Genomic DNA, 113683 nt, shown 5'->3' on the forward strand with positions numbered 1-113683 from the left:
CACTCGTAGCTCAGCTGGATAGAGTACTCGGCTACGAACCGAGCGGTCACAGGTTCGAATCCTGTCGAGTGCACCATTTAAGAGTTATTTGCTGTAAGGTGAGTAACTCGGCTTCAGCCAGTTGTGGTCTGGTTTAAAAACACAAAATGCACTCGTAGCTCAGCTGGATAGAGTACTCGGCTACGAACCGAGCGGTCACAGGTTCGAATCCTGTCGAGTGCACCATATACCAAAAAGCCCGCGTTTAACGCGGGCTTTTTGCTGTCCGGGATTTGGCTTTTCCCTTCACACAGCCTCTTTCATCAAAATCAATTTGAGCACTGCGGCCTCGCTTGAGGTCGTAACGATAGCTCGTTGTCGACGTGCGCGTGTTGATCTTGTCGGGCTTGCCCAGTGCGCTTTCGACGTCCCGCTGGCTCATGCCGGCAATCACTCGCCGATTGATGATCGCTTCGCGCCGCTGCCTGTTATCGATCAGGTTTCCACATTTGTGTTCGGTGCCGCCGACGATGCCCGGTTCGCGTCCACTGTCTTTCATGCCGGTCACAGCTTCGTGATTGAACTCCGGCATGATTGCGACCCAGCCAGGTGAGTAGGGATGAACCTCCTGAATTGAGAGCTGCTCCCCGGTTGCGCAGCTCATCGACGTAAACGTGACGCTGCCGTCAGCGACCTGGCAACGATGAAGTGTGGTGGCGTTGGCAGGCGTGAAGTGGAGCAGGGCGGTCAGTAGATATAGCGCGGGTTTTGCCGGCATTCGATGTCCTCCATGACGATCTAAGCTCAAGGGTAGTCGCTGCTTTTTGCATTGCCGGTGTGTTTTCTTTTCAAGATGAGTCGTCGCATTTGCACGGGTCAGGCAGGTGCTCAGGTTTGTTTCGCAAGCGCTTGTTTCAGCCGTGATTTTTTCAACGTTTTAAACCGTCAGGCGTGTATCATTGCGCCCGTCAGCCCCGCCGGGGCTTATGGAAAACCTCCATGGACTTACCCAGTAGTTGTTCAGTAAACCGTTTTACCAATCATGAATTGACTGATTGATCCTTCCGGCGTGCCCCGCTGCTGGGAGTGGAGTTCGCCTATGTCCGAAATCGAAGTAAAGAAAACACAGGAAAGCCTGCAGGACCGCCTGGCTCAGGTCGTCGAGTTGCTGCAGCGCCAACGTGTCGTTGAAGACCTGACTCATCGCCAGGAAGGTCCGCACCACGACCGCGTGGAAAACCTGGTTCACCGGCAAAACCTCGTCGAGCTGCAACGCAAGCTCGATGATCTGCACTCCGCCGACGTCGCCTACATTCTCGAAGCCTTGCCGCTGGACGATCGTCTGACGCTCTGGCAACTGGTCAAGGCCGATCGCGACGGCGACATTCTTCTTGAAGTATCCGATTCCGTCCGTGAAACGCTGATCGCCGACATGGACGATCACGAGCTCCTGGCTGCGGCCAAGGACATGGACGCCGACGAACTCGCTGACCTGGCCTCCGAGCTGCCGCGAGACGTTGTCCATGAGCTGATGGAGAGTCTGGATAACCAGCAGCGCGAACGCGTGCGCTCGGCCCTGTCCTATGACGAGGATCAGGTCGGTGCGCTGATGGACTTCGAGATGGTGACGATCCGTGAGGACGTCAGCCTTGAAGTGGTTCTGCGTTACCTGCGTCGCCTGAAAGAGCTTCCTGGTCACACCGACAAACTGTTCGTGGTCGATTACGACGGCGTGCTCAAAGGCGTGCTGCCGATCAAGCGTCTGCTGGTCAACGATCCGGAGAAGCAGGTCGCGGAAGTGATGGCCAGCGATCCGGTCAGTTTCCATCCGGACGAAGATGCCTACGACGCCGCTCAGGCATTCGAGCGTTACGACTTGATCTCGGCGCCGGTGGTCGACAAGAACGGCAAATTGATCGGCCGTCTGACCATCGACGAAATGGTCGACCTGATCCGTGAGGAAAGCGAAAGCGAAGTCCTCAACATGGCCGGTCTGCGCGAAGAGGAAGATATCTTCGCCTCGGTGTGGAAATCCCTGCGTAACCGTTGGGCGTGGCTGGCGGTGAACCTGATCACTGCGTTCGTGGCATCGCGGGTGATCGGTCTGTTTGAGGGCTCGATCGAGAAATTGGTAGCACTGGCGGCGCTGATGCCGATCGTGGCGGGTATCGGCGGCAACTCCGGCAACCAGACCATCACCATGATCGTGCGCGCCATGGCGCTGGATCAGGTCAGCACCGGCAACACCTCGCGCTTGATGCGCAAAGAGCTGGCGGTCGGTTTGATCAACGGTCTGGTCTGGGGCGGGGTGATCGGTGTGGTCGCGTACATGCTCTATGGCAGTTGGTCGCTTGGCGTGGTGATGACGGCAGCGATGACGCTCAATCTGTTGCTGGCGGCGTTGATGGGCGTGTTGATCCCGATGACGCTGGCGAAAATGGGTCGCGATCCGGCGATGGGCGCCAGTGTGATGATCACCGCGATGACCGACAGCGGTGGCTTCTTCATCTTCCTCGGGTTGGCGACAATCTTCCTGCTCTGACCTGGTGCAATGAAAAGCCCGTCAAATCGACGGGCTTTTTTGTGCCTGCCAAACAAATCGGGCGCAAGTACAAGAACGGTGGCGAGGGGATTTATCCCCGCTGGACTGCGCAGCAGTCCCATTGTTTTTGGAACTGCCATGCAGCCCAGCGGGGATAAATCCCCTCGCCACACTCAATTGCCAAGCGGCCATCTGTCATATTGCAGGCAAAAAAAAGCCAGCAATCATGCTGGCTTCAATATGTTCGGTATAACTCAGGACGCGTCTGCCGCCATTTCTGCATCGTGTGCGATTAGCGACACCAGGGCGTTCTGCTGACGATGCGACAGCTGACGGAAGCGTTGCAACAGCTCGCGCTCGTGCAGCGACAGCTCCGGGCTGTCCAGGCGCATGCTCAGCTCTTCGCCCAGTGCGCCTTCCTGAATAAGACTCTGCTCAAGGCGCGCAATGATCTCGGAGTTCATGCTGCGATGATGATTGCGAGCCACCTCGGCAATGCGTTCACGCATTCCGTCTGGCAGACGTACGACAAACTTGTCAGCCGTACGGCTGGAATAAATTGCCTGTTTCAATGGGCGCATATATTTAACCGGTTAGTTCAGGGGAGCGGTTCTCGGGATTGGCCGCAGGATGTGTGGTAGGACAAGCATCCGGACCAATTGGTTCAACCTGAATTGTTAAGAGGCCGGCATCATGCCTCAAAATTGCCAGATCATTGGCGTCAATTCTGTGACAAATATTGAGCCGGGTAAAGGCGTAATGCCAGCACCAGTTGTCAGAAATGCGGACTGGTTGGAAAACTTTCCATCCTTGCGTATCGCTGCCCGCTTTCGAATGCATATTCATTGATGCCCGGAGAATTCAGAACGTGCATGCTATGCGGCTCGCTATTCTTGATCCCTATGTGTACAGGATAGTGGCAATTTGCCGATTTACTAGAGGCAGGACCCGTCGGAGGGCGTTTTCGGGATGGATGGCAAGCTTTTTTACCTGATGGGGCCGTCCGGTTCGGGCAAGGACAGCCTGATCGATGCATCGCGTGAGCCACTGCGGGCGTTGAACTGTGAAGTAATGCGCCGGGTGATCACCCGCTCGGCGGAGTCCGTCGGCGAAGATGCAATTGGCGTGACGCCTGAAGAATTCGAACGGCGACAGCACGCCGGCGCGTTTTCCCTGGCCTGGCAAGCCAACGGCCTCTCCTACGGCATTCCAAGGGAAATGGATGAATGGTTGCAAGCGGGCCGGCACGTACTGGTTAACGGGTCAAGAGCGAACCTGCGTCAAGCAATGGAGAGGTATCCAACCTTGGTGCCGATTCTGCTGACAGTCAACGATGAGGTCCTGCGCAAGCGCTTGCTCAGCCGTGGTCGGGAGACCCCTGAGCAAATCGATGCGAGGCTGGCTCGCAACGCGTTGTTCAAAGATCGAAGATCCAGCGACAGCCCCGTTCATCAGATCGACAACTCTGTTGACCTTGCTATCGCGGTCTCTTCGTTATTGGAATTGGTTCGGCTCAACGCAGAACCGGATCGAACTTGATCTTGCGCCCTGCAATCAGCGCCAGCACAAACAGCACCGCAAACACGCCACAGCCAACCAGAGGCAAGGTGACTTCCGTCTCCTCGAACAGCGCCAGATGGGTAACGCCACTCAGTAAAGCGAGGATCAGAAATCCTGTCGCCGATTTGGACATGTTGTACTCCTGAAGATATTTCAAAAAACCAGACGTTCGGTGGTTGGCGCCGAGGCTAGCTCAGGCTCGCTGACCATATGCGTGGAGGCGTCGCTGCGCTCACTTAACACGGCCCACTGCGGCGCTTTCTGCACCTGCAGGTAATGCGGCATGCGCTGCGCCACTGGCTGCTCAACGTCAGCCTTGGGAAAAAAATGTGATCCGAGCAAGAAAGCCAGAGCCGCTGCGTTTGCAAGCAAGAGGGTGCTGTTCATGGCACGACGCTCCAAATTGTTCTTTTTGATAGAACAGGCATAGCAGCCGCCGTGCCAACAGTGTAACGGCTGATAAGTCCTTTAAAAACAAGGGTTTGAGAAGGTTTTTCGGGAAGCGCTGATTGCAATCTGCAATGACTGCATTTTCGCGCAGTGCAAATTGCCCGGTAAAAGTTCCCGCAATCTTCCAGGGCGCTTGCCTACACTTAAAAAGCCCTACGGACGACATGACAAAACAGGGGCTGGCCGTTAACATGCACGCCGTCTGTCGCGCCGCATACAGCCCGCGTCAATCAGTGTCTCAGTAGCTCAATTGGATAGAGCATCCCCCTCCTAAGGGGAAGGTTGCAGGTTCTTATCTGGGGTGGGATCTAGTCTCCTGTTGAGATAAGTCGTCATCCGCCCCTAAGCGAGAAGCTGAAGATCTTGTGATGATAGGGTATGGTTAGAGGCATGAGCTTTCCTAAGTGCATGGTTTTACGTAAGATATCGCGCTCAATGTCCTCTTAGTTCAACGGATAGAACGAGCCCCTCCTAAGGGCTAGATGCTGGTTCGATTCCAGCAGGGGACACATCATCCGCATTTGCTTTCCTTCCCTTCCCAAGTCTTTTGCTACTCATCTGGCAACAAGCTACGCGCACTGCGCACACCATGCGTCCTTCTTCAGTCGCTACCGTTCCCATCACAAAGCTCCATCAGCTAGAAGACGGTCTTGAGGGTGTTTGGGCCGAGGCACCACAAGGTTGCCGTCGGAGGAAGTTTCCCTTCCGTCGTTCAGGAATAGGCTGCTTAGCGATCACGTCTTATTTAAAGATGGGGCAGTAGCTTCGATGATGCTGGCGATTGATAGAACGCAGTCTTCTTCCGTCAGTCGGTAATGTTTTGATGCCACAGCCGCCTTAAGGTGCTCTCTGGCAGTCCGAGCTCTTTCGCCGCTTGGGACTGGCTGAGCCCACGCTTCTTCAGCTCCTGCACCGCCAACCATTTCTTTCTAGCCTCCACGACGCTAGGCGCGGCCAAGGCTTGTGGCTCTGATGGGAGTAGGGTATCGGCTAGCCCTAAGCCTTCTGCTTCGGCCAGCGCAGCCAGGAGAGCTTCCCGCACTGTGCACTTCTCATGCGCTGCAGCAGCAAGTGCCAGCAAAGTTATTGGCTCTACTTTCAGCGCAGAGGCAAGACGGGCACTCATTTCGATGGTCGCTGAGCTTCTACCGAGCTCTAGCTCGCTCACGTGGGCCTGTGTGATCGAGCCCGCGAGTTTTGCTTGAGACAAGCCTTTCCGAGTGCGAAGCAGTTGAACTACTGCTGCATAAGATTTCCGCAGCGACATTTCACTATCCCAATTAAAAGAGACGGTATGTCGCATTTGCCTGCCGCCGCACAAACAGATATATTTGTAGGTGTGGCGGTATTATGCCTCAGCTGCTAATTATCGAATATTGACAGAGAGGGTTGGGCCGTGGATGGGGTCATCGAAGACGGTCTGTTGGGCGATCCTGGTGTCAGCCTGATGGGTTCTGAGCTAGGTCTCGAAGCCGTAATGGCGGCTGCCAGAAAGCGCTACAAATGGGTGCCTCTATGCGCCGTCGAGGAGTGGATCATCCTTGACGCCATCGTTACCGACGCCGAGCGAGCCAAAGTAGCTGCCGCAGGCTGCCAGCCAATGTTTATGTTTGCCCACAAAGTGGTGGATGACGAGCAGAGGCGTTTCGAACCAGGTCATTGGGTGCGCTCCAGCATGGGCACCGCTATCAAGGAAGGCTACCTATTCGAAACACGCAACACGGTCTACGTGTTACTTGGGCCAGGCCATCGTAAGTCTGCTTCTATCGAAGCGATATTTTCCCTTTTCTGATTACCCACCGGTTCTGCTGGGCAACTGACGTGCTCCAGCACCTTGAGGCGACAAATGTTCAGAACCTTAGACAACGACCTGATAGGCGTCCCAGGAATGTTCGGGGAAGGCGTGTCCCATTGGCGTGGAGTCTCAAGGCTGCTCCGAACGCCTTGGTATCACTTAACCCTTAGCGTCGAAAACGAGGGTCGGCTCAGCGAGTGCTCGCTGATGATTGACGACACCCACCAGCTTCAAAAAATGTTGGTAAGCCAAGGTGCGGATTTAGCTATCACCGAGATTATGGCTGTGACGCCATCTTGGATGAATAAGTCCGGGGGCTGGCAGATGGAGCGATTAACCAGAGTAACCGTAGGTGAGGACAGGTCTGGTTCTGAAGTTTGCTTACTGGAAGTGGCTAAGGGGGCGGTGTATCACACCTCACACCAGCGAGACTTCCAGATTGAAGCACTTGTCAACCTGAGGCCCGTCTTTCTCTCAAGCATGATTCGATCAGCCTGAAATTTACCAGTAATTCCCCACGATACCAGCGCGCCTGGTTGCGTGTGCAATTCTTGATATCCATACAAACCACAACCGGAACCCAACGATGCTGGACACCCTAGATGTGAATTTTCACGGCAAACGCCATACAGATTTTGATCTTAAGCGAATTATAAGGGCTCAAGAGCAAGGCTTCGACATACCGGTCACTGCGTACCTTTGCGGAGTATCCATTAGGGCTCGTGCAGGCATCGGTGTGGTGTTTGGCCACAAGCGCAAAGACCAGTACGGTCGGTTTGGCGATGGTCACTTGATCCGCACTTCTGACGTGTTGAAAGTCGAACGCGAGGGCAGGTTTTGGGTGATGACAACTGAAAATTCGAGATATGTCCTTGCAACGTTTCAGCGTAGTAACGGACGTGCTAGCCTTCGCGATTACCTGCGACTTACTAAAGGGCAACCGCACCCGTCTCCACGTAGTCTTCAGTGATGACTCATGGTAAACCGTTAGCCCTGTCCATAATTTGGACTAAGCGAAGTAGGTGATGCCATCATCGTGAAGGAAAGGCAGCATTCACTATTGCTTCAGATTTTATGAAGCGTACGACCGTGTAGGTTTCTCATTTTGGTTCATCAAGATAATCAGGTCTTACCAAAGATAGGGAAACGCACTGAATTTCAGGCAATTCTCACGGTAAGCGGGCTGCGCTCAATTACGAAGCTAGAGCACAGAATATATTGCTGACGCTATGCCGATGAGTCCGACCATCAACGTGAACACCCAGTGCATTGCTATATATTCGCCAATAATTTTTGGCGAAAATCCGTGTGTGTCTTTCCACTTGGCGTTGGTCTTAAGAGAGCCATCTAAAGTCCTGCCAAGAAAATTTGCTAGTACATCTACCTTTCGTAACGTCGACTGATGCAGTTTGACGTATTCATGGTTGTCAAATGCGTCTGCTTCACCCTGACCATTTAATAGATCTTTGGTTGTGATTCGATTTCTTTCCATCAGTTTTTCGATGCGTGGATGGGAGATGTAGGCATTCCCATACATTGCAACGAGTGCACGGGATAGGTCGAACTTTTTAGATTCGTCGATTTCAACTGGTTCACCTCCGAGGATCTTAAAACGATGTTCCAGAGCTGGAAAGCCGTAATTAATGTCTCTCATGTTCCAGTGAACCCAGTCATAAGGTTTGTGTTGCCTTACATAGTCGTAAAATTCAGAAAGCATTTCTTTTTCTAGTTGGTCGTAGTTGTTGCCAATTTCTCCAAAGGGAACATGCTTCAGCTCAGCAACCTTGTGAATCGAAAAAGATGCAGTTTGGCCATTTGCATAATTGCGAACTGCAATTGATGTAACTCTAGGGGTTTGACCTTCCGGGCGATCATAGAAGCTTTCGCAGGAATAGTGGATTACAAGAACCTGATCTTCTCGACTGGCTAATTCATCCAGTTTCTTTCGGGCTTTACGGCGTCGTTCGACTTTTTTAAGTTCGCTAGGCATATACCTATCCTTGTAAAGTTGTTACTAGAACGCCAAAGTAGATGCGACTGGTAGGAAAGATGCTGACATTAGCAGGTACTAACCCTTCGCCTGCATACGCCCTTTGTCATTTTCTACACCGTGCTTACCTTTAGGGATCGCAACCATACGCCCATCTCTCCCTTGAAGGCCGTGTCCACCTGCCGGAATTGCGACCATGCGCCCATCCCTTCCTTGAAGGCCGTGGCCTCCCTTCGGGATCGCCGCCATCCGTCCATCCCGACCTTGGAGGCCGTGACCGCCTGGCTTGATCGCTACCATTCGCCCATCTCTTCCCTGAAGACCATGGCCACCTTTCGGGATAGCGACCATTCTTCCATCTCGGCCTTGCAATCCGTGGGCTCCAGCGGGAATTGTGACTTCTACTCCATCTCGTCCCTTGAGCTTCATTCTTTTCCTTAAATAGGCTTTTCGTTAGTTCCGATAATGCCATGAGAGCCGGGCATGGGACAGTGTGAAATACCGGTGAAATCGTGGAGTTACCCTGACTATCGATGCGTCAAACGCCTATACCATGCATGACTGCATAGTCGAATTTATCACGGGAGGAATGCTAGAGCCGTCCGCTTTGTGTCAATTAAGGCGATGTGCCGTGACGTGGTCGTAGGTTTCCGTCGCTGCCCGATGTAATGTGAGCCATCGCGCTCATGTGCAGCGCCGGGAGAAATGGATGACGTCGGCATTGCAGGATTTCCAGCAATTCGTTCATTGGCTTCACCGTCCAGACAGCGGAGCTTCCGAAGACGCTCGCCGATTCGCCAATTTGGTGTCGGAGAATTTTCTGGACGTCGCAGCGACCTCTAGGCAGCGCAGTCAACGATCCTTGGTGCTGAGCGAGTTAGCACGATTATCCCTGCCTATTACATCCCCGGCTGAGCCAGTGCCCCAGGTTGCTGAGGCCAGAGCGGGATGGGCTTTTCGTAAGCTGCATCATCTTACAGTGGGGCCGTTTCGAGGGTTCAGACAACCTGAGCCATTTGAGTTGCACAAGCGGATTGTCATGTTTTACGGCCCAAATGGCAGCGGGAAAACCAGCCTGTGTGAAGCGCTGGAGTTTGCCTTACTCGGGGCGGTGGACGAGGGCGACATCAAACGGATTGCAGCTGACCGTTATCTTTCCAACTCGCACGAGGGCCGTTTTGAACGGCCAGTGTTGCTCGCAACCGATTTTGATGGCCGGCAGTTACCTGTGATGGCGGACGCAGACGCGTACCGCTTCTGCTTCGTCGAGAAGAATCGAATAGACGCATTCTCTCGCATAGCTGCGAAGCCTGCAGGTCAGAAAACCGAGCTGATAGCTGCTCTCTTCGGTATGGATCAGTTCAATGATTTCGTTGGGCACTTCAATGATTCCATGGAAGGCCAACTAACGTTGGTGGCTGTGAGAAACCAAGAGCTCGTGGCCAAGCAAGCGTCGTTGAATCAAGATAATGCGACCGTTGCGGACGAGGGCGCTGCCTTGATCCGACATGCTCAGGCAGAGCAGAACCACGCCAATGCCTACAGTCTAGGAATGAGCTATGCGCAGCTTTTGGCTGCCATAGGAAGCGCAGAGCATCCAGGGCGATTGCAGGAACTCGAGCAGGCGATCAACCAGCCAGCCCCTGCAATTTTCGGCGTGAGTGCTGCCGCTCTCATCAATGCCTACACCGCAGCGGAAACGGCGCAAAGGGCCCTAAATGATCTAGAAGGTCAGTTGGCACAGCGCAGTAACGACATTTCATTTCAGGATTTATATACAGCGGTACTAGGTCTTCAACAGCTCGTTGGTGACCATTGTCCTGCCTGTGATACCCCGCTTGCCGGTGACTATCGCGCCCTCCATAACCCGTATCAAAAGGCCAACGATGGCTTGGCAGGTTTGAGAGAGCTGGCTGAGCTGCAGGCGCGTCAGCGTACTGCTATTGCCGCACGAAACGCCGCGTCGGAAGCATTGCGGATGTTTTTGGCCACATTTGCGCAACGTGTAGGAGCAACGATTCACAGTCCTTTGCCCGTGCAGCGCTATCTTGCTGATCCAGGTTTCGATGTCCAGCACGCATGGTGGGTGGGTAGTTTCCAACCTGATGAAACAGGGAAATCGTTGGCGCAGAGAGCAGTTGATTGGGCAACTGAACTCGAAGCGCGCGACGTTGCATCTCGAGTGATCCTTGATGATCGTCAAGGTTTAATCGACGAGCGCGACAGGCTCAATCAGGCTCGCATCGGTGTAACTACATTAGCTTCCAATCGTCAGCAAACCTTGCAGGCTATTGCTGGTGCCAGAGGTAGAATCGCGGCGTTCGCTGCTGACAACGCTCCGCTAATCCAGCAGGTTGCTGATGAGGTGGTAGCGATTGCTCGCGATACACGCATACGCAACGCCTACGACCAGTTTTTAAGTCTCTTGCGCCGTTACCGTACCGAACTGCCAGGTACTTTAATGGCCGGCCTGAATGCCCTGACGTTGGAGCTATACAACGAGTTCAATGTGCGCGATTTGGACGCAGACAAGCTGTCAGCCCTATACCTCCCGGTGACAGGGGAAGGGCGTATCGAATTGAGTTTTCGTGGCACACCTGCTGCTCGCGTCGACGCGCTGCAAATTCTCAGTGAAGGTCACGTTAGATGCTTGGGCCTTTCCATTTTGCTGGCGAAGTGTCTGAGTATCAGAGCTCCCGTCATCGTATTCGACGATGCAATTAATGCTATCGATCACGAGCATCGCCAGGGCATACGAGAGACGATATTTGAAAGCGACCGTTTCGTGGGGAGTCAGATCATTGTGACCTGCCACAGCAACGAATTCATTAAGGACATCCAGAACCACGTCGCGCCAGAACACTGGGCTGCTTATGCATTCAGGCATCACAGTGGAAACTACCATCCTCGCGTCCTAGGAAATGCGATGACTCAATCCTATCTGCTTAATGCCCGTGCGGCTGTTGAGCGAGGTGATGATAGGGCGGCGTTGGGCGCGTCGCGACAAGCGTTGGAAATGCTGACCAGCAAAGTGTGGGGTTGGTTGGGGCGTTGTGAGCAAGGCATGCTGACTTTGAAAATCGCAGGCTCCGGAGCAGAGCCTGGGCTTCGTAATCTATGCGAGGGTATTAGAGCGAAGCTGAGGGGCGCGCCGAATTTTGAACACGCAGATAAAGCACCTATTATCCAAGCCCTAGACCATATCTTGGGTATACCTGAACAGTCCTTGGTCTGGTTGTATCTGAACAAGGGGACTCACGAGGAAGCTAACCGTGAGGACTTCGACGTGGGTGTGGTTGAATTGGTGGTGCAGACGCTTGAATCACTCGACGCTTTGCAATTACGCGCGAGATGACTGACATGAATTCCCGACCGAGATGACTTAACCACTTAAAGTGCTCCGATTCTACTATGCAGTCTGAACTCACGTTGACTAGGATCTCTTCGCCTATGGTCGACAATTATCAGCAACCTATCTAACGACTACGATGTCTGCACACCCACTGAAATTGGTCACGAGGAATACTCATGACCACCAGTAGCCTCGCTCAGCAATTGCGGGAGGCCAAGCATGTTGTTTTCTTCACGGGTGCTGGGGCGTCAGCCGAGAGCGGCATCCCAACATACAGGGACGCGCTGATGGGACGTTGGAGCGCTTCGATTCTGCTCAACTTGCCACCCGTAATGCATTCAGAGCAAATCCAGCACTGCGTTGGGGATGGTATCCATTCATAAAGATCGCAGCCATTGGCCTTTCCGTATTTCTCCAGAGGCTGATTACCCAATCCGACCAGTCAAGGGCGGTAGCCAGAAAGCTTTCCAACAACCTCGACGATGGTCAGTCTTGGATCTTTGCTAATGTCTCCAGGATTCGAGCCAGGCTCCCCATCAGGCACCTCCATCCCAAATTGGCGGTAGTATGCCGACCACGCTGGAAGTATTTCTCCGGTTACAAGGCTCCTAAAGCTCATCGGGTTTTCCGGGAAGAAATCTCCACCTGAGTTTGCGTAGCGAAACATATCGACCACTAACTCGCTGCAGTAAAGCGCAGACTCCTCAGTAAGATAGAGCTCATCATAGGGAATGTTTCGGCGGCTAAGCCCATACTGTACAGCCGGGACTATCAGCTTGGTAAATGGTAGCTTCAACCTTGCGCAGATGTATCTGGGCTTCATCTCCACATCCTGTGACCTCTTCAGGTGCACATCGATTTGGGTTACACGCACCTCCGGTGGGAAAGCCTCAAGCACAAAAGTCCCTTTATTGTTGATCAGGATGACTCCCACGTGGTTTACCCTTGCGCCACGGTAGCCCTCCGTAACAGCCGAGATCGCATTATCCCCAGGGCCGAGTTGTGTGAAGAGCAGGTCTCCATGTGAAAACATCTTAAATCCTTATGATGAGCTAAATAGATCAATCAATTTTCTAAACGGAGAATGGCTTAGATCTTCTGGGTGACCCCCCCCCCGAATCTTAGGTGATCTGTGACTCGGGTCAAACGTACGCGAATCACATCTTGCGCAGGTCAGTTCGGCATCCACTGATGTGGCAATAGCTGATCAATCTCACTAGCCTACCGCCTGTGGAGTCGGCATCGCAGCAGTGTCCAACTTCAACGGTACAAATGCAGGTAGGGCAAAGGTTAGCCGGTCGCGTTAGCTGGGTATCCATTTGCGAACCAGGTTGGCGTTGATTCCGTGACATACAGACTACGGCGGACTCACCCAGTAGCAAGGTGGCGATCTCAGTTCGTGGCGGTAGTTGTACCGGGCGCAGGGCCTTCGCTGAACGTGTAGTTAATGACAACGTCATTACGGATCAAAACGTCGAGCGTTTTCTGAGTGCCCGTAGTCGTCACCTTCATGGTGACCACGTAGCTTTGGGCGTGGGCTGAGCCATTGGTGTAGGTGTAGATCCACTTTTCGTCAGTCTCGCTGACGGCACTCTTGGCGTAGGGCTCACCAAACAGGGACTTCAACTCAGTAGTCGTCGTTTTGCCTTTGGTGATGCTCGCTACACTGGCCGACGGAAAGTCTCGCCCTGCGGTGTAGTGGGACGTAGCGCAACCGCCAAGTGCGACACAGATCCCCATTACTGCGATGAGCTTTTTCATATCCATCCTTGATCGAAGAAAGCTCCAAATCTAGCTGGCATCGAGGCTAAAAGCCATCACCAAGGTGATCAGCTACTTTCGTGCATTCGCAGATAATGCTTTGCACATGTAGCAAGCCGAGCCAGGGCAAAGCCCCCTGAACTGCTCCGTCTGAGAAATAAGAGGTGGCGCAGAGCCTCGTTGATTTACTGCATAGCCCTGCTGCTTAAAAAGCCTGAAGCAGTTGTTGTCAGCAAATGAAATCGAGCGATTCCCTGCTCGGCAGCTATTGCTTCAATGACTCGAAGCACTTCAGCCCCAACCCCTTTCGATCTGTACGCCGGTTCTACGACCATGGAGCGCAGCAATCCATCTGTCCCATGCGTTTCAAACCCTCCCCATCCAACAGTCTCACCATCCCGTGAGAACTCAAAAAAGGTTCGGCCTGGAAGATCAATATCGTCTGCTGGAAGGTCAGCAGATTTCAGCGCATCGCGAAAGCGCTGCCACTGTCCTCCGGCTATTTCCTTTGCCTGGATCATCATCTTCCCCTCCATCCTCTCATCTCCGTTATGCCGACACGCATGGAACGTTAGGGCACATGCCAAACAGCAGACATCATATTCGCTTTACCGAATATTCGATAAAGCGTATATTCGATTTTCCATATGCATCGAGTTCCACCATGAGCCCTGCCATCAAAGTGCTTTTCGTGTGCGTTGCCAACTCAGCCCGCTCCCTGCTTGCAGAGGCTTTGCTGCGGCACACCGACCCGCGCTTCGAGGCCTTCAGCGCAGGATCTGAACCGTCTGAGGTTGATCCGCGCACGACTCAGGCATTGGAGGCAGTTGGAGTCGATGCAACGGGCCTGCGCAGCAAGTCCCTCAGCGAGTTTCAAGCTGATCGATTCGATTACGTAATCACTCTTTGTGATAAATCCGCAAGCGAGTGCCTACCAATGCCCAATGCAGGTGAAGTCATTGCCTGGGATTTTCCTGACCCAGTAACCAGCGATGATCCTGGCGCATTTCGCCACACGCTCCACGACATCCACGAGCGCATCAAGCTCTTCGTTTTGGTCAAGACCAAACACCTGGAGGATCTGTGACAGAACCCATGAACCCCACCACCTTATTCAAGTGCCTGGCGGATGACACCCGAGCAAAAATTTCGCTGCTTGTCGTGAGTGAAGGTGAGCTGTGTGTTTGCGAGCTAACGGTAGCACTCGACCTAAGTCAGCCGAAGATTTCTCGTCATTTGGCGCTGCTGCGCTCTGCCGGTTTGCTGTTGGATCGTCGCCAAGGCCAATGGGTGTACTACCGGCTGAATCCTGATTTGCCCACGTGGGTGACTGCAGTTTTGAAGGAAGTGGTAGACGCCAATCAGCAATGGCTGGAAACCGAGGCTAAGCGCCTCTGCGGCATGAACGACCGTCCGATCAACCAAGCCGTGTGTAGCTGATTCACGCCCAACCGGATTAATGAAATGCTGATTGCCGTATTGATCTTTATCGCCACCATCGTCCTTGTCATCTGGCAGCCCAAGGGGCTTGGGGTGGGCTGGAGTGCGATGTTCGGTGCCATCGTGGCGTTGCTGGCAGGTGTCGTTACCCTTGCAGATATACCAGAGGTTTGGCGCATCGTCTGGAATGCCACTGGGACTTTCATCGCTGTCATCATCATTAGTCTGCTGCTCGATGAGGCAGGTTTTTTCAAGTGGGCTGCGCTGCATGTGGCCCGATGGGGAGGCGGGAGCACCCGCAAGCTTTTCGCATTTATCGTACTGCTGGGCGCAGCGGTGTCGGCCCTGTTCGCCAATGACGGAGCAGCATTGATCCTCACACCCATTGTGATCGCGATGTTGCTGGCGTTGCGTTTTTCTCCTGCTGCTACGTTGGCATTCGTCATGGCAGCCGGTTTTATCGCCGATACGGCGAGCTTACCGCTGGTGGTTTCCAACCTGGTCAACATCGTTTCTGCCGACTACTTCGATATCGGTTTCAACGAATATGCTTCGATCATGGTGCCGGTAAACATCGTCAGCGTGGCGGCGACATTAGCCATGCTGCTGTGGTTTTTCCGCAAAGATTTACCAAAGACCTATGACCTCAACCAACTGGACAATCCGGACGAGGCAATCCACGACCGGGCCACTTTTGTAGCCGGCTGGTGGGTGTTGGCACTACTCCTGATCGGCTTCTTTGTCATTGAGCCACTGGGGGTGCCAATCAGCGCCATTGCAGCGGTCTGTGCATTCATTCTTTACGTCATCGCGGCTCGTGGTCACGCCATCAATACAAGCAAGGTGCTCAAAGAGGCGCCATGGCAGGTAGTGATCTTTTCTTTGGGTATGTACCTGGTTGTTTATGGCCTGAAGAACGCCGGCCTGACCGACCACATTGCGCAGATCCTGAACGTGTTCGCCGGTTATGGCGTCTGGGGCGCATCCCTTGGTACAGGGCTGCTGACAGCGTTGCTGTCTTCGATCATGAACAACATGCCCACCGTTCTGGTAGGCGCCTTATCCATTCATGCCGCCGAAGTCGATGGTGTTGTCCAGCAAGCGATGGTTTACGCCAACATCATCGGCTGCGACCTGGGCCCGAAGATCACCCCAATTGGGAGCTTGGCAACTCTGTTGTGGCTGCACGTGCTCGCCCGGAAAAACATAACGATCAGCTGGGGTTACTACTTCAAGACCGGGATCGTGCTGACCGTGCCCATCCTCGTCGCCACATTGTCCGCCCTGGCACTGCGCCTCAGTTTTTGAATCAAGGAATCGTCTGATGAAAGTCTTGTTCATGTGCACCCACAACAGCTGCCGCAGCATTCTGTCCGAGGCGCTTTTCAACCACTTGGCGCCCGAGGGTGTAGAAGCCGTCAGCTCAGGAAGCTTTCCCAGTGGCCGGGTGAATCAACGGGCATTGCAAACGCTGGAGGCGGCGGGTATCTCCACTGCGGGCTTGAGCAGCAAGGCTTCGGATGCTTTTGAAGGCTCACCTCCAGACATCGTGATCACCGTCTGTGACCGGGCAGCGGGTGAGGCATGCCCAATCTTCTTTGGGCCAGCTTTGAAGGCGCATTGGGGTCTGGCCGACCCGTCTGACGCTAGCGGTTCGGAAGCCGAGATCACCGCAGCTTTTGAAGCCACACTTGCCAAAATTCACGAGCGCGTGAGCGCATTTCTTGCGCTGCCACTGAAGACCATCAGCGCTGAACAGTTGAAAGCTGAACTGAACCGCATCGGTTCGCTTTAAAGATCAACCGAGGCGGCACCCAACCAGGCGCCGCCGTAGGAGTTTTTATGCAAGACACATTGCCGAATGTACACGCCGACCTGATCGACATTCCTTCGCTGGAGCAACTGTCGCCTCGCACTCCTTCGCTCCATAAACCTCGCATTCTTCTGCTGTATGGATCAACGCGAGAGCGCTCATTCAGCCGGTTAGTCACGCAAGAGGCGGCACGCCTGCTGAATGAGTTTGGCGCTGAAGCCAAGATCTTTGACCCATCGGGTCTGCCGCTTCCGGATGACGCTGCCGATACACATCCCAAGGTCGCTGAGCTGCGCGAGCTGATGCAATGGTCTGAGGGGCAGGTGTGGTGCTCCCCTGAGCGTCACGGCTCCATGAGTGCAGTATTCAAAGCCCAAATTGACTGGGTTCCGCTGGCGATAGGTGCTGTACGACCTACGCAAGGAAAGACCCTTGCAGTGATGCAGGTCTGCGGTGGCTCGCAATCTTTCAACGTGGTTAATCAGCTCCGCGTACTGGGCCGATGGATGCGGATGTTCACCATCCCAAACCAATCTTCGGTTGCCAAGGCATTTACCGAGTTCGACGAGGCAGGTCGTATGAAGCCGTCCTCGTACTACGACCGTCTCGTGGACGTGATGGAGGAGCTGATGAAGTTCACCCTGCTGTTGCGGGATCGCCAGGATTATTTGGTTGATCGGTACTCCGAGCGTAAAGAGTCCGCCGAAGAGCTTTCCAAACGCGTCAACCAGCGCTCCATCTAACGTCAGTACGAGGAAGCGATATGAGCCAGATCACGATTTACCACAACCCCGAATGCGGCACCTCTCGCAACACCTTGGAGTTGATCCGTAACAGCGGGGAAGAACCGACGGTTATCGAGTACCTGAAGAACCCGCCTGATCGCACCACACTTGTCAGACTCATTGAGGATATGGGTATCGGGGTGCGGGCTCTTTTGCGTATCAAAGGCACTCCGTACGAAGAGCTGGGATTGGGCGATGCATCGCTGACGAACGAACAGCTCATCGATGCCATGATGGCTCACCCTATCCTGATCAATCGCCCCATCGTCGTGACGCCTTTGGGGACGCGTTTGTGTCGTCCGTCAGAAGCTGTGCTCGATTTGTTACCGCAAGAGCAGCGTGGGAGTTTCGTCAAAGAGGACGGCCAAGTGGTCATTGATGAGCACGGTCGCAGAGTCTGATACGACGACGGTGAGGTGCCGCGATTGAGCCTGGAGGATGCTGGTGAGTCAGAATTCGAAACTTGATGTTGTGGTCATTGGCGGTGGTCAATCCGCGCTGACAGTCGCCTATTTTTTGAAGCGGTCAGGCTTGTCTTACGTGCTGCTCGATGCGGAGTCGGCACCAGGAGGAGCCTGGCGGCATGGCTGGGACTCGCTGCGACTCTTCTCTCCATCGGCATGGAGCTCGATTGCGGGCTGGCCGATGCCTGCCGTATCAGAAGAAACGCCTCACCGTGATGATGTTATCGACTATCTGACTCTGTACGAGCGTCGATATGACTTCCCCATCATCCGATCCACCAGGGTGACCCGTGTCGAGAAAATCGAAGAAGGATTACGGGTTGTTTCCGGGGATAGAAACTGGGATGCCAAAGCGGTTATCAGTGTAACAGGCACCTGGAGCCGCCCATTTACTCCGAGCTATCCCGGACAGGAGTTGTTCGTAGGGCAGCAGCTTCATTCCGCTCATTACGTTGGGCCGGATGAGTTTGAGGGGAAAACCGTCCTTGTCGTGGGTGGTGGCAACTCGGGAGCCCAGATTTACGCCGAGGTTTCTAAAGTGGCTCAGGCAACCTGGGTGACTCAAGAGGCTCCAAAGTTTCTACCTGATGAGGTTGATGGGCGTGTCCTGTTCGAACGAGCTACTGCTTGATTGAAGGCGCAACAGGATGGCGTGGAACCTGAAAAACCCGCTGGGGGGCTGGGCGACATCGTAATGGTGCCATCGGTGAAGGACGCTCGTGAACGCGGTGTATTGAGCGCAGTACGGCCATTCACGCACTTCACTTCAACAGGCGTTGTCTGGTCGTCAGGAGACGAAACAGCGGTGGATGTCGTCATCTGGTGCACTGGGTTTTCTCCAGCGCTCGACCACCTAAACAGCCTGGGCATTGTAGGCCAGGATGGCAAAGTGGCTGTGGACGAAAACCGGAGTGTTGCTTCACACAATCTGTGGCTGGTGGGTTACGGCGATTGGACGGGGCTCGCCTCCGCGACATTGATCGGAGTAACCCGCACCGCTCGAGATGTAGTCAAGCAAGTGCAAAGCTATCTCGCTGAGTTTGACTGATGTCTACCGCAGCCCCGACGACAAGGCAGCATGCGACCCTGATTGGCTCAATGGGTTGTAACCAAATTCTTGCGTGGGGCTCCACGTTTTATCTGCCGGCAGTTCTAGCTGAACCCGTTTCGCGCTCACTAAATACATCCGTTCCCGCTGTAGTGGGCGCCTTATCGTGGTCTCTGCTTGTCGCTGGAATATGCGCGCCTGTAGTCGGCAGGACTATTGATAAGCATGGCGGAAAATGGGTGCTCGCCAGCAGTTCGCTTTTGCTGGCTCTTGGTTTAATCACCATGTCTTTCGCATCAGGGCTGTTCGTCTACTACATCGCATGGACAGTTTTGGGTTTGGGCATGGCCGTAGGCCTGTATGACGCTGGATTCGCGACACTGGGCCGACTGATGGGGGTAAGGGCGAGAGGCTCGATGACCGGACTGACACTCATAGCGGGCTTCGCAAGCACGGTCGCTTGGCCTTTTCTGGCGTCGATGGATGCGAGCCATGGATGGCAAACCACCTGCAGGATGCTCGCTTTAATCCATCTTGCTGTAGGTTTGCCCCTTCACCTGCTAACGGTTCCATTGCCTACGCCGCGAGCAACTGAGTCCGCCAAGATCGCCAAAGCATCGTACGCGCCTGCTGATCCACGCTTAGCGTGGATCGCCTTGCTGTTCACATTACATGCGTTCGTGATGTCAGCTTTGGCGGTCAATCTAATAGCGCTCCTGCGTAGCCATGAAATTTCCGCCGCCATGGCAGTAACGCTCGGAGCACTGATGGGGCCGTCTCAAGTTGTCGCTCGACTTTTGGAATATGCGTTTGGCCGCAGCGCTCATCCGGTATGGATAGCAAGGCTAGGGATTCTGGCTTGCATCGTCGGACTGTTGGCCTTGGGGCCGGGGATGGTGATGCTGTCCCTTATCGCAGTGATTACCTTCGGCGGTGGAAATGGGATCATGACCATCGCCAGAGGAACAGTCCCACTTACACTGTTGGGCAGCACCAACCTGGGCATGCACCTTGGCCTGATCGCTCGCCCAGTGTTGGTTGCACAAGCGGTAGCGCCCATGGCATGCGCATACATCCTGGTGCAGCTTGGCCCAAACTGGCTAATTTGGATCATGGCCGGGATATTGGGCATCGGCGCTTTGGTCGCATTCACCAAACTACGAGCCTTCACCCCATCACTGGCTTGATTTCAACCTGGGGGAAGAGAATAGGTTCCAGTGGAGGGGTTGCCTGGCACAGCCCGAGCCGCCAATAGCCGACGTCGTGCCATTTCCCAAGCTTGAAGCCTACTTCTGGATACGTCCCTATATGGGTGAATCCTAGCGACTCGTGCAGGCCCACGCTGCCTTCATTGGGCTGTGCGATTCCAGCGTAAGCGGCGCGAAATCGCTGTTTCTCTAGTATTGGAAGTAGAGTCTCGTAGAGTTCGCGGCCAACACCCTGGCGGCGAGCTGATTCAGCTATGTACACCGTCACGTCAACAGCCCATCGGTAGGCTGCACGTGCACGATGCTGGCTTGCGTATGCATATCCCTTGATCTCACCACCTTCTTCAGCCACAAGGTAGGGATATGTCTGAAGTGTCGTGGCTATCCGCTGAGCTATTTCCTCAGCGCTTGGCGGAGTCTCTTCAAACGAGATCGCCGTTGTTGAAACGATGGGAGCGTAAATGCCCTGGATAGCTACAGCATCTGCTACCGCCGCCGTACGGATTTTCAAAGCCATGCAGGCCATCCCAGTTTCAATTTAGTGTTCTTTTGCCGAAAGAAATTTGAGTCCAACAATTCCGGCCAAAATCAGAAAAAAACAGAAGATTCGCATTGCGCTGCGATCCTCGCCAAGCACCAAAATCCCATAAACAGCCGTACCTAACGCTCCGATCCCAACCCATACTGCGTAGGCTGTACCGACCGGAATAGTGCGGGTAGCCAATGACAGGAGATACATGCTCAGGCAAATGAACACTGCACAAAAGATGCTCGGCCAGAGCCGGGTAAAGCCATCGGTGCGCGGCATAGCAGCTGCGTAAAAAATCTCACAACCGCCGGCTAGTAACAAAAAAATCCAACCCACAAATACCATCCTTACTGAAAATTATGCCCTCGATTCATGATGAAAAGTTACTGGCAGGCCCGATGATGGTACCCAACCCCAGCTCACGGTGCACACCGCAGCAGCGGTTCCGCTTGGCGCTGCTTTTCAATCTGGCTCATCAGGGCGGGCTCTAGGAAAACCAACCAAATCGAGTCGGCGGGTGGCAATCGACGATAACTCGGCTGTATACTTATCGCTCAGCCTTACCTTTGAGCTACAGGAACATCAGCATGACTGTACTCCAAACGATCTACTGGCAGCCTACGCCGCCTTAGCGCTACGCCCCCTCGCAACATCCTGCTTCCGCTAGCCTCGCTCGCGGGTGCGCACTGCTGTACGCCTGGTTTTTCACCTTAAGCACACAGCAAAAAATCCTCAAAATTTGAATTTGTATCGATTCGCTCGCCGTTCCCTTGGCGTGCGCGATGCTTTGCCTTGGATATTTTCTATGCTGCAAAAACTTAGACAAACGTGGTTTTCCAACGTCCGTGGCGACGTGCTCGCGGGGTTAGTGGTCGCACTCGCGCTTATCCCGGAAGCCATCGCCTTTTCCATCATCGCCGGTGTAGACCCCAAAGTCGGTCTCTACGCCTCCTTCTGTATCTGTGCTGTCATCGCCTTTGTCGGTGGGCGCCCCGGAATGATCTCGGCGGCTACCGGCGCCATGGCACTGCTCATGGTTACGTTGGTTAAAGAGCACGGACTTCAGTATCTGCTGGCCGCGACCCTTCTATGTGGCGTACTTCAAATCCTTGCCGGCTACCTGAAGCTTGGCTCGTTGATGCGGTTCGTTTCACGGTCGGTAGTCACCGGTTTCGTAAACGCATTGGCGATTCTGATTTTTATGGCGCAATTGCCTGAGCTGACCAATGTCACCTGGCATGTCTATGCCATGACCGCTGCGGGCCTGGGAATCATCTACCTGTTCCCGTATGTACCGAAAATCGGCAAGCTGATTCCGTCACCGTTGGTGTGCATTCTGACGCTGACTGCCATCGCCATTTACCTCGGTTTGGATATCCGCACCGTCGGTGACATGGGCCAACTGCCTGATACGCTCCCGATCTTCCTCTGGCCTGAAGTTCCGCTGAATTTTGAAACCCTGCGCATCATTTTTCCGTACTCGGCTGCGTTGGCAGTAGTGGGTCTACTCGAATCAATGATGACCGCGACCATCGTCGACGACCTTACCGATACCACCAGCAACAAAAACCGCGAGTGCAAAGGCCAGGGTGTGGCCAACATCGCTGCCGGCATGCTTGGCGGCATGGCAGGTTGCGCCATGATCGGCCAGTCGATCATCAACGTGAAATCTGGTGGCCGCACCCGTCTCTCGACATTGTGTGCCGGCGTTTTCCTGCTGCTGATGGTGGTATTTCTTGGCGAATGGCTCTCCAAAATCCCCATGGCGGCACTCGTGGCTGTGATGATCATGGTGTCCATCGGCACCTTTAGCTGGGATTCCTTGCGTAATCTGAAAGAGCATCCTCTGTCGACCAACCTCGTCATGGTGGCGACTGTCGTGGTCGTCGTGGCCACTCACAACCTGGCTTACGGCGTACTGGTAGGTGTGCTGCTGGCTTCGCTGTTCTTTGCCAATAAGGTGGGGCACTACCTGGATATCAAGAGCACTCTGGAAGAGACGGAATCGCATCGGACTTACCACGTCGTGGGTCAGGTGTTCTTTAGCTCTGCGGACAAGTTCACTGAAGTCTTTGACTTCAAGGAAGCTCTCAACAAGGTCACCATCAATCTCACACAGGCGCATTTCTGGGATATCACCGCCGTCGCAGCGCTGGATAAGGTCGTGATCAAGTTCCGCCGTGAAGGCGCTGAGGTTGAAGTGCTCGGTCTCAATGAAGCCAGCGCAACAATCGTTGACCGCTTCGGCGTGCATGACAAACCCGGTGCCATCGACAAGCTCATGAGCCACTAAGGAGAACGACAATGACCCACGTAATGGCATGCATTGATAACTCACAATCCTCATTGGCGGTCTGCGATTACGCAGCATGGGCCTCGCAACGACTCAGCGCTCCCCTGACGTTGCTTCATGTGCTGGATAAGGAGAAATACCCTGCATCCGCTGACCTCAGCGGCAATATCGGTCTCGGTAGCAGAGAACATCTACTGGAAGAGTTGGCCACGCTGGATGCGCAGCGTGCAAAACTGGCCTTGGAGCATGGGCTGCACATGCTTGAAAAAGCTCGCGAGCGAACAGTCATCTCTGGCGCCATGTCACCTGATCTGAAGCAGCGCCATGGCCATCTAGTCGAGAGCCTGAGCGAACTCCAAAATGATATTCGATTACTGGTGATTGGAAGAGTCGGAGAGGACAGCACGCGCAGTGCCCAAAGTCTTGGCAGCCAGATTGAAGCGGTAGTCCGAACTATCCACCGCCCCATCCTGATTACAACCAGCCATTTCACGAAACCTGAAACGGTCATGGTGGCATTTGACGGCAGCGCTACAGGCCACAAGACCGTACAGATGCTTGCTTCAAGCCCGCTGTGCGAAGGCCTGCCAATTCATATCGTCATGGTTGGTACGGACTCTAAAGAAAACCAGAATGAGCTGGAGAAAGCACGAACCACACTTGCCTCTTCTGGCTCGCTGGTGCATGCCGAGATCCGCTTAGGCGAAGTAGAGTCGGTGCTGCATGCGTATCAGACAGAGCACGGCATTGACCTCTTGGTCATGGGGGCGTACGGGCACTCACGCATCAGGCAGTTTCTGGTAGGCAGCACGACCACGACGATGCTGCGAACATCCACTTTACCCGTATTGCTGCTTCGCTGAGCCGATCCACTGGCCACAGTATTTCCAGAACTGCGGAAATGCCGTGGCCACCCTGGACGATGACTAACTGACCTTGCCGTAACGAGACCACATGCAACTCATAACTGAAATTGTTCACCCCGAGCTGAAATCCAAGCAGGGCAGAGTATTCCGTCGACATGCGGCACGCGACATCGTGATGCGGGGTGAGCAGATCCTGTTGCTGTTCACCGAGCGCTATAACGACTTCAGCTTTCCTGGAGGCGGCCTTGATGGTGACGAGGACATTGTCACAGGCCTGAAGCGTGAGCTTGAGGAAGAGACTGGTGCCCGTGAAATACAGGTGCTCCAGCACTACGGTTACATCGAGGAGTACCGGCCCTACTGGAAGCCACAGTACGATCTGATGCACATGACCTCGCATTTTTATCAATGCGAAGTAGCGACCCAGCTAGAGCCCGTGAGAATGGAAAGCCACGAAATCGCTAATGGTATGCGGCCTGTCTGGATCAACCTGCATGAAGCCATCACGCACAATGAAGCCGTGATGCAGCGTCAGGACTCATCGATGGGGCAGTCCATTCAGCGCGAAACGTTCATGCTGAAAAAAGTTGCTGCGGAGTTGCTGGTGCAAATCAGCCGTTGAGGGGGATGGGCGAGTCAACATCGTTCCTTCATTCCCAGCATATGGTTCCCCGGATATTTGATGATCGGAGCAACTGAGCCCCAGCATAATGCAAGAACCTCAGCGCGATCCTCCGACACAGGCATTTGAATCGGGCGTAAGTCTATTTGGGGATATACGCAGCTACCGACTTACGAATCTCTTCCCGCGCTTCATCTGCGCTCCCCCAACGGCCCATCTTCACCCACTTGCCCGGCTCCAATGCCTTGTAGTTTTCGAAGAAGTGCTGGATCTGCGCGAGGAGTAATGCAGGGAGGTCTGAGCACTCCTTGACGTCGCTGTACATAGAGCTGAGTTTTTCATGAGGCACTGCGATCACCTTGGCATCCGCACCAGCTTCATCGATCATGTACATCACACCAACCGGGCGACTGCGAATGACAACTCCAGGCGAGACGGGATATGGGCAAACCACCAGGACGTCCAGCGGATCGCCATCGTCGCTCAGCGTGTTCGGGATAAACCCGTAGTTGGCCGGGTAGAACATCGGCGTGCTGAGGAAGCGGTCAACAAAAATTTGTCCGCTCGGCTTGTCCACTTCGTACTTAATCGGCGAGTGGTTTGCAGGAATCTCGATAACGGTGAAAAAGTCATCGGGGATGGCGTTGCCAGCTGGGATGTCCGCGTAGCTCATGTTCATAGCTCCGAAGTTGTGGAGGGTGTTGAGCTGGAAGGTGTTTTTCCAAGGGTGCCCATCTCGATTGGCGTCTTCGTGAAAAACACCGATATTTCCTCAGAGTCCAATCGTTTGAACAATCGTTTTGCCTCATCTTCCGTGATTGCCAAGCGAATCTCCGTGGGTTGATCTGCCAGCTCAAAAAAGTGCGATGAATGCAGTTTTCCTGTGTGCCCAAACCCTTCGATTCCGGTGCAGAGCGTGGCGCCTCGCAACCCCATTTCTTTAGCCACGTCGACGATCCATTCGCCTAGCATCTTTCCCTGATAACGACGGTTTTGTTGGGTGAAGAAAACGACCATATAGCCTTTCATTTCTATCTCCTCAGCGAGTACCAATCATTTGGTAGGACAGAAGCCCGGCAGCGGTCATCGCTAACGAGCCTGCAACGTGCAACGAAATTGAGCAAAGCGCCCAGACCAGTCTGCCCTCCTGAATCAAGGCAACCGTTTCGGCTGAAAATGTAGAGAAGGTAGTAAGCCCACCACAGAAACCCGTGATGATCAGAAGACGCCACTCTGGACTGAGGGTAGGGGAAGCGGCCAAGAAGGCGATGGCCAGGCCGATGATGTAGCCCCCAACCATGTTCGCGACCACAGTACCTGGAGGAATCGTAGGAAACAGAGCATTCAGTTTCATGCCCAATATCCAGCGCAACCAGGCTCCAAGTGAAGCGCCAACGGCGATGACCAGTAATGACTTCAGCATGGCGAGCCCACCTCATCAGACCTGAGTGGACTAACTCGCAAGCGGCTCGCGCCGAAAGAAAAGGGAAACTCGGAGGGTAAGATCATAGCCTGTCCTAAATTGGAGGACAGGGAGACACACCTACGCACCCTGTCCAGGGTTCACGTAGGCATCATCAGCACAAGGCGGTTTAAGGAGGAATGCCATCTCCTAACCTGAGCCTACCGCATCTGAGCAATCGGCATCAATATCCTTTTCGGGCTTCGCAGCGCAGCTCCCACGAGCGCTCAAGCGACGCGTTAGTTGACGCTGGTTTGAGAACGTCCAATGCCGTTTCTGATGTGACTGCTTGGTTTGATGTCGAACGACTGTAACTCCTTGATCACGAGCAGCACCTCGAACGTGTCCCTGCTGCGGGTTCGAACAAGGACTCTACAATCGTGCAATCTGGGGTGTTTGAACCCAAGCAAGTTGATTCACACGTGCCAGCCATGGAAAGCAGTTCTACGCGGATCTGCTGCAGCTTAGCGACCTTAGACTCTACTTCTGCCAAGTGTTTCTTGACCACGGACAGTGCGTCAGCACACGGACGATCAGCATCTGCTGCGAGCGCGATGAGTTCTCGTATATCGTCGAGGGGAAAGCCTAACTCACGATTCTGACGGATGAACACGAGTCTTGAACGGTGCTTCTCTGTGTAGATTCGGTGCCTGCCGGTCGACCGCAGGGCCGGCGGTAAAAGGCCTATTTTCTCGTAGTAGCGAATCGTCTCAATGTGGCAACCCGTTGATTTAGACAACGCCCCAATTCCTGACATGCGAATTCCCCAAGCATTTTCTTGAACCTGTAGTGGCTACAGATATTACCCTGCTCAATCGAAAATTGATTTCACGCGTTTAAGGGCATTTCGTGGACAGAGAACAGCTAGAGAAGAACCAGATTCCCGTCTACTTCGTCGCGGTCATTGTCGCTGCTATCGGAGGTCTTCTCGCACCTAATGCTTCTCAAGCGTTAGGTGCGTTGGTGACACCAGCCATCGCTGTGCTGATGTACGCCATGTTTCTGCAGATCCCATTCCTGGATCTCCGTGAAGGGCTCGCAAACAAGCGTTTCATGACGGCGCTGCTCACAGCCAACTTCGTCGCCATCCCCCTGTTGGTTTGGGCGTTGACCATGGGCCTAACGGATCACCCCGCGATTCTGGTGGGTGCACTGTTGGTCTTGCTGACGCCTTGTATCGACTATGTGGTGGTGTTTACTCATATCGGTAAAGGCGACTCCAAGCTGACTCTGGCGGCAACGCCATTACTACTCTTGCTACAGCTTGTTCTACTGCCCCTGTATCTGGCCTTCATGCTGGGAAATGACTCGGCAGTGGTTATATCTGTCGGCCCATTTGTTGAGGCCTTCGTAGTGCTGATCGCTTTGCCCTTGGTCTTGGCGGTAGCAACAGCTGCCGGTGCAAAAAGGTCACGCGTCGTTGAGGGTTGGAACAATGCTTGGGCTTGGATGCCTGTGCCGGCTATGGCGGCTGTATTGGTCGTAGTGATCGGCTCTCAGATTTCAGCGGTGGTCAGAGACATGGACAAGCTGCTGCCCGTAATTCCTGTCTACATTGGTTTCATGCTCATGGCACCATTGGTTGGAGCGCTGGTTGCGCGAGCATTCAAATTGCCGGCCATCACTGCAAGATCAGTAGCGTTCAGTAGCTCGACACGGAACTCGTTGGTGGTTCTGCCCTTGGCACTTGCTCTACCCGAAGAAATCAGAGGGCTAGCTGCGGCAGCAGTCATCACCCAAACGCTGATTGAATTGGTCAGCGAGCTAATTTACATCCGGGTAATTCCTGCATTGGTTTGGCGAGAAGCGTAGCGTCAACCAACACTTGGTGGGCGTGAAGTGGGCCGGGATACCGCCGAGCAGCGCCCCAAGAAGCCCGCATCTGAAGTGCGGGTACCAGTGCGAAGCCGCAGCCGATCAGAAACAGCACGGCCAATGTGCCAACACCAGACGGGCGGTGGTGCGAAGGGGTACACGGACTGGGTTAAAGCGACTGCTTAGCTGTGAGGAGCCGTCAGAACTACCAACCACCACAAGGATTTGTCCTTGGTTTGCGGGGTTCAGAGACGACGGCCATTCAAATGCTGGTCAGTAGAGGAATACACCTCCCCTGGTCTATTTCGGTTCCGTCTGCGGGGACACAAGCGCGAAGACGAAATGCTTGTCGAAGAACTGGAGGCCCCAGAAGCTAGCGTCATCGTCTTCCAATAGGAATTTGTAGACGAATGTGGCGCTGTTGAGCTCTACCCGCGTGGCGCGCGATAGTAGAAGCTTAATCGGCGCCCCGAGCTCAGCCGTAACGGATTGTTCCGGGATAATTTGGATTTCTGCGTCTGGTCTGAGAATTTGGCCACTTTGCTGCCAATACAAGCCTCTGACAATGCGCTGAATGACTCTGCTGTAAGCTTCACGGTCAAACGGAACGGCGACCAGTGGCTCGGCTACGGCATTTCCGAAGCGGTGACCATAGCCGCGTTCCTGTTTGGTCAACACCTGTCGGGCAAGCCTCATATTTTTACCGATAGTTCCAGCGAGGGAGTCGATTACCTGATCTGGATTTTCCCTGTACTCACCTGTACTCAACCCGATGATCAGCTTGAACTGCTCATCGTCAGCGCTACCTGCATTGTTGCAGGGTGTACACGCAGGGACTTTGTTCCATGGGATATTTAATGGCCTAGGTTTCGGGTATATGCATTGCGGCGGCAAGTGATCGCCGTCTCCCTTTGTAGCTGCGCGCACTCCGCACAAAACGCAGAGTTGCACCTTTTTCGTAGAATTCATCCTAGCCCTCTTGCGCTGATTTACGATGTTCTTCCGCCCATGGTTGCTAACCGCTGCTCTAGGCGGGAGAAACGAAGGACGCGATTCCGCCTGTATCGACCATTTTGCCTAAGTCGTGAGATCGGGGAGCAATTTGGTGCCATGGGCCATCAAGTGTCGTCGTGCACGCCCATTACGTGGATTTTTTCGACGCTATTGCCGCGCTTCTACTAGGAAAACGTTGCATTGTGTTAGCGGTTCGAATGTTGCGTTGAAACGTGTTCAAGGATGTGGTGCTGCCTTTTAGTTAGACTGTAGCCACTATTTGATTATCGACAGGCTGTCCTGGAATGCAGCGTCCAGATCGTTTCGCAAAACCATAGGACGCATCCCTCGCTGGCACCGGGACGGGTAGGGAAAATGGACAATGCATACGCATCTCTTAGGCTCTATCCGCCTGCCAGCAATACGCATAGTTTAAAACTGAGAACCAATGACCAATTCGCTTAACCCGAAAGTGTACGTTCTGACATTTACCGCGTTTGTCATGCTGTCATCTGAATTCATCGTGGCAGGTCTCCTCCCTGAAATTTCGGCAGGGCTGCACATAACCGTCGGAAACGCGGGCTGGCTCATCACGGCATTTGCCTTGGGAATGGGGATCGGTGCTCCTTTAATTGCGGCCTTTACGCATCGTGTAAGCATGCGCTCCTTGATGACGGCGGCATGCATTGCGCTCTTCTTAGGCAACACCGTTGCGGCCCTGACCACGAACTTTTCCTTGCTATTGATCGGGCGTGCCTTAGGCGGGGTAGGGGTCGCAATCTTTTGGACGAACGCGGCGTTGATTGCAGCTGCAATGTCTTCTGAGCAGACCAAGAGCCTCGCGGTTTCCAGGGTGCTGATTGGTGTATCGATTGCGTCCGTTGTAGGTGTTCCCGTCGGAAAAGCTGTAAGTGATTTATGGCATTGGGAAGGCGCGTTGATTTTGATGTCTGGCCTAAGTGCAGTGGCGCTCATGATGGTCATCAAGTGGATTCGCCCACCTGAGCTAAATGGGTCAAAGCCAGCCACCACGCTGCTCAGTCGGCTTAGCGAAATCTGGAAGAAGGACATCGTGCTGATGCTGTTGAGCTCGGTTCTCATATTCGGCGGCATCATGTCTGTATTCAGTTATCTCGCCACCTTCTTAATCCGACAGACTGGCTTTCCTGCGGTGCAGGTAACGATGATTCTAGCGCTGTATGGCGTTGCAGATATCGTGGGCAACCTGGTGCTGGCCAAACGCGTTCCTAACCCCCTAGACGCCTTGTTCAAACGTCTACTCTTGGTTTTGGCCGGATCACTGGCAGCTATCACTATGCTAGGCAATGAGATGTGGCTTCTCCCCCTCGCAGTAGCTGCAGTGGGTTGCTGTCACGCGACGACCGGGTTGTTGATGGGTATCGATGTCTTGCGAAGAGCGGGCAGCAGCGCTCAACTGGTCGGCGCAGTGAACGTTACCGCGATCAATCTGGGAATCATGCTGGGAGCTACGGCCGGAGGATTTTTGATCGACCACATCGATCTTAGATATATCGGTCTGCTGGGGGGAAGCTTGGTGCTGCTGGGGTGGATCGTTCGTACCCGATTACAACCGCTACCTCGCATGAGCTAAACCTCGGAGTGATGCCGAGGCTGTTCTGACCGATTTCTAGCTGAACATCTCGTTGACCTCCGTAGGAGCACGGCCCAGCGACTTCATCGAGATGCTTCCGGCGTCATTTTCACTGACGTGCCAGAGCGCAAATTTCGGCAGGTTGAGCCAAGCCGGTGGCTGCGTCGCGACTGGGTAAGCTGAGCGGGTTTCGTAGGTGGCGGTACCATTTATTATCGAAACCAGAGCAATACCGTGGGCTGTTGCATATTTTATTGCTCCGGATTGAAACCCCGTGGTGGTGAACAACATTCCTTTATGAGCGCCGACGGATCGCACCTTGTCGTGGAGTACCTGAACCAACTCCCGCTCGACTGCGTTCCGGTATTTTTTGCACTCAATCAGCACGATAAATTCGGCCCCTGCAAAAGCCTGGAATTTCGCCAGCACGTCGATCTGGTAGGTTGAGTCGTAGGCCTCGACCTTCACGTCGTGCTTGACCTCCAGCGATGTTAGTTCACCTCCCTGTTTGAGGATCCAGTCTCTGACCAAGAACTCGAATTCAGTGGCGCTAATTTCGAGGTTGGGATTCGCCATTGGTGGGAACATTCTTTTCCTTATCGTTCAGTCGAATTGGCGGTGCGCGGTAGGTGCGCAGGACTCGGGGTAGCAGCACCTAAGACTGTCGAATCCTCAAAATGGAATCGGTGATGGCTTGAGCATTTGCGTCCAGCGCTTCCATGGCCGACATCGCATGAGCGGCGACGCTTCCCACTCCATTTTCTGAAAGCCACTTGGTTATTTCTTCTATTGCTGCACCTAGTGCGTGCTGGTTATGCAGCAGCAATGTCAGAGTGTCCGCCGTGGCGATCTTGTAGTCCGAGGTATCTGGCATGTCAGTCTTCCTTGAGAATGAGCCAGAGAGCCTAGTTCATCTCATCGCTGGCTCAAACGGTGCGGGTAGTCGTATAGGTTTGCCCGATGTTTTGGCAGAGCATGGCCTGGGCTGACAGGGGGCCAGGAGGCTGCACTCACCGTATGTGCTTGCCCCGCCGTGCTGGTCTGTGGAGCACACGCTGGGTAATACACCCGAGATTCAGGTTTGCGTACGAAGCCACGCTTCCGCTTTTTGCAATCTACCAACCTCGGAAAGCTTTGACCTTCCTATATCTAGAATCTCAAGCAGTCGCTGCCTTTCAGCTCGAGAGGGGAACCAATCATCAATCTCGACGCTGCAGTGGATGGACTCACTCAATGCCCATCTAACGATCATGTCCGCAGCGGCTCGGTAGTGATTGGCCATGAAAAGACGTCGGCCCTCCACAGACCAGCCAAGGTCAGCTAACTGATCAGTCACGTCTGTGATGCCAAGGTCGCCAAAATAGTCGGTGGTGTCAAGATAATGACTGCCTGCCAATGACGCCTTAGCCACCCCGGATTCCCGGTCAAAATACGAAAGGAAATGCCACCCACCCGTGGTGCTTCCTGGATGCGGAAAATTGATGGCGGCTTTCCCTGTTATGTAGTGCTGGTGCGAGACGCGTTTGAGGTCAAAGTCGAAAAGCGGCTTGTTCATTGGCAGGCTTGCCTCCACGTTTTAGCATTTGTTAATGCGTTTCGCGCCACTTCCTTATGTGAGCATCTTATAGATATAAGTATTGAAGGAAGGGCGCTACTGCGTTCCCGAGTTCCGAGGATATAGAGATAAGCTGAAAGCTCCCGATGCCTATCCAAGGCCGACGCCGACGGTTGATCTCTCCGAAGACAAAGGCGCCGGCGGCTAAGTAGTTCTTTTACCGCTTTACTCGACCTAGCGCTCTATCGATGAAATGACGCTCAAGCAAGGTCAGGCCTTGGAGTCGATTCAGGTTTTCACGCAAGATTCGAGAGGCGTCGTCTACGCTTGCCTCTTCTACAAATGGAAATAGTGTTCCCAGCTTATGAAGCAGTTGAACAGGAATTCCCATTTCTTCAAGTCCGGCCCAGGCCGGATGCAAATGATAGTTTTCGAAGATACTGCGCAGATGTCCATATGATGCCCTAAACTCTGTGCCCCTCTCTTCGAGCTTGAGGTTGACGATATCCTCAAGCAGGGCTAAAGCTTTGGGTATTGCATAACCAAATATTCGACTGGCAAAGTTCAGGGCATGGTTAATTTGCTCGGATAACTCCTCGCTGTCGGTACCGGACGGTATGCGAGAAATTTGCTGCGCAAAGTAACTTTCGTGGCTCGGTGCCATCAGGTAGGCAGAGATCCTGGCATTGATAACGCTGATGTTATTGATGAGTCCCAGCTTCTTAAGCGAGCCAGCGCATACGCGATCAACGAAGCGAGAAAGGAAGTTAGCAAATCCTGTTTTTGGGACGCCTGAAAATAAACAGCTTTGGAATTCGCTTTCGTAGCAGATTTCTATGAAGCTAAATGCCGCTTCAATGGTCTCAAATTTGAATGATGCGTGCTTCCTCAGAAAATCTTTACCTGCCTTGCTGGCTGATGTTCCGGCCTCAAATCTTGATTGGGAGAAGTCAGTCAAATGTTCTGGCTGAATGCCGGCGAGGAAATTTAATGGCAGTTCTTCGGTTTGCTTGCCTAGAGGTATCTCTACCTCAAAACAGTCGCTTTGCTTTGGTAGCTCTTCCATGCAAAAAACCTTGCCGACGAAATGCACGCCCATCCGTCCTGCTCGGCCTTTGATGTTGCCGTGAGTGAAACGATCAATGCTAAAATTTCCGGCCCGGTTGTCGTATATAAAAACGTTCTTGGCGACGGTGTTTACGCCTTCAATGATAGTTGAGGTGCAGATGAGAAACGGCAACTCGCCACGATTGAACTTGTCAATCGTGTATTGCTGCATGGCCCTGGGAAGTCCTCCATAGTGTAGGCCGATTCCATTTCGAAATGCTCGTGTGTACTCCCATTTGGGGTGGTAGTGCTGATCCAGCCACGTTAGATAGTCATCTTCTATGGATTTTACATATCCAGATTTCAGAAGGAATTTAGCAACCTGTACCGCTCGGCCTGGTGACTTGCAGTAAATAATGGTAGGGCCATGGATTTGTTTGAGCGTTGTGGCTAAAGCCCTGTTCTTCTCATCGACACTATCAGGCTTGATGTTGAAGAACTCGACGTCAACCGCGACGGTATTGTAGTCAGTGGGAATGAATGTGTAATTGAGGTTGGTCGTAGGTAGTCCGCTGACGCCATTGATAAATGGGCCTGTCATGAAAAATTGTTCGGAGCAACGTAGAAGCTTGCTCAGGGCTGAGTTGAGAGCGGGCACTCGTTCATCTTCATCGTCAATGTCGCCGTCTTTCTTGCGTTTGAAGGCTAGCTTGTAGAATTCATCAAGTACAAATAAATCAATGCTCTCGAGATCGTCTCGGTCATTTACGCGCTCTTGTGTAAGTACGTAGAGGATTTTCTCCTGCTCTGAACGCTGAGTGCCATGATGAATGATCTGAAATGTTTGACCAAATCGCTCTTCGAGTCTGCGTCGAGTTTCGTCTACCAAGGCGACAGTAGGAAGGACTATGACGAGTTTCTTAAATTTTCCTGATGCGATCAGCGAGTCCACGATAGCGCTCTTCCCCATGCTTGTGGGGGCGCTCAAGATCACGTTTCGGTTTTCTAGAAGTAGTTCGTAGATTTTGTATTGCATGGAGTGAAATACGATATCAGTCGAGATAGGCGTCTGATAGGCCTCTAAGACACACTCTTCTGCAAGCGATAGATCTTGGAATTGTGTTTTCAGATACGGATAGAGTCCCGATTTTCGCACAAGGTGCCGTAATAATGCATGTACAGCCAAGAATCGGCTTCGAGAGTCCAGAGCCCGGATGACAAGTTCTCGTCCCGAGCTCCTGTACTTGGGATTGGACAAAAGCTTATCAGCGATTTTAAGATAAGAAAAAGCCGAAAAGCTCTGTTGTTGGAGGCTTTGCAACGCGGATTCGTAGTTTTCAAGCACAAGCTTTCTCCAGTGCCTTTTTTACTTCGGATAGAAGTTTTTCCATGTCCGGCACAGGGTAGAGATGAAGCTCGATCAGCACCTCTCCGAATCCACTGGTGTTTAGATCTGACGCGAAATCGTCAAATAGTTTTTTGGTTTCTGTTAAAAGGTCAGGCTCGTACCCTGGTGTTTTGGGGTCGGTCATTAGGGCGGAGTTATAACCTAGGAAAACTATAAATCGATATCTGTTCAGGTGTGTGTCGAAGGCCTGGCTGGTCTCAAGAAGCTCATCGATATCATGCTGGAGCAAGTAAGAGTCTTGTTTGATTTCAAGAATCTTGGATCGAGCTGAGTCGATGTTATCGGTAATGTCTGTGTATAGAATGGTACGGAGGTTCTGAAGGCATTCAATTATGTCGGTGCCAGTATAGAGATGACTAAATCCTATCCAGAGCTCATCACCCCCTGAAGCTCGTGGCACGATGTGAACGTTCTCGAGAACTTTTACTTCAAACGGCTTTTCTATGTACAGCGAGGCAGGTATTGGCTGGCTCGTATGGAGGCTGCGGATGCAGGAGTGAAGTAAGACTTTGCCAAGAAAGTCTCCAAGCTCGGTCATGGAAGATTTTAGTCGAGATAATAGTGTTCGGTATCGGTCAGCAGTAGAGAGCCCAGTGACGTCTGCGATTTCCTCAGGCATTAGCAGGACTTCGTCGATCCACTTTATGACGCTGTCCGAAATGTAGCTATATCTATAGTTATTAATATTGTAATGCTGGTGCATTACCTTCCCGCACCTTGCGATGCTCCCACAGCTTGGCGTATGCGTGTGTAGGTGATTGAGGATAGGTTGCAATTTTTTGTTTGCGTATATCTTGGTTCTTGTGTGGGATGACTTCTCGTGGATCAAAATTTCGGATTTAAACCAGTCGATGAGGTTATTGCGGTGGTAGGTCTTATCATCTTCGCAGTAAACCTTTCTAGAGAGTGCGCTTTTCTTGGTTAGCGTGTAGACGATGTCTCGCCAAATTGCCTCGGCGGCGGCATCAGAGCTCAGCGTTACCCCAACGACTTCTAGAGCAGCATTGCGAATGTTTTTAATGCCCAGTAATTCGATTTCGCGTTCCGACGCATATACCTGCCACCAGGTGGAGTCTACCCAGTGCCCAATATCATTTTTGGATGCGGCAACAAAGCTGGAGGTTCGCTGGTTGAGGTCATCGACTAACTCCTGCCTTCCTGGCCTGCCAGTTCGCGAGGTCGGTAAAACCCGAAGGTACTCCAGAAGGCCGGTTGGGCGCTCTGCGGAGACGATTCGGAACTTGCACTTGTCAATTGGGGTGGTTGCTTGCTTCATCGACTTATGCACCATCGATGAATCAGGTATGCGTTTTTTTCGCGGTTTGCCTACGGATTTGCTTTTGGTCGAGGCGACAGCAGTGCTTGTAGCGTTATCGGTAATCGTGGTCGGTGTCCATTTTTTCTCAGCCGCAGCCTTCACCTGGATGAACTCTGTGAAACCTGACCAAACGATATCAACATCGTCAACAGTCTCAACACGCACGGCACGCATATCTCTGTCCATGAGCATCTCAGTGGCAAGCCAGGCTGCGACGCAGTCCTGATAAAGGAAGCCGTACTTCGCTGCTACGCCTCCTGAGTCGGTTATTTCCATTTCGCTCATATTCCATGGCACTTTGCTATGCCCAGCGTATGGGATTGTGCTCTGCCAGTCTATGGCGGAATGGAGGCTCTCGTAGCCAGTAGAGACACGGCGCTAATCCGGATGGAAGGTAGCTGATTCCAGCCCGAGGAAGTAGCCTCGTTCAGGCACATCAAAAGCAACAAGCTTCGCTCTACGCTCTTTAGAAATGCTACCGAATTCACCCCGTTGCTTTCGTGCCAAAGCTATTACCTGGTTGTATACCAACCTTCATACTTTGCCTGCGTGGCTTGGAGGACTCATGAGTCCTGACGCTGAAGACTCTGGGTACTGCGACGTCCAGATGGCCCTTATCAAAGGGCGTATTTTTCGCAGTCGGTAGCTGAGGTACGAGCGTCAGGCCAGAATCCTGAGCTCGACTCAACCCTTGAAGAAATACAACACGAACTGAATTCCTGCATTGAGCTCGTTGAGGAGCCGCTCGTTGGTGTCGATGGATTTGGCCGACATTAATCCCAGCCTCTTCACAGCATACGTTTTGACCGCTTCGAAAAGATGCGGACGAGATTTGCACAGTTAGCCGCCGCAAGCGGTGCGCGCAGGCCGATAGGCCAAGAGGTGTGAGGATAGACGCCCGCAGCGCCGAAACGTGCGCCTCGCGGGCGGCTTGATTTACGACAGCCGCCCCGGTGGGGCAATGGGGTGCCCAACACGGGCTCGTCTGTATAGGGACGAGAATGTCTCGCTCGTCGATACTTGAATTGGCAAAAGCCTCCTGGCTGCAGTCGCACGGGAGTATCCCTAGCTCGGCTCATCCTCACAGGTTGTACCTTGATCAGCAGGCCGCCATCTTGGAAACATCCAGTTGGCGATCAACCAGTCTTGCTGGAGGCTACCATCTTTGGCAAATATGTCTTTTCCTTCAGCTAGCCTAAAACTGAATGTCTGCAATTCATCGCGATTCCCCGAAAAAACGGTGACCTTCAGAGCAGCTTCAGAGCCGTAGAGCTCGCCAAATTTTCGATTTACCTCACCGACAAAAAAGTTCTCGGTGATGGTAGATGGGTCTTCAGGGGTGGTGACGTGTATGTCTTTTAGGGTTTCCTCAGTCAGCCAAGTAGACAAGCCCTGTAGGTGAATGCTCTTTGAGACCCGAACCCAAACACTCGCACCTGGTTCAACCTTGATAGGCGTGTTGGTGTTCGGGTTCTCGGACAATACGCACATTCCCGCTGCACCGGCTCTGCCGAGCGTTGCCGTATTGCTTTTGGTGACTTCAATTTGAGCCGACGTCAGGTAGACGGGATCCTTTCCATAGTTCCTCAGCTGCAGCTGAACAAATACGTCATCTTGGTTTTCAGGCATCACGGCGTTAATTCTGAAAGGCTTTAGCCTTGCTCGGACAACGGCTAGGGGCGCTTTGTCCTGTCCTCGCAACTGACTCACGAACGATATAAGGGAAGACCCGTCACTCAAAAAGCCAACGAAGGCGAAGAGGGCACCGACCGACAGCATATTTCGAATTGCGGGGCGGCTCCGGATTGATGACAAGGCTGAGACAAGCTTTTTTAACAAAATAAACTCCACCCTTTCAGGTTTTTCATTGCTGCACGGGATCTTTAAAATCGTCCACGCGCATATCTGTCGGCATGTAACGAGGAAATATTAATTGCATGGATTCCGATTTGAGCAGTAAGGCGCAATGATTACGATGGGGAGCTTGCCAGTGGCGCTGGTAGCCTTCCCAGCGTGCCCTCTGTCGATACGCGCTTAGCGACTATCCAACAGCGGGAGGCAAGCGCGTGGACGTGCTGACGGCACTCAGATAATGTCTCAAACACGAAAACGCGCAGGTCGCGTGACGACTCATGAAAGGGATAGACGCGATGATTTATCAATGCAATGGATGCAATAGGACTACCTTCGAGATCGCATGCCCATGGTGCATGGGTTCTCAAGTTTCACCGTCATCAGAGCTCACGTTGCGACACCTCACGCCACTGGATCCTTCGTTTTATCCCGACTTTCAATACAGATCCAAAGGCTTGATTCAAGACTTTTTCGGGAAGAAGAAGGAGCAAGCCCAGCTCAACGATCTTCTGAACAACGTATTGAGAAAATACTCCGAGCTAAAGCAGCCTTACTTCACGAACTTCATTCACACCACCCGTGAACGCGCAGGTAGCAGCGACGACGCAGGCGTACCCGGCCCACGGTTGGATGGTGTGTACAGCGAGAGGGAGCTGTTCAGGGAAGTCTTGATTCGCAAAGGCTTTGACGAACTTGAAGGTCTTCCATCGCTATTGGACAAGCTGCTGCAGACCACAGCCTTCAACTCTGCCTATCTAGGCTTCTCCAGAGAGCTGACCCGCCACATTCGGACTGACCTTGCCGACACATTACGTTCTTGGATTGAAGAGGCAGGAACGACGTTCAGGTCTGACTTGGCTCTGTTCTATTACTACCTTTGGGAAAATGACGTAGCTTTCCCCAATGTTCAATTCAATCCCCAGGCAGCGTCGACATCTGGTGTGCCGCTCCTCCCGATACAGGTTTTCCGGAATGGCCTGAGCCTCTGCGAGGAGATTTATTTCGATATTCTCGTCGAGCGTCTGGGATCTCAGCTGGAGCATTTCAATCCGAACCAGTTCATCACCATGTACCTAGTGGATGCCATGGATGGGTTTCAATTCGAAGCCTTCCTTGTTGAGATTTTCCAGACCATTGGATATGACGTTAAAGACACCAAGAAGACGGCTGACCAAGGTGCTGATCTATTTGTAAGCCGCTTCGGCAAAAACATGGTGATCCAGGCAAAGAACTACTCGGGCTCCGTAGGCAATGCGGCTGTGCAGCAAGCCATCTCCGCAAAAGCCTTTTATGGGTGCGACGAGGCCATGGTAGTCACGAACTCCTACTACACGAAATCAGCGAAGGAGTTGGCCAGCACGGCGGGCGTGCGGCTAATCGACCGTGATGGGCTTCAGAGCTACCTTGATGACTACAATCAGAAGCTCATCGAGGTCTTCCAGGCCGAGGATGAAAGCGCCTAGGTCTGTGCCCGTCAGCGGTCAAGACGGCAATCGCCAAGGCATCATAAGCTTACAGATCTGAGGGAGCACTCGAGGTGTCAGGAGTAAGACAGCACTTCATTCCAAAGTTTTTGCAGAAAGGGTTCAGATCTCCAGGTAACGGCAAAATCGTCCGATGCTGGGTATACGAACAGAATAAGCCCCCCAGATCTGCAAATATTCAAGATGTAGGACTTGAAAGGCATTTTTATGCTATCGACGGCGAGCCGGATCTGGACGATAAAATCACCGACGAAGAGCGGGACGTTTACGTACCTTTGATAGACAGCCTACGTGCTGGCAACCTGAGCGAGGCGGTGGTCGAGAGGATTCCAGCGCTGTTAGCTCACCTAGAAATCAGAAGCCGCCATGTTCGCCAGAATATGCAGTCGATGGTTGATGAGTGTGCCACTGGCATTCTTGGGTATCTCTCAGATCCCGCTACCCTCCGTGCGTTGACTCAAAGTCATTTCAGACCAGGTTCCCCTGTCTTTGACAGTGCCTTGGCAAAGCAGGATGTTAGCCCGCAGCAGCTTCAGGCTTTGCTCACTATGGATGAATCACTCCTCGACCAAATCATCGAGCCGCTCGTCGCGATATTTGCAGCCCAGATGCCTGCCCTGTTGACGCGTATTAAGTCTTCAATACCCGACATGATAAAAGCCAGTCATGTCCGCATGCTCAACGAGTCTGTATCGCCAGCTGCCCGCGCCCTGCGTTTCAGCGCGCTCCATTATTCGGTTCAAAGATTTGAGTTAGGCGATCTGCCTCTAGGGGATTCAGTCGTACTGTTCCATGTGAGAGGCGAGCGCTCTTTCAAGCCTTTCATGGATAAGGATGATGAGCTTGTCCACGTAATTCTGCCGCTGTCGTCGGATCTGTATCTTCTTGGGGAGACGGATATCTCTCAGCCACCGCTTTCCCAAAACCTGCCGCTTGAAATCGCGCGATGCTCTATGAAGTATTTCATCTGCTCCCACCAGAGTGATCGTGCTGTAGATTTTCAAGCGCAGATAGGACGCAATGCTAGCTGGCTTTCGGCACGAGAAATGAGCGTATTACTTGAAGAAGTGCTTTCGGGGCTGATGGGGCAGAAGCTAACTTGACGTGCAACAGTCAAGACGAGGTTACACGAAGGGATTTTTCTGAGATGGTTCGTCGAGATGTATCCTCATCATAACGCCTTCAGAAGCCGCTCAAGTGTCTGATGCTCCCATGTGCTAAGCAGAGCTATAGGGTCAGTCCCGTATCGATCTCCCGAGTCGAACGACCAACGCCGTCCATCGGTGCTGACGCATGCTTCGCAGTAATCGAGCTCATCACAGTCGTTGAAGATCGTCATGCTCCATCCCTCGACGTCGACCATGAACATCCCGGCATAGAGCTCGTCCCAAGTCTGAGCACATGCTTTGATCATCGTGCGTCGCCCAAAGATCGCATCGCGCAGTACCTGGCAAACCTCTCTTGCTGTGAGCGCAGGCGTAGGTTCGTCAGGGCAATAGGTTAAAGTCATAAAAGAAACCAGTCGGCTTTGGTCGTTTTGCCAAAGGTACACCGGCATGCATGAACCAGGTACTCACAGGGAGGAGAGGATGAAGCTATTTTTAGACTGTGAGTTCACTCGGCTCAACCGAGACACGAAGTTGATTTCGCTGGCCCTCGTGTCCGAAGCCGGGCACGAATACTACGTCGAGCTCACAAACACGTACGTGACTCAGGACTGCAGCGACTTCGTGATCCAAAACGTCCTGCCTCAGCTCAACCTGCCTGTACATGGGCAAACCCTGGTCGAAGCTCAAGCATCACTTCTCGCTTTTCTAGACAGTCTCGAAGGTCTAGTCGAGGTCTGCTCCGATGCTCCTGAGTGGGATTGGGATTTTTTCTGCGATCTGGCCTACATCAACAACCGTTGGCCAGCTCACATCGCTAATCGCGCGACCAACCTGATCGTGCTATTCAGGCATCTCGAAGCGGATGATATCGACAACGTGGCGTTCCCGGAACTTCCCCACCACGCGCTGCTGGATGCTCGTCTCCTAGCCGACCTTTATCGTCGGCTGACTGCTGGCTCAAGTCGAGGCACTGAAAATGGCTAATGATCTTCGTACGCGCGAGTCTGTGAGGCGGAAAGCGCTCTGGACACTGTCGCACCTTATACCGGGTGATCCGAAGGCCGGTGCAATTTTGGATGTTCTAGATGACATCGAAGGCCAGGAGCGCGTCGACTTAAACCAGAGTCATCTAGGCCTCGATATCGATGCTGTCCGCAAAGCAGTTCTGATTGAGCGCCGCAGTACCGGTATCAGCATTGTGTGCGAAGCAGGTATTCCCCAGCCATGGCGTGAGCGCTTTCTGCAAGCAAGCATTGGGTCGACGCGCTTGACCGTAGGCCCGTACGCTCATGATTGGGAAAAATTCCTGACTGAATGGCAGGCTGAGATGCAGCACCTCGACGCACACCGGGCGGCTAGGGGAGCACGTCAGCATTAAGCATCTGGCACACCTTTGATTGTGTACCTTGGATAGCGCTGACTATACTGCCATCACTAATTATCTGAGGTGTTACATGTCCCGTCTCGCTGAATTCCGCGCTCTCGAACAACAGCTTGCAGCTCAACTAGCAGAGCTTGAAACCCTTAAAAACGATGACGGCTTGAAGCGTGAGATCCAGTTCGAGCAGAAGCTCCGCGAGCTCTTGGGTGAGTATGGTTACAGCTTGCGCAACATTGTCGCCATCCTGGATCCTCAGTCCAATAGCCGCCGCGCTCCTGCAGCCGCTGAGACCAAGGGCACCCGGAAAGCTCGAGCTGTGAAGGTTTACAAGAACCCTCACTCAGGTGAAGTCGTCGAGACGAAAGGCGGAAACCATAAAATCCTGAAAGAATGGAAAGCTGAATACGGTTCCGACACCGTCGAGAGCTGGCTGGCTCAGTAAAATCGTTTGAGTACAAATCGAGGGCCCTGCGGGGCCCTTCTTTCTGGGGATAGGAAATGCTTCGTTCAGCAGTGCTTGAGCTGGCAACGAACTTAAGGTTGGCAGTCGAGTTAGTCGTAGAGACCGGCAAACGTCCCCATGCATATCCAAGGTTTCCCACGCGGATGCTGCGGAATCATTTCTGAGCTCATGGGCGACTATTTGAACACCGTGGGGATCGGCGAATTCGGCTATGTTTGCGGCATGAAGGACGGCGCCTCACATGCTTGGCTTGAAGTCGATGAACTGATCGCAGACATCACCGGTGACCAATTCTCCGACCGATTTTGTATCGACCCGGCTGAACTAGGCTCGGGATTTATATTGCCGATCTATAAGGCTTTTAGATAAGCGATTCGGTGGACATATGACTTCAGATGGATTACCAGCCAGTGTCGCCTTCAAGACGATACTGATTCGGTACTTTTTTGATGGTGGTATGTTGATCCGTCACCACATCAATCCGTCTGATTGCTGGCTGATTAGGCAGTGAAGAGAAGAGGGCGAATAAACCCGTCTTGGGCTTGGCTTTTTTGAGCTTCAGCTTTCCGCTTCGAAGGAGCTGGGCCGTCTTTTTCCGCTGAGCGTCCGCCCGCTCTTTCTCAAGCTTGCGTCGCTTTTCAGCTTTAGCCATGTCCTTAGCTTTTTCCTGCGCGCGTTTTTGTGCGCCTGCAGATCGACCCTTTTTACTCATGACGTTCCTGACTCCATTCAAACACGTCTGCGCCCCGTCGGACTCGGCTGCCTACTAATAACCGAGAAAGGGTGTGCATATCAACAACCAGTGCTACGCGTGCGATGAGGCTAAGCATCTCGAAACCCGATGCGATTCAAGTCGTCCTCACCTGTTATTTGCGAGGCGATTTAATATTGCCCTAGCGACCACCAGGGTTATATGGAGACGCATGGTGGAATGATCCTCATCCGAAAGTCCTTTATGCGAACCATCGGAGTGCAACATCTTCATCAGCCCGTTCAACATACCTTTCGCATCCTGGTTCCATTCGGAACGGCTCTCGGATAGAAACCCGCAGTTGGCCAAGGCTTGAAAGCCGTTGTTCAAACCAGGGTTCGGAGGTAGGTCAGCGGATGCAATCCGTGTTGCGATCTCCAGAATGAGGCTCTCCATGAATGTCCTGATCTGAGCATTAGCAGCTGCCCAGTCGCCTCTGGTATGCGCGTCAATCGCCTGATCAAGATGACCGCACGATCTCACGAACCCGAAATGCTTTAGGTGCTGATGAACCTGATCATCCCCAGCAGTCAAATCCACATTTGCTGGCAAGCTTCGTCTCAGCCAAGGTGGGTTGCCTTGTCCGCAATCCCCTGCATCCCATGAGACGACGAACCCATCCCTTGCTAGGCAGCGTTCGAACGGCAATTGCTGCGCGTGCCTAGAGGGGAAGTGCATGAGCCGAACTGCTTCACGAACAAGTGCTTCACCGAGTGTCATCTGACCCTCCCTGGCCCAGAAAACAAGCTCTGCCCGTTCTAGAAGTACCTTGTTGAGTATCACTCTTTTTTTGGCAACCGACAGCTCGCTCCCCGACGGTACCCACTGATCCAGTTCTAGACGTTGCACCATATGGTCAAAACCGGCGCTTGTTTCTGCTTTCTCAATAAAATCTGATGCAGTCAGTAAAGTCTGACGAGTGAAATGCAGTTGATCAGACATCATGTGCTCCAGTATTCATTAGGTGCGCCGCGAGCGAAGTCAGGATGTGGTTTTGGATTCACCGCAAAGCTGCTTGCTGATGGCTTGGGACAACGCTTGAGTGGTCACTCTGCCGCTCGTTGACCGAGTTCGTCATCGCGCGGCGATTTGAAAAGTCACCTAGACAGCCGAACCCGCAGTCGGCGAGCACGCTCCTTAAACGCGGTCTCACCACCTTCGAGAATCTCGCATACCCGCTCCCGGACAAGCCTGTCCTCCAGTCCGCCCGACAAATAGGTAATAGGAGGCAACTGCCCGTTACCATGAGGGCCGCATTCAGCGATGATGATTTGGTCGGCATCCGTGTTCACGACCAGGTTGGCATTGTGGGTCACCATGATGACTTGTCGAGTCGACTTAGCGGCCATGAACAGTGGGACGAGATCGTTGTAGATTGACTTGGGGTCGAGGTTTTCTTCTGGCTGATCAATAATCAGTGGCCGGCTGTCTTTCGCATCAAGCGAAAGGTAAAGCAGCAACAGCACAATTCCCCTGGTGCCAGGAGAGAGTTTCTGGATTTCGACGCCGTCGTAATTTATGGCGTAACGTACAGAGATGTGGTCAGTACCGTAGAGCCATTGGGCTAAGCGTTTCGTCCACCGCCGATACTCTGCCAGATCCGATGTGGCTACTGGCGCATGCTCAACGAGCTGTTCATGGTAGTTCCTAATAAACTCTCTCAGCGCAGCTAGCACGGTCTCGTCATCTCCGTAGAGCCAGGGAGTATTCAGCGACTCGAGCACTTTTTCGCGCAAGGTACCCCGGCCTCTGAAAGGGCCCTTTTTAGAGAGGTTGAGCAAGGACTCACCCTCGGCTGACCATGCCTCAATGTCGACAGTTCGGGCTACCGAGAAAGAAAGCTTGTTGAGAGTTCCTTGGGCGCTTTCCAGGCGCTGTTTGATGGGCGAGTAGAGCTCCTGGAGAACTTGCTCCTCAGCAATGAGAGCCGAGAAAACGCGCTTGTATGAATCGCACCGCTCACTCACCAAGATTTCGAGACGTTGGGAGGCACCCACATGGTCGGTTAACTTCTCCCTGCTGGCCCGCAATAGTTCAGTTTCCGTGGTTATTTTTGTTGATAGCTCTTTGAATCGCTTCGCGGTGTCTTGGTCGACGCTGACTAACTGCTGGAGTCGATCAATTTCTGCCTGCAGCAACGAGAGATCGCATTCTTCAAGCTTGGCGTCTTCAGCGATAAACGCCTGTTGAGCGTCTTCGTTCGGAGCCGGTGGGGTTCCTATCCATGCGTCTCTGCTCTTTTGAGCCTTGAGTAGCATCTTCGACAGGATGGCTCCGACGTCGCCTTCGTAGTCCCTGAAAAAAGCACTCCACTCATCATTCCCCAGACCACTTTTGGTATGGCGTGCTTGGATGTCTCTAAGATCACAGGGCGCCACGACTTGGCGAACATTGTTGACCTCATCCTGCATCAGAAGAATCTGCTGCTCTTGGGCTTTGTAATACCTCACATAGCCGGCAACCTTTTCTGAGGCGGCGGTCAGTAACTGCAGTCTGGACAGCCTGACTTCTGAGCCCTTCGCGACAAGCTTGCTTCTGTCTTCGGTTAACCGTTTGACCAGCGAATCTTTATCCTGCACCTGCGTAGTCAGCTGGGGCACGAGGCTGCGTTTTTCGAGTTCGGTGTTGATTCTCTCTGACAGACTGCCGAGTGATTCCTCCTCCCGCCGCCTAGCCTCTCGATATCGCTCAGAACGGATGTCTCTCAGGTCATTGAAGCTGATAGCCCCCTCACGCTCGGTGGGGGAGTGCGACTCGTAAATTACCCGCTCGACCTCAGCCAGGAGGCCGTCCGTCATACCATCGGCGGAGCAAAGCTCCTCCACGAACTGCTGCGACAGATACCGAGCTCTTGGGTACACGAACTCATCGTCAGTCGTCTGGTTTAGCGGGCTGGCCTGCGTGTCACCGTTGCACCAGGTGATATTCACTTCAGCATTTTGTAGGTGGTCTTGGGCCCTCACCAAGAACGAGTGCCCTGTAATTGCGTTGCCTCGAGCGTCACAGCCTGCCGCCAAGATGTCAGCCAGCGCGGTCTTTCCTGAGCCTCTTGCGCCTACCACGGCAATCAGGCCTGGGTTCAGAGCCAGGACTGGTGTCTTGAGCCACGGTGCATTGGTTATTTCGACTTGGGAGATGACCTCGGAAGCATTCCCGTAAGGCGGTGGTTCCTCTCCAATGAAAGCTCTACCTGCCGGATCAATACATGCCTGTCGAAGCGTGTCGAAGGTAGGACTTCCCTTGAGCCAGCTATATCTTTTCCCATCAGGCACTCCAGTCTTGGCAGTTTGATGGGCATCGCTGCCATGCAAGCACGGCTTCAGGCCGTTGTACCGCTCAACCAGGTTCTCTGCGGATAAAGCTTTTCTACCTAGCCAAAAATCCCTTTGGTTGGGGTTGGAGGCAAAAATGACATGCGCAAACCGTTCGATTTCCTGCCGCAATACTTCATCGGCACCCTCTTTCAGTGCGGAGGTACCGTCATTCTCTTTCGCCGCGACTGCGATGATCAGGTTGGCTTGTGCCCACTGGCTGTTTTTGTGCTTGTCTTTTAACTCTTGAAACGAAACCTTGAAGCGCTCAGCGCCATGTCGCAGGGCAGCCTGGTCATCTTGGATGTCAGGGTTCGCTCGCTTTCCAAGCCTTCTCAAATCGCTTGGGGTGCACCTAAACTCGTCATCAAAGGCCTTGAAGGTGAGCGAGGCAAGAAAGCGCTCAAGCTCTTCCAGGTGATTTTCTTCGTCGGGGCACACCAATAGGTGGGCGTTGATCCACGATTTTGCAGTTCCTACATCGAAGCGAATTTCGACATTGGGAAAGAGAAGTTCGCAGCGTGCAAGTCTGCCCGCCTGCTTGTGCTCAATCAGCTGTCTGTAGGTATCAAGCAGGTAATAATCTGTCACCGCAATCGCGCTGATCGCCGGAGAAGCCTCTTCCAGAGCTTTCAGATAACCTTCCCAGTTCCCCTTGAATTGGTCGTTGAACAACGTGCCTGGCGCGTGCACGTGGGGATCCCATCGAAGCCAACGGGATCCAGAGGACAAAGGCTTTGGTTCAGTCTGCATATTACGTCCCAGTAGGCAGAAAAAGAGGTGCACTGCGGTCGCGCCGTCCGGGTAAGCACACGCGAGAGCAGGCTGTCATCGTGCCACTATTTGGGATTCATCCAGTGGTGTCAATCTGAAGCCGATGGGTCGAGAGCCTTGCCTACGGGGTAGGCATATTGCCGCCAATCCATTCGAGTGAATTAGGAAGGAAGATATATCCAAAAGATGACATCAGTGTTTGCTATGGGATGGTTGGGTAGCTCGAGCTGGCTGTCAGGAGAATGGGCGAAGATGGGGCTCAAAACCTTTAGTGGGCGGTGATATCCGAAATCGGCTGATCGCTAGAAGCAAGCGGAGCGCGCAGGCCGTGAGGCCGAGGCGCGAGGATGGAAGCCCTCCGGGCCGAAACGCAGCCAGCGGCTCGGTTCACGACAGCCGTCCCGAAGGGCGCGCACAACACCAAGGATCGAAATGTCTAGCTTTTAGGCATTAGAAGCTAGCTATTCTGTACGAAGAAGTAGCATCCCAAACCACATCGGAGAATCCATGACCCGAGACACGAAAGACACTGTCTACTGCAACATCCAGATGCCTATAGCTCAGGGACAAGAATTCCTGCGGCTCATCTCTGAGCTGACAGCCTCAGGTACCCATCCGGCACTTGAGCCGGTATTCGAGGAGATCCAGAGTGAACTGGGAGGCTCGATTGAGTTCGTCGAGGAAATGCTTCAGGGCTCTGGCGGTATAGGTCGTCGCTCACCATGACTCGTTGAGTTGGTCTCGGGAGTGCAGCGTCGTACCTCTATCCGGCGAAGAGGGAGTCAAAGCTAATACCGGCTGCATGGCATCGACATTCACGATGAGCCCTCTGCGCAGGCTGCTTGCGGCACACCGTGGGCATCTCACTACACGGCAGGCGCTTTATGCCCCATCCGTATGGCCATGTTTCTTTGAGAGGATGACAGGGCAGGCCAGATCATTTGCACGCGCTGTAGCTCCATCGCCTGAAGATCTTGCTGGTATTTGAGACGCTTCAGATTGACCTTGAAGAAAGAAGGGCTGTGATCGATTTGGTTGGCCTTGAGCCTCCAGAAGACCACGAACGCAAATTTCGGTGAGAGGTTTTTATTGAGCTGATAGTAGGCCAGTGCCTTCGAGAGAATTGGATTTTGTTCCGATATCGCCAAGCGCTGTAGGGCCTTCACGCATGACTCCCCCCGCATTTTTTCGGTGAGTCGCTCCAGCTTTTTCTTGGTGTCGGATGCAGATAGGCGTTGACCAGCTTCGAATACCGATACGCCGAATCTAAGTATGCACTGCGAGCCTACCCACAGAGTCCTTGCCGTAAGGGCATTCCGGATTTCGAACTGGTATCGGAGCGACTCCTGATCACATAGCTCGCACGTCTCAGTGGGATGCTCATGATCGCGGATGACCTCCGTGAAAGACCATTCTTCAAAAGCTTTTGGCAAGGTATCGCCTACAGAAAGCGGAATGATGTTGTCCCAGACACGCTTTGGATAATCGTTCGTAGACATAGCAGCTCCGATCCCTGGCTGGTTCCTACCGCAGCATAACTGGTCAGACTTATTTTGCGATAGCGAGTCGCCGGCACATGAAGGATCAAACAGGTTGTCATCAAGGCGAGCCAGTGGCGTGTCAGAGGCTTGCATTCCAACCATCCATGGCCGACGGGTGAGAGATAAACCATTCCAGCAGCTTCTCGCGATCCGACATGATCAAGCGCTCGGCAACTAGAGTCATCCAGGCGACGATTAAATGTTGCCCGCAAAGCAGTTCTGATTGAGCGCCACAGTTCCGGTATCAGCATTGTGCGCAAGGCAGGTATTCCCCAGCCATGGCGTGAGCGCTTTCTGCAAGCGAGCACCAGCTCGACGCGTCTGTTTGATGGCCCGTATGCCTATGACTGGGACAAATTTCTGAATCAATGGCAGGCTGAAATGCGGCGTTTAGATGCACATAGGGCAGCTAGACGACCGAGACATGATGAGCCGTACTATTAGCCAGCTTCTGGAGGTAAAGGCCTAAATCCTGAAATCCAGCCTCACGCATTACCTCAGATACTTTCCCAGCGCGCTTCTCCGCTTTAGGCAGGAAAATCGCCGCCTGGTCAGTGTATGGACGTGGGAGATCCTTCCAGTAGTAGGTTGCCTCAAATCTCTGCATGGCTCTGTGAAAGTCCATTTGCTGTTTGCAGTGCCATGACAATACAAACATGTCGAAATCGCGTCTTAGGCTCGCCAAAGCGACCTGATTAATTCCGTAAATCTTATACCGACCTGTGAGTGGGACGTTGACCCCGATCCGTTTCGCGATGTACTTAGCCGCAGCGAAGTGGTGGGAGCCTCCGCTGTTGATCAAGAACACTCGTCCGTCCCATTCCCATGTGGAGAAGTAATCGTGATCTTCTCTAGAGATGATTCGGATCTCGTCCCATCGGAGATTTTCTTCAAGCTTTTCTTGGGTAACGGGTGTGATCATCGGCTGGGAGTTACGCTCGACCATGGAGTCCATGCTTTTGAACCTGCGCAGCTCTGACTTTGACGCGGAAAAGCCGTCGACCTGCTGAATGTCACAGTTCCAGCGCTGGATCTCCCTAACCGTACCCAAGCTGAGAAGATCCTCTCGGATTAGGCTGGTGGAGCCGTAGTTTTGATAGGAGCCAGGGGAACGTGTCCATCCGTTGAGCCTCCGCCGGTACATCCGACTGGTCTCATACCCCAAGTCGCCAAAGTCGTTCCAACGCACCACTTCGCTTGCGCTGATACCCTTCTCATGTTCGACCAAATGCCTGTTCAGGCCGACGTCTGCACGAAGCAAGTTTATGAGGGTCGCCGGCTGGCCGAAGTCCTCCAGTAGAGAGTCGCGTAGAAATTTGATCGCTTTCTTAAGCATTGGCGCTTCCTATATGTCTACCCCGGCGCGATGCACGAGATGCCTCAGCACAGGATGCAACACTGCGATATGGAAGGCTAACCGAAACATAGCTGCAAATTCCGGATAAGTTGATACGACCTAGAGCACGAAGAGCGTTTCTAGGGGACAGGATCAAATCTCTGTGTAAGCAGGCGGGGAAGGCAGACCATTTCTCGGAAAGCCGCCTAGCTGCTCCTGTCATGGTATGGCCTTAGGTCGTGGACGTTTTGTACCTGACTCGCAGGCCTTTATCTTCACCGTAAGGTGGATGATCCCTAGCGAAAGCTATTTTTTAACCAAACCTTTATAGAGCTCACGGGCGGAAACAATCTGGTCTCGAATCTCCTCTGGGTCAATTCGCATACCGCCTCGTGGTGTCACCTGCAGTGTCTTCAGGCCGTTCGCGGCTTTGATGAAATCTCGTTCTTCCGCTTGAACCCATTCAGGGCGTTTGTCCTTCCAAAATGACCATGCCATTTCGCCTAGCCTCACTCCACAATGGATGGAAGCTAGTATGTGGTAGCCGCAGGGAATGTCCAAGCTAGGTGGTGACTTTGATCATCATGCGAGCGGAGCGCGCAGACCAGGAGGGTCGGAGGGCATGAGGATGGAAGCCCGAAGGGCCAAGACCTGTCGAAGACAGGGCTTGGTTAACGACAGCCGTCCCTACTAGGGCATGCCACGACAATCGCAGGTCGACGACTACCGCAAGGCGCGCTGTTCAAATGACCGAGGCACAACGCCCTGTGCGCAAAGATCATACGTTTTTCGCAATGCCACTCCGTCGCCAGAAGATACCTTCGCGTGGCTAAAGATCGTCGACAAAAAACGCTTCCGCTCGCCATTACCAAGTTCAGACCAGATCCTCGGCTGACCATGTGCATCTGGCACCGCAAGACGATCAAGGAAATACTCTTCAAGGCTGTGAAGCCGTTGCTGACCATCGACCAGAATCTCGCTGTTCTCCGCCAATGCTTTGCCAGTGCTCGCAGGCTCGCACCAGTCGTTTGTAAGGTAGCTTCCCAGGTCTAGCCCTGCCCAAACAGCGCTAATAAAACGAGCCTGCTGGCCTACGTTCCACTCCAATCCGCGCGTCCAGGTTGGCACGGGCATGCCCATGACAAATCGCGCAGCCCACGGAAATCTATCGCGAGCGGAGGAGGGGTCTACCAGATACTTTTCCCAGTGACCTACCAGAACATCAATTGGGTAATGACTGACGGTTGTAGCCAGAACCCGCTGCGGCATCTGGATGCGTAATTCAGACGGTTCGTCGTCGGCATAGCGTTGAAAAATAGAAGTCATGGTACTCACTGGTGGCTACAAATAGGTGGAGGTGCTGGAGTCAACACGGGCGCATCGCCAAGCGTCGACAGTCTCGATGATCAACACATCTCGTTCGATGGAAATGTCGATCTGATCGCTGTCGACCAGCGCATGTGCGTAGCCCTCTACATAGGCTGCTGCTTTATCAAATTCAGAAAGGGTTTCTGAAGACTTGATGACGCTGATCAGACGTTGCCAGGCACCGTGCTGGCGGTTGCCCAGGATCGTCTTGGGAAACGGAATGGCGGCACTCAAACGCTGTGCGTAATCATCGGTTGATGGGATCAAAGCGGTTCGCTCAAAGGGAGTACATACCTATGACAAACGGTTGGTTCTGGAAAACCTTGAGCCTGATGCGAAGATTCTTTGAGAAATAAATAACGTTGGTCTAAATCAGCATCGTTGTTGGTTGCGCGCGGGCGGCGCGGAGACGTGAGCTGGATGACTACCGGTAGTCGGAAGTAAGGAGTCAGGGATGGGGAGGCCTACTCGACCCACCTGTACCACCTTCAGGCCTATTGTCGATGTCAGCTGCTCGACAGACCTTCAGGACAGGTGGGCGAAATAGGGTCTTCTGGCCTGGTTGGGTATGCAAGCTGACCGCAGGAGTCCAGGTGACTCCAAAGAAACATTAGTCCAAGACCGCCCCATCGTAAAATTCTTACGCTCACAATCCTAAGTCTTGCTCGAGTTTCTTACCCTTCAAGCGATTGGAGACAACCTTCCTTTTAATCAGAACCATCAGTAGCGAATCACTGAACTCGTGCCATTGACAGTCAGCGCCTGGTGAGTCCATTAACGGCCAGTTCTCTTTGATTAGGCGTCGCGCTTTTTCGCTAAGGATATGGATCGGATTGCACGCGTGTACATGAGGCAGATTGATGCGGAGCACATCACATCCAGTAACCTTGTAATTGCGTCTACGGAAAAGCGCTGCGGAGCCTGACCTGGCAAGAACTTCCTCGAATAAGGCCCCGGTTACCTCTTCAGTGAGGTGGATAGAGGCCAATGTCCATATCTCTATAACCTGGAATGCTGACCAGTCATTTTCTTCACCAGACCGAAGCACAGCCTCACTGATTGCTTTGGAAATAATGAATGGTTTGCGCTTTGATCCCATGCCAATCGCTCTCAAGTATGGCGATGCTTCGACCTGTCCTATGGCCGTTCGACGAAACTTCTAAGGCATCTTCCAGTTTGGAGGCGGGCAGACGTAACACTCCAACATCGAAGAACTGGAGTGACCAACTATGGAATCTACATTCTCCAGTACGTGCGGGCAGAATCCGGTGGGCATTGCTGCTTCGGAGGAGGTAGATTGACGGATATCAATATGATACTGATGAGATGATGGGGCATCGCCGCTAGATATTTCCTCTGTGCAGTCATGGAGAATGGGTGTTTCATACCGCTCAATCCCCAGGCTATTCGACTCAAGCACTTCCTTAACTGCAGACCAGAACAAGTATTCGGAACGGCCAGGATAGACTTCATGTTCACACGAAAAATCAACCTCCAGCCTTCGATTGAGATCCAGTTCTTTGATCGGTTCCCACAAGGCCTCGATGGCAGGGAAGGTGGCGCCCGCCACTTCGTCACTCAAGAAGATACGAAGTACGTCTTTGTGGACGGAAACCAGCTTCACCCCGGACATTGCGCCTTGGATGTGTGCCTGCTCTAGAGTCTCAATGGCGAACCTGTCCCCTAAGGGTTGGTTATAGAGGACAGCGAAGCGCTGCTTGCTAGCGGTTGCCATCAGATCAAGATTGGGTGTTTTCCACTGAAGAGTGCTGAGCACAACGTAGTGGAAAGTATCATCGAGAGCTACCGGAGCGCATTCCCGGTGGAACAAGGACGAAAATCTCATAGCGACTTATCTCCTAGGTGGTAGTGGAACTGAAGACCAAGGGGGGGAAGTGGTCAAGAAATAACTGATGTGTCTAAAAATTTTGCGACGGATGAACAGTATCTTGAAAGTATACCCATGCCCTTCATTGCACTATTTGACAGCGATATAAGCTTATGAAGAGCGTTTGATATATATACCTTTCGTTTGTCATTGTAAGTCGTGCGCTTTAGCTTGTCGGTCGGGAAAAATTGGAGGCTGAATGTAAGTGTGTAAGGGCGGCATGAGGACGTCTTGGGTGAGTAAGCGCCGACCAACGAGGTGGGGGGGGGCTACCAAGCCATTGATATAGATAGAAAAGCTAGACGATTTATTGGCGAGGAAATATAGGGTCGTAATTATAAGGGCGTATTGTTATTTAGGGGTATTGTAGGTTTGGTGGAAGGATCATTGACAAAGATTTATACGTATTGTTGATTTATTCGTGCTTGTTACGTATTTGATTTTATTTTAGTGTTATGTGTATGAGTCAATAAGTGCTTAATTATTTTTTGGTGTGAGAGGTTTGTATTTTTTTGTGCGTGGTTACTTGCCTGACGTGCTTGGGTGGTCTATTTTTTATGCACTACAAGAGTACAAAAACACTCTCATCAAAAACCTCTAATTAAGAGGCGAAGGCCGTTTGTCCTAAAAAAAGGAGCTCATATGGCGCAGCGAACTGATGTCGAACAGCCCAATCGCGTCGTACATTATTTTCGAGACGTCGATCTCACTAGCGGCTCACGGCCCGATTTCATACCGGGAAGTTTCGCTCTTAACTGTTGGGCTGAAGATTGCTGGCCTGGACGGTTCCTATTGAGGGTTGCTATTCGCTTCCATCACATCTGGGCCACCTTCGGCGTCAGGAATGGGCATGCGACGATTCAGGGAAGCCATCCTGCTGTTTGTTTTTCAGGTTTTAGCGTCTCTGATTTAGTCGCTGTTCGAGATGGCTTGGCAGCGGCTAGCGGTGCAGTCACCCAGTACGCGATCACGTTCCCTACGTCTTTAGCGGAGCAAGCTGGCGCAACGAAGGTAGTTCGGGGTGAAAACCTGCGAGCGATGCTTCAAGCAAGTCACCCGTCGGAGCCTGTGACCCAGGAAGAGATTTGGCGCAATCAGTACCGCTATCTGGATGGTCAGCTTGATATCTTCGGTAATCAGACGGCGGAGTTGGAATGGCGCTGGCCTTATACCCGGAATTATCGCCGCGCCATCGAAAAAATTGAGCGAGAAGGGCACCTGGGAGATAAGCTGCCGGGGATAGATCTGGCCCAAAAGAAGTGGTCACAAATCGGTGTGGTAGTAGCCACCGAGGCTGATGCTTTGAGGCTTCAGTACGACATCTTGTGCCTTATCGACCAGCGGCTTGTATCGGTAGATCACTTTGACCATCTCCTGGTATGTGAGCGATTGCCGGCGGAACTGGACGGGCTCACTGCGGCAGAGCGGGAAGCTTCGATGAGAGCGGCGTGCTTTGACTTCAAATCTTGCATTACGGTTTCCGATGAAGCTGCTGACGTCGCTGTGGCGGATTTCACGGAGCGCGTTTCTGCTCTGGAGGCTTCATCCTTGAAAAAGGAGACCCAAGAACGTGGCGGCTGCTGGGTTTACTTCGAGGATAACTCCCACCCCTATGTGCGAGCGCTTTTGAAGGGGGGCAGCGTGGTTGTGAACAAGTCTGGTCGGTATCTGGGTACGTTGAACGAACTTGGCCGTGGGCGCGATCTGCGCGAGCGGCAACTGATCGTCAAAACGCTATGCAAGCAACTGGAGCAAGAGCACGGCGTGGCTTGCTCTTATTTCAGCGTGCGCGACTCCTGGCAGCCAGATGACCTTCCAAGCTACTGCGGGCGTCCGTGGAGCGTGTTTTACCGGATCACGGATGAGCCGGACGAGGAGGACACTGACGTCTGATAGGGGTGGAAAAATGCGGCACCCGGTTTGTCGAGGTTTGGCGTCGGCAGGCTGGTTTATTGGCGACTGCGTCTCAAGATTTACCCTCATACAGTCCAGCAAAACGTAATGCCCACTCTCCATTAATTGTCTTCCGGAACTGTATGGCTCCCATGCTTTGCAAGCGGATCGCGTAGGCGCGAGGGTGGAAGCCCAGCGAGCCGATACGCGGCAGCGGCTTGGTTCACGACAGCCGGCCCGAAAGGCGCGCACAACCTACCCAAGACGCCCTTGCGGCACTGGCCTACCTAAAAGAGTTCCGTGTTTGAACCACCTGATGCTGGAGGGTGTTCCTTTGATTGGCTTTAGGGGGAAAGTTGTGAGCTCGATTCGCCCTGGTAATATCTGTGGATATGACCAGCTCTTCTCATGAGGGCTGGACGACTGAATGAACTCAGAAGACTTGAGCTCGAGTCATACTGGGAGCGCAGGGAGGAGGTGCTCAAAGACGTGTCTGGCCCATTAATGGATAGAACAGTGAGAAAGATAGATGAGTTCGGCCTGGATGAGGCAGGCAGTGACCGGTATGAAGGTGATTATCCATTCTAAATATCAATTAATACATGCTGTTCCTCCACTTCAAGTATGCGGCGAATAAGTGGCTAGGAACGATTGTTGGGCGGCCTGGTGATGGCTCTACCAGTGCTCCCTCATGTATTTCACAAAACTCGTAAAAGTGCTCGATAACCATCTGGGCAATCGTCATCCCATCATTGCGGTCTGTAGTTATTTGATAAGTATCAACCTTGCGGCCATGCAGCTCCTGAAGTATCCGAAGGTCGTCCTTCACAATCGCGTGTTCGTTGCTGAGCTTTAACAATTTGAACCGCAACTCAGTTAGCTCAGCGCTCTCCTTGATGTTTTCACCAGCATTCCTCAAGAACCACATGTCAAGGCGTGGACGATAGGTTTTGCTCTTAAGAAGGCTACTAGCCCTACACGTCTTCACCGTAGAAACCTTTACGCCAAGATTCTTGAAATCCGATAGCGCTTTACGTTCGGCGGACGAAATCGCTTCCGCTAGATGCTTGGCTAGATATGTGATAAGTTCGAAACTCGTCCTGCGCTCATCGAGCTCACTTAATACGCTTTCGATAATTTCCAAGCGGTTTTTAATGCGATCCTGCTGCCATCTATAGAAGTTACTTGAGACCATCATTTCACCCCTTAAGTGCTACGCTATCACGGCTGGTTATCTGATTCTTTAGAGGGACGGTATGACAGCAAAGCCTGCGTCCATTGCTTGTCCTCTAGGTTGATCAAACGAACAAATTGATCAAGATCGATTTCTTTGAATTCAAGAGTGGAGCGAAGCATGCCTGCCAGTTTTACAGCGCTGGGGAAGCTGGAAGGCATCGTTGCAGCCTCCAGGGTTTTGCCATCGTTAATCATCAGTAAGCGAGTTGCCCGGTCTATCTTGTATTCGAAGCTCCGGGAGAGGGACTCTGGGTGCGTGCAGGCGCTATTAAGTCTTGAGAGGAAGCCTTCAACCGAGTCTAGCTTGTACTCTGAACGTGATAATTCCTTGAGGACGGCTTCACCGTCAGTAACCACTAAGTCTCTATCTTGTGAGTCTTCATCCCCGTGCTGCTGCATTTCAATTTTAGCCCACAAGAATTCTTCTACCCACATCCAGCTCATCACATCTTTAGCTGCGCTCTTGACCTCTTCCTGAAGACGGCTGACTTCTGCAGTAGAGACCTCTTTACTAGCGCTGTGTTGTAGAACGATCTCAACGGTGCTGAGGTAGTCTTCGGCCAATTTTTGGCGGTGAGCTTCGATTGCCGGCAGGTTATGAGTTGAGAAAACTGCAAAGGGACATTGAGAGCACCTCTTCAGTCCGCCAAATTTTATTAAGATAGACTCCGGGCAAATGAAGTTGTATGGGCAGATGTGTGTATAACAAGCTCCCAAGCGTAGAGACCTATCAGTCGCAATGAGTTTTAAGCCGGTCATTTCACGAGGACTTGAAGAGGTTGGAAAAGAGTTTAAGCCAAGCTTATCTACAATCTTGGGAAGGCGACCTTGCCGTACTGCGTCTTCGATATGGTTTCCTACATCCATCATCGAAAACGATGGGTTGAAAGGGTTTGTCAGATACCATGAAGCATCTTTGTTATTGAATGCGCCTTGTAGTTTGTTCAGAAGTAGGTGGTGGCCTTTATTGTACCTGATAATGGTGCTCAGACTTTGTCCGGTCAGTAAAGCAACTGCCTCTGGTGGCAGGTTCGTAGACATGTCAGTAATGAAGGAAGCTCTCGCAGCATGAGGGGTCGCGAATGCACGTAGAGCAATTGGGCAATAGTCGCCCTGATATATGCGATTAGAATCTGATCCCTCTATAACTAACACGTCGGCAGGGTTAATTTTGTTTGTCCACTCTTCCCAGGTGAAATAAGAGTTCTGAGGGCTCTTTCTAAGGGGGAGGTAGCCGATGATGGGCTTTGTTTCTTGTGTATTATCCTTGAGCCAAATTTGAAAATTCAGGCAGTGAGAGTTCCAGAGCGTGGTGTACTGTCCATCAGTGAAGGGGTCACCGGTAACGGGGTTAGCCACAAAAAGTGGAAGAATTTTACCCCAGTGAGATTTTGGCTCGTGGTCGTAGTAAACTTTCTTGGTGAAGCCGCTTACGTTGATCTCGTCAATCATGTATTGGCGCCAACGGCGCTGATCGTCAAGAAGCATAAGGTTGCCCATTGTCGTCAAAATAATCAGCGGCATCTTTTGGATTTTGTCGGTGTTTAGCCATAGGCTAGTGAGTTGCAAAGAGTCTTTTGACAGACGGTGTGATACTCGGTCGTATGTTTTAGCATCCAGCCATTGCAATGTTTGCCCTCTTACGCCGCACTCTAGCATGAATAAGCTGAAACGGATTGAACCCGGATGGTAGTGGAAGTGGTAATCGTGTTCTACGAAAAAGAACGTATCCGGATGCAGTCGTCGTATGGGGCTGAATTTTCCATCATGATACATGACTGGAACAAATCCTAGGTCATTAGTATCTACAAAGTTGTTATTTTTTCTGGCCTCGTCGACCACTGATTTCATTTGATCGGGTTGTTCGGAAAAGTAGTCAGAGGCTTCATTGATTGAATTGTGGTATGCAATGAACTGACGAAGTTGTTCGCCAGTGAAAACGTTCTTAGTAACGTTAATGTACTTCTTGCTTTTTGGGAGTTTTCGGACAGCTTGTTTGACTCCGAAGCAACCTTCAAGATCACTTCCAAACTCGATCAAGTAGCTGAAAAAGCTTCGAAAATCTTTTTGACTCCCATAGCTTTCCTTATACCCCATTGCACGAAATAACTCACAGAGGGATAAGGGTCTGTCTTCAGTGATGTCGGCTTGGCAGTCGTAATGAACGCTGCCAGTAAACTTTGCTGGTGTATCAGGGTATTTAAATTTTGAAAGTGGATTTTGTAATATCCAGAGTGGAAGATAGATAAACAGATATAGGTTGATCTTTCCGAATGCAGATCGGATTTTTTTTGGCTTTTCAAATTTTTTATGGTCTAAAAAGGCTTGTTGTGCAGCGAGCCAGACTCTCATGGCTGTTGAAAACATCTCCCATCCCTGGTGTATATGTGAGTCAAGCCGATATTTATGCAAGTTGTCCGTGGAGAAACTGCTGACTCCGTACTTTCCTGTTTGGGTAACGTCACGTATGATTTCAATAGGTGAGTTATGTCGGTTAAGTATATCTACCAAGAATTCTTCGCAGGTGCCAAGCTGGACGCGAATAGAGTTTCCTGCGGTTAAAGAGTGCTCTACCCAGTCCTTCACTTCTTGCGGTATCCGGGATGGGAATCGCATGCACAGTGTTTCAAATATCTGGGTTGTAGGAATTGGGAGGATGTTCTGTCGGCTGTCTTTGAGCTGTGCGAAGCGTAAAACTTGGACGTCAGCGTCGTTTATATCCTCAGGTGAGAAGAAGGATGACATCAAAATTGATTTGATTCCCGTCTGCCAAAGTCTTTGTGTATCCGTGTAAATCCGTTTCCCGTCACCTGGGTTGTGGTTAGAATTGTTTTCCAGGTCTAGAAATGGATGAATGGTTTCGGCATAAAACATTTTTTGGGATTCGGGGAGCCGTGTGATTGAACCTTGAGGGCGAGTGAAGTTGTGGGGCAAAACTATTGATTGCTGTTTGTGAAGAAATACGAGTACGAGTCGTATTATTGTTTTTGCTGGCCCTTTGTCTGTTTTTGTTAGTGATGAAAAATATGTTCTTTCGATTCTATAGTATGTGTGGTGATTTGTGGCCTTGTTATAGGCTACGTACTCAAGGCAATCGCTCAAGAAATTGGTGGTGTCATTTTCGTCTCTTTTAAGAAATATGCTGACAAACTTGTGCATGGCGGTTTTAAAGTTCTTGTTGTTGTCGGAAAATATCTTCAGTATCAACTCTAATGCTGCGACCACATGGTTATAAAGTTTTTTGTCATTCATTAGAAAAATTAATTTCTTGCTGAGATTTATCATTCGTATGTATCCTTTTTGTTTTGTTTTTCTAGTTCTTTTTTGAAAATTTCCAATCGTTCTTCTAAGTATTTAATTTGAAACTCTATGCTTGATTTAATGCTGCCGTGTTTCCGCATGTGATTTGCGAAGCTGATTTTTTCGAGCAACATTTCTCGGTCTACTTTGGCGTACTTTTGAAGGCTGCGAATGTCGCTATGGCCTGTAAGTAACAGCAACTCGCTATCGCTCAAACCTTGTCCTTTGCTGTGCTCAAGGTAATTTTTGAAGAAGTAGATATTGCTGTGTCGAAGGCTATGTAGTCCAAGTTTTCCCGCGATGTGCGGTTGATCTAGAAGTGTTTTGGTGGCGGCCTGTTTGAACTGATGAAGGATGACGGTGGAGTAGTCGCAGAGAAAGAGCGGCTTGCCATACTTGTCATGAAATACAAAGTTGTGGCCGCAACTCGGGTTGTACTCATGGCGGAGATAATCTTCCAGATATTTGAAGAACAGCGAGCCATATGGCTCAAGTAATACTGTGAGCTCCGTGCCTCGGCCTTTCCACTCAAGTCGGTTTCTCTCGATCTCGCTTATCCCGCGATAGGCCTCGTTTCGGTTACTTCTGGTGTTTGGGTTTCTCAGGAATAATTCTCTTGTTGAAAAATTGATATCTTGCCAGAGGATCTGGTCTGCCTCTGAATCTCGAGCGTTAGTAGCCGCTATTAACGCGTATAGACAGGCATTCCGGTAACTGCTCGCATTACCAAGCAGATCTGTTATCCGGTCTAAGGGGAAGAACTTATCTTCTTCGATAGGCTTTCCGAAGGTTTCTTTAAAAGGAATATGGCTTGTATAGCTGGTTCTTCGTTTGCCTTCGCATGTTCCAGCGGTCATAGGCGTGATGTGTCGGGCCATTGAAGATTTTTCATAATTGCTGATTTTGATACTTGTTGGTTCAATCTTCATCAAGTTACTAATGAGTAGTGAGGTTTCAGGCTGTTCGACAGAAAGTCCGTTATCGATAAGCTCTTCATACGTGGCCTGGATGTTTTTGAGGTTTGTCAAGAATGGGGTGATCTGCGCGTGGTAGTTGCTTGATGTTGAGATTTCAACTTGTGGTGAAGGTTTTGTCTCGCAGATCTTTCGAACTGTTTCGGAACTGCTCTCTTTTCCGGCAGTCAGGTAAGAGTGGTACTCGCGATAGGCAGTATTAATAGCGGATTTTGTTGGGTCGATGTATTTGGATGCGATATGAAAATAGTCGACAAAATTGCTTATGCAATGTCCGGACTTATTTATGGAACGCTGTGGGCTGCCTGAGTCAATCAAGTCTCGGAGGTGAATGGTAAGAGGAGTAAACTCTTTTCCGAAGTTGTCTTGATCAGCACTGCGGAGAATATGGTGCTGTTTTCCAAGATAGATTGATTTCGTGTAAAAGAAGTTGACCAGCATTTCCATCTCCCACGAGCATACGGTCGCCAATCTTTTTTGGGGGGGGGGGGGCGATGTCTCATAAACTATGTTCAGTTTCTCTTATTACCTTAGATAAGAGGGTTTGATGCTGTCAAGTGGGGTTTTTTATCTATATAATTAAATTTGATTTCATTCTCTTTGATTGTCTTGCTTTTATATATTGTCAATTTCTCAGTATTGATTTTTCTTAAGCGGCTGATTTAAGTAGGTTTTTTATTTTTATATTTGTCATATATTTTTTGCGTGTCGTAATGTGATGTTTCCTAAGCGTTTTTTGCTTCCTTGGATTGGTCTAATTTGACTATATATATGTCGCAGTAAGGCTGGGTGGTATTTGCGGCAAATAAGGGATTGCTATTGGCTAACAAAAATTCGCGACGAACGGTCATGTTCGTGGGGCCGGCGTGCCTGATGCCCACGCAGATTGACAACGATATCCCCGGCTCCACGACGCTCAGATGATTCGTATGCTTTGAAGCCGCCATGTGAGGCGGTGGAAAACGAAGTGATCGTAGAGCCCGATTTAAGCCCTAACCGATGGGTGGGCTTTGTAGTCGCGAAAGCTACCGGGCGCGGCCAAGCAGGCTAGTCAATAGGAGTCTGAACTCCTATTGACGGCGGGCTATGTTTTATGGTGGATTTATCAATGAATCAGTAAGTTAAAGCTTTAGGGAGTGCTGCGGGGGGCGTAGGTACCCCAGATAATGGTTCGAACCCCGCCTGGGACACCACCTCTTCAAAAACGAAAAGCCCCGCTTCACTTAATCGTGTGGCGGGGCTTTTTGCGTTGGAGCGCTGGCGAGCTTTACAGCAACTCCGAACGGCGCAACGCCTCGATGGTTTCAATCAGGTCGTCGTACGCCACCGGTTTGCCCAGATGCTGATCGAACCCGGCTTCCCGGGACTTCTGCATGTCGCTCTGAGTGCCATACCCGGTCAGGGCGATCGCCGGTACGTTTTTCACCAGCGGCAGCTTGCGCAGGGCAGCCATCAGTTCATAGCCGGTCATGACCGGCATGCCGAGGTCTGAGATGATCAGATCGTAGCGCGTGCTCTCAGCGGCTTTCAGCGCTGCCACGGGATGGTCGAAGGCCGTCACTTCGGCGTCTTCCATCTCCAGCAGCAGCTTCAAGGTCTCCAGCACTTCCGGCGAGTCGTCGACCAGCAGAATGCTCAAGCCATCGAGCTTGCCGGAAACCGGTTCAACCTCGGCTGTTGCAGCGGTTTCTTCGACATCAGTCGACAGCGGCAGGCGAACGGTAAAGGTACAACCGGCGCCCAGTCCCGGCGAAGCAACCTTCACCGTGCCGTGCTGGGCTTCGGTCAGTTGCCGCACCAGTGACAGGCCGATGCCCAAGCCTTCACGTTGATGGTTGGTGTGCTGTTTTTCCGCCTGGCCGAACAGATCGAAGACGTGTTCGAGGTTTTCCGCAGCGATGCCGACGCCGTTATCCTTGACGTCCAGTTGCGCCATTTTCCCGCTCTTGCTGGCGATCAACTCGATGCGCCCGCTCGGTGGTGTGAACTTCAAGGCATTGTTGACCAGATTCCAGATGATCTGCTCGACCCGTGTCGGGTCGGCATGAATGATCAACGGTGCTTCAGGCAATTGCAGGTCGATGCGCGTGGCATGCTGCTCATTGAGCACTACCGTGTGGATGTCACGCAGAACCGCGCTCAGATCGACACGCGCCAATTGCAGTTTGAGCTTGCCGGTGCGCACCCGTGCTACATCAAGCAGGTCGTCGATGATCCGCGCCTGACTGTTCACCGCATCGCAAATGGTGTTGACCGCTTTGGTCGCCGGTCCGGCGGTGCGGATCATTGGCAAACGGCGCAACAGTTCGGCGTTGAGCTGGATCAGGTTGAGCGGGTGCTTGAGTTCGTGGGACATGACCGCGAAGAACTCATCACGCAGGGACACCGTATTGCGCGTCTGCGCCAGTTCCTTGCTCTGTTCATCCTGCTGGCGCTTGTGCCCGGTCAGGTCGCGGGCGATTTTCACATAGCCTTGCAAGCGATCGCCGCTGAGCCTGGTGACCTCGCCGCTGCAGAAGAATCGGCTGCCATCCTTGCGCACATGCCAGCGCTCATCCTCAGAGCGGCCGTGCTGGCGGGCGGTGGACAATTCGCTTTCAGCCATGCCGGCAGCACGGTCTTCGGCTGTGAAGATGAAATCGTAGTACTGACCTTCGGCCTCGTTTTTGCTGTGGCCAAAGATCAGTTCAGCGCCTTTGTTCCAACTGGTGATCGAACCCATTTCATCGAGGATGATAATCGCGTAATCACGCGTACTCTCAGCGACCAGACGCATGCGTTCTTCGCCCAGGCGCAGCTCTTCCTCGGCTTCGCGGCGTTTGCTGATGTCGATGAAGGTCAACACGGTGCCGTCGATGTGGTCTTCGCTGGAGCGATAAGGCAGCAAGCGGGCGATGTACCAGCGGTTATCGGTACTGCTGACCTCGCGTTCGATCATGTTCAGCGATTCGAACACTTGCGCCGCGTCCTCGGTCATCGCCGGGTAATTCAGGCGATGGGTGATATCCAGCAGTGAACGGCCAGTGTCTACCGGCAGCATGCTGAAGATGTCGGTGGCGCGCGGCGTGAACCATTTGATGCGCATGCTGCGATCGACGAACACCGTAGCAATGTCAGTAGAAGCGATCAGATTGGTCAGATAATCGTTGATCTTGTCGGTTTCTTCGACTTTGGTCTTGAGTTCGTAATTGACCGTCAACAGCTCCTCATTGATTGACTGCAACTCTTCCTTGCTGGTCTCGAGCTCTTCGGTGGCCGAGCGCAGTTCTTCGTTGATCGCCTGCATCTCCTCGTTGGAAGCCTTGAGCTCTTCGCTGGAGATTTCCGACTGTTCGATGGTGTCCTGCAAATGCAATTTGGTGCGTTGCAGCTCACGTTCCAGATTCGAGAGCACTTGGCTTTCAGTCTGCAGCACCGTGGTCAGCGCCTGCTCGTGCGCGTCGATCTCCGTTTCATCGAAGGTCACCAGCACGCACTCGCTGTCGAAGTCGTCGTCCTTGTACGGCTGCGCAATCAGCGTGATGCGGTACTGACGCTCCTCGCGCTTGAGCAGCACTTCACGCGAGCGCACGGTAAGGTTGCTTTGCTGCACCTGGAACAGCGTCGTGCGGATTTCCAGGCGCAGTTCCGGCAGGATCAGCGTCAGCAGGTTGCGTGACAGCTCGCCGCCGACATGCCGCAGGAAGCGCCCGGCGGCTTCGCTCATGTGAAGAATATCGGCGTTGGTGTCGACGATGATGCTCGGCGGGGCGAAGCGTTCTATGGCGCGGCGGTGGATATCGGCAAACGACAGCTTGACGGGCTCGATGGCTTTCGATGGCGGTCGGGAAACGCTGGTGCGCATGTAACCGCCACGCGGCATGGTCGGGGTGCGGCGGCTGTTCGCGGTGCCGGTCTTGGCGCGGAAGATGCGGTTGCGCTTGTCCACGGGCGCGAACAGTTCATGGCAGGCATCGGCGCTTTCCGAAGTGCCGAGAAACAGGAAACCACCCGGTCGCAGGGCGAAGTGGAACATCTGCAGGATTTCCCGCTGCACCTCGCGATCCAGGTAAATCAGCAGATTTCGGCAAACGATCAGGTCGATCTGCGAGAACGGCGGATCGGACAACAGGCTGTGCTTGGCGAACAGCACTTTCTCGCGGATTTCCTTGCGAATCCGGTAATGCTCATTGTCCTTGACGAAATAATGCCGAAGGCGTGTTGGCGGTACGTCGGTGACGATGGCTTGCGGATAGGTGCCGGCGCGGCCAGTGGTGATCGCGCGTTCGTCGATATCGGTGGCGAACACTTGCAGGTTGGCCTTGCTGCTTTGTACCTGCATCTGATCATCGAGCAGGATCGCCAGGCTGTAGGCTTCTTCGCCGGTCGAGCAGCCGGCAGACCAGATGCGCAGTTCTTCTTTTTCCGACGAGTCGGCAACCGATTGCACCAGTTGCGGCAGCACATCGCGCTCAAGGGCTTCGAAGGCTTCGCGGTCACGGAAGAAGTTGGTCACGCCGATCAGCATATCGCCGAGCAGGGCCTTGGATTCTTCCGGGGTGTTTTGCAGGTAGTCGTAATAGGCGCCGAGGTCAGACTGGCTGGTGACCTGCATGCGCCGCTCGATGCGGCGCAGCACGGTGGCGCGCTTGTAGTGTTTGAAATCGTGACCGGTGCTGCTGCGCAGGTACAACAGGATCTCATGCAGGCGTTGTTCGGCGATCGACGCTTCGTGTTCGTTTGCAGGCTTCAAGGCTTTCAGGTCGGGATCATTGGCGCTGGGTAATTTGATGTTCTGAGAGTTGCGCCACAGCTCCATCAGTTTCTGCGGCATCTCGACCACTGGCAGTATCAGATCGACCATGCGCGTCTCGATGGCGGCGCGCGGCATGCCGTCGAACTCGGCGTCTTCCGGCACTTGTACCAGCGTCACGCCACCCTGTTCCTTGATTCGCGACAAGCCCACCGCACCATCGGAACCGGTGCCTGAAAGCACCAGGCAAAAAGCCCGCTCGCGATGCACATCGGCCAGATCGCGGAAGAACAGGTCGATGGCAGTGTGGCGCGCTTGCGGTGAGCCAGCGGGGCTGACGCGCAGGTAGCCGTCATTCATCGTCAGCGAGTGCGCCGGAGAAATCACGTACACGCAGTTCTTTTCGATCGGCACCGGCTGCGTCACTTGCAGCACCGGCATGCGCGTCGATTCCTGAATGATCTGGTCGGCGATGCTCTGGTGATCGGGCGACAGGTGCAAAATGATCACGAACGCCATGCCACTGTCCTTCGGCATATGCTCGAAAAACAGCTTGGTCGCTTGCAGGCCGCCCGCCGAGGCGCCGATGCCCACCACGGGGAAATTCAGGTGGCTGGGTGTCAGGTCCTTGCGTTCGGGCGCAGAGGGCGAGGCAGGGGTTTTCGAGGTCATCACTTCGGCCTTTTTTGTGGCGGTACAAGCGTATCGCGGACGTCCGGGGGCGCAGGTAATTGAGCAGAATAAACCTCATTTGCGAATCTGCCTGCACTTTTGAAGGACAAATGTGCTGCCTGTGTTTTTGACATCCGGTGATTGGCAACCGTGCCGATTAATTTTCCGGCGTGATGATCGGTGGTCGTTCGTCGTTAATTTCGATCCTCGGACGCTTCGACAATCTCAACGAAGAATCTTGAGCAGCACCCTCAGGCCCCGGGATTTTTGGCCGATAACCCGAACGGTGAGTTCAGACTCCAGCGAAATCGCTTGATGGCGCATGGCCTCCAGCTATCATCTGCGCGCCTGAAATCGCCTCGGTTCGTTTTCTTCAATTGCCTGGAAATCTTCGATGTCGTCGTATCACCAAAAAAGCTTTCTGATCGTCGATGATTTTTCCGATTTCCGCAGTTCCGTGCGTTCGATGTTGCGTGAGCTCGGCGTCAAGGATGTCGATACTGCCGACACTGGGGAGCAGGCGCTGAAGATGTGCTCGCAGAAGTCCTACGATTTCATTCTTCAGGACTTCCACCTCGGCGACGGCAAGAAGAATGGCCAGCAGGTGCTCGAAGACCTGATGTCGGAAAAGCTCATCAGCCACGAAGCCGTTTTCGTCATGGTCACCGCTGAGACCAGTCAGGCGATGGTGCTCAGTGCGCTGGAGCACGAGCCGGATGCGTACCTGACCAAGCCGTTCAACCGTTCCGGACTGGCCCAGCGCCTTGAGCGTCTGGAGCAACGCAAGACCTTGCTCAAACCGATTCTGCAAGCCCTTGATCGCGGTAAGCCGGTCGAGGTGCTCAATGCCTGTATTGCCCTGTGCAAACAGGACATCCGCTATTCGCCGCTGTGCCTGCGCTACCGCGCCGACGCCCTGCGCGACATGAACCAGAACGAAGCGCTGGAGCGGCTCTACGACGGCATCATTGCCGACCGGCCGTTGCCGTGGGCCTTCGCTGGATTGGGCAAGTTGCTGTTCAAGCGCGGGCAGGTGTCGCAGGCCAAAGAGGTCTATGAAAAGGCCTTGAAAGTGTTCCCGATGATGCCGGCGCTGTATGACGGCATGGCTGATGTGCTGGTGGCCGAAGGCGACAGCAAAGGCGCGCAGCGGGTGCTCGAAGAAGCGATCCGTCTGTCGCCGCTGGCGGTGCGCCGCCAGGCTTTGCTCGGCAAACTGGCGATGGCCAACGAAGATTTCGAAACCGCCTCGCGCGCTTATCGTCAGGCCGTGGCGCAGGGCGCGCAGTCGCGTTTCAAGGACCCGGAAAGCAATCTCGGCCTGGCTCATGCGCTGATTAGCAAGGGCAGCGATCGCGGCCTCGACACGCGCACGCGGCTGGAGATCAACACCACCCTCAGTGCCGTGGCCAAGGAGAACCCGAGCGATCCCGGCCTGCAAATTCGCGCGCGGCTGATGAAGGCCACCAGCCTGTTGCTCAACGACGCTGAAACCGCCGACAAACTCACCGAACAAGCACTGATGCGCCTCGATGGCATGGAGCAATTCATGAGCCCCGAGGCGGCGTTGCTGGTGGCCAAGCAGTTGCAGATGCTCGGTCAGGCCGAGGCGGGCACTTCGATGCTCAAGAGCTGCGCGGAGATTTACGGTGATGACCCGGCGGTGATGAAAGACATCGCCAAACTCACCGACGATCCGACCATTCTCAGCTCGAGCAACGCTGCGGCCGATCTCAACCGCCAGGGCGTGCGCGTGTACAAGACCGGCAATCTGGTCGAGGCCCGCGAGGTGTTCCGCAAGGCGCTCAAGCTGCAACCGAAAAACATCAGTATCGCGCTGAACCTGGCCCAGTCGCTGCTGCACGGCACCGACACCAGTGTGCCGTCGGCGGAGCTGGAAGAATGTCGGGCCTGCCTGAAACTGGTGGGCCTGATGCCCGACACCGACGCGCGGTTTGCGCGTTATCAGAAGCTGAAAAGCAAGGCGTTTGGCGAATGAACCCAATTGATCCGGCGCTGGATTTTTCCACGGTGATTGCCTCCACCGTCCACGACATGAAGAACTCCCTGGCCATGCTGATGCAGGCGCACAGCCAATGGCTGGCGCGTCTGCCGAAAGAGCTGCGCGACGGCTCGGAGCAGGGCGTGATCGACTTCGAGTTCGCCCACCTCAACGGCATGCTGGTGCAGTTGCTCGGGCTGTACAAACTCGGCGTCAACCAGTTGCCGCTACAGCCGGCCTATCACGAACTCGACGATTTCATCGAGGCGCAACTGGCCGCGCATCAGGAAGTGTTTGCCAGCCGCGGCATCATCGCCACCTATGAAGTCGATCCGTTGAGCCCGCTGGGTTTCTTCGATCGCGAGCTGACCGCTTCGGTGCTCGGTAACTGCATCAACAATGCGATCCGTTACGCCCGCGAGTCGCTGCTGATTACCGTCAGCGACGAAGCCGGGCAACTGGTGCTGAGCATCAATGACGATGGCGACGGCTATCCAGCAGAGATGCTCGAGCGTCAGGCCGATTATGTGCAGGGCATCAATCACAGCAGCGGCAGCACCGGCCTCGGTCTGTATTTCGCCAATCGCATCGCCGCGCTGCATCAGCGCAACGGCGTGGAAGGGCGCACCGAGATCAGCAATGGCGGGCCGTTGGGTGGTGGGGTATTCAGCCTCTACTTGCCCTGAGGTCTGGTGTAGGAGCTGCCGAAGGCTGCGATCTTTTGATTTTAAAAAGCAAGATCAAAAGATCGCAGCCTCGTTGCACTCGTCAGCTCCTACGGCTCCTGCACAAGATCGGGATTTTTGTGGGCGCTGCTTGATATTCCGAACAGCCGCAGCCTATTTTGTCCGGGTCGCCGTTCGCGGCTCGCACAATAACAAGGATTGCGTCATGACAACCGATGGCCAGGGTTCACTCGCGCAGCGATTGACCGGCATTGATGAGATTGAATGTGTCACCCCGGATCTGAACGGTGTGCCACGGGGCAAGGTGATGACCGCCGCGGGTTTTCTCGAAGGGCGGCGTTTGCAGTTGGCGCGGGGTGTGCTGCTGCAATGCATCATGGGCGGCTATCCGCCGGCGCGGTTCTACGGCAGCGATGACGGCGATCTGGCGCTGGTTGCCGATCCTGCGCAGATTCACCGTTTGCCCTGGAGCGACGAGCCGCGTGCCATGGCGATTTGCGACGCCGACGAACTGAGCGGGGGGAGCTCAAGTCTCTCGACCCGTGGCCAGCTCAAAGCGGTCATCGCCCGTTACGCCGCGCACGGTCTGGCGCCGGTGGTGGCGACCGAACTGGAATTTTTTGTCTTCGCACCGAACACCGATCCGACTCAGCCGTTCCGTCCGCCAGTCGGCCTCGACGGCCGCCGCGAGGATGGCCAGTCGGCGTTCAGCGTCAGTTCCAACAACGGTCTGCGGCCGTTCTTCAGCGAAGTGTATAAATGCATGGCCGCCCTCGGCCTGCCGCGCGACACCTTCATGCATGAAATGGGCGTCAGCCAGTTCGAGATCAATCTGCTGCACGGCGACCCGCTGCTGCTGGCCGATCAGACGTTCCTGTTCAAGCACCTGCTCAAGGAGGTCGCGCTCAAGCATGGCCTGAGCGTGGTGTGCATGGCCAAACCGCTGGCGCATACGCCGGGCAGTTCGATGCATATTCACCAGAGCATCGTTGAGATCGGCAGCGGCAAGAATGTTTTCACTGACTCGAACGGCGAGCCGACGTCGATGTTCCGCCACTTCATCGGCGGGCAACAGGCAGGCCTCGCCGATTTCACCGCACTGTTTGCGCCCAACGTGAATTCCTATCAGCGCCTGTGTCATCCGTACGCGTCGCCGAACAATGCCTGTTGGTCCCATGACAATCGCGCCGCCGGCTTGCGTATTCCCGCCAGCTCACCGGCCGCACGTCGGGTCGAAAACCGCTTGCCGGGCGCCGACGCCAACCCTTATCTGGCGATCGCCGCCAGTCTGGCTGCGGGTTTGCATGGCATCGAGCAAGAGCTGGAGCCGAGTGCAGCGATCCAGGGCGAATTCGCCGTGCCGGATAATCTGACCTTGCCGTGTACCTTGCACGCCGCGCTTGAGCGTCTGAAACGTAGCCAGTTGGCGAGGGAACTGTTCGGGTCGGAGTTCATCGAAGGCTACATCGCTTCGAAGACCATGGAGTTGACCAGTTTCTTTGATGAAATCACTCCCTGGGAGCGCCGTGTGCTGGCCGCCCAGGCCTGACGTATCGCTGCTGCCGGGCAGTCGTTCTGACCGCCCGGTATTTACTGCAAGGAGCCGCTCGGAACGCCGATGCGCCAAATCTGGAAATCCTTTCGAGCACTGTATTTCGCCTCGCTGATGATGTTGATCGGCTCAGGTCTTCTCTCTACTTATCTGGCTTTGCGTCTGGCCGCCGACAACGTCGACGGTTTGTGGGTCGGTGCGCTGATGGCGGCCAACTATTTCGGTCTGGTGCTGGGCGGCAAGATCGGCCATCGCCTGATCGCCCGGGTCGGGCATATCCGTGCCTACTCGGCGTGTGCCGGGATCGTCGGCGCGGCGGTGCTCGGCCATGGACTGGTGGACTGGCTGCCGGCGTGGCTGGTGCTGCGGACGATCGTCGGTCTGGGCATGATGTGTCAGTACATGGTCATCGAGAGCTGGCTCAACGAGCAGGCCGACGCCAATCAGCGCGGGCTGGTGTTCAGCGGTTACATGATCGCCTCGTACCTGGGCCTGGTGCTGGGCCAGCTGATTCTGGTCATGCACCCTGGGCTCGGCCTGGAACTGCTGATGCTGGTGGCGCTGTGCTTTGCCCTGTGTCTGGTACCGGTGACGCTGACCCGGCGGATTCACCCGGCGCCATTGCATCCGGCGCCAATGGAGCCGCGCTTCTTTATCAAGCGCGTGCCGCAATCGCTGAGCACGGTGCTCGGCGCCGGTCTGATCATTGGTTCGTTTTATGGTCTGGCACCGCTGTACGCCTCGCAGCAAGGGCTGTCGACCGAGCAGGTCGGTCTGTTCATGGGTAGCTGCATTTTTGCCGGTTTGCTGGTGCAGTGGCCGTTGGGCTGGTTGTCCGACCGTTATGACCGCGCGCTGCTGATCCGCTGCTTTGCCGGGTTTCTGGCGGTGGCGGCGTTGCCGTTGGCGATCATGCCGCAGGTGCCGCTGGAGGTGTTGTTCGTCGTTGGTTTCTTCTGTTCGCTGGTGCAGTTCTGCCTGTATCCGCTGGCGGTGGCGTTCTCCAATGACCACGTCGAAGGCGATCGCCGGGTGTCGCTGACCGCCATGTTGCTGGTGACTTATGGTGTTGGCGCGAGCATCGGGCCGCTGCTGGCGGGCGTGCTGATGAAGTTTCTCGGCAGTCAGAGCCTGTATGCGTTCTTCAGTTTCTTCGCGTTGGTGCTGGTCTGGCGGATTCGTCCGAAAGCAGTGACCAACCTGCACCAGGTCGACGACGCACCGCTGCATCACGTGGCAATGCCGGACAGCATGTCGAGCTCGCCGCTGGTGGCGGCGCTTGACCCGCGTGTTGATGAGCAGGTGGTGCAGGAGCAGATGGTGCAGGATCCGGCGCCGGTCACTCCTGAGCCTGAGCCTGAGCCCGAAGCGCAGCCGGAAGTAGTCGTTGAAACCGAACTGGACAGCGGCAATGACGATAAGCCTGAGCCGGATATCAGTGGTGGCAGGCCTTGAGCCGAAGATAAACATCGGCGCATAAAAAAGGGCAGCCCTGTGCGGGACTGCCCTTTTTTTTGATCGCTGCGACTCAGAGATCGTCTTTGTCGAAACGCCGTGCTTCACGCTGCAACTGGTAAACAAAACGCTCGACGTTGCGCGCAGCCTGGCCACTGATGTTGTGGAAGCGCAGACCGGCGAAGGTGATGTTGAGTTTTTCTTCGAAATGCAGATAGCGCAGTTCGACCGATGTTGGCTGATTGCCGAACAGCGGCGGGGCGATCAGGCGATCGTAGACCTGGCCCAGTTGCAGGCGATCAGTGATGTCGCCTTCGAAACGGAATTTGCAGCCAGTGGCGGAGATATCCAGCAGCTTGCCGTGCAACGGCGTCTTGAGCTTTTCGCCGCCCAGTTCAACGCTGACCAGATCGGTGAGTTTCAATGCAGCGCGGAAGGCGTTGCGGCGCTGGTGGTAGACCACTTCGCTCGGCAGTTCGCCGGTGTAGAAACGGTCACCGTCGGATTCTTCGATGTTCAGTGTGCCGTTGCATTCCCAGGCAATCCGCACGCCGTCATGAAAGCCTTCGACCTTGAACGGTTCGCCCGCTTGCAGGAAGCGCTCGCCATCGCGCGGAATCATTTCGTCCAGGGCGATCGTTGCGGTTTCGCGGTCGACCTTGATCAGGTAACTCTGAAAGCGCTGGCTGCGTTCATGGAAGGTGATGATCAGCGGATCGTGGCTGTCTTGCAGCTGGCGCAGGTTGCTGGAGATTTCCAGTGGCGTGGTGAGCACCTTCGGAGGCTGCGGAGCATCATCCGCGCTTAGGGTGTTGGACACGGTTCTTCAATCTCCAGACAAAATAAGACGACTGGCCAGCATTTTGCCAGCATGTTGCGCAAGTGGATAGTGCAGGGCCAGCGAATGGCTCATGCCTGGCTGAGCGTTCGCGGCTTGACCGGTTTGGCAAAGGTCCCGCTGGCGTCGTACAGCGCTGGCGGCTCACCGCCGGTGAGGATCTTCAGCTGGTTGGCCGTAGTCGCCTGCTGGATCTGGATCGACTGGCCGTTCTTGATGTTGGCCGCCTGGCATTGGGCGATCAGCGCGGTCAGGGCGTCGCCCTGGGTCAGCAACTGGTCGCCAATGCTCGACTGGCTGGCCAGTTGCTCAAGACCTGTGCGATCGGTCGGCAGGTTGAGGCTGGCGAGGATTTCGCTGCGCTTGCGGCCATGCTGCTCGAGCAGAATGATCAACGCTTGCTTGGTCGCCAGAATTTCTTCCAGCAACGGCATGTCGCGACCATGCAAAGCGAGGGATTCGGTTTGCAATAAGTCCAGCAATTGTTGCGCTGGAGCAAAGTCGTCGTTGATCAATTGCAATAAGTTAGTGTCGTGCATGGCTGGCCTTGGGGTTTAAGCGTCCAAAAGCCTGGCGCCGGCAAAAGCCTAGCGCTGGGCTTCGAAGTTGAGCAGTTTGCTGGCTACACGGTTGCTGTCGACTTTATAGCTGCCATCGGCGATCGCGGCTTTCAACTCGGCCACACGGGCTTTGTCGACAGCAGGCTGATCGCGCAGCTTGTCAGTGACCTTCTGCAACTGTTGAGCCTCATTGCTGAGGTGTACCGACTCCCCGCTTTTGGCGACATTGGCCTGTTCGGCCTGGGTATTCAGCGGCGCGGAGGGGCTGTTTTCAGCGCTTTCCTTGGCGTTGCTGGTACGTGTGCTGCCGGTTAGTGACGAGGAACTGTTCAATCGGTTGAAATCGATAACCATGATAAAAAACCTCTGGGAATTTGGACGCTTGCCATGTTTTCGGCTATCCCCTGAAAAACTTTAGGCCCAATCAACCATAAGCTTGCATGCGCCGTTGCGAGACCTGCTGCGGCACAGTTTAGGGAAGCGACGGGATCGGCGCCAGTTTTCTCCACGAGGCTTTTACATGGCCACTTCGACCTGTCCCGGCGCAATCACCTGCGCCTTGATAACTCTTTGAGAATTAAGGTTTTTTACTCGAATCTGTTCTTTCATGCCGCCATTGGAGAGCGCTTCCCCCGGCATGCGTACGGCAAGGGTGCCGCTGCGCGCAGTGATCACCACCTGGTCACCCTTGCGCACCACTTCGGCCTGTTCCAGATGCACCAGGGTGATGACCTGATCGGCGACCGTTGGTCGGGTAAGTTTCTGCCCGATCGCTTCGTCGACCGAGGTCAGGAAACCCTGGTTGATCGTGCTGATGTCGCGCTCGCGCAAGGTCACATCCTGCGGCTCGATAATGCCGGCGCGTTTCAGCGGGCGAGTGGTCGTCACGATCTCGCGAAACAGGCGGACTTGAGCGGGTACGAACACCGTCCACGGCGAACTGCCTTCGCAGCGAACCTTCACCGTGACGCGGCCCAGCGGGCGTGCCGGGCTCTCCAGTGTGGCTGTCAATTCCTTGTCGCACATGGGCATGCGCATGCGCGGGTCGAGCTGGTTGACTTCGATTTCGTAGCGGCCTTCGGTTTGACTGGAAGCCAAATAGTCTTCTACGGTGAATTCAAGAAAGCCCTGAGTCACGCCGATAAGCATATCAGGCAAGGTAACCGCATCTGCATGGGCAGGACTGCCAGCAAGCAAGCAGCAAACGGCGGACACCGCGCAAAGCCCTTTGCGAAGGGAGGATGTCAGGCGTCGGGAAAATGTCGTTTGAGCGTTCATACGAGTTAAAAAGCAAGCGCCGTGCCGTTTAGCAATGAATGTGCGTCGCAACAACACTTGGCGTTGGTGTAGGAGTCTGGGCATGGCTGGTGTAATGGATTCGGTGAACCAGCGCACGCAACTGGTAGGGCAGAATCGCCTCGAGCTGCTGTTGTTCCGTCTCGACGGGCCGCAGCTCTACGGGATCAACGTGTTCAAGGTACGGGAAGTGTTGCAGTGCCCGTCCCTGACGTTGATGCCCAAATCCAGTCCTGTCGTGTGCGGGGTAGCGAATATACGGGGAGCGACCATTCCGATCCTGGATCTGGCAATGGCAACGGGCTCCGGTGCGTTGAAAGACAAGAACAGTCCGTTCGTGATCATCACGGAGTACAACACCAAGACCCAGGGTTTCCTGGTCCGCTCGGTGGAGCGCATCGTCAACATGAACTGGGAAGAGATCCATCCGCCACCCAAGGGTACCGGTCGCGATCACTACCTGACCGCTGTGACGCGGGTTGACAATCAGTTGGTCGAAATCATCGACGTCGAGAAGGTGCTGGCCGAAGTGGCGCCGACGCCGGAAGCGATTTCGGTGGGCGTGGTCGATGTCGAGACGCAGACCAAGGCGTTGTCGCTGCGGGTGCTGACGGTCGATGACTCGTCGGTGGCGCGCAAGCAGGTCACGCGTTGTCTGCAGACCATCGGTGTCGAAGTGGTGGCGCTGAACGACGGCAAGCAGGCGCTGGATTACCTGCGCAAGCTGGTCGACGAGGGCAAGAAGCCGGAAGAAGAGTTCCTGATGATGATTTCCGACATCGAGATGCCGGAGATGGACGGGTACACCCTGACGGCGGAAATCCGCGGCGACGCACGCATGCAAAAGCTCCATATCATCCTGCATACTTCGTTGTCGGGGGTATTCAATCAGGCGATGGTCAAGAAAGTCGGTGCTGATGACTTCCTGGCCAAATTCCGTCCTGATGACCTCGCATCCCGGGTAGTCGACCGGATCAAAGCAGCAGATATCAGCTAGGGGCCTTCTGCCCCTGGCGGTCAACACGATTTAAGAGGCGGCATCATTGTCTACGGGTAATTTGGATTTCGAACAGTTCCGGGTCTTCCTGGAAAAAGCCTGTGGCATTCTGCTCGGTGAAAACAAGCAGTATCTGGTCTCGAGCCGTCTCAACAAACTGATGGAGCAGCAAGGCATCAAGTCCCTGGGTGAGCTGGTGCAGCGCATCCAGACCCAGCCGCGCAGCGGTTTGCGCGAGCAGGTGGTCGATGCCATGACGACCAACGAAACCCTGTGGTTTCGCGACACCTATCCGTTTGAAGTCTTGAAGAACAAGGTACTGCCGGAAGCGATCAAGGCCAGCCCCAACCAGCGTCTGCGGATCTGGTCGGCGGCCTGCTCGTCGGGACAGGAACCGTACTCGCTGTCGATGTCGATCGACGAGTTCGAGCGCAGCAACCTGGGTCAGTTGAAGATGGGCGTGCAGATCGTTGCCACCGATCTGTCGGGCCTGATGCTCAACAACTGCAAGACCGGCGAGTACGACAGCCTGGCGATCGGTCGCGGTCTGTCGCCGGAACGCCTGCAACGCTACTTCGACCCGAAAGGGCCGGGGCGCTGGGTGGTCAAGGCGCCGATCAAGAGCCGGGTGGAATTCCGCTCGTTCAACCTGCTCGACAGTTACGCAGCGCTGGGCAAGTTCGACATCGTGTTCTGCCGCAACGTGTTGATCTACTTCTCTGCCGAAGTGAAGAAGGACATCCTGTTGCGCATTCACAGCACGTTGAAGCCGGGCGGGTACCTGTTCCTTGGCGCTTCGGAAGCGCTGAACGGATTGCCGGATCATTACCAGATGGTTCAGTGCAGCCCGGGGATTATCTACAAAGCGAAATAAGCGGTCAGCGGCAATACAAAAAACGGGAGGCCTTCAAAGCCTCCCGTTTTTTTACCTGACACCGCACCCTGTGTAGGAGCTGCCGAAGGCTGCGATCTTTTGATTGTTGCTTTTAAGGGCCAAGATCAAAAGATCGCAGCCTTCGGCAGCTCCTACAGGTTCGGTGTTGGCAGGCGACAGCGGCAGAAAAGCGGCATCCGGCGGTAACCGGTTGCCGCTTTTCTGGCATTGCCGCTTTGCCTGTCCGGCGCAAAGCCCCGGAATACGGGGGGTTCTTCCATTTGGCACGGCGCTTGCTAAAGCTCAGATACGAAAAACCGGTCACCTGAAGGTTCCCGACATGAGCATCAGCTTCGACAAAGCGCTGGGCATTCACGAAAAGGCATTGGGCTTCCGCGCCCAGCGTGCCGAAGTGCTGGCCAACAACATCGCCAACGCCGACACCCCGAACTACAAGGCGCGGGATCTGGATTTCTCCAAAGTGCTCGAAGCACAGACCGAGAAGACCAAGACCGGCGGCCACTTTGCCCTGAACATGACCAACAGCCGGCACATTGAGGCTGAAGGGCTGGGCAATGGCGACGAGTCGCTGATGTATCGCACGCCGATGCAGCCTTCGATCGACCAGAACACCGTCGACGCTCAACTGGAACAGTCCAACTACGCGGAAAACGCCGTCGGCTTCCAGGCCAGCTTCACCTTGCTCAACAGCAAATTCAAAGGGCTGGTGTCAGCCCTGCGCGGAGAATAATCCATGTCCCTGTCCAGCGTTTTCAACATTGCCGGCAGCGGCATGAGCGCGCAGACCACGCGTCTGAACACCGTGGCTTCGAACATCGCCAACGCCGAAACCGTTTCGTCGAGCATCGACCAGACCTACCGCGCGCGCCATCCGGTATTCGCCACCATGTTCCAGGGCGGCCAGGCCGGCGGCAGCAATTCGCTGTTCCAGAACCAGGACGCGGCCGGGCAGGGCGTGCAGGTGCTCGGCGTCGTCGAAGACCAGAGCAACCTCGAAGCGCGCTACGAGCCGAACCATCCGGCCGCCGACGCCAAGGGCTACGTCTACTACCCGAACGTCAACGTGGTGGAAGAAATGGCTGACATGATTTCTGCGAGCCGCTCGTTCCAGACCAACGCGGAAATGATGAACACCGCCAAAACCATGATGCAGAAGGTACTGACCCTCGGTCAGTAATAAGGGGCGACTGCCATGAGCGTTACGGATACCACCAGCAGCCTGAGCATGAACGACATCCTGGCCAACTCGTCGAAGAAGGCCAGCAGCACTACGTCGGGCGGCATCGCTTCGGCGACCAACAGTGCCACCGGCGGCCAGGCGCTGGGCAAGGATGCTTTCCTGCAATTGCTGGTCACCCAGCTGAAAAACCAGAACCCGCTCGACCCGCAGGACAACAGCGCGTTCGTTGCGCAACTGGCGCAGTTCAGCAGCCTTGAAGGCATCACCACGCTGAACTCCACCGTCAGCGGCCTTGCCGGCAACTACAACTCGTCGCAAGCGCTGCAGGCTTCGTCGCTGGTCGGTCGCAACGTGATCGTGCAGACCAACACCGCGCAGCTCGATGACCCGAGCAAAGGCCTGACCGGTTCTGTCAGCGTGCCGTCGTCGATTGCCGGAGGCACCGTGACCATTACCGACAAGGACGGCAAGACCGTGCGCACCATCGACCTGGGCAGCCGCGCTGCCGGCGATGCCAGTTTCACTTGGGACGGCAAGGACACCGCCGGCACCGTGGTTCCGGTCGGCACTTACACGTTCAAGGCCAGCGCACCGATCAACGGCACCGCGACCGACCTGGCGACCTACCTGCCGGCGACCGTCAACAGCGTGACGATCAGCCAGACCGGTGGCGAGCTGATGCTCAACCTGGCCGGCAAGGGCACCGTTGCCCTGTCCAAAGTACAAACCATTGGTATATAGAGCCGACTAACCCGGCACGAAGGAGTGGAACATGTCTTTTAACATCGGCCTTAGCGGTCTCTATGCCGCCAACAAACAACTCGACGTAACCGGCAACAACATCGCCAACGTCGCCACCGCCGGTTTCAAATCCTCGCGCGCAGAATTCGAAGACGTCTATTCGTCGACTCGTCTGGGCAGCGGCAGCAAAGTGATCGGCAACGGCGTGCGCCTGGCCAACGTTTCCCAGCAGTTCACCCAAGGTGACATCAACAACACTGGCAACGTGCTGGACATGGGCATCAACGGCTCCGGCTTCTTCACCATGAGCAACAACGGCTCGATCTCGTACACCCGTGCCGGTACGTTCAAGGTCGACAACGCCGGTTACATCACCAACACCGACTACACCTCGCGTCTGCAGGGTTACGGTGTGGATGCCAACGGCAAGATCATCAACGGTGTGTTGACCGATCTGAAGATCGACACCTCGAACCTGGCGCCGAAATCGACTTCGGCGGTGACTTCGAGCATCAACCTGAATTCGTCCGCCACTAAAATCATCGACACGGGCGCCACCCCCGTGGTGTTCGATCCGTCCAAGCCTGAGACTTACACCAAATCTTTCAGCACCCCGATCTATGACACGCAGGGCAACGCGCATGTTATGGATCAGTATGTAGTGAAGACCGGTGATAACGTCTGGAAGGTGTACACCTTGGTTGACGGCCGTAACCCGGATGCTACCGGTAGCGATCCAACCAAGACTCCACCAGTGGCTTCAACACTGACGTTCGACAGTTCCGGCAAGTTGCTTCAGGTCAGTACGCCTAATCCGGCAGACCCGACCAATCCGATTATCAGCAGTGATTTGACCCTGAATAACTGGGTGCCAGGCACCGTGACCAATGGTAATTTCACGCCTAATGGCGCTTCGGCCAACCCGAATGGCGTGACCATTTCGATGGCCAAGACCACGCAGTACAACGCTGATACCTCGCGCACGATTCCGACTCAGGATGGTTACGCCACCGGCCAGATCACCAACCTGACGATCGATGGCACCGGTACGCTGTTCGCCAACTTCAGCAACAACCAGAGCAAGGCGATTGGTCAGGTTGCACTGGCCAGTTTCACCAACGAACAGGGCTTGCAGGCTGTCGGTGGCACTAGCTGGAAAGAGACTTTCGCTTCGGGTATTCCGGGCTACGACGCGCCGAAGACTGGTACGTTGGGTGAGGTGGTGTCCAACTCGCTGGAAGAGTCGAACGTTAACCTGACCAACGAGCTGGTTGATCTGATCAAAGGTCAGAGCAACTATCAGGCGAACGCCAAGACCATTTCGACTCAGAGCACGATTATGCAGACCATTATTCAGATGACCTGATTGATCTATTGGCTCTGCATCACTAAAAACCGACGTCCTGAGGCGTCGGTTTTTTTGTGCGCGCTAGCACGCTGCGCATCGATTTTTTTACCGTTCGTCGTCTGGGGTGGTGTGGAAATTGCTGCGTCTGCGGACTAGAGCAGCCACCGTCAAACTTTCGACCGGTGTTCGTCACGGTGTGGCAGTAGGCTGCGCCGACATGGAGGTCATCAACGCTCTAGGATGGAGTACCTGTGAACAATCTCAAAGCTGTCCGTGCGCCGATCCAGGTGCTGCAACTGACAAGCCATAGGCCCGCCGAGCAGGCAGAGCCAGTGAATCCTTCCTGCGTAATCAGATTTCGTTGCCTATCGGGCTGGTCGCTGGTGTCGCGTGTACGCACCGTTGCTCGTCGTACCGCATCGAAGGCGCTGCCTTGCCTGCTCAATACAACACGTAACAATGCCCAGTGCATGCTCAGAGAGGGGCGACCCCGGAGCGCCTGGCGTCTTAGCGCAGTTTCCGACACACACACAAGGAAGATGTAATGGCAGTTATATATGGCACCAACGCTGCGGATACCCTGTTGGGTACCGCTGGTGATGATCAGATTCGGGGCTATGCCGGGGATGACGTGTTAAATGGCGGCGCTGGTAACGATGTATTGATGGGTGGGGAAGGGGCCGACCAGATCAACGGCGGTTCGGGAGTTGATATAGCCAGTTATGAGGATGTGACTAATGTCATTTCGGTAACGCTGAATCTCAAGACAGGTGTGCACACCGGCGCCGCCAAGGGCGATACGTTCACCGATATCGAAGTGTTTCGGGGTACGAACTGGGCGGACACTTTCGTCAGTGGTTCCGGAGCCGACACCTTTGATGGTCTTCAGGGAAATGACACGCTTAGCTACGCAACATCTGACCAGGCTATCAATATTTTTTTCTCTGTCGGGGCTGCTGGCACGGGTACCGGTGGGGACGCCCAAGGCGATTCATTCACCAATGTTGAAACCATTGTCGGTTCGGCATTCAACGATACCTTCACCCTCACCGGCGGTGGGCTGACGCTTAACGGCGGGGCCGGCAACGACGTTTACATAATCAACGGCAATACCAACGCCAGCATCATCGAAGCAGCAGGCGGCGGTGACGATGAGGTTCGCACCACGCAAAACACTGCTTATCTGGCGGTAAACGTCGAGCGTCTGACCTTTACCGGCACGGGTAACTTCAAAGGCGTTGGCAACGCCGGCGACAATGTCATCACCGGAGGGGCAGGTGACGATGTCTTGACGGGTGGCGCAGGTGCCGACCAATTGTCGGGAGGGGCCGGTTTCGATATCGCAAGTTATGAAGAAGTGGTCAATGGCGTTCCCGTGACACTGAACCTCAAGACCGGGGTCAACACAGGCATTGCGCTAGGCGACAGTTACTTCGGCATCGAACTCTACAAAGGTACGAATTACGGCGATACCTTTGTCAGTGGCGCGGCAGCCGATAACTTCGACGGTCTGCAGGGCGCGGATACGCTCAGCTATTCGACGTCGGATCAGGCCGTCCACATTCTGTCCTCCGTTGGCGGTGCAGGTACCGGTACTGGCGGAGATGCACAGGGGGACTCGTTCACCAATGTTGAAACGATTGTCGGTTCAGCGTTCAACGATACCTTCACCCTGACCGGCGGCGGACTGACACTTAACGGCGGGGCGGGTAACGATGTTTACATAATCAGCGGCAACACTAACGCTGGCATCATTGAAGTGGCAGGCGGCGGCGACGATGAGGTGCGCACCACACAAAACACCGCATATCTGGCGGCAAATGTCGAACGCCTGACCTTTACGGGGGGCGGGAACTTCAAGGGCACCGGTAACGCTGGTGACAACATCATTACGGGCGGCGCGGGTGACGACGTATTGATCGGGGGGGCAGGTGCAGATCAATTGAATGGTGGTGCCGGCTTCGATACCGCCAGTTATGAAGATGTTGTTAATGGCGTCGGTGTGACGCTCAATCTCAAGACCGGCAGTAATACCGGCATTGCCTTGGGAGACAGCTACTCCGGTATCGAACTCTACAAGGGAACGAACTACACAGACACGTTTGTCAGCGGTGCGGCTGCCGATGCCTTCGATGGGCTTCAGGGTAGCGACACCCTGGACTATTCGACCTCTGCCGAGGCCATAAACATTCTTTCGTCCATTGCTGGAGCCGGTACTGGCTCTGGCGGCGATGCCCAAGGTGACTCGTTCACCAATGTCGAAACCATCGTCGGCACGGTATTCAACGATACGTTCACCCTCACCGGCGGTGGACTGGTGCTCAACGGCGGTGCGGGCGACGATGTTTATGTTTTAAACAACAATGCCAACGGCGTCATCATCGAAACAGCTGGCGGTGGTATCGACCAACTCTTCACCAATAAAGTCGACATGACGCTGGCTGCCAACGTTGAACGCCTCACTTACACCGGTACCGGCAACTTCACGGGGCGGGGCAATGCCGGAGATAACGTTATTACCGGCGGCAGCGGCAACGATGTGTTGATCGGCGGAGCAGGGGCAGATCAGCTCATCGGCGGCGCCGGTCTGGACACTGCCAGCTATGAAGATGAAAGGACCGGTGCTGGTGTGACCCTAAATCTGAAGACTGGCGTGCACACGGGCATGGCTCAGGGAGACACTTTCGAGAGCATCGAGGCAATCCGGGGTTCGGCCTATGGCGATACTTTCTTCGCCGGTACTGGAGCCGACACGCTGGATGGCGCGGGTGGTCTGGACAAGCTGGATTACGCGGATTCGTCCCAAGCCATCAGCCTGTCCATTGCCAACGGTGCCGGCACTGGCTCGGGTGGTGACGCGCAAGGCGACCAGTTCAGCAATATGGAGTGGATTGGTGGCTCGGCCTATGCAGACCGGTTCTCAGCGACTGCTGGAACAATCACCGTCAGTGGCGGGGCGGGCGACGACGTTTACGTCGTCGATGCCAGCGGGGTGATCAACGCCATCGAAGTTGCGGGAGGGGGTGATGATGAGATACGTACCAGTCAGGCCAGTGGTGTGCTGGGGGCGGAAATCGAACGATTGACCTATACCGGCAGCGGCAACTTCACCGGGCGGGGCAATGCCAGTGACAACGTCATCACCGGCGGTGCGGGTAACGATGTGCTCATGGGGGGAGCGGGCGCTGACCAGTTCATTGGCGGGAGTGGTATCGACACTGTCAGCTATGAGGATGACCCCACTAAAGCAGGGGTAACCGTCGACCTGAAGAATGGCGTTCATACAGGGATAGCTGCCGGTGATACCTTCTCCGGCATTGAAGGTTTCCGTGGTTCAGCCAATGGCGATACGTTTGTCGCCAGTCTTGCGGTCGATACCCTTGATGGCGCTGGCGGCATCGACAAACTGGATTACTCCAGTTCCGCCCAGGCCATCACCCTGTCCGTTACCAATGGCGGCGGCGTTGGAGTGGGCGGCGATGCTCAGGGCGACGTGTTCAGCAACTTCGAGAACATCATCGGTACAGCTCAGGATGATCAGTTCACCCTCGCAGCGGGCTCGATGACGTTTGCCGGGGGGGCAGGTAACGATGTCTACATCGTTAACGGCACGGGTGCATTGACTGTCATCGAGACCGTCGACGGTGGCTATGATGAAGTGCGCACCAGCCAGGCCAGCGCTACATTAAGCGCTGGCGTAGAGCGCCTGACCTATACCGGAACAGGGACCGGCAACTTCACGGGGAGAGGTAACGCCAGTGATAACGTCATCACTGGCGGTAGCGGCAATGACGTACTCATGGGCGGTGGCGGTGCCGATCAATTGATCGGCGGCGCCGGTAATGACACTGTCAGTTACGAGGATGATTACAGTGGCGTCGGCGTGACGCTGAACTTCAAGACCGGCGTACACACCGGGATTGCCGCCGGAGACACCTTTTCCGGAATCGAGACGTTCCGGGGCTCCTCCTCCAACGACACTTTCGTTGCAAGTGTCCAGGCCGATGTGTTTGACGGCGCGGGCGGCACCGCTGACAAGCTGGACTATTCCGGATCTGCTCAAGGTGTCGTTTTGACGGTCGCCAACAATGCGGGGTCAGGGGTTGGCGGTGATGCGCAAGGCGATGTGTTCAGCAATTTCGAGAACATTGTCGGGACTGCTCTGGATGATCAGTTCACAGTCACTGCCGGTACGATGAACTTTACCGGCGGACTGGGCAATGACGTCTACTTTGCCACGGGCACCGGTTCGGTTCTGGTCACTGAGCTGGCGGGAGAGGGTGATGATGAGGTACGCACCAATCAAGTCAGTTACACCTTGAACGCCGAAGTAGAACGGTTGACCTATACGGGAACGGGCAACTTTACCGGCCACGGCAATGTGGGCGACAACATCATCACCGGAGGGGCAGGCAATGACGTCCTGTTTGGTGGTCTAGGGGCGGATCAATTGATTGGCGGTGCAGGTTTCGACATTGCCAGTTATGCCGATGGCGGCATGGCGATTGTCAGCACTAAAACTGGCGTTGCCAATGGAGGCTCGGCAGCAGGGGATACCTATAGCAGTATTGAGCAGATAAACGGCTCCAATGCCGGCGATATTTTCATCGGCGGCGCGGGTGCGGATCGCTTCGATGGCGGTGCCGGTGTCGACTTCCTCAGCTTTGCCTATGAAACCGAGGGTGTCACCTTCAATCTCGGCGCTCCGCCTTTGACCGGTGTGGGGGCAGGTGACGTGTACACCTCGATCGAGGCTTTCCTGGGTTCCAACTATGCGGACACCTTTACCGGCAGCACTGCAGCAGCTGAAAGCTTCGTAGGTGGAGGCGGTGCGGACGTGCTGTTCGGCGTCGGACGCGGCGATGCGGCCTGGTATGTCAACAGTTCGGCAGCCGTGCAGGTCAACCTGTTGACCGGTGCAGGCATCGGAGGTGATGCCGAGGGGGATGTGTTGAGCAACATCGACAACCTGGTCGGTTCTGCATTCAGCGATACGCTGACAGGTAACGCGCTAGCTAACATGATCGAAGGCGGAGACGGAAACGATATCATTGACGGTGGCGACGGCAACGACATTCTGTACGGCAATAGCTTCACCATCACGGGGGCGTTGACTGGCCAGCCTGCTACCGACAACCAGGCAGACATTATTCATGGTGGCAACGGTAACGACTACATTGCAGGTTACGTACTTGATGCAGGATCGCTTTACTACGGCGACGGCGGTAATGACCGGATTACTGTCGTGTCCGCGATTGCAGACGGTGGCGACGGCGATGATGAGTTAATAGCCATCGGCAATGGTTATGAACTACATGGCGGTGCAGGAAACGACAAACTCTATCTGAGCGCTTCGGGTGATGGCTATGGTGGTGAAGGAAGCGATCAGTATTTCGTCGCCTCGAAGACCATGGTGGCGATTTTCGATGACGGGGTTACCGGTACTGACACTGTTACCCTGAGGAATATTCAGACTTTCAATGATGTTGTACTCAAATCGAATGACTTGGGGGTCTACATTTTCAATCGCGCCGATGTCGAAAGTGGCAATCTCAACTCCGGTGTCTTCCTCAAAGACTGGAATGCCGGCGCCAACAACATTGAAAAGTTCTACACCAACAACGGTGAGTCCTTCACTATTCCTGTCGTAGGGCAGGCAATGACGGAGTCATTCGCAGTTTGACGAAGGCGTTGTAACCCAGATAACGGTGAAGCCTGAACTCAGGTTTCGCCGTTTTTTTCGGCTACGATATTTGCCACGGATAAAGAAAACCCCCAACAAACCAGAAGTCTGTCGGGGGTTTTCTTTTGTCTGAAGATCCCAGGCGTCTCGCAACGCCTGAAATCAGCTCAGCTTATTGGCAAGCTTCGCAATCCGGCTCGTCAATCGCGCAGGCCTTTGGCACTGGCGCAGGACCTGCCGGAGCGGCCAGGACCGAATCGTCGCCGTGGTTGCCGCCGCTAGAAACAGCGTTCAGCTTGCCGGTGTTGATGGTCGACTTCTCGGTGCTGGTCGCGGCCAGGGCACGGAGGTAGTAGGTGGTTTTCAGACCACGGTACCAGGCCATGCGGTAGGTCACGTCGAGCTTCTTGCCCGATGCGCCGGCGATGTACAGGTTCAGCGACTGGGCCTGGTCGATCCACTTCTGACGACGGCTGGCGGCGTCAACGATCCACTTGGTGTCCACTTCGAACGCGGTCGCGTAGAGCTCTTTGAGTCCTTGCGGGATGCGCTCGATCTGCTGCACCGAACCGTCGTAGTACTTCAGGTCGTTGATCATGACCGAGTCCCACAGACCGCGAGCCTTCAGGTCGCGAACCAGGTACGGGTTGATCACGGTGAATTCGCCCGACAGGTTCGATTTCACGTACAGGTTCTGGTAGGTCGGTTCGATCGACTGCGAAACGCCAGTGATGTTGGCGATGGTCGCGGTCGGTGCGATGGCCATGATGTTCGAGTTACGGATGCCTTTCTGTACACGGGCGCGAACCGGTGCCCAGTCGAGGGTTTCCTTCAGGTCGACGTCGATGTACTTCTCGCCACGCTGCTCGATCAGGATCTGTTGCGAATCCAGCGGCAGGATGCCCTTGGACCACAGCGAACCGTTGAACGTCTCGTAGGCGCCGCGCTCGTCGGCCAGGTCGCAGGAAGCCTGGATCGCGTAGTAGCTGACCGCTTCCATCGACTTGTCGGCGAACTCGACGGCAGCGTCGGAGCCGTAGGCGATGTGCTGCAGGTACAGAGCGTCCTGGAAGCCCATGATGCCCAGACCGACCGGACGGTGGCGGAAGTTGGAGTTCTTCGCTTGCGGCACCGAGTAGTAGTTGATGTCGATCACGTTATCGAGCATGCGCACGGCGGTGTTCACGGTGCGTTGCAGCTTGGCGGTATCGAGCTTGCCGTCGACGATGTGGTTCGGCAGGTTGATCGAGCCCAGGTTGCAAACGGCGATTTCGTCCTTGTTGGTGTTCAAGGTGATCTCGGTGCACAGGTTCGAGCTGTGGACCACGCCGACGTGCTGCTGCGGGCTGCGCAGGTTGCACGGGTCTTTGAACGTCAGCCATGGGTGGCCGGTTTCGAAGAGCATGGACAGCATCTTGCGCCACAGGTCTTTGGCCTGGATGGTCTTGAACAGCTTGACCTTGCCCGGGTACTCGGTCAGCGCTTCGTAGTACTCGTAGCGCTCTTCGAAGGCTTTACCGGTCAGGTCGTGCAGGTCCGGTACTTCGGATGGCGAGAACAGGGTCCACTTGCCGTCATCGAAGACACGCTTCATGAACAGGTCAGGGATCCAGTTGGCCGTGTTCATGTCGTGGGTACGACGACGATCGTCACCGGTGTTCTTGCGCAGCTCGATGAACTCTTCGATGTCCATGTGCCAGGTTTCCAGGTAGGCACACACAGCGCCTTTGCGCTTGCCACCCTGGTTCACGGCCACAGCGGTGTCGTTCACCACTTTGAGGAACGGCACCACGCCTTGCGACTTGCCGTTGGTACCCTTGATGTACGAACCCAGCGCACGAACCGGCGTCCAGTCGTTGCCCAGGCCGCCAGCAAATTTCGACAGCATGGCGTTGTCGTGGATCGCGTGATAGATGCCCGACAGGTCATCCGGCACGGTGGTCAGGTAGCAGCTCGACAGCTGTGGACGCAGGGTACCGGCGTTGAACAGGGTCGGGGTCGAAGCCATGTAGTCGAACGAGGACAGCAGGTTGTAGAACTCGATCGCACGGTCTTCTTTCTGCTTCTCTTCGATCGCAAGGCCCATGGCCACGCGCATGAAGAAGATCTGCGGCAGTTCGAAACGCACGCCATCCTTGTGGATGAAGTAGCGGTCGTACAGGGTCTGCAGGCCCAGGTAGGTGAATTGCTGATCGCGCTCGTGGTTGATCGCCTTGCCCAGTTTTTCCAGGTCGAAGGTAGCCAGCACAGGGTTCAGCAGTTCGAACTCGATACCTTTTGCGATGTAGGCCGGCAGGGCCTTGGCGTACAGGTCGGCCATTTCGTGATGGGTGGCGCTTTCGGCGACTTCGAGGAAGTTCAGGCCTTCGGCACGCAGGGTGTCCATCAGCAGGCGGGCGGTGACGAACGAGTAGTTCGGCTCGCGCTCGACCAGGGTACGGGCGGTCATCACCAGGGCGGTGTTGACGTCGGTCAGGGCCACGCCGTCGTACAGGTTCTTCAGGGTTTCGCGCTGGATCAGGTCGCCATCGACTTCTTCCAGACCTTCGCAGGCCTCGGTGACGATGGTGTTCAGGCGGCCCATGTCCAGCGGCGCGAGGCTGCCGTCGGCGCGGGTGATGCGGATCGACGGGTGCGCGTTGACTGCTGCTTCGGCAGGAGCGTGCGCTGCGCGCTCTTTCGAACGGCCGTCACGGTAGATCACGTAGTCGCGTGCAACTTTCTGCTCGCCGGCACGCATCAGGGCCAGTTCGACCTGGTCCTGGATTTCTTCGATGTGGATGGTGCCGCCCGATGGCATGCGACGCTTGAAGGTCGCGGTGACCTGTTCGGTCAGGCGCGCAACGGTGTCGTGGATTCGCGACGAGGCGGCAGCGGTGCCGCCTTCAACTGCGAGGAACGCTTTGGTGATAGCGACGGTGATCTTGTCATCGGTGTAAGGAACGACAGTGCCATTACGCTTGATCACGCGCAGCTGGCCAGGCGCGGTGGCTGCCAGATCCGAAGTCGAATCGGCGGCCTGCGGCAAGGTGCCCTGCGGGTTCTCGCGAGTTGTGTCGGTTTGCATGGGGGGTGGTCTCCACATTCTCTATGTTTGTTTGGCACCGTCATGGTGCTCACCGTTCTGTACCGAAGCACTGCAACCGACGGGCGTCGGCATTACAAACTTCGGAACAGTAGGAAAAAGGCTGCAACGCCGCATCCTTGCCGAAGTTTTGGTTACGAGCCGAAGCTCGCCACCGGATTCCTTCGCGGGTGGCAGTCATGACTGCAACACCCATACCGTTTTGTCCGTTTCGGACCAAATAAAACGGTGCCATCCGCCAGTGCGGTTTGGGCTTGAAAAAACTCGCTTGTTCTACCGGAAACTGGCCATAAAGCACTTGAGTTTCAGGTCTGAAATGTGGTTGGGCGTTTTAGGTGAAAACCCTATATGTAGGGTCTCTGTTTTCGCCGTGCTACAAGATAATGCGTTTCAGGGGGGGATTGCAACGTACTACCTGTGGATAAGCCTGTGCGTAATTTGTGTAAGAAACAGGGAAAACGCGTGTAGGCCGCGAACCTGCTGAGCCAGACCGTTTGTCACTGTTTTTTTGCCTGGAAAAACGCTTCAGCGGTTTTTTAAGGGCGCGAACCCTATCACAGAATTCCGCCTTGTCCGAACGCATTTACCGACTTGTTTTCCGGGTGAGCGGCGTTTATACAATCGCTGGGTGCATGGGCATTTTTATCCTCCTGAAACATGACAGATGATCGGGAGGACTCGTGTAGGAGCTGCCGAAGGCTGCGATCTTTTGATTGTGATTTTTCAAGAGCAAGATCAAAAGATCGCAGCCTCGTTTCACTCGTCAGCTCCTACAGGAACCGCGTTCATTCAACGAAACCTTCATATATCAATAAAAACAGCAAGCAGAGGTCACCGGTGGAGCAACAAACCTGGCAGGTATTGATCGTCGAGGATGACCAGCGACTGGCCGAGCTCACCCGCGATTACCTGCAAGCCAATGGCCTGCGCGTGGAGATCGAAGGCAACGGTGCGCTGGCGGCGGCGCGGATCATCAAGGAGCAGCCGGATCTGGTGATCCTCGATCTGATGCTGCCCGGCGAGGATGGCCTGAGCATCTGCCGCAAGGTGCGCAGCCAGTACGACGGGCCGATCCTGATGCTCACCGCGCGCACCGATGACGCTGATCAGATCCACGGCCTTGACCTCGGTGCCGACGACTATGTGTGCAAACCGGTGCGTCCGCGCTTGTTGCTGGCGCGGATCCAGGCGTTGCTGCGGCGCAGTGACACACCGGAGCCGGTCGCGGAAAAATCCCGGCGGTTGCAATTCGGTCCACTGGTGGTCGACAACGCGTTACGCGAAGCCTGGCTGAGCGACAACGGCATCGAGCTGACCAGCGCCGAGTTCGACCTGCTGTGGCTGCTGGTGTCCAACGCCGGGCGGATACTTTCCCGGGAAGAAATCTTCACTGCATTACGCGGCATCGGCTACGACGGCCAGGACCGCTCGATCGACGTGCGTATCTCGCGCATCCGCCCGAAAATCGGCGACGACCCCGACCATCCGCGCCTGATCAAGACCATCCGCAGCAAAGGCTACCTGTTCGTCCCGGAAGCCTGCGCAGACCTGGCGCTGTGAATTCGATCTTCCTGCGCATCTACGGCGGCATGTGCGCCGCGCTGATTCTGGTGGCGGTGCTCGGCGTGCTGGCGCTGAACCTGCTCAATCAGGTGCGCAGCGAGCAATACCGCGAGCGTCTGGCCCACGGCACCTTCTCGCTGATGGCCGACAACCTGCAACCGATGAATCAGACCGAACGCCATCGCGCGTTGCTGGTGTGGGAGCGGCTGCTTGGTATACCGCTGACACTGAAGAAATTCGCCGAAACCGACCTCGATCTGGCCCAGCGCACCCGTGTGCTGCGCGGTCAGGCGCTGGTCGAGCAGACCGGGCCTCACGCGGCCAAGGTCTATCGGCTGATCAGCGAAAAAGAGCAAATGATGCTGGTGGGCGAGGTGCAGCAGATCAGCGAGCAACTGGCCCGGGCGACTATTTATCTGCTGGCCGATGAACTGGTGCGGGTGCCGGTCGGCGAACAGCCCAAACGTCTGGCACAAATAAAGAAAGAGAAGGGTTTCGGCTTCGACCTGCGGCTGGTCACGGTGAATGACGCCGACATGGACGAGGACCAGAGTCGCCGCGTGGCCGAGGGCGACACGGTGATGGCGCTGGGCAAGGGCGGCGATTCGATCCGCGTCTTCGCTGGCATGGTCGGTACGCCGTGGGTGCTGGAAATCGGCCCGCTGTATCAGATGAATCCGTACCCGCCGGAATGGCTGGTATTGATTGCCGCGCTGGGCCTGACGCTGATCGGTCTTATCGTTTATCTGCTGGTGCGTCAGCTCGAGCGACGTTTGCGCGGCCTCGAAGCGGCGGCCACGCGGATCGCCAAGGGCAGCCTGGAAACCCGTGTGCCTGCGCGCGGTGCCGACTCGGTCGGGCGGCTGGCGTCGGCGTTCAATGGCATGGCCGAGCACTTGCAACAGTTGCTGGCGATCCAGCGTGAACTGGTGCGCGCGGTGTCTCACGAGCTGCGCACGCCGGTGGCGCGGCTGCGTTTCGGTCTGGAAATGATCGGCACGGCGACCACTCCGCAAGCGCTGGAGAAATACCGCGAAGGCATGGATCACGACATCGAGGACCTCGATAAGCTGGTCGACGAAATGCTCACCTACGCACGACTGGAGCAGGGTTCGCCGGCGCTGACCTTCCAGCGCATCGATCTGGATGCGCTGGTCAATCAGGTGATCGCAGAATTGGCGCCGCTGCGCGCCGAGGTCACGGTACAGCGCGGATTGTGTCTGTCATCGGCCGACAACGACGGCGCCTGGGTCGAGGCCGAGCCGCGTTATTTGCATCGGGCGCTGCAGAATCTGGTGGGCAACGCGATGCGTCATGCGCATTCGCAGGTGACGGTGAGTTATCAGGTCGGCCAGTTGCGTTGCCGGATCGACGTCGAGGACGACGGACCGGGCGTGCCGGAAGTGGCGTGGGAGCGGATCTTCACGCCGTTTCTGCGCTTGGACGATAGCCGCACGCGGGCCTCGGGCGGGCATGGCTTGGGGTTGTCGATTGTGCGGCGGATCATTCACTGGCACGACGGCCGCGCGATCATTGGCAAGAGCAAGAGTCTGGGTGGGGCGTGCTTCAGTCTGAGTTGGCCAAGGAATCAGGAGCGCCGCTGAGATTCGGGATACCGCCTTCGCGAGCAGGCTCGCTCCCACATTTGAAATGCAATCCCCTGTGGGAGCGAGCCATAACAGGCAATGCAAGACTTCAGGCTTGAATGCTGACCAGACTCAACAACTGCCCATCCTGCACTGCAAACTGCGCCTCCAGCTGCGATCCGTTGCGCCATTCGCTCGACAGATCCGTCAACAACCGCAGCCTGACCTGACCCGCCGCAGTCCATTCCAGCACTTCGGCATGCTCGAAATAAAAGCGCTGCTGCACGATCGGGTAGAGCGCCTTGAACAGACTCTCTTTGACCGAAAACGTCAGGGTCACCCGCAGCGCCAATTGCTCCTGAGAACCCGCCGCCATGCGTTGCAGTTCCGCTGGCGTGAGGATTTCCCCGGCCAGGCGTTCAGCGCGCTCGTGGCTCAACAGGTTTTCCAGATCCATGCCCAAGCCGCGCCAGTGCTGTTTGTTGGCGACAATCGCCGCCGCGCGGCCAGTGCTGTGGGTGATTGAGCCGCAGATGTGCGCCGGCCAAACCGGCGCGCGGTCTTCGCCAATCGGCGGGACGATATTCAGACCTTCGAGTTGTTGCAGCGCGGCCCGCGCGCAGATGCGTCCAGCGAGAAACTCGGCCTGGCGCTTGGCCACCGAGCGCTGAATGCTCGGCGGCGCCGGCACAGCGCTGCGCTGGAAGTCATCGCCAAGCAGGCGTGTCGGGTCGAAGTGGGTACTGAGCAGCACGGTGTCGGCCAGGACCGTCGGCAACGGCCAGTGGCTGTCGAGCGCAGTGCAGCAGGCGGGCAGGGCGGGGGTGGTATGCATGGCGGGCATTTTGCCGGTTAGTCGGGGCGAGGTCGAGATCGGCGGTGAAGCCTTCGCGAGCAGGCTCGCTCCCACAGGGGATCTTCTGTGCGACAGGGATCCAATGTGGGAGCGAGCCTGCTCGCGAAGGCCGCGCCTCGGTCGCTACTGACTCAGCCGAAAATCTTCTTGAAGAACGCCTGCATATCCGCCCAGGATTTTTCATCCGCCGCCTTGTTGTAACCAATGTCCGGCCCGCCATGCTCGCCATGGCTCAGGCGATCGGCATCCGGATTGCTGAAACCATGCTTGGCGCCATCCAGACTGACGAACTGGTAGTCCGCCCCGGCCTTGTCCATCTCCGACTTGAACGCGGTGACGTGGTCCTGAGTGACCATGCTGTCCAGCGCACCGTGCTCGACGAGGATTTTCGCCTTCACACTGCCCGGAGTCGCCGGAGTCTTGGTTGCCAGCGCGCCATGGAAACTCACCACACCGGCCAGCGGCACACCCTGACGCGCCGCATTCAGTACCACGGCGCCACCGAAGCAATAGCCGACGGCGGCGATTTTGTTCGGGTCGGTCTGCTTTTGCTTCTTCAACAGATCGAGCCCGGCGGCGAAGCGCTTGCTCGCCGCTTCGGCGTCCTTGGTCGCTGCCTGCATGAAGGCCATGGCGTCTTTCGGGTGCTCGGTGTTTTTGCCTTCGCCGTACATATCGATGGCCAGCGCGCTGTAGCCGAGTTCGGCGAGATCCCGCGCGCGGCGCTTGGCGTACTCGTTCAGCCCCCACCATTCGTGAACCACGACAACGCCGGGGCGTGGGCCTTTGATCGCGTCGTCATAGGCGTAGTAGCCGATCAGTTGGCTGCCGTCGGCGCTTTGGTAGGGGATTTCTTCAGTCTTGATCGCAGCCTGGGTGAAGCTGCTGACTGCCAGCAAAGTGAAGGCGAGGAACAGGCGCATGGTCGGGTCTCCTTATTGAAAGTGGTCAGAACAGCCTAGTCGATCCGGTTCAGGTCAGGTTCAGAGACGGTTCAGGGGCCGTACAGGGGCGGCTCAGTAACCTTGCGCCATACCCAAACAGCACTGTGAAAGAGGAAATACCCATGACTCGTTTAAACAAATTGCTGCTGGCTTTTACCCTGTTAGGCTCCAGCATCGCGGCCAACGCCGACGACACCAGCAACTTCGCCGGCCTGACATTCGGCCAGACCAGCGACAAGATCGACAAGTCCCACGCGCTCAACAACAATCTCGGCAACCCCAACGTCACCGGGGCCATCGACGGCAACAACACCTACGGCATGCGCCTCGGTCAGCAAAACAGCCAGGGCCGCTACTACGCCACTTACGACAACGTCTCCGGCTCGCACAATGGCGTTAAACTGCGCCAGGAAAATCTGCTCGGCAGCTATGACCTGTTCTACCCGGTGGGCGGCAGCACCAAGTTGTTCGGTGGCGCCACGGCCGGTCTGACCAAGCTGACGCAGGATTCGCCAGGTTTCAGCCGTGACAGCGATATCGGTTACGCCATCGGTGGCCAGGTGGGTGTGTTGCAGCAAGTTTCGCAGAACACCTCGGTGGAACTCGGTTACCGTTACCTGCGCAGCAACGCCAGCACCGAAATGAAAGAGAGCGGCGGCAGCAAACAGGGCTCACTGGACTTGACCAGCAGCGCGCAGACCTACCTGTCGGCCAACTACTATTTCTAAGCGGTTGTCGCAGTTTGAAGTGTGGGAGCGAGCCTGCTCGCGAAAGGGGGGTATCAGCCGACACTTGCTTGGCTGATCCACCGTATTCGCGAGCAGGCTCGCTCCCACAGGTAGTTGCCTGGAGAGCTCAAGAGATAGGGAGAAAAGCATGAAACTGTTGGTCGTCGAAGACGAGGCGCTGTTGCGTCATCACCTGCAAACCCGCCTGACGGAAAGCGGTCATGTAGTCGAGTCCGTGGCCAATGCCGAGGAGGCGCTGTACCAGACCGGTCAGTACAACTTCGATCTGGCGGTGATCGATCTCGGCCTGCCGGGCATGGGTGGCCTCGACCTGATCCGCCAGTTGCGCTCGGGCGGCAAGACCTTTCCGATCCTCATACTCACTGCGCGCGGCAACTGGCAGGACAAGGTTGAAGGACTAGCCGCCGGTGCCGACGATTACGTAGTGAAGCCGTTCCAGTTCGAAGAACTCGACGCACGCCTGAACGCATTGCTGCGCCGCTCCAGCGGTTTCACCCAGTCGACCATCGTTGCCGGGCCTTTGCTGCTCGACCTCAATCGCAAACAGGCCAGCCTCGATGAACAACCGCTGGCGCTGACCGCTTACGAATACCGCATCCTCGAATACCTCATGCGCCACCATCAGCAGGTGGTGCCCAAGGATCGCTTGATGGAGCAGTTGTATCCGGATGACGACGAGCGCGATCCGAATGTCATCGAAGTGCTGGTCGGCCGTCTGCGCCGCAAGCTCGAAGGCCCGGCCGGGTTCAAACCGATCGACACCGTGCGCGGCCTCGGTTACCTGTTCAATGAGCGCTGCACTTGATCCGTTCCCTTCGCGTTCGCTTGATGCTCGCCGCCACCACGTTGGCGGTATTGTTCATGCTCGCATTGTTGCCGGCGATGCAGGGCGCCTTCAGCCTTGCCTTGCAGGACTCGATCGAACAACGCCTGGCCTCCGACGTCACCACATTGATCTCCGCCGCCCGGGTGGAAAACGGTCGGCTGGTGATGCCGTCGCAATTGCCCGACGAGCGCTTCAACCTCACCGATTTCCGTTTGCTCGGCTATATCTACGACCGCGACGGCAAACTGGTGTGGCGCTCGAAAGCCACCCAGGAAGAACAGATCAACTACAAACCGCGTTACGACGGCCTCGGCAACGAGTTCGCGCGGATTCGTGAAGCCAGCGGTCAGGAGTTCTTCGTCTACGACGTCGAAGTCAAGCTGCTCGGCGGCAAAAGCGCAGCGTTCAGCATCGTCGCTCTGCAACCGGTGCGTGAATACGAAACCACCCTCGAAGGCCTGCGCGAAAATCTCTATCTGGGCTTCGGCGCGGCGTTGCTGGTGTTGCTGGCGCTGCTATGGATCGGCCTGACCTGGGGCCTTAAGGCGCTGCGCCGCTTGAGCCAGGAACTCGACGAAATCGAAGGCGGTACCCGTGAAAGCCTGACCGAAAAACATCCACGCGAACTGTTGCGCCTGACCGGCTCGCTCAACCGCTTGCTGCTCAGCGAACGCCAGCAACGCAGCCGCTACCGCGACTCCCTCGACGACCTCGCCCACAGCCTGAAAACCCCGTTGGCGGTGCTGCAAGGCGTCAGCGAAGACATGGCCCAGCGCCCCGCAGACCGCGATCAGGCCTGGGTGCTGCAAAGTCAGATCGAACGCATGAGCCAGCAGATCAGCTACCAGCTGCAACGGGCCAGCCTGCGCAAAAGCGGTCTGGTGCGCCATCAGGTGCGCCTGCAACCGGTGCTCAAAAGCCTCTGCGATACGCTGGACAAGGTCTACCGCGACAAACATGTGCGCGTGACCTTTGATCTGCCCGAGCATTGCTACGTGCCGATCGAGCAGGGCGCCTTGCTGGAAATGCTCGGCAACCTGCTGGAAAACGCCTATCGCCTGTGCCTCGGCGAAGTGCGGGTCAGCGTGCGCGAGTCCTTGGCCGGGATCGAATTGTGCGTCGAGGATGATGGCCCGGGCGTGCCCCTCGATCAGCGTGCGCGGATTCTCGAACGCGGCGAACGCCTGGACGCCCAGCATCCCGGGCAGGGCATCGGGCTGGCGGTGGTCAAGGACATCATCGAAAGCTACAACGCGCGTTTGGCTTTGGGCGATTCACCGATGGGCGGGGCGGCGTTCAGGATTCATTTTCCGGCGGTGTGAATGAAGCGGCCCTCACCCTAACCCTCTCCCAGTGGGAGAGGGAACTGACCTAAGTGTCTTGAGAAATTTATCGACCTGAGCAACTTGCAGTGGATATGGATTCACTGAATAACTGTCAGGCCGGTCCAGATCTTCAGCATCCCCAGTCAATCCCCTCTCCCTCTGGGAGAGGGTTAGGGTGAGGGGCTTTTGATCTTTCACAACTCCTGTGCCCGATAAGCCCCCGGTGTCAGCCCCGTCCATTTCTTGAATGCCCGATGAAACGCCGAAGGCTCAGAGAACCCGAGCTGCTCGGCAATCTGTTGCAACGACAGCTCCGCGCGGCCCAGATGATAGATGGCGATATCCCGCCGCAGCTGATCTTTCAGCTCCTGAAAACTGGTGCCTTCCTCGCGCAAGTGCCGGCGCAAGGTCTGCGGGCTGATATGCAGATGCGCGGCGACGGCCTCCAGATCCGGCCAACGCGCAGCGTCGCGGCTGAGCAAGCGGCGCAGGCGGCTGCTCAGGCTGTCGCCATCGTCGGGGCGTGAGAGCAGGTCGGCGGGGGAGCGTTCGAGGAAGTGCTTGAGCGTGCGTTCGTCCTGCAACAGCGGCATGGCCAGGTAGCGACTGTGAAACAGCAGGCTGCTTTGCTCGGCATCAAAGGTCAGCGGGCAGGGGAACAGCAGATCGTATTCGCCGCCGTGCTCGGGGCGCGGATAGCTGAAAGTCGCCTGCTCGAGGCGAATGCGCTGGCCGATCAGCCAACTGCCGAGGCGGTGCCAGATCACCAACAGACTCTCGCTGAGAAAGTGATCCGGGTCCCACCACTGCGCGTCGTCCAGGCTCAAACGCACCCATTCGTCTTCGCGACGCAGGGTCAGGCGTGGGGCGTCGGGGAACAGGCTGTAAAACAACAAGCCACGTTGCAGAGCCTTCTCCAGGTTGCGGCAGTGAATCGAGGCGTGGCACATCATGGCGAAGCTGCCGGGCTTGCTCGGGGCATTACCGAAACCCAGGTATTCGTCGTCCAGCGCCAGCCACAAGCCCTGAATCAGCCGGGTGAACTGCTCCGGGGCAATCCGCGCGCGGGGCTCGTCGAGCAACTCCGCGCTGATCCCCAGTTGCTGCAACAGGCCTGAATAATCCAGGCCGCGCCGGCGTGCACCGCCAAGGGCGGCACGGGCGAAATGGCTGGCGATGGTGCGTTCGCGCATAAGCGGCAATCCTTGTTCATGCACCGATCGTAATGGCGGGCCGGCAACGCCACAAGGCGGATTTCCGCCAAATTGCAGGACGCTGAACGCTCAGTTGGCGGAAATCCGCCATGCCTCAAGTCACTGATTGGTGACAGGAAAATCCCGCAGGCCCTGATATCAAAAGGCTTGCTGCCATTCGCACCAATCTGGCACGACGTTTGCGATACAAGCCACAGAAGCGTGCATTTCTCCGACCGGGAAGAATGCCGTTCCAACAACAAATCCCTCCAGTGCAGGAGGGTTCGCAATTAAGGTTCAGCGCTCGACAGATGGATGTTGCCGCTGGACGCTTGAGGAAACCTGCAATGACGACTCGTCAGCCACTGTACAAATCCCTGTATTTCCAGGTGATCGTTGCCATCGCCATCGGCATCCTGCTTGGTCACTTCTATCCGCAGACCGGTGTGGCCCTCAAGCCACTGGGTGACGGCTTCATCAAGCTGATCAAAATGGTCATCGCCCCGATCATCTTCTGTACTGTTGTCAGCGGCATCGCCGGCATGCAGAACATGAAGTCGGTGGGCAAGACCGGCGGCTACGCGCTGCTGTACTTCGAAATCGTTTCCACCATTGCCCTGCTGATCGGTCTGGTCGTGGTCAACGTTGTGCAGCCGGGCGCCGGCATGCACATCGACGTCACCACCCTCGACGCCTCGAAAATCGCCACCTACGTGACGGCCAGTAAAGACCAGAGCATTGTCGGTTTCCTCCTCAATGTGATCCCGAACACCATCGTTGGCGCGTTCGCCACCGGTGACATCCTGCAAGTGCTGATGTTCTCGGTGATCTTCGGCTACGCCCTGCATCGCCTGGGTTCGTACGGTCGTCCGCTGCTGGACATGATCGATCGCTTCGCCCACGTGATGTTCAACATCATCAACATGATCATGAAACTGGCGCCACTGGGTGCGTTCGGTGCCATGGCGTTCACCATCGGTGCCTACGGTGTCGGCTCGCTGGTGCAACTGGGCCAGTTGATGATCTGCTTCTACATCACCTGCGTTCTGTTCGTCGTGCTGGTGCTGGGTGCGATCTGCCGGGCTCACGGTTTCAGCGTATTCAAGCTGGTGCGCTACATCCGTGAAGAACTGTTGATCGTACTGGGTACGTCCTCGTCGGAATCGGCACTGCCACGCATGCTGATCAAGATGGAGCGTCTGGGCGCGAAGAAATCGGTTGTTGGTCTGGTGATTCCGACCGGTTACTCGTTCAACCTCGACGGTACTTCGATCTACCTGACCATGGCCGCCGTGTTCATCGCCCAGGCGACCGACACGCACATGGACATCACTCACCAGATCACTCTGCTGCTGGTGCTGCTGCTGTCCTCCAAAGGTGCGGCAGGTGTAACCGGTTCGGGCTTCATCGTCCTGGCCGCAACGCTGTCGGCGGTAGGTCACCTGCCGGTTGCCGGTCTGGCGCTGATCCTTGGTATCGACCGCTTCATGTCCGAAGCCCGCGCACTGACCAACCTGGTCGGTAACGCTGTTGCGACCATCGTCGTCGCCAAGTGGGTCAAGGAACTGGACACCGATCAACTGCAGACCGAGCTGGCTTCCGGCGGTCGCGGTATCTCCGACGAGCGTGAAGAAGACGACCTGGGTGTGGCTGAAGGCCCAACCCCGAGCAATGTGAAGTAAATACAAGAACTGCGCATCAGTACGATGTGAGGTTGTAAAAAAAAAGCCCTTGTGGTGAGGGATTTACCGCCGATGGGCTGCACAGCGGGCCTCTTCTTCCGAGTCCAGAGAAGAGGCCGCTTCGCGACCCATCGGGGATAAATCCCCTCGCCACAGGGGTTTTTTCTTGCCCGGAATTTGAGCGCAACGGTCACACCTGCTGACATTTGCGGTGATTGCCGCATCGGCGATGGCTGCCTAGGCTGAGTACATCGCCCAAGGAGTTCGCCCATGTCTGCACCGCTGGCCTCACTGAAGCTTCTCGATTTCTCCACCTTGCTGCCGGGGCCGTTCGCCTCGTTGCTGCTGGCGGACATGGGCGCCGAGGTGCTGCGCATCGAATCGCCAATCCGTATGGATCTGCTGCGGGTGCTGCCGCCGCATGATGGCGGTGTCTCGGCCAGTCACGCCTACCTCAACCGCAACAAGCGCAGTCTGGCGCTGGATCTGAAACAGCCCGAAGCGCTGCAGATCATCAAGCAACTGCTGGGCGAGTACGACATCGTCCTTGAGCAGTTTCGCCCCGGGGTGATGGAGCGTCTGGGCCTGGGTTATGAAGCGTTGAAAGCGATCAATCCAAAGCTGATTTATGTGTCGATCAGCGGTTACGGCCAGACCGGGCCGTACAAGGAACGTGCCGGGCATGACATCAACTATCTCGCGCTGGCCGGGCTTGCCAGTTACACCGGGCGCGCCGACAGCGGGCCGCTGCCGCTGGGCATGCAGGTGGCGGACGTGGCGGGCGGCTCGCTATACGGAGTGATCGGCTTGCTGGCAGCGGTGATTGCCCGCCAGCAAACCGGGCAGGGCACCCATCTGGATGTGAGCATGACCGACTGCGCGTTCAGCCTGAACGCCATGGCCGGCGCTGGCTATCTGGCCTGCGGCGCGGAACCGGGCCGGGAAGACCAGGTGCTCAATGGCGGCAGCTTTTACGATTATTACCGTACCCGGGATGGGCGCTGGATGTCGGTGGGCAGTCTGGAGCCGGCCTTCATGCAGCAATTGTGCACGGCGCTGGGCCGGCCGGAACTGGCCGCGCAAGGGTTGTCGCCCAGGCCTGAGCAACAACAGGCCTTGAAAGAGGCGTTGCGCATCGAATTCGAGCGGCATGATTTTGCAGAACTGTGTGAGTTGTTCGCCGGGGTCGATGCCTGTGTCGAGCCGGTACTGAGTCTGAGCGAGGCGTTGCGCCATCCGCAAATGCAGGCGCGGGAGCTGGTGACGCAGGTGCCGCGCGGAGATGGCACGACGCAGGCGCAGATGGCCTGTCCGTTGAAATTTTCTGAGGCGTTGCCGGCGCCAAGGCATGTTGGCGCCGGGTTGGGGCAGCATACGGATGAGGTGTTGGGGGAGCTGGGCTTGAGTGCTGGGCGGATCGCCGAGTTGCGTTCGGCCAAGGTGATTCTGTAGCGCCCATGCCGCCGCCTTCGCGAGCAGGCTCGCTCCCACATTGAAATGCATTCCCCTGTGGGAGCGAGCCTGCTCGCGAAGGGGCCAGTCAGGGCACCGCAGAAAGCAACTATTCCACCCGCATCTCACCACTGAACACCAGCGTACTGCGGCAGCGCCGGCACAGATACCGCCGCCCTTGCCGCACCAGGCCATGGCGCTGGGCGGTAAACGGGAAATCACTGTCGGGGCACGGGCATTTGTAGATATAGCGGGTCACGCTGCGCCGCTTGATTTCATAGGTATGGCAGCGGTCCGGCGGCAGTTCGTAGACGCCGCGCATGATCAGTTGCCACTCCTCGCCATGGGGCTGGATGCGGTCGCCGAACAGTTGATGCGCGATCAGGTGGGCGACTTCGTGAGCCACGGTCTGCTTGAGGAAGTGTTCGGTGTTCTCCCGGTACAGCTGCGGATTGAAGCGCAGCAGGTTCTCGTGCAGATGCGCGACACCGGCTTTCTGCCCGCGCAGCTTGAGGCTGACGACGGGGCGTTTGAAGGAGCGTTTGAAAAAGGATTCAGCGAGTTGGTAACAATCTTCGACGCGGGTATTGAGTTGCTCGGGCATGCTTGATGGATCTCCAGAGACGCCGAGTATGCCGCAACCCCGGCGACTTGCGAATCGCTGACCTGCCGAATGGTCGTCGCCCAACGAGAAGGCCGCCTTGCGGCGGCCTGTATTGGCAGATGTTGTTTTTCTCAGGGAGGAAACAGGTCAGTTGGTATAGACCGGCCCGACACCCAGGCCCCAGACAATCACGGTGAACGCCATGATCGCCACCAGCACCACCAGGCCGACGGCGAGCACCGAGCTGGAAAACAGGAAACCTTCATCCGAAGGGATGTTCATGAAGGTCGGCAGGCCGACATACAACAGATACACCGTGTAGCAGATGGCCGCTGTGCCGACGATCATCCCCAGCCACATGTGCGGATACAGCGCCGCCAGACCGCCGACAAACAACGGTGTCGCGGTGTATGTGGCAAACGCCACGCAACGGGCCAGGCTTGGATTGGCGTCATAGGTGCGCGCCATCCAGTGCACGAAGGCGCCCATCACCGCGACCCCGCCGAGCATCGCCAGGTACGACATGATGGTCATCCACAAGGCGCTTTCGAACGTGAGCATCACCGGCGCGCGATTGCCGATCACCCAGCCGACCTGGGTCGTGCCGATGAACGCCGAGACCGCGGGGATCGCCGCCAGAATCAGCGTATGCGTCAGGTACATGTGGCTGATGCTTTCCTCTTGGTCGCCACGGATCTCCTTCCATTCCTGATCGGGGTGGGTAAACAGTCCCACTACGTGATGGATCATGCCATTCACTCCTCTTGTCATTGCCATCGCCCCCCAACGGAGCGCCTACGGGCCAAGATGGCCGAGCAAATACAGGTCTTCAGACGTGTGCGACCTTATGTCGCAGTATAGAAAGGACTCCAGCGCACCGGTATGCCGGGCTTAGAGCAAATCGCGCTGTAAACGGGATGAATAATCGCCTCGGGGTCTTGCGGGGAAGGCATTTTTGAGGTTGAAACACTTTTGTGGCGTGGGGATTTATCCCCGTTCGGCTGCGCAGCAGTCGCCAAGCCATTCACCGCGCAGTGTCACGCATTACGAGTTCCCAAGTTTTGGGGCTGCTTCGCAACCCAGCGGGGATGAATCCCCTCGCCACAGATGCTTCGCGCTACTGGGGTTTTTGCGTAAAATGCCGGCTTTTCGTCACACCTCACGGATTTCGCGTCATGGGCACTCTTACGGTCAACCAGAACAAACTGCAAAAGCGCCTGCGCCGCCTGGCCGGCGAAGCGGTCGCCGATTTCAATATGATCGAAGATGGCGACAAGGTCATGGTCTGCCTGTCCGGGGGCAAGGACAGCTACACCATGCTCGACGTGCTGATGCACCTGCAGAAGGTTGCACCGATCAAGTTCGACATCGTCGCGGTGAACATGGACCAGAAACAGCCGGGCTTTCCCGAGCACGTGCTGCCGGCCTACCTGAAAGAACTGGGCATCGAGTATCACATCGTCGAGAAGGACACTTATTCGGTGGTCAAGGAACTGGTGCCGGAAGGCAAGACCACCTGCTCGCTGTGCTCGCGCCTGCGTCGCGGCACGCTGTACACCTTTGCCGACGAAATCGGCGCGACGAAAATGGCCCTCGGTCATCACCGCGACGACATCGTCGAGACGTTCTTCCTCAACATGTTCTTCAACGGCACCCTGAAAGCGATGCCGCCGAAGCTGCGCGCCGACGATGGCCGCAATGTGGTGATCCGCCCGCTGGCGTACTGCAACGAGAAGGACATTCAGGCCTACTCGGACCTCAAGCAATTCCCGATCATCCCGTGCAACCTCTGCGGCTCGCAGGAAAACCTGCAGCGCCAGGTGGTCAAGGAAATGCTCCAGGACTGGGATCGCAAGACCCCGGGCCGTACCGAATCGATTTTCCGCAGCCTGCAGAACGTGGTGCCATCGCAACTGGCCGACCGCAACCTGTTCGACTTCACCAGCCTGAAGATCGACGAGACCGCGGCTTCGCGTTTCGTCAATGTCGTCAATCTGTAAACACAACCTGTAGAAGCGAGCCCTGTGGTTGAGGGGACAGCTTCTGCATGGGTTATTCATTTCCAAACCTCAGGAGAGGGCATGCGCGATTACAAGTGGCTGCACGAATACTGTCTGAACCGTTTCGGTTCGGCGGCTGAACTGGAAGCCCATCTGCCCGTTCCCAAGACCCCCGCACAACTGCGCAAAATCCGCGACGACCGCTACCTCTCGACCATGGCCCTGCGGGTTTTTCGCGCCGGGCTCAAGCACAGCCTGGTCGACGCCAAGTGGCCGGCGTTCGAAGAAGTGTTCTTCAAGTTCGACCCGGAAAAAGTCGTGCTGATGAGCGCCGAACACCTTGAGCGCCTGATGCAGGACGCGCGGATCATCCGCCATCTGGGCAAACTGAAAAGCGTGCCGCGCAATGCGCAGTTCATTCTCGATGTGGAAAAGGACAAGGGCAGCTTCGGCGCGCTGATCGCCGACTGGCCGGTGACCGATATCGTCGGCCTGTGGACCTACCTGAAAAAGCACGGCCACCAACTCGGCGGGCTGTCGGCGCCGCGCTTTTTGCGCATGGTCGGCAAGGACACGTTCGTGCCGAGTTACGACGTGGTCGCGGCGCTGAATGCGCAGAAGATCGTCGACAAAGTGCCGACCAGCCAGCGTGATCTGGCGACGGTGCAGAACGCGTTCAACCGATGGCACGAACAGAGCGGCGGACGGCCGATGAGCCAGATTTCGATGATGCTCGCCTACACCGTCAACCATTAAAACCGCTGCGCTGCATTCGCGAGCAGGCTCGCTCCCACAGTGCATGCCAAATGTGGGAGCGAGCCTGCTCGCGAAAGCGGTTGTTCAGGCGACGCTGATCTCGCCTTCACCCGCCAATTTGCGATTCAACTGATAACGCCAGCGCACATACAACAGCGCCGAGCAGAACACCGCCAGGCTCGCGGCCATTTCCAGCAGGCCGAACAGCTGCCGGTTGGGGTCGTACGCCGCCAGGGCGCCTTTGATGAAATACAGGTTCACCACAAAACACATCCACGAATGGCCACGGGCGCTGCCCATGATCATCGCCGGGGCGAGCACCAGCCACGGGATCAGCTCGACCAGCAGAATCACCCAAGGCCGCGCGCCATGCAGGTCGGCGAACACCAGGTAATAAACAGCGAGCAAACCGGCGAGGGCGAAAAAGCTCAGCAGGCTGAGCACGCGCATCGCCTTGACCCGTGGCTCAAGCCACTCTATCGAGGGCAGGACTTTCGGCTTCTTCGCCATCAGCCCACCAGTTTCTGCGCGGTTTTCGCCAGGCGCAGACCGAGTGCGCGACACAGCGCCACTTCGTGCTGATCGAGACCGTTCTTGCCGTCGGCACCGGCGTGATGGCTGGCGCCATACGGCGTGCCGCCACCCTCGGTTTCGAGCAGGGCCGATTCACTGTAGGGCAGACCGGTGATCAACATGCCGTGATGCAACAGCGGCAACATCATCGAAAGCAGCGTGGTTTCCTGACCGCCGTGCAGGCTGGCGGTGGAGGTGAACACGCCGGCCGGTTTGCCGACCAGCGCGCCGGTCAGCCAGAGGTTGCTGGTGCCGTCGAGGAAGTACTTGAGCGGCGCGGCCATGTTGCCGAAACGCGTCGGACTGCCCAAGGCGAGGCCGGCGCAGTTCTTCAGATCATCGAGGCTGGCATAAAGCGCGCCTTCAGCGGGAATCTCCGCCGCCACCGCTTCGCATTCGGTGGAAATCGCCGGCACCGTGCGCAGACGCGCTTCCATTCCGGCCTGCTCGATGCCACGGGCGATCTGCCGGGCCATCTCGTTGGTCGAACCGTTGCGGCTGTAATAGAGAACCAGAATGTACGGCGTGCTCATGGCAACAACTCCAGCACGTTTTCCGGTGGGCGACCGATGACGGCCTTGTCGCCGACTTCCAGAATCGGCCGCTCCATGAGTTTCGGGTGCGCGGCGATGGCATCGATCAATTGCTGCTCGCTGAGGCTGGCGTCGGCCAGGTTCAGGGTTTTGTATTCCTCTTCACCGCTGCGCAGCAGCTGCCGCGCGCTGATCCCGAGCTTGCCGAGCAGGGCCTTGATCTGCGCGGCGCTGAGCGGCGTTTCCAGGTAGCGCACGACAGTCGGATGCAAGCCGCGGGCTTCAAGCAGTTCCAGCGCGCCGCGGGATTTCGAGCAGCGCGGATTGTGATAAAGCGTCAGATCGGTCATGGCGGGTCGCTTCTGGCGTAAAGTGGCGGCTATTCTAACTGTGCGGCGCGCAATCCAGAACCGTCAGAGGCGATGGGTCGCAGGCGCTTTCGAATTTTCACAAGGAACACGACATGACACGGCGATTGGCAGCGGCATTGACGATAATCGGGGCGTTGATGCTGGGGGGCTGCGGCAATGATTACGGCATCGACCAGAACGGCCAGAAGGTTGCGTCCGAACGTCTGGACAAACAATGGGTGGTGCTTAACTACTGGGCCGAATGGTGTGGCCCGTGCCGCACGGAAATTCCCGAGCTGAATCATTTGGCTGATGAGCTCAAGAGCAAGAATGTCGGGGTGTTCGGGGTCAACTTCGACAACGTTCAGGGCGCGGAGCTGAAAGAGGCGAGCGAAAAACTCGGCATCAAGTTCACCGTGCTCGCGCAGGATCCGGCCGAGCTGTTCGACCTGCCGCGCAGTGAGGCGCTGCCGGTGACCTTCATCATCGATGACAAGGGCAAGGTGCGTGAGCAGTTGCTGGGTGAGCAGACGGCGGCGGGGGTGATGGCGAAGCTGGAGGCGTTGCGGGACAAGTAACCTGTGGCGAGGGGATTCATCCCCGTTGGGCTGCGTAGCAGCCCTGAATTTGCAGTTCGCCTGGAACTGCGCAGGGGGCCGCTTCGCGACCCAACGGGGATGAATCCCCTCACCACAGGTAACCCCCTGCGGGCATAGAAGGGCTCAGCCCTCTTCCAGCCACCAGCGCAACGGTTTGCCTTGAGCCGGCCAGAAGCGCACCTGCTCGATGGGCGAAATGTCCCAGCGCTCGACTTTTTCCAGCGCCTGCAAAAAGCGTTGTTCCTGCTCCATCAACGCCGGGGCGCAGAGCTTGCGGGTCTTGCCGATCTTGCCGAAGCTCAGCTTGTCGCCGTCCTGCGTGTACGGCGCGAACCAATGGTTGCAGCCGCCGTTGCCGTAGGCGCGGCCGTCATCGCCGAGGGTCACGGTCAGATGGCTGTAATCCATCAGTGGCCGCTCGCCGATCCATTCCAGAATGTAGCTGCGGTTGTGCTGCAGTTGCACCGGCTCTGCGGCGCAACCGACCAGGCCGACACCGATCAGTGCGGTCAGGGCGAGGCGTTTCATCACGCAGGCTCCTGGCATTTCGGGCACAGGTGCTTGTCGCCGACGGCTTTCCAGCCCAGCTCGGCGATGCGTGCGGTGGCGGCAGGTTTCTCGGCGGTCTTGCCGAGTTTGGCATCCACGGCGAATTCGAAGCTCAGCTCTTTCGCGCAGCTGTCGCAGTTGACCTGCCAGGTGTGAATGGCCAGTTCGCCGAACACCGGGCCTGTGGTCATCGCGGTCCATTGGCCTGGCGGATTGATAAGGTGGCGCACCGTGTCGACGGTCAGGCGCATGGACAAATCCTTGCTGCCTTTGAGCGTGACCAACAGGGCATCGCCGATGCGGATCGAGCCACCGTTGCCGGTCACCTGATAGCGGCCCGGAACCAGGGCGCGGCATTCGGTGAGGGTGTGTTGCGGGTTCATCAGGGTGTAGCGGAAATCGTGTTCGACCATGGGTCCTCCAAATATGCGCGACATGCTAGCACGGGCTCGATTGCAGAATGATGCGCGCGTGCGACCTTCGATCCGGTTCAAATGCGCCGACAGTCATGGCAAACTGCCGGCCCCCGAATCTGAAGGAACGGAACATGGCGCTGATCGAATGTTATGAATGCAAGCGGAGCATCAGTTCCGAAGCGCTGGTGTGCATTCACTGCGGCGCGCCGATGGCCGAACATGCCGCCATGCAGGCGCAATCGACGGCGGCACCGGTGCAAGCCGCGACGATTTCCTTCGGCAGCCTGCCACGCAACAACGCAGTGCCCGAGGCGGTTGCGCCGCCAGTGCCCGAGCCTTTACCCAAAGTGATGCCGGCAGCGGCGGGACGTCGCCGTCGTCAGCAGGCTGCGGAACAAGCACGCCAGGAACAACAACCGCTCAACGCCGATGGCAGCCGCCCGGTGGAGGGCTGGCTGAAAATCATGGTGTTTCTGCTACCGGCGTTTTTTGTCTGGTTCCTGCTGCGCAACGGCCATTCGAGCAAGCAGCGCCTGCTCGGTTTCGGCTGGCTGGGCTTGCTGATCCTGGCGTCTTCGCTGTCCAAGTAAAACCGTTCAACCCTCGACCTGGTTCTGCGGCGCACCTGCCGCCCAGGTCGCGATGTTGTGCAGGGTGGTCGCGGCAATCGCGCCCAGCGCCTCGCGGGTCAGAAACGCCTGATGCGCGGTGATGATCACGTTGGGAAACGTCAGCAGACGCGCCAGCACATCGTCCTGCAACGGCAGGTCGGAGCGATCCTCGAAAAACAGCTGCGCCTCTTCCTCGTAAACATCCAGCCCCAGATAACCGAGTTGGCCGTCCTTCAGCGCGTCGATCAGCGCTGGCGTGTCGACCAGCCCGCCGCGCCCGGTGTTGATCAGCATCGCCCCGGCCTGCATGTGCGCCAGTGAGTCGCGATTGATCAGGTGCTTGCTCTGTTCGTTGAGCGGGCAATGCAGGCTGATGATCCGTGATTGCGCGAGCAACTCCGGCAGGCTCAGATAACGTGCGCCCAAGGCCAGCACCTCGGGATTGGGATACGGATCGTAAGCGAGCAGTTCACAGCCGAAGCCGTGCATGATTTTCGCGAACGTTGCGCCGATCTGTCCGGTGCCGACGATGCCGACGGTCTTGCCGACCAGATCGAAACCGGTCAGGCCATGCAGGCTGAAATCGCCTTCGCGGGTGCGGTTGTAGGCGCGATGCAAACGACGATTGAGAGCGAGGATCAGCGCCACCGCATGTTCGGCCACGGCGTGCGGCGAGTAGGCCGGCACGCGCACGACGGCCAGGCCAAGGCGTTTCGCCGCCGGCAGGTCGACATGGTTATAACCCGCCGAACGCAGGGCAATCAGCCGCGTGCCGCCGGCAGCGAGGCGTTCGAGCACAGGGGCGCTGAGGTCGTCATTGATGAACGCGCAGACCACTTCGTGCTGCTCGGCCAGCGCCGCCGTATCGAGACTTAACCGCGCCGCTTGAAAATGCAGTTCAAGCCCGGGCGGGCAGTCGGCGGCGAGGAAGCTGTCGTGGTCGTAGGTCTGGCTGCTGAAAATGATCGTGCGCATGAATCCTCCTGGAACATCGACGCGGGCCGTAACGGCCCGCGACAACTGTAGCGCTTTGCGCGCGCCGTGCCTTGCCGTGGATCAGGCGCTGATGCGCGCCTGCGCCGCGAGTCGATTGATCGAGCGCTCCAGTTCATCCAGTGCGGCGGCGGCTTTCGGATCGTCCTGCTTGAGCAGGGTTTCGCTGCGCTGGCAGGCGGCGCGCAGTTGCGGCACGCCGCAATAACGGGTCGCGCCGTGCAAGCGGTGCACGCGTTCGAGCAGGGCATTCTGGTCGTGGCTGTCACGCGCTGCGCGTATCGCTTCGCGGTCGGCTTCCAGCGAGGCCAGCAGCATGGCGAGCATGTCCGCCGCCAGATCCGCCTTACCGGCCGCCAGACGCAAGCCTTCTTCGTGATCGAGCACCGGCAGTTCCTGCTGATTCGCCGCGCTGTCGCCGCTGCGCTCCGGGGCCTGATTGCGCAGGGCCAGTCCGGTCCACTTCAACACCACCTGCGCCAGTTGCCGCTCGCTGATCGGTTTGGTCAGGTAGTCGTCCATGCCGCTTTGCAGCAGCGCGCGTTTTTCATTGGCCATGGCGTGGGCCGTGAGGGCGACGATCGGCAGCGGCGTGCAATGCCGCTCGCTTTCCCACTGGCGAATGGTTTCAGTGGTCTGGCGACCGTCCATGCCCGGCATCTGCACGTCCATCAGCACCAGATCGAAAGATTCGCTCTGCACGGCTTTGACTGCTGCGTAACCGCTTTCCACCGCGAGCACGCGGGCGCCCATGTCTTCGAGCAGGGTCTGCACCAGCAGCAGATTCGCCGGGTTGTCGTCGACACACAGCACGCGCGGCGCACGGCTGGACAGCGGCTCGCCCGGTTCGCTGCGGGTCTGGCGCGGATTGACCAGATCGGACAGCGCCCGGCGCAATTTGCGCGTACACGCCGGTTTGGCCTGCAGCTGGCTGTGCGGGTTGGGTACCGACAGGTGAAACAGCGTCTGTTCGGTGGTCGGGCACAGCACCAGCACTTTGCAGCCCAGGTGTTCGAGGTCCCAGATGTGCTGGTTCAAGCGTTCCGGGAGCATGTCGTTGCTGGTGATGCCGATCACTGCCAGATCGATCGCCTGATCGGTCTGATGCGCGCCGGTGACGCCATTGCTCAGGCTCTCCAGAGTATTGAACGGCGTAACTTGCAGTCCGCAGTCTTCCAGCTGATGTTGCAAGGCCTGACGCGCCAGTTCGTGGTTTTCCAGCACCGCCACACGGCGCCCGAGCAGCGGCGCGGCGGGCAGGTCTTCGGCATCGTCGCGGGTTTTGGGCAGGCTCAGGCTGATCCAGAATTCCGAACCTTCGCCCGGCGTGCTGTCGACGCCGATCTCGCCGCCCATCTGTTCGATCAGGCGCTTGGAAATCACCAGCCCCAGGCCGGTGCCGCCGGGTTGGCGCGACAGCGAATTGTCGGCCTGACTGAAAGCCTGGAACAGCGCGCGCACATCCTGACTCGACAGACCGATGCCGGTGTCCTGAATGCTGATGCGCAGTTGCACGCTGTCTTCGTGTTCGTCTTCGAGCATCGCCCGGGCGACGATGGTGCCTTCGCGGGTGAACTTGATCGCGTTGCTGACCAGATTGGTGAGGATCTGCTTCAGGCGCAGCGGATCGCCGACCAGCGACAGCGGCGTATCGCGATAGACCAGGCTGACCAGCTCAAGCTGCTTGGCGTGCGCGGCCGGAGCGAGGATGGTCAGGGTGTCCTGCAACAGGTCGCGCAGGTTGAACGGAATGTGATCGAGTACCAGTTTGCCGGCCTCGATTTTCGAGAAATCGAGAATCTCGTTGATGATTCCCAACAGGCTGTCGGCAGACTTTTCGATGGTGCCCAGATAGTCGAGCTGGCGCGGGGTCAGTTCGCTTTTTTGCAACAGGTGAGTGAAGCCGAGAATGCCGTTGAGCGGCGTGCGGATCTCGTGGCTCATGTTGGCGAGGAATTCGGATTTGATCCGGCTGGCTTCCAGCGCTTCTTTGCGCGCCAGGTCCAGCTCGATGTTCTGTATCTCGATGGTTTCCAGATTCTGCCGCACGTCCTCGGTGGCCTGATCGACGCTGTGCTGCAATTCTTCACGAGCGTTCTGCAGGGTGCCGGCCATGCGGTTGATACCCGAGGCCAGTTCATCCAGTTCCTGGCTGCCGAGGGGCGGCAAGCGGGTTTCCAGATGACCGTCCTTGAGCTGCGCAACTGCTTGTTTGATCTGGCTCAGCGGACGATTGATGGTGCGGCCCATGCGCAATGCGAGGAGGGCGGCGCCGGCAAGTCCGGCGGCGATCAGCAGCAGGCTAGCGAACAGGCTGCGATAGCCGCGCAGCAACATGCCGTTGTGCGACAGCTCCAGCTCGACCCAGCCGAGCAGGCGTTCGGATTCTTCGGGAATGATTTCGCCGGCGAGGTTGCGGTGCTTGCCGAACACCGGCATCAGGTAGCGCGTCGCGTCATTGCCGCTGCGTCGTTGCAGCAGGGCGCTGTCGCCGCTTGGCGCTTGATTGAGCATGGTCGGGCCGGCGTGGGCCAGTGGCGAGCGGTCCGCCGCGAGGAAGGTCACCGCGCGCACGTCGGGTTGTTCAAGGGACTGGGTGGCGATGCGTTCAAGCAGATCGGCGTCGCCGTGGCCCATCGCTGGCGCCACCAGCGGCGCCAGTTGCTCGGCGATCATTTCGCCGCGCTGCATCAATTGGCTGTGCAGGTCGGTCTGCTGCGTCCAGGTGAAATAGCCACCCAGCACCAGCGCCATCAGGCTGGTCGGCAACAAGGTCAGCAACAGCACGCGACCTTTGATTCCCAGTTTCTTGAGCACGCCTATCTCCCGCATCCCGCTGATCTGTTGACACATGCGTGCATCCGGCACGCGACATGGGCGCAGTGTAGCGATTTGCAGGCGGGCAATCTTGCGGAAAATGCAGCGCCGCCCACGCACTCGTTCGTCCGACAGGCCAAGCTTGTGTTGCCCGCTGTCGGACAATCTTGAATAATCCGCCAACTGAGAATTACTTGCAGATACTCATGACTCCTGTTTCTGTTGGCCAGCCACGCATCCTTTCCATTGAAGACGATCCGGTCCTCGGCGCGTATGTGCACGAGCATCTGGGCCGCAGCGGTTTTCAGGTGACCTGGTGCCAGAACGGCCAGGAAGGTCTGAACATCGCCCAGCGTCAGCCTTTCGACGTGGTGCTGATGGATATTCTGCTGCCGGGGCTCGATGGTCTGCAGTTGTTGACGCAATTACGGCAGAGCCATTCGACGCCGGTGCTGCTGATGTCGGCGCTGGGTGCCGAGGCCGATCGCATCAGCGGTTTTCGCCTCGGTGCAGATGACTATCTGCCCAAGCCGTTCAGCATGGCCGAGTTGCATGTGCGCATCGAAGCGATCCTGCGCCGCGTGGCGCTGGATCGGCGCCCGCCTGCGGTTACCGCTGCGGTGGTCAGCGGCGCCCTGCGTTTCGATGACGAACAGTGCGACGTGTTTTTCCGCGAGCAAGCGGCCGGGTTGACCCGTAGCGAATTCCGTCTGCTGGAAACCCTGCACCGCAACAACGAGGAAGTGCTGAGCAAGGCCTTCCTTTATCAGCACGTCCTGCAACGCGGCTTTGCGGCGCACGACCGCAGCCTCGACATGCACATCAGCCAGATCCGCCGCAAACTCAAAGCCATCGGTTACACCGAGCGCGAAGTGCGCACGGTGTGGGGCAAGGGCTATGTCTTGAGTGGCGCTGATGAAACTGTCTGAGCTGCCGGGGCGGCATTCGCTGTTCTGGAAACTGGCGTGCCTGCTGGTGGCGTTCTGTCTGCTGATGATCTGGTTGAGCTGGTCGTGGGGCCGTTATATGGAGGAGCGCAATCAGTTTCTCTCCAGTGACGCGCGCAGCACCCTCAGCCGTTATGCCGCGCAAGCCGAACAGGCGTGGCAGCGCGGCGGGCGCAATGGCGTCGATGACTGGCTGCAGAGCATGGAATTGCGCGAGGCCAGTTGGGTCGGCGTGATCGGCGCCGATTTGCAGTCGCTGAGCAGCCAGCCGTTGAACGCCGCGGAGGTGCAGCACCTGACCTTTTTGCGCGGCCTCGACTGGCCGATCCACAAGAAGGGCCGACCTTGGCTGCGGGTACCGTTCCCGCAGGATCCGGCCGCCGGCATTCTGGTCATCGAGTTGCCCGAGCGCTTTGTTCCGGGCAAGTACCGTGTGTTCTGGCGGGTGATCACCAACGGCGTGATTCCCGGGTTGTTCACTCTGTTGCTCTGCGTCGGCTTGTACCGCCTGTTGGTGGTGCCGCTGAACAACCTGCGCGAACAGGCCAACGCCTGGCGCGCCGACCAGTTGAATGTGCGCCTGTCGAGCGGCATCACCCAGCGCCCGGATGAACTCGGTGAGCTGGCGCGGGCCTTCGATTCCATGTCCGAGCGCCTGCAAAGCACGATCGCCTTGCAGCAGCAGTTATTGCGTGACTTGTCCCACGAACTGCGCACGCCGCTGAGCCGCCTGCGCGTGGCCAGTGAAAGCGAACAGGGCCTGGCGCAATTGCGCGAGCGCATCGGCCGCGAGGTCGACGGCATGCAACGTTTGGTCGAAGACACCCTGCAACTGGCCTGGCTCGACACCGACCGCTCGCCGTTGCCGGATGAAGCGATCCAGATTCAGGCGCTGTGGGAAATGCTCACCGACAACGCCTGCTATGAAAGCGGCTGGCCGAGTCTGCAACTGCAATGCTCGGTCGAGGCATCGTGCTGGGTGCGCGGCAACCTCAATACCCTGGCGCAAGCGCTGGAAAACATCCTGCGCAACGCCATTCGTCACTCGCCCGAGGGCGGGATTGTGCGTCTCGATGCACGGCGCGATGGCGAGTATTGGCATTTGTGGCTGGAGGATCAGGGCGGCGGCGTGGCTGACGAAGATCTGCAGCGGATCTTTTCGCCGTTCATTCGATTGGACGGATCGAGACCCGGGGATGGTGGCTTTGGCCTGGGCTTGAGCATTGCGCGCAACGCGGTGCAACGGCAGGGCGGGTTGCTCTGGGCGGAAAACACCGGGGCGGGGCTGCGGTTGAATTTGCGCTTGTTGGCGGATGACGGCGTCGCCCATGCGGACGCCTTCGCGAGCAGGCTCGCTCCCACAATGGAGCGCGGTTCGCCGCAGGCTGTGTGATCTACCGTTAATAGTGTCATCACTGCTGACACTAAATCCTGTGGGAGCGAGCCTGCTCGCGAATTCCAAGCATCACCACGAGAACTGAGTGTTGCTCAAGTAAAAGTCGCACCACTGGCGCGACTTTTATTTGCTTATTCCCATAAACCATAAGCACCGCACTTTGCGTGATATGGCCTGCGCGGGTTTGCCGGTATGATAGGCGCCCCCGCACGTCTGGATTGCGAATACGCCATGACCTTGCAGTACCCAACCATCGCCGATTGCGTCGGCA

104 protein-coding genes, 2 tRNA genes, 2 pseudogenes and 1 riboswitch (1 of these 109 running past the window's edge) are annotated in these 113683 nt (G+C 55.8%); of the genes and pseudogenes, 56 read left to right on the forward strand and 52 right to left on the reverse strand.

Going from position 1 to position 113683, the window contains the following annotated elements:
- Positions 1-148 precede the first annotated feature (148 nt).
- Positions 149-225: transfer RNA gene (locus tag AC0IXA_RS14100), tRNA-Arg, on the forward strand.
- 19 nt (positions 226-244) lie between these two features.
- Here AC0IXA_RS14100 and AC0IXA_RS14105 read toward each other — a convergent pair.
- Positions 245-757 carry a cell envelope protein SmpA gene (locus tag AC0IXA_RS14105; RefSeq protein ID WP_471813535.1) on the reverse strand — a complete coding sequence of 171 codons (513 nt, stop codon included), beginning with the start codon at positions 755-757 and terminating at the stop codon, positions 245-247.
- A 321-nt stretch (positions 758-1078) separates the two neighbouring features.
- Between AC0IXA_RS14105 and mgtE the strand changes: the two genes are divergently transcribed.
- On the forward strand, positions 1079-2521 hold the full coding sequence (gene mgtE / locus AC0IXA_RS14110; RefSeq protein ID WP_016773597.1) for a magnesium transporter: 1443 nt from the start codon (positions 1079-1081) through the stop codon (positions 2519-2521).
- A gap of 254 nt (positions 2522-2775) precedes the next feature.
- On the opposite strand, the gene AC0IXA_RS14115 is transcribed toward mgtE, so the two are convergent.
- Complete coding sequence (locus AC0IXA_RS14115) at positions 2776-3102, reverse strand: Arc family DNA-binding protein (RefSeq protein ID WP_003178899.1); 327 nt, start codon at positions 3100-3102, stop codon at positions 2776-2778.
- Between the two features lie 388 nt (positions 3103-3490).
- On the opposite strand from AC0IXA_RS14115, the gene phnN reads away from it, so the two are divergent.
- The gene (gene phnN, locus AC0IXA_RS14120; protein WP_471813538.1) at positions 3491-4060 is read left to right on the forward strand and encodes a phosphonate metabolism protein/1,5-bisphosphokinase (PRPP-forming) PhnN; all 570 of its coding nucleotides are present in this window, start codon (positions 3491-3493) and stop codon (positions 4058-4060) included.
- Here phnN and AC0IXA_RS14125 read toward each other — a convergent pair.
- Entirely contained in the window at positions 4035-4214 is a 180-nt protein-coding gene (locus AC0IXA_RS14125) for a PA3371 family protein (protein ID WP_016773599.1), read from the reverse strand. The genes phnN and AC0IXA_RS14125 overlap by 26 nt on opposite strands.
- 20 nt (positions 4215-4234) lie before the next feature.
- The gene (locus AC0IXA_RS14130; protein ID WP_136492895.1) at positions 4235-4468 is read right to left on the reverse strand and encodes a hypothetical protein; all 234 of its coding nucleotides are present in this window, start codon (positions 4466-4468) and stop codon (positions 4235-4237) included.
- Between the two features lie 500 nt (positions 4469-4968).
- Between AC0IXA_RS14130 and AC0IXA_RS14135 the strand changes: the two genes are divergently transcribed.
- A tRNA-Arg gene (locus AC0IXA_RS14135) sits at positions 4969-5040 on the forward strand.
- 296 nt (positions 5041-5336) lie between these two features.
- Here AC0IXA_RS14135 and AC0IXA_RS14140 read toward each other — a convergent pair.
- Positions 5337-5834, reverse strand: a complete 498-nt coding sequence (locus tag AC0IXA_RS14140; RefSeq protein WP_316251228.1) for a helix-turn-helix transcriptional regulator — start codon at positions 5832-5834, stop codon at positions 5337-5339.
- A gap of 93 nt (positions 5835-5927) precedes the next feature.
- Between AC0IXA_RS14140 and AC0IXA_RS14145 the strand changes: the two genes are divergently transcribed.
- From AC0IXA_RS14145 to AC0IXA_RS14155, 3 genes are all read left to right on the forward strand, one after another.
- On the forward strand, positions 5928-6323 hold the full coding sequence (locus tag AC0IXA_RS14145) for a DUF6957 family protein (protein ID WP_191867595.1): 396 nt from the start codon (positions 5928-5930) through the stop codon (positions 6321-6323).
- Between the two features lie 210 nt (positions 6324-6533).
- Positions 6534-6824 (forward strand): hypothetical protein, encoded by a 291-nt coding sequence (locus tag AC0IXA_RS14150; protein WP_223204461.1) that lies wholly within the window; start codon positions 6534-6536, stop codon positions 6822-6824.
- Positions 6825-6912: 88 nt separating this feature from the next.
- Positions 6913-7296, forward strand: a complete 384-nt coding sequence (locus tag AC0IXA_RS14155; protein WP_310863760.1) for a hypothetical protein — start codon at positions 6913-6915, stop codon at positions 7294-7296.
- Between the two features lie 231 nt (positions 7297-7527).
- On the opposite strand, the gene AC0IXA_RS14160 is transcribed toward AC0IXA_RS14155, so the two are convergent.
- Positions 7528-8316 carry a hypothetical protein gene (locus AC0IXA_RS14160; RefSeq protein ID WP_310863761.1) on the reverse strand — a complete coding sequence of 263 codons (789 nt, stop codon included), beginning with the start codon at positions 8314-8316 and terminating at the stop codon, positions 7528-7530.
- A 709-nt stretch (positions 8317-9025) separates the two neighbouring features.
- On the opposite strand from AC0IXA_RS14160, the gene AC0IXA_RS14165 reads away from it, so the two are divergent.
- Both AC0IXA_RS14165 and AC0IXA_RS14170 read left to right on the forward strand, forming a co-directional pair.
- Complete coding sequence (locus AC0IXA_RS14165) at positions 9026-11671, forward strand: AAA family ATPase (protein ID WP_471813542.1); 2646 nt, start codon at positions 9026-9028, stop codon at positions 11669-11671.
- A 173-nt stretch (positions 11672-11844) separates the two neighbouring features.
- Positions 11845-12041 (forward strand): annotated as a pseudogene (locus tag AC0IXA_RS14170) (Sir2 family NAD-dependent protein deacetylase); the annotation flags it as partial.
- Positions 12042-12110: 69 nt separating this feature from the next.
- On the opposite strand, the gene AC0IXA_RS14175 reads toward AC0IXA_RS14170, so the two are convergent.
- From AC0IXA_RS14175 to AC0IXA_RS14185, 3 genes are all read right to left on the reverse strand, one after another.
- The gene (locus tag AC0IXA_RS14175) at positions 12111-12701 is read right to left on the reverse strand and encodes a YiiX/YebB-like N1pC/P60 family cysteine hydrolase (RefSeq protein WP_122461218.1); all 591 of its coding nucleotides are present in this window, start codon (positions 12699-12701) and stop codon (positions 12111-12113) included.
- A 359-nt stretch (positions 12702-13060) separates the two neighbouring features.
- Positions 13061-13429 carry a hypothetical protein gene (locus tag AC0IXA_RS14180; RefSeq protein WP_038443869.1) on the reverse strand — a complete coding sequence of 123 codons (369 nt, stop codon included), beginning with the start codon at positions 13427-13429 and terminating at the stop codon, positions 13061-13063.
- A gap of 185 nt (positions 13430-13614) precedes the next feature.
- A complete protein-coding gene (locus AC0IXA_RS14185; RefSeq protein WP_471813545.1) occupies positions 13615-13953 on the reverse strand; it encodes a GNAT family N-acetyltransferase in 339 nt (112 codons plus the stop codon).
- A 140-nt stretch (positions 13954-14093) separates the two neighbouring features.
- On the opposite strand from AC0IXA_RS14185, the gene AC0IXA_RS14190 reads away from it, so the two are divergent.
- The 8 genes and pseudogenes from AC0IXA_RS14190 to AC0IXA_RS14225 all read left to right on the forward strand — a co-directional run bounded on the left by AC0IXA_RS14190 (position 14094) and on the right by AC0IXA_RS14225 (position 20166).
- Positions 14094-14516, forward strand: coding sequence for an arsenate reductase ArsC (locus AC0IXA_RS14190; RefSeq protein WP_093097704.1), 423 nt, complete (start codon positions 14094-14096; stop codon positions 14514-14516).
- Positions 14517-14524: 8 nt separating this feature from the next.
- Positions 14525-14869, forward strand: coding sequence for a metalloregulator ArsR/SmtB family transcription factor (locus tag AC0IXA_RS14195; protein ID WP_471813547.1), 345 nt, complete (start codon positions 14525-14527; stop codon positions 14867-14869).
- Between the two features lie 24 nt (positions 14870-14893).
- Complete coding sequence (locus tag AC0IXA_RS14200; RefSeq protein ID WP_007247284.1) at positions 14894-16177, forward strand: arsenic transporter; 1284 nt, start codon at positions 14894-14896, stop codon at positions 16175-16177.
- Positions 16178-16193: 16 nt separating this feature from the next.
- Complete coding sequence (locus AC0IXA_RS14205) at positions 16194-16664, forward strand: arsenate reductase ArsC (RefSeq protein ID WP_191867603.1); 471 nt, start codon at positions 16194-16196, stop codon at positions 16662-16664.
- A 47-nt stretch (positions 16665-16711) separates the two neighbouring features.
- Positions 16712-17425: an arsenical resistance protein ArsH gene (gene arsH / locus AC0IXA_RS14210; RefSeq protein WP_471813549.1), complete on the forward strand. Its 714-nt coding sequence runs from the start codon at positions 16712-16714 to the stop codon at positions 17423-17425.
- 20 nt (positions 17426-17445) lie between these two features.
- The gene (gene arsC, locus AC0IXA_RS14215) at positions 17446-17868 is read left to right on the forward strand and encodes an arsenate reductase (glutaredoxin) (RefSeq protein WP_007247287.1); all 423 of its coding nucleotides are present in this window, start codon (positions 17446-17448) and stop codon (positions 17866-17868) included.
- 37 nt (positions 17869-17905) lie between these two features.
- Positions 17906-18979, forward strand: a pseudogene (locus AC0IXA_RS14220) (ArsO family NAD(P)H-dependent flavin-containing monooxygenase).
- A complete protein-coding gene (locus AC0IXA_RS14225) occupies positions 18979-20166 on the forward strand; it encodes an MFS transporter (protein ID WP_471813551.1) in 1188 nt (395 codons plus the stop codon). Before AC0IXA_RS14220 ends, AC0IXA_RS14225 begins: the two are co-directional and overlap by 1 nt.
- Here the strand turns inward: AC0IXA_RS14225 and AC0IXA_RS14230 are convergent.
- Together AC0IXA_RS14230 and AC0IXA_RS14235 are read right to left on the reverse strand one after the other, a co-directional pair.
- Complete coding sequence (locus AC0IXA_RS14230) at positions 20147-20704, reverse strand: arsinothricin resistance N-acetyltransferase ArsN1 family B (RefSeq protein ID WP_471813553.1); 558 nt, start codon at positions 20702-20704, stop codon at positions 20147-20149. The genes AC0IXA_RS14225 and AC0IXA_RS14230 overlap by 20 nt on opposite strands.
- 21 nt (positions 20705-20725) lie before the next feature.
- Positions 20726-21052 carry a DMT family transporter gene (locus AC0IXA_RS14235; RefSeq protein ID WP_463872829.1) on the reverse strand — a complete coding sequence of 109 codons (327 nt, stop codon included), beginning with the start codon at positions 21050-21052 and terminating at the stop codon, positions 20726-20728.
- A gap of 469 nt (positions 21053-21521) precedes the next feature.
- Between AC0IXA_RS14235 and AC0IXA_RS14240 the strand changes: the two genes are divergently transcribed.
- From AC0IXA_RS14240 to AC0IXA_RS14250, 3 genes are all read left to right on the forward strand, one after another.
- Complete coding sequence (locus AC0IXA_RS14240; RefSeq protein WP_471813556.1) at positions 21522-23009, forward strand: SulP family inorganic anion transporter; 1488 nt, start codon at positions 21522-21524, stop codon at positions 23007-23009.
- 11 nt (positions 23010-23020) lie between these two features.
- The gene (locus tag AC0IXA_RS14245) at positions 23021-23872 is read left to right on the forward strand and encodes a universal stress protein (protein WP_471813558.1); all 852 of its coding nucleotides are present in this window, start codon (positions 23021-23023) and stop codon (positions 23870-23872) included.
- Between the two features lie 91 nt (positions 23873-23963).
- Positions 23964-24497, forward strand: a complete 534-nt coding sequence (locus AC0IXA_RS14250; protein WP_471813560.1) for an NUDIX hydrolase — start codon at positions 23964-23966, stop codon at positions 24495-24497.
- Positions 24498-24639: 142 nt separating this feature from the next.
- On the opposite strand, the gene ppa is transcribed toward AC0IXA_RS14250, so the two are convergent.
- The 4 genes from ppa to AC0IXA_RS14270 all read right to left on the reverse strand — a co-directional run bounded on the left by ppa (position 24640) and on the right by AC0IXA_RS14270 (position 26716).
- Positions 24640-25170, reverse strand: a complete 531-nt coding sequence (gene ppa, locus AC0IXA_RS14255) for an inorganic diphosphatase (protein WP_471813562.1) — start codon at positions 25168-25170, stop codon at positions 24640-24642.
- A gap of 2 nt (positions 25171-25172) precedes the next feature.
- Entirely contained in the window at positions 25173-25526 is a 354-nt protein-coding gene (locus AC0IXA_RS14260; protein WP_458376990.1) for a DUF190 domain-containing protein, read from the reverse strand.
- A gap of 10 nt (positions 25527-25536) precedes the next feature.
- Positions 25537-25920 (reverse strand): fluoride efflux transporter CrcB, encoded by a 384-nt coding sequence (gene crcB, locus AC0IXA_RS14265; RefSeq protein WP_471813564.1) that lies wholly within the window; start codon positions 25918-25920, stop codon positions 25537-25539.
- A 138-nt stretch (positions 25921-26058) separates the two neighbouring features.
- Positions 26059-26119, reverse strand: a riboswitch (Fluoride riboswitch).
- Between the two features lie 162 nt (positions 26120-26281).
- Entirely contained in the window at positions 26282-26716 is a 435-nt protein-coding gene (locus AC0IXA_RS14270) for a MerR family transcriptional regulator (protein ID WP_168224320.1), read from the reverse strand.
- Positions 26717-26808: 92 nt separating this feature from the next.
- On the opposite strand from AC0IXA_RS14270, the gene AC0IXA_RS14275 reads away from it, so the two are divergent.
- The 3 genes from AC0IXA_RS14275 to AC0IXA_RS14285 all read left to right on the forward strand — a co-directional run bounded on the left by AC0IXA_RS14275 (position 26809) and on the right by AC0IXA_RS14285 (position 30379).
- Positions 26809-27771 (forward strand): arsenic resistance protein, encoded by a 963-nt coding sequence (locus tag AC0IXA_RS14275; RefSeq protein ID WP_471813566.1) that lies wholly within the window; start codon positions 26809-26811, stop codon positions 27769-27771.
- A gap of 534 nt (positions 27772-28305) precedes the next feature.
- Positions 28306-28632: a hypothetical protein gene (locus tag AC0IXA_RS14280; RefSeq protein ID WP_164660374.1), complete on the forward strand. Its 327-nt coding sequence runs from the start codon at positions 28306-28308 to the stop codon at positions 28630-28632.
- Positions 28633-29215: 583 nt separating this feature from the next.
- On the forward strand, positions 29216-30379 hold the full coding sequence (locus AC0IXA_RS14285) for an MFS transporter (protein WP_471813568.1): 1164 nt from the start codon (positions 29216-29218) through the stop codon (positions 30377-30379).
- A gap of 36 nt (positions 30380-30415) precedes the next feature.
- Here the strand turns inward: AC0IXA_RS14285 and AC0IXA_RS14290 are convergent, their stop codons facing one another.
- The 6 genes from AC0IXA_RS14290 to AC0IXA_RS14315 form a co-directional block, all read right to left on the reverse strand.
- The gene (locus AC0IXA_RS14290) at positions 30416-30967 is read right to left on the reverse strand and encodes a restriction endonuclease (protein WP_471813570.1); all 552 of its coding nucleotides are present in this window, start codon (positions 30965-30967) and stop codon (positions 30416-30418) included.
- Between the two features lie 67 nt (positions 30968-31034).
- On the reverse strand, positions 31035-31253 hold the full coding sequence (locus tag AC0IXA_RS14295; protein ID WP_008438054.1) for a hypothetical protein: 219 nt from the start codon (positions 31251-31253) through the stop codon (positions 31035-31037).
- A gap of 201 nt (positions 31254-31454) precedes the next feature.
- Entirely contained in the window at positions 31455-31934 is a 480-nt protein-coding gene (locus AC0IXA_RS14300; RefSeq protein ID WP_471813572.1) for a hypothetical protein, read from the reverse strand.
- A gap of 217 nt (positions 31935-32151) precedes the next feature.
- Positions 32152-34326 (reverse strand): DEAD/DEAH box helicase, encoded by a 2175-nt coding sequence (locus AC0IXA_RS14305; protein WP_471813574.1) that lies wholly within the window; start codon positions 34324-34326, stop codon positions 32152-32154.
- Positions 34319-35983 (reverse strand): dsDNA nuclease domain-containing protein, encoded by a 1665-nt coding sequence (locus AC0IXA_RS14310; protein ID WP_471813576.1) that lies wholly within the window; start codon positions 35981-35983, stop codon positions 34319-34321. Before AC0IXA_RS14310 ends, AC0IXA_RS14305 begins: the two co-directional genes overlap by 8 nt.
- A gap of 789 nt (positions 35984-36772) precedes the next feature.
- Positions 36773-37336, reverse strand: a complete 564-nt coding sequence (locus AC0IXA_RS14315; RefSeq protein ID WP_471813578.1) for a hypothetical protein — start codon at positions 37334-37336, stop codon at positions 36773-36775.
- Positions 37337-37857: 521 nt separating this feature from the next.
- Here AC0IXA_RS14315 and AC0IXA_RS14320 point away from each other — a divergent pair.
- Positions 37858-39024, forward strand: a complete 1167-nt coding sequence (locus AC0IXA_RS14320; protein ID WP_471813580.1) for a restriction endonuclease — start codon at positions 37858-37860, stop codon at positions 39022-39024.
- A gap of 74 nt (positions 39025-39098) precedes the next feature.
- Entirely contained in the window at positions 39099-40148 is a 1050-nt protein-coding gene (locus AC0IXA_RS14325) for a DUF4238 domain-containing protein (protein ID WP_471813582.1), read from the forward strand.
- Between the two features lie 68 nt (positions 40149-40216).
- Here AC0IXA_RS14325 and AC0IXA_RS14330 read toward each other — a convergent pair whose 3' ends face one another.
- Positions 40217-40603 (reverse strand): DUF7693 family protein, encoded by a 387-nt coding sequence (locus AC0IXA_RS14330; protein ID WP_471813584.1) that lies wholly within the window; start codon positions 40601-40603, stop codon positions 40217-40219.
- A 31-nt stretch (positions 40604-40634) separates the two neighbouring features.
- On the opposite strand from AC0IXA_RS14330, the gene AC0IXA_RS14335 reads away from it, so the two are divergent.
- The 4 genes from AC0IXA_RS14335 (at position 40635) to AC0IXA_RS14350 (ending at position 42367) form a co-directional block, all read left to right on the forward strand.
- Positions 40635-41138 (forward strand): hypothetical protein, encoded by a 504-nt coding sequence (locus AC0IXA_RS14335; RefSeq protein WP_471813586.1) that lies wholly within the window; start codon positions 40635-40637, stop codon positions 41136-41138.
- Positions 41131-41532, forward strand: a complete 402-nt coding sequence (locus tag AC0IXA_RS14340; protein ID WP_471813588.1) for a hypothetical protein — start codon at positions 41131-41133, stop codon at positions 41530-41532. Before AC0IXA_RS14335 ends, AC0IXA_RS14340 begins: the two co-directional genes overlap by 8 nt.
- Positions 41533-41608: 76 nt before the next feature.
- The gene (locus AC0IXA_RS14345) at positions 41609-41977 is read left to right on the forward strand and encodes a histone-like nucleoid-structuring protein, MvaT/MvaU family (RefSeq protein WP_471813590.1); all 369 of its coding nucleotides are present in this window, start codon (positions 41609-41611) and stop codon (positions 41975-41977) included.
- A gap of 138 nt (positions 41978-42115) precedes the next feature.
- Positions 42116-42367 carry a hypothetical protein gene (locus tag AC0IXA_RS14350; RefSeq protein ID WP_471813592.1) on the forward strand — a complete coding sequence of 84 codons (252 nt, stop codon included), beginning with the start codon at positions 42116-42118 and terminating at the stop codon, positions 42365-42367.
- A gap of 31 nt (positions 42368-42398) precedes the next feature.
- Here the strand turns inward: AC0IXA_RS14350 and AC0IXA_RS14355 are convergent, their stop codons facing one another.
- From AC0IXA_RS14355 to AC0IXA_RS14365, 3 genes are all read right to left on the reverse strand, one after another.
- Entirely contained in the window at positions 42399-42710 is a 312-nt protein-coding gene (locus AC0IXA_RS14355; protein WP_471813594.1) for a hypothetical protein, read from the reverse strand.
- Between the two features lie 147 nt (positions 42711-42857).
- A complete protein-coding gene (locus tag AC0IXA_RS14360) occupies positions 42858-43691 on the reverse strand; it encodes a hypothetical protein (protein WP_471813596.1) in 834 nt (277 codons plus the stop codon).
- Between the two features lie 155 nt (positions 43692-43846).
- Complete coding sequence (locus AC0IXA_RS14365; protein WP_471813598.1) at positions 43847-46813, reverse strand: TrlF family AAA-like ATPase; 2967 nt, start codon at positions 46811-46813, stop codon at positions 43847-43849.
- Between the two features lie 528 nt (positions 46814-47341).
- Here AC0IXA_RS14365 and AC0IXA_RS14370 point away from each other — a divergent pair.
- The gene (locus tag AC0IXA_RS14370; RefSeq protein ID WP_471813600.1) at positions 47342-47560 is read left to right on the forward strand and encodes a hypothetical protein; all 219 of its coding nucleotides are present in this window, start codon (positions 47342-47344) and stop codon (positions 47558-47560) included.
- Between the two features lie 140 nt (positions 47561-47700).
- Here AC0IXA_RS14370 and AC0IXA_RS14375 read toward each other — a convergent pair whose 3' ends face one another.
- From AC0IXA_RS14375 to AC0IXA_RS14400, 6 genes are all read right to left on the reverse strand, one after another.
- Positions 47701-48468 carry a hypothetical protein gene (locus AC0IXA_RS14375; protein WP_471813602.1) on the reverse strand — a complete coding sequence of 256 codons (768 nt, stop codon included), beginning with the start codon at positions 48466-48468 and terminating at the stop codon, positions 47701-47703.
- A gap of 316 nt (positions 48469-48784) precedes the next feature.
- Entirely contained in the window at positions 48785-49711 is a 927-nt protein-coding gene (locus AC0IXA_RS14380; RefSeq protein WP_262406583.1) for a DUF6685 family protein, read from the reverse strand.
- Between the two features lie 306 nt (positions 49712-50017).
- On the reverse strand, positions 50018-50209 hold the full coding sequence (locus tag AC0IXA_RS14385) for a hypothetical protein (protein WP_090206285.1): 192 nt from the start codon (positions 50207-50209) through the stop codon (positions 50018-50020).
- Between the two features lie 225 nt (positions 50210-50434).
- Entirely contained in the window at positions 50435-51037 is a 603-nt protein-coding gene (locus AC0IXA_RS14390) for a hypothetical protein (RefSeq protein ID WP_191867618.1), read from the reverse strand.
- Between the two features lie 15 nt (positions 51038-51052).
- Entirely contained in the window at positions 51053-51346 is a 294-nt protein-coding gene (locus AC0IXA_RS14395; protein WP_471813604.1) for a hypothetical protein, read from the reverse strand.
- Between the two features lie 892 nt (positions 51347-52238).
- Positions 52239-52925 (reverse strand): hypothetical protein, encoded by a 687-nt coding sequence (locus AC0IXA_RS14400; RefSeq protein ID WP_471813606.1) that lies wholly within the window; start codon positions 52923-52925, stop codon positions 52239-52241.
- Positions 52926-53609: 684 nt separating this feature from the next.
- Between AC0IXA_RS14400 and AC0IXA_RS14405 the strand changes: the two genes are divergently transcribed.
- Positions 53610-54860, forward strand: a complete 1251-nt coding sequence (locus tag AC0IXA_RS14405) for a DUF4427 domain-containing protein (protein ID WP_471813608.1) — start codon at positions 53610-53612, stop codon at positions 54858-54860.
- Between the two features lie 595 nt (positions 54861-55455).
- Here AC0IXA_RS14405 and AC0IXA_RS14410 read toward each other — a convergent pair.
- From AC0IXA_RS14410 to AC0IXA_RS14425, 4 genes are all read right to left on the reverse strand, one after another.
- Positions 55456-56055, reverse strand: coding sequence for a hypothetical protein (locus tag AC0IXA_RS14410; RefSeq protein ID WP_471813610.1), 600 nt, complete (start codon positions 56053-56055; stop codon positions 55456-55458).
- Positions 56056-56081: 26 nt separating this feature from the next.
- Positions 56082-59381: a hypothetical protein gene (locus tag AC0IXA_RS14415; RefSeq protein ID WP_471813612.1), complete on the reverse strand. Its 3300-nt coding sequence runs from the start codon at positions 59379-59381 to the stop codon at positions 56082-56084.
- A complete protein-coding gene (locus tag AC0IXA_RS14420) occupies positions 59378-60811 on the reverse strand; it encodes a tyrosine-type recombinase/integrase (protein WP_471813614.1) in 1434 nt (477 codons plus the stop codon). The genes AC0IXA_RS14415 and AC0IXA_RS14420 overlap by 4 nt, the downstream gene beginning before the upstream one ends.
- Positions 60812-61637: 826 nt before the next feature.
- A complete protein-coding gene (locus tag AC0IXA_RS14425) occupies positions 61638-65774 on the reverse strand; it encodes a CheR family methyltransferase (protein ID WP_471813616.1) in 4137 nt (1378 codons plus the stop codon).
- A 394-nt stretch (positions 65775-66168) separates the two neighbouring features.
- On the opposite strand from AC0IXA_RS14425, the gene AC0IXA_RS14430 reads away from it, so the two are divergent.
- From AC0IXA_RS14430 to AC0IXA_RS14445, 4 genes are all read left to right on the forward strand, one after another.
- Positions 66169-67773 carry a tetratricopeptide repeat-containing response regulator gene (locus AC0IXA_RS14430; protein ID WP_016773603.1) on the forward strand — a complete coding sequence of 535 codons (1605 nt, stop codon included), beginning with the start codon at positions 66169-66171 and terminating at the stop codon, positions 67771-67773.
- Positions 67770-68462 carry a sensor histidine kinase gene (locus AC0IXA_RS14435; RefSeq protein ID WP_471813618.1) on the forward strand — a complete coding sequence of 231 codons (693 nt, stop codon included), beginning with the start codon at positions 67770-67772 and terminating at the stop codon, positions 68460-68462. The genes AC0IXA_RS14430 and AC0IXA_RS14435 overlap by 4 nt, the downstream gene beginning before the upstream one ends.
- Positions 68463-68769: 307 nt before the next feature.
- On the forward strand, positions 68770-70011 hold the full coding sequence (locus AC0IXA_RS14440) for a glutamine synthetase family protein (protein WP_471813675.1): 1242 nt from the start codon (positions 68770-68772) through the stop codon (positions 70009-70011).
- A gap of 69 nt (positions 70012-70080) precedes the next feature.
- Positions 70081-71469: an MFS transporter gene (locus AC0IXA_RS14445; RefSeq protein WP_471813620.1), complete on the forward strand. Its 1389-nt coding sequence runs from the start codon at positions 70081-70083 to the stop codon at positions 71467-71469.
- A gap of 73 nt (positions 71470-71542) precedes the next feature.
- Here AC0IXA_RS14445 and AC0IXA_RS14450 read toward each other — a convergent pair whose 3' ends face one another.
- The 4 genes from AC0IXA_RS14450 to flgA all read right to left on the reverse strand — a co-directional run bounded on the left by AC0IXA_RS14450 (position 71543) and on the right by flgA (position 74145).
- Positions 71543-72289, reverse strand: coding sequence for a flagellar brake protein (locus tag AC0IXA_RS14450; RefSeq protein ID WP_039757860.1), 747 nt, complete (start codon positions 72287-72289; stop codon positions 71543-71545).
- 89 nt (positions 72290-72378) lie between these two features.
- Complete coding sequence (locus AC0IXA_RS14455; RefSeq protein WP_471813622.1) at positions 72379-72846, reverse strand: flagella synthesis protein FlgN; 468 nt, start codon at positions 72844-72846, stop codon at positions 72379-72381.
- A gap of 48 nt (positions 72847-72894) precedes the next feature.
- On the reverse strand, positions 72895-73221 hold the full coding sequence (gene flgM / locus AC0IXA_RS14460) for a flagellar biosynthesis anti-sigma factor FlgM (protein WP_016773609.1): 327 nt from the start codon (positions 73219-73221) through the stop codon (positions 72895-72897).
- A 162-nt stretch (positions 73222-73383) separates the two neighbouring features.
- Positions 73384-74145 (reverse strand): flagellar basal body P-ring formation chaperone FlgA, encoded by a 762-nt coding sequence (gene flgA, locus AC0IXA_RS14465; protein WP_471813625.1) that lies wholly within the window; start codon positions 74143-74145, stop codon positions 73384-73386.
- 82 nt (positions 74146-74227) lie between these two features.
- Here flgA and AC0IXA_RS14470 point away from each other — a divergent pair, with 82 nt between their 5' ends.
- From AC0IXA_RS14470 to AC0IXA_RS14500, 7 genes are all read left to right on the forward strand, one after another.
- Positions 74228-75160 (forward strand): chemotaxis protein CheV, encoded by a 933-nt coding sequence (locus AC0IXA_RS14470; RefSeq protein ID WP_016773611.1) that lies wholly within the window; start codon positions 74228-74230, stop codon positions 75158-75160.
- A gap of 46 nt (positions 75161-75206) precedes the next feature.
- On the forward strand, positions 75207-76034 hold the full coding sequence (gene cheR, locus AC0IXA_RS14475) for a protein-glutamate O-methyltransferase CheR (protein WP_016773612.1): 828 nt from the start codon (positions 75207-75209) through the stop codon (positions 76032-76034).
- Positions 76035-76374: 340 nt separating this feature from the next.
- A complete protein-coding gene (gene flgB, locus AC0IXA_RS14480; protein WP_016773613.1) occupies positions 76375-76785 on the forward strand; it encodes a flagellar basal body rod protein FlgB in 411 nt (136 codons plus the stop codon).
- A 3-nt stretch (positions 76786-76788) separates the two neighbouring features.
- Positions 76789-77232, forward strand: coding sequence for a flagellar basal body rod protein FlgC (gene flgC, locus AC0IXA_RS14485; protein ID WP_016773614.1), 444 nt, complete (start codon positions 76789-76791; stop codon positions 77230-77232).
- 15 nt (positions 77233-77247) lie between these two features.
- Positions 77248-77976 (forward strand): flagellar hook assembly protein FlgD, encoded by a 729-nt coding sequence (flgD, locus tag AC0IXA_RS14490; RefSeq protein ID WP_341638992.1) that lies wholly within the window; start codon positions 77248-77250, stop codon positions 77974-77976.
- Positions 77977-78007: 31 nt separating this feature from the next.
- Positions 78008-79342, forward strand: coding sequence for a flagellar hook protein FlgE (gene flgE, locus AC0IXA_RS14495; RefSeq protein ID WP_341638993.1), 1335 nt, complete (start codon positions 78008-78010; stop codon positions 79340-79342).
- Positions 79343-79868: 526 nt separating this feature from the next.
- Positions 79869-85007: a beta strand repeat-containing protein gene (locus AC0IXA_RS14500; RefSeq protein WP_471813629.1), complete on the forward strand. Its 5139-nt coding sequence runs from the start codon at positions 79869-79871 to the stop codon at positions 85005-85007.
- A gap of 172 nt (positions 85008-85179) precedes the next feature.
- Here AC0IXA_RS14500 and AC0IXA_RS14505 read toward each other — a convergent pair whose 3' ends face one another.
- Positions 85180-88074: a ribonucleoside-diphosphate reductase subunit alpha gene (locus AC0IXA_RS14505; RefSeq protein ID WP_471813631.1), complete on the reverse strand. Its 2895-nt coding sequence runs from the start codon at positions 88072-88074 to the stop codon at positions 85180-85182.
- An 855-nt stretch (positions 88075-88929) separates the two neighbouring features.
- On the opposite strand from AC0IXA_RS14505, the gene AC0IXA_RS14510 reads away from it, so the two are divergent.
- Both AC0IXA_RS14510 and AC0IXA_RS14515 read left to right on the forward strand, forming a co-directional pair.
- A complete protein-coding gene (locus AC0IXA_RS14510; RefSeq protein WP_056788095.1) occupies positions 88930-89652 on the forward strand; it encodes a response regulator in 723 nt (240 codons plus the stop codon).
- Positions 89649-91259: an ATP-binding protein gene (locus AC0IXA_RS14515; RefSeq protein WP_471813633.1), complete on the forward strand. Its 1611-nt coding sequence runs from the start codon at positions 89649-89651 to the stop codon at positions 91257-91259. The genes AC0IXA_RS14510 and AC0IXA_RS14515 overlap by 4 nt, the downstream gene beginning before the upstream one ends.
- A 91-nt stretch (positions 91260-91350) precedes the next feature.
- Here the strand turns inward: AC0IXA_RS14515 and AC0IXA_RS14520 are convergent, their stop codons facing one another.
- Both AC0IXA_RS14520 and AC0IXA_RS14525 read right to left on the reverse strand, forming a co-directional pair.
- On the reverse strand, positions 91351-92076 hold the full coding sequence (locus tag AC0IXA_RS14520) for a 4'-phosphopantetheinyl transferase family protein (protein ID WP_471813635.1): 726 nt from the start codon (positions 92074-92076) through the stop codon (positions 91351-91353).
- A gap of 152 nt (positions 92077-92228) precedes the next feature.
- Positions 92229-93020, reverse strand: coding sequence for a dienelactone hydrolase family protein (locus AC0IXA_RS14525; protein ID WP_471813637.1), 792 nt, complete (start codon positions 93018-93020; stop codon positions 92229-92231).
- A gap of 143 nt (positions 93021-93163) precedes the next feature.
- Here AC0IXA_RS14525 and AC0IXA_RS14530 point away from each other — a divergent pair, with 143 nt between their 5' ends.
- The 3 genes from AC0IXA_RS14530 to AC0IXA_RS14540 all read left to right on the forward strand — a co-directional run bounded on the left by AC0IXA_RS14530 (position 93164) and on the right by AC0IXA_RS14540 (position 95938).
- Complete coding sequence (locus AC0IXA_RS14530; RefSeq protein ID WP_041479569.1) at positions 93164-93769, forward strand: membrane protein; 606 nt, start codon at positions 93164-93166, stop codon at positions 93767-93769.
- A 148-nt stretch (positions 93770-93917) separates the two neighbouring features.
- Complete coding sequence (locus tag AC0IXA_RS14535) at positions 93918-94595, forward strand: response regulator transcription factor (protein WP_016773623.1); 678 nt, start codon at positions 93918-93920, stop codon at positions 94593-94595.
- Entirely contained in the window at positions 94592-95938 is a 1347-nt protein-coding gene (locus AC0IXA_RS14540) for an ATP-binding protein (RefSeq protein WP_073472181.1), read from the forward strand. Before AC0IXA_RS14535 ends, AC0IXA_RS14540 begins: the two co-directional genes overlap by 4 nt.
- Before the next feature lie 197 nt (positions 95939-96135).
- Here AC0IXA_RS14540 and AC0IXA_RS14545 read toward each other — a convergent pair whose 3' ends face one another.
- A complete protein-coding gene (locus tag AC0IXA_RS14545; protein WP_471813640.1) occupies positions 96136-97134 on the reverse strand; it encodes an AraC family transcriptional regulator in 999 nt (332 codons plus the stop codon).
- A gap of 347 nt (positions 97135-97481) precedes the next feature.
- Between AC0IXA_RS14545 and AC0IXA_RS14550 the strand changes: the two genes are divergently transcribed.
- The gene (locus AC0IXA_RS14550) at positions 97482-98816 is read left to right on the forward strand and encodes a dicarboxylate/amino acid:cation symporter (protein WP_024013978.1); all 1335 of its coding nucleotides are present in this window, start codon (positions 97482-97484) and stop codon (positions 98814-98816) included.
- Positions 98817-99086: 270 nt separating this feature from the next.
- Positions 99087-100268 (forward strand): CaiB/BaiF CoA transferase family protein, encoded by a 1182-nt coding sequence (locus AC0IXA_RS14555; protein ID WP_471813643.1) that lies wholly within the window; start codon positions 99087-99089, stop codon positions 100266-100268.
- Between the two features lie 109 nt (positions 100269-100377).
- On the opposite strand, the gene AC0IXA_RS14560 is transcribed toward AC0IXA_RS14555, so the two are convergent.
- A complete protein-coding gene (locus tag AC0IXA_RS14560; RefSeq protein WP_024013976.1) occupies positions 100378-100872 on the reverse strand; it encodes a SprT family zinc-dependent metalloprotease in 495 nt (164 codons plus the stop codon).
- A gap of 147 nt (positions 100873-101019) precedes the next feature.
- A complete protein-coding gene (locus AC0IXA_RS14565; RefSeq protein WP_016773629.1) occupies positions 101020-101622 on the reverse strand; it encodes a Yip1 family protein in 603 nt (200 codons plus the stop codon).
- Between the two features lie 425 nt (positions 101623-102047).
- Here AC0IXA_RS14565 and ttcA point away from each other — a divergent pair, with 425 nt between their 5' ends.
- Both ttcA and AC0IXA_RS14575 read left to right on the forward strand, forming a co-directional pair.
- Positions 102048-102872: a tRNA 2-thiocytidine(32) synthetase TtcA gene (gene ttcA, locus AC0IXA_RS14570; RefSeq protein WP_024013975.1), complete on the forward strand. Its 825-nt coding sequence runs from the start codon at positions 102048-102050 to the stop codon at positions 102870-102872.
- Positions 102873-102953: 81 nt separating this feature from the next.
- Positions 102954-103628 carry a DNA-3-methyladenine glycosylase I gene (locus AC0IXA_RS14575; RefSeq protein ID WP_471813646.1) on the forward strand — a complete coding sequence of 225 codons (675 nt, stop codon included), beginning with the start codon at positions 102954-102956 and terminating at the stop codon, positions 103626-103628.
- 84 nt (positions 103629-103712) lie between these two features.
- On the opposite strand, the gene AC0IXA_RS14580 is transcribed toward AC0IXA_RS14575, so the two are convergent.
- The 3 genes from AC0IXA_RS14580 to arsC (AC0IXA_RS14590) are packed head-to-tail and all read right to left on the reverse strand — an operon-like array spanning position 103713 to position 105084.
- Positions 103713-104138, reverse strand: a complete 426-nt coding sequence (locus tag AC0IXA_RS14580; protein ID WP_076563849.1) for a DUF2069 domain-containing protein — start codon at positions 104136-104138, stop codon at positions 103713-103715.
- On the reverse strand, positions 104138-104734 hold the full coding sequence (gene wrbA, locus AC0IXA_RS14585) for an NAD(P)H:quinone oxidoreductase (protein ID WP_041479575.1): 597 nt from the start codon (positions 104732-104734) through the stop codon (positions 104138-104140). The genes AC0IXA_RS14580 and wrbA overlap by 1 nt, the downstream gene beginning before the upstream one ends.
- Positions 104731-105084, reverse strand: a complete 354-nt coding sequence (arsC, locus tag AC0IXA_RS14590; RefSeq protein WP_186567721.1) for an arsenate reductase (glutaredoxin) — start codon at positions 105082-105084, stop codon at positions 104731-104733. The genes wrbA and arsC (AC0IXA_RS14590) overlap by 4 nt, the downstream gene beginning before the upstream one ends.
- 113 nt (positions 105085-105197) lie before the next feature.
- On the opposite strand from arsC (AC0IXA_RS14590), the gene AC0IXA_RS14595 reads away from it, so the two are divergent.
- Positions 105198-105662 carry a TlpA disulfide reductase family protein gene (locus AC0IXA_RS14595; protein ID WP_125917249.1) on the forward strand — a complete coding sequence of 155 codons (465 nt, stop codon included), beginning with the start codon at positions 105198-105200 and terminating at the stop codon, positions 105660-105662.
- Positions 105663-105806: 144 nt separating this feature from the next.
- Here the strand turns inward: AC0IXA_RS14595 and AC0IXA_RS14600 are convergent, their stop codons facing one another.
- Both AC0IXA_RS14600 and AC0IXA_RS14605 read right to left on the reverse strand, forming a co-directional pair.
- Positions 105807-106211, reverse strand: a complete 405-nt coding sequence (locus tag AC0IXA_RS14600) for an META domain-containing protein (RefSeq protein ID WP_123443634.1) — start codon at positions 106209-106211, stop codon at positions 105807-105809.
- Positions 106211-106645, reverse strand: a complete 435-nt coding sequence (locus AC0IXA_RS14605; RefSeq protein WP_039757838.1) for a hypothetical protein — start codon at positions 106643-106645, stop codon at positions 106211-106213. Before AC0IXA_RS14605 ends, AC0IXA_RS14600 begins: the two co-directional genes overlap by 1 nt.
- 134 nt (positions 106646-106779) lie before the next feature.
- Between AC0IXA_RS14605 and AC0IXA_RS14610 the strand changes: the two genes are divergently transcribed.
- Complete coding sequence (locus AC0IXA_RS14610) at positions 106780-107238, forward strand: hypothetical protein (protein ID WP_471813649.1); 459 nt, start codon at positions 106780-106782, stop codon at positions 107236-107238.
- 6 nt (positions 107239-107244) lie between these two features.
- On the opposite strand, the gene AC0IXA_RS14615 is transcribed toward AC0IXA_RS14610, so the two are convergent.
- Together AC0IXA_RS14615 and AC0IXA_RS14620 are read right to left on the reverse strand one after the other, a co-directional pair.
- Positions 107245-108234 carry a 2-hydroxyacid dehydrogenase gene (locus tag AC0IXA_RS14615; RefSeq protein WP_471813651.1) on the reverse strand — a complete coding sequence of 330 codons (990 nt, stop codon included), beginning with the start codon at positions 108232-108234 and terminating at the stop codon, positions 107245-107247.
- 81 nt (positions 108235-108315) lie between these two features.
- Entirely contained in the window at positions 108316-111069 is a 2754-nt protein-coding gene (locus tag AC0IXA_RS14620) for a response regulator (protein WP_110602552.1), read from the reverse strand.
- 206 nt (positions 111070-111275) lie between these two features.
- Here AC0IXA_RS14620 and AC0IXA_RS14625 point away from each other — a divergent pair, with 206 nt between their 5' ends.
- From AC0IXA_RS14625 to cysM, 3 genes are all read left to right on the forward strand, one after another.
- Complete coding sequence (locus tag AC0IXA_RS14625; RefSeq protein ID WP_076563844.1) at positions 111276-111998, forward strand: response regulator transcription factor; 723 nt, start codon at positions 111276-111278, stop codon at positions 111996-111998.
- Positions 111985-113409, forward strand: coding sequence for a histidine kinase sensor domain-containing protein (locus AC0IXA_RS14630; RefSeq protein WP_471813653.1), 1425 nt, complete (start codon positions 111985-111987; stop codon positions 113407-113409). Before AC0IXA_RS14625 ends, AC0IXA_RS14630 begins: the two co-directional genes overlap by 14 nt.
- A gap of 234 nt (positions 113410-113643) precedes the next feature.
- Positions 113644-113683 carry the 5' end (the start) of a cysteine synthase CysM gene (gene cysM / locus AC0IXA_RS14635; protein ID WP_039757833.1) on the forward strand. Its footprint extends 863 nt past the window's final position, so 40 of the gene's 903 nt are visible here — the first part of the coding sequence; it begins with the start codon at positions 113644-113646; its stop codon lies beyond the right edge, outside the window.

Source organism: Pseudomonas sp. AC083 (assembly GCF_979253165.1).

Excerpts from the sequence above, each read along its gene's own strand:
- AC0IXA_RS14445 (WP_471813620.1), top strand. The coding sequence starts at position 70,081 with ATGCGCCAAATCTGGAAATCCTTTCGAGCACTGTATTTCGCCTCGCTG.
- AC0IXA_RS14420 (WP_471813614.1), bottom strand. The coding sequence starts at position 60,811 with ATGCTGGTCAACTTCTTTTACACGAAATCAATCTATCTTGGAAAACAG.
- AC0IXA_RS14440 (WP_471813675.1), top strand. The coding sequence starts at position 68,770 with ATGACCGCCGCGGGTTTTCTCGAAGGGCGGCGTTTGCAGTTGGCGCGG.
- AC0IXA_RS14205 (WP_191867603.1), top strand. The coding sequence starts at position 16,194 with ATGAAAGTCTTGTTCATGTGCACCCACAACAGCTGCCGCAGCATTCTG.
- AC0IXA_RS14320 (WP_471813580.1), top strand. The coding sequence starts at position 37,858 with ATGATTTATCAATGCAATGGATGCAATAGGACTACCTTCGAGATCGCA.
- AC0IXA_RS14545 (WP_471813640.1), bottom strand. The coding sequence starts at position 97,134 with ATGCGCGAACGCACCATCGCCAGCCATTTCGCCCGTGCCGCCCTTGGC.
- AC0IXA_RS14580 (WP_076563849.1), bottom strand. The coding sequence starts at position 104,138 with ATGGCGAAGAAGCCGAAAGTCCTGCCCTCGATAGAGTGGCTTGAGCCA.
- AC0IXA_RS14470 (WP_016773611.1), top strand. The coding sequence starts at position 74,228 with ATGGCTGGTGTAATGGATTCGGTGAACCAGCGCACGCAACTGGTAGGG.
- AC0IXA_RS14165 (WP_471813542.1), top strand. The coding sequence starts at position 9,026 with ATGACGTCGGCATTGCAGGATTTCCAGCAATTCGTTCATTGGCTTCAC.
- AC0IXA_RS14245 (WP_471813558.1), top strand. The coding sequence starts at position 23,021 with ATGACCCACGTAATGGCATGCATTGATAACTCACAATCCTCATTGGCG.
- AC0IXA_RS14335 (WP_471813586.1), top strand. The coding sequence starts at position 40,635 with ATGAAGCTATTTTTAGACTGTGAGTTCACTCGGCTCAACCGAGACACG.
- AC0IXA_RS14555 (WP_471813643.1), top strand. The coding sequence starts at position 99,087 with ATGTCTGCACCGCTGGCCTCACTGAAGCTTCTCGATTTCTCCACCTTG.
- AC0IXA_RS14560 (WP_024013976.1), bottom strand. The coding sequence starts at position 100,872 with ATGCCCGAGCAACTCAATACCCGCGTCGAAGATTGTTACCAACTCGCT.
- AC0IXA_RS14355 (WP_471813594.1), bottom strand. The coding sequence starts at position 42,710 with ATGAGTAAAAAGGGTCGATCTGCAGGCGCACAAAAACGCGCGCAGGAA.
- AC0IXA_RS14435 (WP_471813618.1), top strand. The coding sequence starts at position 67,770 with ATGAACCCAATTGATCCGGCGCTGGATTTTTCCACGGTGATTGCCTCC.
- AC0IXA_RS14520 (WP_471813635.1), bottom strand. The coding sequence starts at position 92,076 with ATGCATACCACCCCCGCCCTGCCCGCCTGCTGCACTGCGCTCGACAGC.
- AC0IXA_RS14390 (WP_191867618.1), bottom strand. The coding sequence starts at position 51,037 with ATGACTTCTATTTTTCAACGCTATGCCGACGACGAACCGTCTGAATTA.
- AC0IXA_RS14600 (WP_123443634.1), bottom strand. The coding sequence starts at position 106,211 with ATGAAACGCCTCGCCCTGACCGCACTGATCGGTGTCGGCCTGGTCGGT.
- AC0IXA_RS14550 (WP_024013978.1), top strand. The coding sequence starts at position 97,482 with ATGACGACTCGTCAGCCACTGTACAAATCCCTGTATTTCCAGGTGATC.
- AC0IXA_RS14115 (WP_003178899.1), bottom strand. The coding sequence starts at position 3,102 with ATGCGCCCATTGAAACAGGCAATTTATTCCAGCCGTACGGCTGACAAG.
- AC0IXA_RS14405 (WP_471813608.1), top strand. The coding sequence starts at position 53,610 with ATGGCGCAGCGAACTGATGTCGAACAGCCCAATCGCGTCGTACATTAT.
- AC0IXA_RS14500 (WP_471813629.1), top strand. The coding sequence starts at position 79,869 with ATGGCAGTTATATATGGCACCAACGCTGCGGATACCCTGTTGGGTACC.
- AC0IXA_RS14575 (WP_471813646.1), top strand. The coding sequence starts at position 102,954 with ATGCGCGATTACAAGTGGCTGCACGAATACTGTCTGAACCGTTTCGGT.
- AC0IXA_RS14175 (WP_122461218.1), bottom strand. The coding sequence starts at position 12,701 with ATGTTTTCACATGGAGACCTGCTCTTCACACAACTCGGCCCTGGGGAT.
- ppa (WP_471813562.1), bottom strand. The coding sequence starts at position 25,170 with ATGAGCTACGCGGACATCCCAGCTGGCAACGCCATCCCCGATGACTTT.
- AC0IXA_RS14415 (WP_471813612.1), bottom strand. The coding sequence starts at position 59,381 with ATGATAAATCTCAGCAAGAAATTAATTTTTCTAATGAATGACAAAAAA.
- AC0IXA_RS14240 (WP_471813556.1), top strand. The coding sequence starts at position 21,522 with ATGCTGCAAAAACTTAGACAAACGTGGTTTTCCAACGTCCGTGGCGAC.
- arsC (WP_007247287.1), top strand. The coding sequence starts at position 17,446 with ATGAGCCAGATCACGATTTACCACAACCCCGAATGCGGCACCTCTCGC.
- AC0IXA_RS14615 (WP_471813651.1), bottom strand. The coding sequence starts at position 108,234 with ATGCGCACGATCATTTTCAGCAGCCAGACCTACGACCACGACAGCTTC.
- AC0IXA_RS14230 (WP_471813553.1), bottom strand. The coding sequence starts at position 20,704 with ATGGCTTTGAAAATCCGTACGGCGGCGGTAGCAGATGCTGTAGCTATC.
- arsH (WP_471813549.1), top strand. The coding sequence starts at position 16,712 with ATGCAAGACACATTGCCGAATGTACACGCCGACCTGATCGACATTCCT.
- flgC (WP_016773614.1), top strand. The coding sequence starts at position 76,789 with ATGTCCCTGTCCAGCGTTTTCAACATTGCCGGCAGCGGCATGAGCGCG.
- AC0IXA_RS14630 (WP_471813653.1), top strand. The coding sequence starts at position 111,985 with ATGAAACTGTCTGAGCTGCCGGGGCGGCATTCGCTGTTCTGGAAACTG.
- AC0IXA_RS14130 (WP_136492895.1), bottom strand. The coding sequence starts at position 4,468 with ATGAACAGCACCCTCTTGCTTGCAAACGCAGCGGCTCTGGCTTTCTTG.
- AC0IXA_RS14180 (WP_038443869.1), bottom strand. The coding sequence starts at position 13,429 with ATGAAAAAGCTCATCGCAGTAATGGGGATCTGTGTCGCACTTGGCGGT.
- mgtE (WP_016773597.1), top strand. The coding sequence starts at position 1,079 with ATGTCCGAAATCGAAGTAAAGAAAACACAGGAAAGCCTGCAGGACCGC.
- AC0IXA_RS14310 (WP_471813576.1), bottom strand. The coding sequence starts at position 35,983 with ATGGAAATAACCGACTCAGGAGGCGTAGCAGCGAAGTACGGCTTCCTT.
- AC0IXA_RS14155 (WP_310863760.1), top strand. The coding sequence starts at position 6,913 with ATGCTGGACACCCTAGATGTGAATTTTCACGGCAAACGCCATACAGAT.
- arsC (WP_186567721.1), bottom strand. The coding sequence starts at position 105,084 with ATGACCGATCTGACGCTTTATCACAATCCGCGCTGCTCGAAATCCCGC.
- AC0IXA_RS14360 (WP_471813596.1), bottom strand. The coding sequence starts at position 43,691 with ATGTCTGATCAACTGCATTTCACTCGTCAGACTTTACTGACTGCATCA.
- phnN (WP_471813538.1), top strand. The coding sequence starts at position 3,491 with ATGGATGGCAAGCTTTTTTACCTGATGGGGCCGTCCGGTTCGGGCAAG.
- AC0IXA_RS14260 (WP_458376990.1), bottom strand. The coding sequence starts at position 25,526 with ATGAAAGGCTATATGGTCGTTTTCTTCACCCAACAAAACCGTCGTTAT.
- AC0IXA_RS14315 (WP_471813578.1), bottom strand. The coding sequence starts at position 37,336 with ATGCCTGAAAACCAAGATGACGTATTTGTTCAGCTGCAGCTGAGGAAC.
- AC0IXA_RS14380 (WP_262406583.1), bottom strand. The coding sequence starts at position 49,711 with ATGCTTAAGAAAGCGATCAAATTTCTACGCGACTCTCTACTGGAGGAC.
- AC0IXA_RS14290 (WP_471813570.1), bottom strand. The coding sequence starts at position 30,967 with ATGTTCCCACCAATGGCGAATCCCAACCTCGAAATTAGCGCCACTGAA.
- AC0IXA_RS14525 (WP_471813637.1), bottom strand. The coding sequence starts at position 93,020 with ATGCGCCTGTTCCTCGCCTTCACTTTGCTGGCAGTCAGCAGCTTCACC.
- AC0IXA_RS14350 (WP_471813592.1), top strand. The coding sequence starts at position 42,116 with ATGCATATCCAAGGTTTCCCACGCGGATGCTGCGGAATCATTTCTGAG.
- AC0IXA_RS14195 (WP_471813547.1), top strand. The coding sequence starts at position 14,525 with ATGAACCCCACCACCTTATTCAAGTGCCTGGCGGATGACACCCGAGCA.
- AC0IXA_RS14345 (WP_471813590.1), top strand. The coding sequence starts at position 41,609 with ATGTCCCGTCTCGCTGAATTCCGCGCTCTCGAACAACAGCTTGCAGCT.
- AC0IXA_RS14125 (WP_016773599.1), bottom strand. The coding sequence starts at position 4,214 with ATGTCCAAATCGGCGACAGGATTTCTGATCCTCGCTTTACTGAGTGGC.
- AC0IXA_RS14150 (WP_223204461.1), top strand. The coding sequence starts at position 6,534 with ATGATTGACGACACCCACCAGCTTCAAAAAATGTTGGTAAGCCAAGGT.
- flgE (WP_341638993.1), top strand. The coding sequence starts at position 78,008 with ATGTCTTTTAACATCGGCCTTAGCGGTCTCTATGCCGCCAACAAACAA.
- flgB (WP_016773613.1), top strand. The coding sequence starts at position 76,375 with ATGAGCATCAGCTTCGACAAAGCGCTGGGCATTCACGAAAAGGCATTG.
- flgD (WP_341638992.1), top strand. The coding sequence starts at position 77,248 with ATGAGCGTTACGGATACCACCAGCAGCCTGAGCATGAACGACATCCTG.
- AC0IXA_RS14530 (WP_041479569.1), top strand. The coding sequence starts at position 93,164 with ATGACTCGTTTAAACAAATTGCTGCTGGCTTTTACCCTGTTAGGCTCC.
- AC0IXA_RS14455 (WP_471813622.1), bottom strand. The coding sequence starts at position 72,846 with ATGCACGACACTAACTTATTGCAATTGATCAACGACGACTTTGCTCCA.
- AC0IXA_RS14625 (WP_076563844.1), top strand. The coding sequence starts at position 111,276 with ATGACTCCTGTTTCTGTTGGCCAGCCACGCATCCTTTCCATTGAAGAC.
- AC0IXA_RS14430 (WP_016773603.1), top strand. The coding sequence starts at position 66,169 with ATGTCGTCGTATCACCAAAAAAGCTTTCTGATCGTCGATGATTTTTCC.
- AC0IXA_RS14160 (WP_310863761.1), bottom strand. The coding sequence starts at position 8,316 with ATGCCTAGCGAACTTAAAAAAGTCGAACGACGCCGTAAAGCCCGAAAG.
- AC0IXA_RS14385 (WP_090206285.1), bottom strand. The coding sequence starts at position 50,209 with ATGGCATGGTCATTTTGGAAGGACAAACGCCCTGAATGGGTTCAAGCG.
- AC0IXA_RS14340 (WP_471813588.1), top strand. The coding sequence starts at position 41,131 with ATGGCTAATGATCTTCGTACGCGCGAGTCTGTGAGGCGGAAAGCGCTC.
- AC0IXA_RS14505 (WP_471813631.1), bottom strand. The coding sequence starts at position 88,074 with ATGCAAACCGACACAACTCGCGAGAACCCGCAGGGCACCTTGCCGCAG.
- AC0IXA_RS14595 (WP_125917249.1), top strand. The coding sequence starts at position 105,198 with ATGACACGGCGATTGGCAGCGGCATTGACGATAATCGGGGCGTTGATG.
- crcB (WP_471813564.1), bottom strand. The coding sequence starts at position 25,920 with ATGCTGAAGTCATTACTGGTCATCGCCGTTGGCGCTTCACTTGGAGCC.
- AC0IXA_RS14225 (WP_471813551.1), top strand. The coding sequence starts at position 18,979 with ATGTCTACCGCAGCCCCGACGACAAGGCAGCATGCGACCCTGATTGGC.
- wrbA (WP_041479575.1), bottom strand. The coding sequence starts at position 104,734 with ATGAGCACGCCGTACATTCTGGTTCTCTATTACAGCCGCAACGGTTCG.
- flgA (WP_471813625.1), bottom strand. The coding sequence starts at position 74,145 with ATGAACGCTCAAACGACATTTTCCCGACGCCTGACATCCTCCCTTCGC.
- AC0IXA_RS14425 (WP_471813616.1), bottom strand. The coding sequence starts at position 65,774 with ATGACCTCGAAAACCCCTGCCTCGCCCTCTGCGCCCGAACGCAAGGAC.
- AC0IXA_RS14605 (WP_039757838.1), bottom strand. The coding sequence starts at position 106,645 with ATGGTCGAACACGATTTCCGCTACACCCTGATGAACCCGCAACACACC.
- AC0IXA_RS14140 (WP_316251228.1), bottom strand. The coding sequence starts at position 5,834 with ATGCGACATACCGTCTCTTTTAATTGGGATAGTGAAATGTCGCTGCGG.
- AC0IXA_RS14370 (WP_471813600.1), top strand. The coding sequence starts at position 47,342 with ATGACCCGAGACACGAAAGACACTGTCTACTGCAACATCCAGATGCCT.
- AC0IXA_RS14400 (WP_471813606.1), bottom strand. The coding sequence starts at position 52,925 with ATGAGATTTTCGTCCTTGTTCCACCGGGAATGCGCTCCGGTAGCTCTC.
- flgM (WP_016773609.1), bottom strand. The coding sequence starts at position 73,221 with ATGGTTATCGATTTCAACCGATTGAACAGTTCCTCGTCACTAACCGGC.
- AC0IXA_RS14295 (WP_008438054.1), bottom strand. The coding sequence starts at position 31,253 with ATGCCAGATACCTCGGACTACAAGATCGCCACGGCGGACACTCTGACA.
- AC0IXA_RS14375 (WP_471813602.1), bottom strand. The coding sequence starts at position 48,468 with ATGCAAGCCTCTGACACGCCACTGGCTCGCCTTGATGACAACCTGTTT.
- ttcA (WP_024013975.1), top strand. The coding sequence starts at position 102,048 with ATGGGCACTCTTACGGTCAACCAGAACAAACTGCAAAAGCGCCTGCGC.
- AC0IXA_RS14300 (WP_471813572.1), bottom strand. The coding sequence starts at position 31,934 with ATGAACAAGCCGCTTTTCGACTTTGACCTCAAACGCGTCTCGCACCAG.
- AC0IXA_RS14565 (WP_016773629.1), bottom strand. The coding sequence starts at position 101,622 with ATGATCCATCACGTAGTGGGACTGTTTACCCACCCCGATCAGGAATGG.
- AC0IXA_RS14105 (WP_471813535.1), bottom strand. The coding sequence starts at position 757 with ATGCCGGCAAAACCCGCGCTATATCTACTGACCGCCCTGCTCCACTTC.
- AC0IXA_RS14535 (WP_016773623.1), top strand. The coding sequence starts at position 93,918 with ATGAAACTGTTGGTCGTCGAAGACGAGGCGCTGTTGCGTCATCACCTG.
- AC0IXA_RS14410 (WP_471813610.1), bottom strand. The coding sequence starts at position 56,055 with ATGGTCTCAAGTAACTTCTATAGATGGCAGCAGGATCGCATTAAAAAC.
- AC0IXA_RS14190 (WP_093097704.1), top strand. The coding sequence starts at position 14,094 with ATGAGCCCTGCCATCAAAGTGCTTTTCGTGTGCGTTGCCAACTCAGCC.
- AC0IXA_RS14270 (WP_168224320.1), bottom strand. The coding sequence starts at position 26,716 with ATGTCAGGAATTGGGGCGTTGTCTAAATCAACGGGTTGCCACATTGAG.
- AC0IXA_RS14330 (WP_471813584.1), bottom strand. The coding sequence starts at position 40,603 with ATGCCGGTGTACCTTTGGCAAAACGACCAAAGCCGACTGGTTTCTTTT.
- AC0IXA_RS14365 (WP_471813598.1), bottom strand. The coding sequence starts at position 46,813 with ATGCAGACTGAACCAAAGCCTTTGTCCTCTGGATCCCGTTGGCTTCGA.
- AC0IXA_RS14200 (WP_007247284.1), top strand. The coding sequence starts at position 14,894 with ATGCTGATTGCCGTATTGATCTTTATCGCCACCATCGTCCTTGTCATC.
- AC0IXA_RS14610 (WP_471813649.1), top strand. The coding sequence starts at position 106,780 with ATGGCGCTGATCGAATGTTATGAATGCAAGCGGAGCATCAGTTCCGAA.
- AC0IXA_RS14285 (WP_471813568.1), top strand. The coding sequence starts at position 29,216 with ATGACCAATTCGCTTAACCCGAAAGTGTACGTTCTGACATTTACCGCG.
- AC0IXA_RS14250 (WP_471813560.1), top strand. The coding sequence starts at position 23,964 with ATGCAACTCATAACTGAAATTGTTCACCCCGAGCTGAAATCCAAGCAG.
- AC0IXA_RS14185 (WP_471813545.1), bottom strand. The coding sequence starts at position 13,953 with ATGATGATCCAGGCAAAGGAAATAGCCGGAGGACAGTGGCAGCGCTTT.